The sequence below is a fragment of the Burkholderia sp. 8Y genome (assembly GCF_902506145.1).
Classification (GTDB): Bacteria; Pseudomonadota; Gammaproteobacteria; order Burkholderiales; family Burkholderiaceae; genus Caballeronia.
Window position 1 is genome coordinate 2,571,115 of record NZ_LR733520.1, and the last position, 111,737, is coordinate 2,682,851.

The 111,737-nt window shown below is 61.9% G+C and carries 115 protein-coding genes, 4 tRNA genes and 1 rRNA gene (2 of these 120 only partly in view); 31 read left to right on the forward strand and 89 right to left on the reverse strand.

The features are described from left to right. A protein-coding gene (lysA, locus tag GV035_RS22625) for a diaminopimelate decarboxylase (RefSeq protein ID WP_159837160.1) crosses the window boundary here: on the forward strand, positions 1 to 129 show its end. 1,134 nt of this gene lie to the left of the window's left edge; 129 of the gene's 1,263 nt are visible here — the last part of the coding sequence; its start codon lies off the left edge, out of view; its stop codon occupies positions 127 to 129. 45 nt (positions 130 to 174) lie between these two features. On the opposite strand, the gene msrQ is transcribed toward lysA, so the two are convergent. From msrQ to GV035_RS22650, 5 genes are all read right to left on the reverse strand, one after another. Further along, positions 175 to 843: a protein-methionine-sulfoxide reductase heme-binding subunit MsrQ gene (gene msrQ, locus GV035_RS22630; protein ID WP_159837161.1), complete on the reverse strand. Its 669-nt coding sequence runs from the start codon at positions 841 to 843 to the stop codon at positions 175 to 177. 2 nt (positions 844 to 845) lie between these two features. Continuing rightward, the gene (msrP, locus tag GV035_RS22635) at positions 846 to 1,835 is read right to left on the reverse strand and encodes a protein-methionine-sulfoxide reductase catalytic subunit MsrP (RefSeq protein ID WP_159837162.1); all 990 of its coding nucleotides are present in this window, start codon (positions 1,833 to 1,835) and stop codon (positions 846 to 848) included. 128 nt (positions 1,836 to 1,963) lie between these two features. Then, entirely contained in the window at positions 1,964 to 3,166 is a 1,203-nt protein-coding gene (gene ccsB, locus GV035_RS22640; protein WP_159837163.1) for a c-type cytochrome biogenesis protein CcsB, read from the reverse strand. Positions 3,167 to 3,170: 4 nt separating this feature from the next. Then, entirely contained in the window at positions 3,171 to 5,414 is a 2,244-nt protein-coding gene (locus tag GV035_RS22645; protein WP_159837164.1) for a cytochrome c biogenesis protein ResB, read from the reverse strand. 172 nt (positions 5,415 to 5,586) lie between these two features. Next, complete coding sequence (locus GV035_RS22650) at positions 5,587 to 6,249, reverse strand: c-type cytochrome (RefSeq protein WP_159837165.1); 663 nt, start codon at positions 6,247 to 6,249, stop codon at positions 5,587 to 5,589. A 296-nt stretch (positions 6,250 to 6,545) separates the two neighbouring features. Here GV035_RS22650 and yihA point away from each other — a divergent pair, with 296 nt between their 5' ends. Both yihA and hemB read left to right on the forward strand, forming a co-directional pair. After that, the gene (yihA, locus tag GV035_RS22655; RefSeq protein WP_159837166.1) at positions 6,546 to 7,199 is read left to right on the forward strand and encodes a ribosome biogenesis GTP-binding protein YihA/YsxC; all 654 of its coding nucleotides are present in this window, start codon (positions 6,546 to 6,548) and stop codon (positions 7,197 to 7,199) included. Positions 7,200 to 7,459: 260 nt separating this feature from the next. Next, a complete protein-coding gene (gene hemB, locus GV035_RS22660) occupies positions 7,460 to 8,458 on the forward strand; it encodes a porphobilinogen synthase (protein ID WP_159837167.1) in 999 nt (332 codons plus the stop codon). 56 nt (positions 8,459 to 8,514) lie between these two features. Here the strand turns inward: hemB and dsbD are convergent, their stop codons facing one another. The 57 genes from dsbD to GV035_RS22950 all read right to left on the reverse strand — a co-directional run bounded on the left by dsbD (position 8,515) and on the right by GV035_RS22950 (position 55,120). Further along, positions 8,515 to 10,350 (reverse strand): protein-disulfide reductase DsbD, encoded by a 1,836-nt coding sequence (dsbD, locus tag GV035_RS22665; protein WP_159837168.1) that lies wholly within the window; start codon positions 10,348 to 10,350, stop codon positions 8,515 to 8,517. Continuing rightward, the gene (gene cutA, locus GV035_RS22670) at positions 10,343 to 10,675 is read right to left on the reverse strand and encodes a divalent-cation tolerance protein CutA (protein WP_159837169.1); all 333 of its coding nucleotides are present in this window, start codon (positions 10,673 to 10,675) and stop codon (positions 10,343 to 10,345) included. The genes dsbD and cutA overlap by 8 nt, the downstream gene beginning before the upstream one ends. A gap of 144 nt (positions 10,676 to 10,819) precedes the next feature. Then, positions 10,820 to 11,215 carry a 50S ribosomal protein L17 gene (gene rplQ, locus GV035_RS22675; RefSeq protein ID WP_008344047.1) on the reverse strand — a complete coding sequence of 132 codons (396 nt, stop codon included), beginning with the start codon at positions 11,213 to 11,215 and terminating at the stop codon, positions 10,820 to 10,822. Positions 11,216 to 11,372: 157 nt separating this feature from the next. Further along, positions 11,373 to 12,350 carry a DNA-directed RNA polymerase subunit alpha gene (locus tag GV035_RS22680; protein WP_159837170.1) on the reverse strand — a complete coding sequence of 326 codons (978 nt, stop codon included), beginning with the start codon at positions 12,348 to 12,350 and terminating at the stop codon, positions 11,373 to 11,375. A gap of 146 nt (positions 12,351 to 12,496) precedes the next feature. Continuing rightward, complete coding sequence (rpsD, locus tag GV035_RS22685; RefSeq protein WP_159837171.1) at positions 12,497 to 13,120, reverse strand: 30S ribosomal protein S4; 624 nt, start codon at positions 13,118 to 13,120, stop codon at positions 12,497 to 12,499. 145 nt (positions 13,121 to 13,265) lie between these two features. Continuing rightward, a complete protein-coding gene (gene rpsK / locus GV035_RS22690) occupies positions 13,266 to 13,670 on the reverse strand; it encodes a 30S ribosomal protein S11 (protein ID WP_006052224.1) in 405 nt (134 codons plus the stop codon). A gap of 28 nt (positions 13,671 to 13,698) precedes the next feature. After that, a complete protein-coding gene (gene rpsM / locus GV035_RS22695; RefSeq protein WP_008344037.1) occupies positions 13,699 to 14,064 on the reverse strand; it encodes a 30S ribosomal protein S13 in 366 nt (121 codons plus the stop codon). Between the two features lie 41 nt (positions 14,065 to 14,105). Then, positions 14,106 to 14,222 (reverse strand): 50S ribosomal protein L36, encoded by a 117-nt coding sequence (gene rpmJ, locus GV035_RS22700; RefSeq protein ID WP_004199844.1) that lies wholly within the window; start codon positions 14,220 to 14,222, stop codon positions 14,106 to 14,108. 20 nt (positions 14,223 to 14,242) lie between these two features. Further along, positions 14,243 to 14,461, reverse strand: coding sequence for a translation initiation factor IF-1 (gene infA / locus GV035_RS22705; RefSeq protein WP_004521905.1), 219 nt, complete (start codon positions 14,459 to 14,461; stop codon positions 14,243 to 14,245). Positions 14,462 to 14,470: 9 nt separating this feature from the next. Beyond that, complete coding sequence (gene secY, locus GV035_RS22710) at positions 14,471 to 15,817, reverse strand: preprotein translocase subunit SecY (protein WP_159837172.1); 1,347 nt, start codon at positions 15,815 to 15,817, stop codon at positions 14,471 to 14,473. Between the two features lie 41 nt (positions 15,818 to 15,858). After that, a complete protein-coding gene (gene rplO, locus GV035_RS22715) occupies positions 15,859 to 16,293 on the reverse strand; it encodes a 50S ribosomal protein L15 (protein ID WP_159837173.1) in 435 nt (144 codons plus the stop codon). A gap of 30 nt (positions 16,294 to 16,323) precedes the next feature. Next, positions 16,324 to 16,506: a 50S ribosomal protein L30 gene (gene rpmD, locus GV035_RS22720; RefSeq protein WP_010106952.1), complete on the reverse strand. Its 183-nt coding sequence runs from the start codon at positions 16,504 to 16,506 to the stop codon at positions 16,324 to 16,326. Between the two features lie 14 nt (positions 16,507 to 16,520). After that, positions 16,521 to 17,039, reverse strand: coding sequence for a 30S ribosomal protein S5 (gene rpsE / locus GV035_RS22725; protein ID WP_016346467.1), 519 nt, complete (start codon positions 17,037 to 17,039; stop codon positions 16,521 to 16,523). A gap of 14 nt (positions 17,040 to 17,053) precedes the next feature. Further along, positions 17,054 to 17,419, reverse strand: a complete 366-nt coding sequence (rplR, locus tag GV035_RS22730; protein ID WP_035967614.1) for a 50S ribosomal protein L18 — start codon at positions 17,417 to 17,419, stop codon at positions 17,054 to 17,056. A gap of 12 nt (positions 17,420 to 17,431) precedes the next feature. Then, positions 17,432 to 17,965: a 50S ribosomal protein L6 gene (gene rplF, locus GV035_RS22735; RefSeq protein WP_159837174.1), complete on the reverse strand. Its 534-nt coding sequence runs from the start codon at positions 17,963 to 17,965 to the stop codon at positions 17,432 to 17,434. Positions 17,966 to 17,984: 19 nt separating this feature from the next. Further along, the gene (gene rpsH, locus GV035_RS22740; protein WP_159837175.1) at positions 17,985 to 18,380 is read right to left on the reverse strand and encodes a 30S ribosomal protein S8; all 396 of its coding nucleotides are present in this window, start codon (positions 18,378 to 18,380) and stop codon (positions 17,985 to 17,987) included. Between the two features lie 14 nt (positions 18,381 to 18,394). Next, a complete protein-coding gene (gene rpsN / locus GV035_RS22745) occupies positions 18,395 to 18,700 on the reverse strand; it encodes a 30S ribosomal protein S14 (protein ID WP_061126156.1) in 306 nt (101 codons plus the stop codon). A gap of 7 nt (positions 18,701 to 18,707) precedes the next feature. After that, on the reverse strand, positions 18,708 to 19,247 hold the full coding sequence (gene rplE / locus GV035_RS22750; protein ID WP_159837176.1) for a 50S ribosomal protein L5: 540 nt from the start codon (positions 19,245 to 19,247) through the stop codon (positions 18,708 to 18,710). 14 nt (positions 19,248 to 19,261) lie between these two features. Beyond that, positions 19,262 to 19,570, reverse strand: coding sequence for a 50S ribosomal protein L24 (gene rplX / locus GV035_RS22755; RefSeq protein WP_159837177.1), 309 nt, complete (start codon positions 19,568 to 19,570; stop codon positions 19,262 to 19,264). 9 nt (positions 19,571 to 19,579) lie between these two features. Next, positions 19,580 to 19,948, reverse strand: a complete 369-nt coding sequence (rplN, locus tag GV035_RS22760; protein WP_006998478.1) for a 50S ribosomal protein L14 — start codon at positions 19,946 to 19,948, stop codon at positions 19,580 to 19,582. A gap of 296 nt (positions 19,949 to 20,244) precedes the next feature. Further along, positions 20,245 to 20,517, reverse strand: coding sequence for a 30S ribosomal protein S17 (gene rpsQ, locus GV035_RS22765; protein WP_008343854.1), 273 nt, complete (start codon positions 20,515 to 20,517; stop codon positions 20,245 to 20,247). Next, positions 20,514 to 20,708: a 50S ribosomal protein L29 gene (rpmC, locus tag GV035_RS22770; RefSeq protein ID WP_159837178.1), complete on the reverse strand. Its 195-nt coding sequence runs from the start codon at positions 20,706 to 20,708 to the stop codon at positions 20,514 to 20,516. The genes rpsQ and rpmC overlap by 4 nt, the downstream gene beginning before the upstream one ends. A gap of 10 nt (positions 20,709 to 20,718) precedes the next feature. Next, positions 20,719 to 21,135, reverse strand: a complete 417-nt coding sequence (gene rplP, locus GV035_RS22775) for a 50S ribosomal protein L16 (RefSeq protein WP_035967605.1) — start codon at positions 21,133 to 21,135, stop codon at positions 20,719 to 20,721. A 2-nt stretch (positions 21,136 to 21,137) separates the two neighbouring features. Then, complete coding sequence (gene rpsC / locus GV035_RS22780) at positions 21,138 to 21,938, reverse strand: 30S ribosomal protein S3 (RefSeq protein ID WP_159837179.1); 801 nt, start codon at positions 21,936 to 21,938, stop codon at positions 21,138 to 21,140. Positions 21,939 to 21,949: 11 nt separating this feature from the next. Continuing rightward, complete coding sequence (rplV, locus tag GV035_RS22785) at positions 21,950 to 22,279, reverse strand: 50S ribosomal protein L22 (protein ID WP_007730533.1); 330 nt, start codon at positions 22,277 to 22,279, stop codon at positions 21,950 to 21,952. A gap of 12 nt (positions 22,280 to 22,291) precedes the next feature. Then, positions 22,292 to 22,567, reverse strand: coding sequence for a 30S ribosomal protein S19 (gene rpsS, locus GV035_RS22790; protein WP_035506764.1), 276 nt, complete (start codon positions 22,565 to 22,567; stop codon positions 22,292 to 22,294). A 10-nt stretch (positions 22,568 to 22,577) separates the two neighbouring features. Further along, on the reverse strand, positions 22,578 to 23,405 hold the full coding sequence (rplB, locus tag GV035_RS22795) for a 50S ribosomal protein L2 (protein WP_159837180.1): 828 nt from the start codon (positions 23,403 to 23,405) through the stop codon (positions 22,578 to 22,580). A 2-nt stretch (positions 23,406 to 23,407) separates the two neighbouring features. Further along, on the reverse strand, positions 23,408 to 23,722 hold the full coding sequence (gene rplW / locus GV035_RS22800; RefSeq protein ID WP_035967599.1) for a 50S ribosomal protein L23: 315 nt from the start codon (positions 23,720 to 23,722) through the stop codon (positions 23,408 to 23,410). Beyond that, positions 23,719 to 24,339: a 50S ribosomal protein L4 gene (gene rplD, locus GV035_RS22805; RefSeq protein WP_040050472.1), complete on the reverse strand. Its 621-nt coding sequence runs from the start codon at positions 24,337 to 24,339 to the stop codon at positions 23,719 to 23,721. Before rplD ends, rplW begins: the two co-directional genes overlap by 4 nt. After that, complete coding sequence (gene rplC / locus GV035_RS22810; RefSeq protein WP_159837181.1) at positions 24,339 to 24,998, reverse strand: 50S ribosomal protein L3; 660 nt, start codon at positions 24,996 to 24,998, stop codon at positions 24,339 to 24,341. Before rplC ends, rplD begins: the two co-directional genes overlap by 1 nt. A gap of 185 nt (positions 24,999 to 25,183) precedes the next feature. After that, a complete protein-coding gene (gene rpsJ, locus GV035_RS22815) occupies positions 25,184 to 25,495 on the reverse strand; it encodes a 30S ribosomal protein S10 (protein WP_006998489.1) in 312 nt (103 codons plus the stop codon). A gap of 138 nt (positions 25,496 to 25,633) precedes the next feature. After that, complete coding sequence (gene tuf, locus GV035_RS22820; protein WP_090541958.1) at positions 25,634 to 26,824, reverse strand: elongation factor Tu; 1,191 nt, start codon at positions 26,822 to 26,824, stop codon at positions 25,634 to 25,636. A gap of 67 nt (positions 26,825 to 26,891) precedes the next feature. Continuing rightward, positions 26,892 to 28,994, reverse strand: a complete 2,103-nt coding sequence (gene fusA, locus GV035_RS22825) for an elongation factor G (protein ID WP_159837182.1) — start codon at positions 28,992 to 28,994, stop codon at positions 26,892 to 26,894. Positions 28,995 to 29,120: 126 nt separating this feature from the next. After that, positions 29,121 to 29,591, reverse strand: a complete 471-nt coding sequence (rpsG, locus tag GV035_RS22830; RefSeq protein WP_006053291.1) for a 30S ribosomal protein S7 — start codon at positions 29,589 to 29,591, stop codon at positions 29,121 to 29,123. A gap of 186 nt (positions 29,592 to 29,777) precedes the next feature. Next, positions 29,778 to 30,158: a 30S ribosomal protein S12 gene (gene rpsL, locus GV035_RS22835; RefSeq protein ID WP_006053290.1), complete on the reverse strand. Its 381-nt coding sequence runs from the start codon at positions 30,156 to 30,158 to the stop codon at positions 29,778 to 29,780. Positions 30,159 to 30,376: 218 nt separating this feature from the next. Then, positions 30,377 to 32,224 (reverse strand): DNA helicase RecQ, encoded by a 1,848-nt coding sequence (gene recQ, locus GV035_RS22840; protein WP_159837183.1) that lies wholly within the window; start codon positions 32,222 to 32,224, stop codon positions 30,377 to 30,379. 177 nt (positions 32,225 to 32,401) lie between these two features. Beyond that, a complete protein-coding gene (gene rpoC, locus GV035_RS22845) occupies positions 32,402 to 36,643 on the reverse strand; it encodes a DNA-directed RNA polymerase subunit beta' (protein ID WP_159837184.1) in 4,242 nt (1,413 codons plus the stop codon). Positions 36,644 to 36,664: 21 nt separating this feature from the next. Then, positions 36,665 to 40,771 carry a DNA-directed RNA polymerase subunit beta gene (gene rpoB, locus GV035_RS22850; RefSeq protein ID WP_159837185.1) on the reverse strand — a complete coding sequence of 1,369 codons (4,107 nt, stop codon included), beginning with the start codon at positions 40,769 to 40,771 and terminating at the stop codon, positions 36,665 to 36,667. Positions 40,772 to 41,139: 368 nt separating this feature from the next. Further along, positions 41,140 to 41,514: a 50S ribosomal protein L7/L12 gene (gene rplL / locus GV035_RS22855; protein WP_159837186.1), complete on the reverse strand. Its 375-nt coding sequence runs from the start codon at positions 41,512 to 41,514 to the stop codon at positions 41,140 to 41,142. A 77-nt stretch (positions 41,515 to 41,591) separates the two neighbouring features. Further along, positions 41,592 to 42,086, reverse strand: a complete 495-nt coding sequence (gene rplJ / locus GV035_RS22860; protein WP_159837187.1) for a 50S ribosomal protein L10 — start codon at positions 42,084 to 42,086, stop codon at positions 41,592 to 41,594. A 300-nt stretch (positions 42,087 to 42,386) separates the two neighbouring features. Next, positions 42,387 to 43,085 (reverse strand): 50S ribosomal protein L1, encoded by a 699-nt coding sequence (gene rplA / locus GV035_RS22865; RefSeq protein ID WP_159837188.1) that lies wholly within the window; start codon positions 43,083 to 43,085, stop codon positions 42,387 to 42,389. Beyond that, positions 43,086 to 43,517 (reverse strand): 50S ribosomal protein L11, encoded by a 432-nt coding sequence (rplK, locus tag GV035_RS22870; RefSeq protein ID WP_008343796.1) that lies wholly within the window; start codon positions 43,515 to 43,517, stop codon positions 43,086 to 43,088. It abuts the gene before it with no gap. Between the two features lie 142 nt (positions 43,518 to 43,659). After that, on the reverse strand, positions 43,660 to 44,217 hold the full coding sequence (gene nusG / locus GV035_RS22875; RefSeq protein WP_159837189.1) for a transcription termination/antitermination protein NusG: 558 nt from the start codon (positions 44,215 to 44,217) through the stop codon (positions 43,660 to 43,662). Position 44,218: 1 nt separating this feature from the next. Continuing rightward, a complete protein-coding gene (secE, locus tag GV035_RS22880; RefSeq protein WP_159837190.1) occupies positions 44,219 to 44,599 on the reverse strand; it encodes a preprotein translocase subunit SecE in 381 nt (126 codons plus the stop codon). A gap of 34 nt (positions 44,600 to 44,633) precedes the next feature. Further along, positions 44,634 to 44,709: transfer RNA gene (locus GV035_RS22885), tRNA-Trp, on the reverse strand. A gap of 66 nt (positions 44,710 to 44,775) precedes the next feature. Continuing rightward, on the reverse strand, positions 44,776 to 45,966 hold the full coding sequence (gene tuf / locus GV035_RS22890; RefSeq protein WP_090541958.1) for an elongation factor Tu: 1,191 nt from the start codon (positions 45,964 to 45,966) through the stop codon (positions 44,776 to 44,778). Between the two features lie 62 nt (positions 45,967 to 46,028). After that, positions 46,029 to 46,103: transfer RNA gene (locus tag GV035_RS22895), tRNA-Thr, on the reverse strand. 16 nt (positions 46,104 to 46,119) lie between these two features. Beyond that, positions 46,120 to 46,193: transfer RNA gene (locus GV035_RS22900), tRNA-Gly, on the reverse strand. 30 nt (positions 46,194 to 46,223) lie between these two features. Then, positions 46,224 to 46,309, reverse strand: a tRNA-Tyr gene (locus GV035_RS22905). A 149-nt stretch (positions 46,310 to 46,458) separates the two neighbouring features. Beyond that, positions 46,459 to 46,572: ribosomal RNA gene (gene rrf, locus GV035_RS22910) — 5S ribosomal RNA — on the reverse strand. Positions 46,573 to 47,001: 429 nt separating this feature from the next. Continuing rightward, positions 47,002 to 47,736: a hypothetical protein gene (locus GV035_RS22920; RefSeq protein WP_201304020.1), complete on the reverse strand. Its 735-nt coding sequence runs from the start codon at positions 47,734 to 47,736 to the stop codon at positions 47,002 to 47,004. Positions 47,737 to 47,749: 13 nt separating this feature from the next. Continuing rightward, on the reverse strand, positions 47,750 to 48,049 hold the full coding sequence (locus GV035_RS22925; RefSeq protein WP_159837191.1) for a cyclic-phosphate processing receiver domain-containing protein: 300 nt from the start codon (positions 48,047 to 48,049) through the stop codon (positions 47,750 to 47,752). After that, on the reverse strand, positions 48,046 to 48,483 hold the full coding sequence (locus GV035_RS22930) for a hypothetical protein (RefSeq protein WP_159837192.1): 438 nt from the start codon (positions 48,481 to 48,483) through the stop codon (positions 48,046 to 48,048). Before GV035_RS22930 ends, GV035_RS22925 begins: the two co-directional genes overlap by 4 nt. Before the next feature lie 168 nt (positions 48,484 to 48,651). After that, positions 48,652 to 49,467 (reverse strand): hypothetical protein, encoded by an 816-nt coding sequence (locus GV035_RS22935; protein ID WP_159837193.1) that lies wholly within the window; start codon positions 49,465 to 49,467, stop codon positions 48,652 to 48,654. Positions 49,468 to 49,633: 166 nt separating this feature from the next. After that, entirely contained in the window at positions 49,634 to 51,457 is a 1,824-nt protein-coding gene (locus GV035_RS22940; protein WP_159837194.1) for a hypothetical protein, read from the reverse strand. 1 nt (position 51,458) lies between these two features. Next, positions 51,459 to 54,059: a hypothetical protein gene (locus GV035_RS22945; RefSeq protein WP_159837195.1), complete on the reverse strand. Its 2,601-nt coding sequence runs from the start codon at positions 54,057 to 54,059 to the stop codon at positions 51,459 to 51,461. Between the two features lie 332 nt (positions 54,060 to 54,391). Further along, positions 54,392 to 55,120 carry a hypothetical protein gene (locus GV035_RS22950; RefSeq protein WP_159837196.1) on the reverse strand — a complete coding sequence of 243 codons (729 nt, stop codon included), beginning with the start codon at positions 55,118 to 55,120 and terminating at the stop codon, positions 54,392 to 54,394. 307 nt (positions 55,121 to 55,427) lie between these two features. Here GV035_RS22950 and GV035_RS22955 point away from each other — a divergent pair, with 307 nt between their 5' ends. Both GV035_RS22955 and GV035_RS22960 read left to right on the forward strand, forming a co-directional pair. Then, entirely contained in the window at positions 55,428 to 55,685 is a 258-nt protein-coding gene (locus tag GV035_RS22955; RefSeq protein ID WP_159837197.1) for a hypothetical protein, read from the forward strand. 682 nt (positions 55,686 to 56,367) lie between these two features. Continuing rightward, entirely contained in the window at positions 56,368 to 56,640 is a 273-nt protein-coding gene (locus GV035_RS22960) for a hypothetical protein (RefSeq protein ID WP_159837198.1), read from the forward strand. An 81-nt stretch (positions 56,641 to 56,721) separates the two neighbouring features. Here GV035_RS22960 and GV035_RS22965 read toward each other — a convergent pair whose 3' ends face one another. Further along, positions 56,722 to 57,036: a hypothetical protein gene (locus tag GV035_RS22965; RefSeq protein ID WP_159837199.1), complete on the reverse strand. Its 315-nt coding sequence runs from the start codon at positions 57,034 to 57,036 to the stop codon at positions 56,722 to 56,724. A gap of 170 nt (positions 57,037 to 57,206) precedes the next feature. Here GV035_RS22965 and GV035_RS22970 point away from each other — a divergent pair, with 170 nt between their 5' ends. Together GV035_RS22970 and GV035_RS22975 are read left to right on the forward strand one after the other, a co-directional pair. Further along, positions 57,207 to 57,782: a LexA family protein gene (locus tag GV035_RS22970; protein ID WP_159837200.1), complete on the forward strand. Its 576-nt coding sequence runs from the start codon at positions 57,207 to 57,209 to the stop codon at positions 57,780 to 57,782. 100 nt (positions 57,783 to 57,882) lie between these two features. Beyond that, the gene (locus GV035_RS22975; protein ID WP_159837201.1) at positions 57,883 to 58,377 is read left to right on the forward strand and encodes a hypothetical protein; all 495 of its coding nucleotides are present in this window, start codon (positions 57,883 to 57,885) and stop codon (positions 58,375 to 58,377) included. 105 nt (positions 58,378 to 58,482) lie between these two features. On the opposite strand, the gene GV035_RS22980 is transcribed toward GV035_RS22975, so the two are convergent. The 3 genes from GV035_RS22980 to GV035_RS22990 form a co-directional block, all read right to left on the reverse strand. Then, positions 58,483 to 59,061: a hypothetical protein gene (locus GV035_RS22980; protein WP_159837202.1), complete on the reverse strand. Its 579-nt coding sequence runs from the start codon at positions 59,059 to 59,061 to the stop codon at positions 58,483 to 58,485. 223 nt (positions 59,062 to 59,284) lie between these two features. Further along, the gene (locus GV035_RS22985) at positions 59,285 to 65,890 is read right to left on the reverse strand and encodes a DUF3320 domain-containing protein (protein ID WP_159837203.1); all 6,606 of its coding nucleotides are present in this window, start codon (positions 65,888 to 65,890) and stop codon (positions 59,285 to 59,287) included. 1,083 nt (positions 65,891 to 66,973) lie between these two features. Further along, the gene (locus tag GV035_RS22990) at positions 66,974 to 68,260 is read right to left on the reverse strand and encodes an SGNH/GDSL hydrolase family protein (protein ID WP_159837204.1); all 1,287 of its coding nucleotides are present in this window, start codon (positions 68,258 to 68,260) and stop codon (positions 66,974 to 66,976) included. Positions 68,261 to 68,403: 143 nt separating this feature from the next. Between GV035_RS22990 and GV035_RS22995 the strand changes: the two genes are divergently transcribed. Further along, the gene (locus tag GV035_RS22995; RefSeq protein WP_159837205.1) at positions 68,404 to 69,561 is read left to right on the forward strand and encodes a methyltransferase; all 1,158 of its coding nucleotides are present in this window, start codon (positions 68,404 to 68,406) and stop codon (positions 69,559 to 69,561) included. Positions 69,562 to 70,482: 921 nt separating this feature from the next. Here the strand turns inward: GV035_RS22995 and GV035_RS23000 are convergent. Further along, entirely contained in the window at positions 70,483 to 71,751 is a 1,269-nt protein-coding gene (locus GV035_RS23000) for a TIGR03862 family flavoprotein (RefSeq protein WP_159837206.1), read from the reverse strand. A gap of 178 nt (positions 71,752 to 71,929) precedes the next feature. Between GV035_RS23000 and GV035_RS23005 the strand changes: the two genes are divergently transcribed. Further along, on the forward strand, positions 71,930 to 73,423 hold the full coding sequence (locus tag GV035_RS23005) for an MFS transporter (RefSeq protein WP_159837207.1): 1,494 nt from the start codon (positions 71,930 to 71,932) through the stop codon (positions 73,421 to 73,423). Here the strand turns inward: GV035_RS23005 and GV035_RS23010 are convergent. Continuing rightward, positions 73,416 to 73,604 carry a hypothetical protein gene (locus GV035_RS23010; RefSeq protein ID WP_159837208.1) on the reverse strand — a complete coding sequence of 63 codons (189 nt, stop codon included), beginning with the start codon at positions 73,602 to 73,604 and terminating at the stop codon, positions 73,416 to 73,418. The two genes, GV035_RS23005 and GV035_RS23010, sit on opposite strands and share 8 nt — an antisense overlap. A gap of 15 nt (positions 73,605 to 73,619) precedes the next feature. Here GV035_RS23010 and paaA point away from each other — a divergent pair, with 15 nt between their 5' ends. The 8 genes from paaA (at position 73,620) to GV035_RS23050 (ending at position 79,748) form a co-directional block, all read left to right on the forward strand. After that, positions 73,620 to 74,621: a 1,2-phenylacetyl-CoA epoxidase subunit PaaA gene (gene paaA / locus GV035_RS23015; RefSeq protein WP_159837209.1), complete on the forward strand. Its 1,002-nt coding sequence runs from the start codon at positions 73,620 to 73,622 to the stop codon at positions 74,619 to 74,621. Positions 74,622 to 74,637: 16 nt separating this feature from the next. Next, complete coding sequence (gene paaB, locus GV035_RS23020) at positions 74,638 to 74,922, forward strand: 1,2-phenylacetyl-CoA epoxidase subunit PaaB (RefSeq protein ID WP_159837210.1); 285 nt, start codon at positions 74,638 to 74,640, stop codon at positions 74,920 to 74,922. 9 nt (positions 74,923 to 74,931) lie between these two features. Continuing rightward, positions 74,932 to 75,729, forward strand: coding sequence for a 1,2-phenylacetyl-CoA epoxidase subunit PaaC (gene paaC / locus GV035_RS23025; RefSeq protein WP_159837211.1), 798 nt, complete (start codon positions 74,932 to 74,934; stop codon positions 75,727 to 75,729). A gap of 2 nt (positions 75,730 to 75,731) precedes the next feature. After that, positions 75,732 to 76,235 (forward strand): 1,2-phenylacetyl-CoA epoxidase subunit PaaD, encoded by a 504-nt coding sequence (gene paaD / locus GV035_RS23030; RefSeq protein ID WP_159837212.1) that lies wholly within the window; start codon positions 75,732 to 75,734, stop codon positions 76,233 to 76,235. Between the two features lie 21 nt (positions 76,236 to 76,256). Continuing rightward, complete coding sequence (gene paaE, locus GV035_RS23035; protein WP_159837213.1) at positions 76,257 to 77,345, forward strand: 1,2-phenylacetyl-CoA epoxidase subunit PaaE; 1,089 nt, start codon at positions 76,257 to 76,259, stop codon at positions 77,343 to 77,345. 96 nt (positions 77,346 to 77,441) lie between these two features. Next, entirely contained in the window at positions 77,442 to 78,242 is an 801-nt protein-coding gene (locus GV035_RS23040; RefSeq protein WP_159837214.1) for a DUF1835 domain-containing protein, read from the forward strand. Positions 78,243 to 78,282: 40 nt separating this feature from the next. Beyond that, entirely contained in the window at positions 78,283 to 78,885 is a 603-nt protein-coding gene (locus tag GV035_RS23045) for a TetR/AcrR family transcriptional regulator (RefSeq protein ID WP_159837215.1), read from the forward strand. A gap of 194 nt (positions 78,886 to 79,079) precedes the next feature. Continuing rightward, positions 79,080 to 79,748, forward strand: coding sequence for a GNAT family N-acetyltransferase (locus tag GV035_RS23050; RefSeq protein WP_159837216.1), 669 nt, complete (start codon positions 79,080 to 79,082; stop codon positions 79,746 to 79,748). Positions 79,749 to 79,832: 84 nt separating this feature from the next. On the opposite strand, the gene GV035_RS23055 is transcribed toward GV035_RS23050, so the two are convergent. Beyond that, positions 79,833 to 80,336: an Lrp/AsnC family transcriptional regulator gene (locus GV035_RS23055; protein ID WP_159837217.1), complete on the reverse strand. Its 504-nt coding sequence runs from the start codon at positions 80,334 to 80,336 to the stop codon at positions 79,833 to 79,835. Positions 80,337 to 80,481: 145 nt separating this feature from the next. Here GV035_RS23055 and hppD point away from each other — a divergent pair, with 145 nt between their 5' ends. Then, positions 80,482 to 81,582, forward strand: coding sequence for a 4-hydroxyphenylpyruvate dioxygenase (hppD, locus tag GV035_RS23060; protein ID WP_159837218.1), 1,101 nt, complete (start codon positions 80,482 to 80,484; stop codon positions 81,580 to 81,582). Between the two features lie 134 nt (positions 81,583 to 81,716). On the opposite strand, the gene GV035_RS23065 is transcribed toward hppD, so the two are convergent. After that, a complete protein-coding gene (locus tag GV035_RS23065) occupies positions 81,717 to 81,857 on the reverse strand; it encodes a hypothetical protein (RefSeq protein WP_236572695.1) in 141 nt (46 codons plus the stop codon). Positions 81,858 to 82,195: 338 nt separating this feature from the next. Here GV035_RS23065 and GV035_RS23070 point away from each other — a divergent pair, with 338 nt between their 5' ends. Then, positions 82,196 to 85,777, forward strand: coding sequence for an indolepyruvate ferredoxin oxidoreductase family protein (locus tag GV035_RS23070; protein ID WP_159837219.1), 3,582 nt, complete (start codon positions 82,196 to 82,198; stop codon positions 85,775 to 85,777). A gap of 51 nt (positions 85,778 to 85,828) precedes the next feature. On the opposite strand, the gene GV035_RS23075 is transcribed toward GV035_RS23070, so the two are convergent. The 3 genes from GV035_RS23075 to GV035_RS23085 form a co-directional block, all read right to left on the reverse strand. Beyond that, positions 85,829 to 86,008 (reverse strand): hypothetical protein, encoded by a 180-nt coding sequence (locus tag GV035_RS23075; RefSeq protein WP_236572697.1) that lies wholly within the window; start codon positions 86,006 to 86,008, stop codon positions 85,829 to 85,831. Positions 86,009 to 86,275: 267 nt separating this feature from the next. After that, positions 86,276 to 88,555: an NADP-dependent malic enzyme gene (locus tag GV035_RS23080; protein ID WP_159837221.1), complete on the reverse strand. Its 2,280-nt coding sequence runs from the start codon at positions 88,553 to 88,555 to the stop codon at positions 86,276 to 86,278. Between the two features lie 287 nt (positions 88,556 to 88,842). Next, positions 88,843 to 90,084 (reverse strand): MFS transporter, encoded by a 1,242-nt coding sequence (locus GV035_RS23085; RefSeq protein ID WP_159837222.1) that lies wholly within the window; start codon positions 90,082 to 90,084, stop codon positions 88,843 to 88,845. A 305-nt stretch (positions 90,085 to 90,389) separates the two neighbouring features. On the opposite strand from GV035_RS23085, the gene GV035_RS23090 reads away from it, so the two are divergent. Beyond that, the gene (locus tag GV035_RS23090; RefSeq protein WP_159837223.1) at positions 90,390 to 91,076 is read left to right on the forward strand and encodes an orotate phosphoribosyltransferase; all 687 of its coding nucleotides are present in this window, start codon (positions 90,390 to 90,392) and stop codon (positions 91,074 to 91,076) included. An 81-nt stretch (positions 91,077 to 91,157) separates the two neighbouring features. On the opposite strand, the gene GV035_RS23095 is transcribed toward GV035_RS23090, so the two are convergent. Continuing rightward, positions 91,158 to 91,871 carry a response regulator gene (locus GV035_RS23095; RefSeq protein ID WP_159837224.1) on the reverse strand — a complete coding sequence of 238 codons (714 nt, stop codon included), beginning with the start codon at positions 91,869 to 91,871 and terminating at the stop codon, positions 91,158 to 91,160. Positions 91,872 to 92,149: 278 nt separating this feature from the next. Here GV035_RS23095 and GV035_RS23100 point away from each other — a divergent pair, with 278 nt between their 5' ends. The 3 genes from GV035_RS23100 to argC all read left to right on the forward strand — a co-directional run bounded on the left by GV035_RS23100 (position 92,150) and on the right by argC (position 94,609). Then, the gene (locus tag GV035_RS23100) at positions 92,150 to 92,743 is read left to right on the forward strand and encodes a YbhB/YbcL family Raf kinase inhibitor-like protein (protein WP_159837225.1); all 594 of its coding nucleotides are present in this window, start codon (positions 92,150 to 92,152) and stop codon (positions 92,741 to 92,743) included. Between the two features lie 198 nt (positions 92,744 to 92,941). After that, the gene (locus GV035_RS23105; protein WP_159837226.1) at positions 92,942 to 93,541 is read left to right on the forward strand and encodes a flavodoxin family protein; all 600 of its coding nucleotides are present in this window, start codon (positions 92,942 to 92,944) and stop codon (positions 93,539 to 93,541) included. Between the two features lie 114 nt (positions 93,542 to 93,655). Then, positions 93,656 to 94,609: an N-acetyl-gamma-glutamyl-phosphate reductase gene (gene argC, locus GV035_RS23110; RefSeq protein WP_159837227.1), complete on the forward strand. Its 954-nt coding sequence runs from the start codon at positions 93,656 to 93,658 to the stop codon at positions 94,607 to 94,609. 179 nt (positions 94,610 to 94,788) lie between these two features. On the opposite strand, the gene GV035_RS23115 is transcribed toward argC, so the two are convergent. From GV035_RS23115 to GV035_RS23130, 4 genes are all read right to left on the reverse strand, one after another. Then, the gene (locus tag GV035_RS23115; protein ID WP_159837228.1) at positions 94,789 to 95,154 is read right to left on the reverse strand and encodes a response regulator; all 366 of its coding nucleotides are present in this window, start codon (positions 95,152 to 95,154) and stop codon (positions 94,789 to 94,791) included. Positions 95,155 to 95,161: 7 nt separating this feature from the next. Beyond that, complete coding sequence (locus tag GV035_RS23120; protein WP_159838165.1) at positions 95,162 to 95,596, reverse strand: hypothetical protein; 435 nt, start codon at positions 95,594 to 95,596, stop codon at positions 95,162 to 95,164. Positions 95,597 to 95,860: 264 nt separating this feature from the next. Further along, positions 95,861 to 96,523, reverse strand: a complete 663-nt coding sequence (locus GV035_RS23125) for a LysE family translocator (protein WP_159837229.1) — start codon at positions 96,521 to 96,523, stop codon at positions 95,861 to 95,863. 58 nt (positions 96,524 to 96,581) lie between these two features. Further along, on the reverse strand, positions 96,582 to 97,598 hold the full coding sequence (locus GV035_RS23130) for an NAD(P)-dependent oxidoreductase (RefSeq protein ID WP_268892279.1): 1,017 nt from the start codon (positions 97,596 to 97,598) through the stop codon (positions 96,582 to 96,584). On the opposite strand from GV035_RS23130, the gene GV035_RS23135 reads away from it, so the two are divergent. Both GV035_RS23135 and GV035_RS23140 read left to right on the forward strand, forming a co-directional pair. Further along, positions 97,578 to 98,336 carry a Mut7-C RNAse domain-containing protein gene (locus tag GV035_RS23135; RefSeq protein WP_159837230.1) on the forward strand — a complete coding sequence of 253 codons (759 nt, stop codon included), beginning with the start codon at positions 97,578 to 97,580 and terminating at the stop codon, positions 98,334 to 98,336. The two genes, GV035_RS23130 and GV035_RS23135, sit on opposite strands and share 21 nt — an antisense overlap. Before the next feature lie 76 nt (positions 98,337 to 98,412). Next, positions 98,413 to 98,682 carry a hypothetical protein gene (locus GV035_RS23140; RefSeq protein ID WP_159837231.1) on the forward strand — a complete coding sequence of 90 codons (270 nt, stop codon included), beginning with the start codon at positions 98,413 to 98,415 and terminating at the stop codon, positions 98,680 to 98,682. A gap of 7 nt (positions 98,683 to 98,689) precedes the next feature. On the opposite strand, the gene GV035_RS23145 is transcribed toward GV035_RS23140, so the two are convergent. From GV035_RS23145 to GV035_RS23165, 5 genes are all read right to left on the reverse strand, one after another. Beyond that, entirely contained in the window at positions 98,690 to 99,001 is a 312-nt protein-coding gene (locus GV035_RS23145) for a cupin domain-containing protein (RefSeq protein ID WP_159837232.1), read from the reverse strand. A 10-nt stretch (positions 99,002 to 99,011) separates the two neighbouring features. Next, on the reverse strand, positions 99,012 to 100,301 hold the full coding sequence (locus tag GV035_RS23150; protein WP_159837233.1) for an MFS transporter: 1,290 nt from the start codon (positions 100,299 to 100,301) through the stop codon (positions 99,012 to 99,014). A gap of 162 nt (positions 100,302 to 100,463) precedes the next feature. Beyond that, on the reverse strand, positions 100,464 to 100,778 hold the full coding sequence (locus GV035_RS23155) for a high-potential iron-sulfur protein (protein ID WP_159837234.1): 315 nt from the start codon (positions 100,776 to 100,778) through the stop codon (positions 100,464 to 100,466). 121 nt (positions 100,779 to 100,899) lie between these two features. Then, a complete protein-coding gene (locus GV035_RS23160) occupies positions 100,900 to 102,000 on the reverse strand; it encodes an NAD(P)/FAD-dependent oxidoreductase (RefSeq protein ID WP_159837235.1) in 1,101 nt (366 codons plus the stop codon). Between the two features lie 183 nt (positions 102,001 to 102,183). After that, positions 102,184 to 103,161 (reverse strand): AAA family ATPase, encoded by a 978-nt coding sequence (locus GV035_RS23165; protein ID WP_159837236.1) that lies wholly within the window; start codon positions 103,159 to 103,161, stop codon positions 102,184 to 102,186. Positions 103,162 to 103,522: 361 nt separating this feature from the next. Here GV035_RS23165 and GV035_RS23170 point away from each other — a divergent pair, with 361 nt between their 5' ends. Together GV035_RS23170 and GV035_RS23175 are read left to right on the forward strand one after the other, a co-directional pair. Beyond that, on the forward strand, positions 103,523 to 104,053 hold the full coding sequence (locus GV035_RS23170; RefSeq protein WP_159837237.1) for a hypothetical protein: 531 nt from the start codon (positions 103,523 to 103,525) through the stop codon (positions 104,051 to 104,053). Positions 104,054 to 104,094: 41 nt separating this feature from the next. Beyond that, a complete protein-coding gene (locus GV035_RS23175; RefSeq protein ID WP_159837238.1) occupies positions 104,095 to 104,904 on the forward strand; it encodes an endonuclease/exonuclease/phosphatase family protein in 810 nt (269 codons plus the stop codon). Between the two features lie 9 nt (positions 104,905 to 104,913). Here the strand turns inward: GV035_RS23175 and GV035_RS23180 are convergent, their stop codons facing one another. Next, positions 104,914 to 105,306: a response regulator gene (locus GV035_RS23180; RefSeq protein ID WP_159837239.1), complete on the reverse strand. Its 393-nt coding sequence runs from the start codon at positions 105,304 to 105,306 to the stop codon at positions 104,914 to 104,916. Positions 105,307 to 105,436: 130 nt separating this feature from the next. On the opposite strand from GV035_RS23180, the gene GV035_RS23185 reads away from it, so the two are divergent. Continuing rightward, positions 105,437 to 106,036, forward strand: a complete 600-nt coding sequence (locus GV035_RS23185; protein ID WP_159837240.1) for an alpha-ketoglutarate-dependent dioxygenase AlkB family protein — start codon at positions 105,437 to 105,439, stop codon at positions 106,034 to 106,036. 18 nt (positions 106,037 to 106,054) lie between these two features. Here the strand turns inward: GV035_RS23185 and GV035_RS23190 are convergent, their stop codons facing one another. The 3 genes from GV035_RS23190 to arsC all read right to left on the reverse strand — a co-directional run bounded on the left by GV035_RS23190 (position 106,055) and on the right by arsC (position 107,506). Next, positions 106,055 to 106,453 (reverse strand): RidA family protein, encoded by a 399-nt coding sequence (locus tag GV035_RS23190; RefSeq protein ID WP_159837241.1) that lies wholly within the window; start codon positions 106,451 to 106,453, stop codon positions 106,055 to 106,057. Between the two features lie 218 nt (positions 106,454 to 106,671). Next, positions 106,672 to 106,968, reverse strand: a complete 297-nt coding sequence (locus GV035_RS23195) for a hypothetical protein (protein WP_159837242.1) — start codon at positions 106,966 to 106,968, stop codon at positions 106,672 to 106,674. A gap of 115 nt (positions 106,969 to 107,083) precedes the next feature. Beyond that, positions 107,084 to 107,506 carry an arsenate reductase (glutaredoxin) gene (arsC, locus tag GV035_RS23200; protein ID WP_159837243.1) on the reverse strand — a complete coding sequence of 141 codons (423 nt, stop codon included), beginning with the start codon at positions 107,504 to 107,506 and terminating at the stop codon, positions 107,084 to 107,086. A 295-nt stretch (positions 107,507 to 107,801) separates the two neighbouring features. Here arsC and GV035_RS23205 point away from each other — a divergent pair, with 295 nt between their 5' ends. From GV035_RS23205 to GV035_RS23215, 3 genes are all read left to right on the forward strand, one after another. Continuing rightward, positions 107,802 to 108,083, forward strand: coding sequence for a hypothetical protein (locus tag GV035_RS23205; protein WP_159837244.1), 282 nt, complete (start codon positions 107,802 to 107,804; stop codon positions 108,081 to 108,083). Positions 108,084 to 108,174: 91 nt separating this feature from the next. Then, a complete protein-coding gene (locus GV035_RS23210; protein WP_159837245.1) occupies positions 108,175 to 108,441 on the forward strand; it encodes a cupin domain-containing protein in 267 nt (88 codons plus the stop codon). 95 nt (positions 108,442 to 108,536) lie between these two features. Further along, on the forward strand, positions 108,537 to 109,364 hold the full coding sequence (locus tag GV035_RS23215; RefSeq protein ID WP_159837246.1) for a DUF72 domain-containing protein: 828 nt from the start codon (positions 108,537 to 108,539) through the stop codon (positions 109,362 to 109,364). Positions 109,365 to 110,022: 658 nt separating this feature from the next. On the opposite strand, the gene GV035_RS23220 is transcribed toward GV035_RS23215, so the two are convergent. Together GV035_RS23220 and garL are read right to left on the reverse strand one after the other, a co-directional pair. Further along, complete coding sequence (locus GV035_RS23220; protein WP_159837247.1) at positions 110,023 to 110,919, reverse strand: 2-hydroxy-3-oxopropionate reductase; 897 nt, start codon at positions 110,917 to 110,919, stop codon at positions 110,023 to 110,025. A 51-nt stretch (positions 110,920 to 110,970) separates the two neighbouring features. Beyond that, positions 110,971 to 111,737 carry the 3' portion of a 2-dehydro-3-deoxyglucarate aldolase gene (gene garL / locus GV035_RS23225; RefSeq protein ID WP_159837248.1) on the reverse strand. 19 nt of this gene lie beyond the right edge of the window, so 767 of the gene's 786 nt are visible here — the last part of the coding sequence; its start codon lies off the right edge, out of view — the gene reads right to left on this strand; it ends in the stop codon at positions 110,971 to 110,973.

The window sequence follows — 111,737 nt, forward strand, 5'->3', positions numbered from 1 at the left end:
ATGAGCTCCAACTACAACACGCGCCCGCGCGCCGCCGAAGTCATGGTCGATGGAGAACGGGCCCGGCTCGTGCGCGAACGTGAGGACGTGCAGCAGTTGTTTGCCGGAGAGTCGATTCTGCCGGACTGACGGTTCGGAACGCGACGAAGAAGCGATGCGGAGGCATCGCTTTTTTCATGCGCGCGTCGCGGACTTCGACTTGAGCCACACAACCAGACGCCAGCCGAGCAACGCAATCACGATCGCGCCGTAGATCTTCGGCAGTTCCAGATCGTGCTTGCCCGCCTTCATCCACCAGAAATGCAGGATGGCGAGCGCGGCGATCAGATATATCGTGCGATGCAGCGTCTGCCAGCGGCGGCCGAGCTTGCGCACCATCGCTTTGGGCGATGTGACGGCAAGCGGAATCAACAACAGGAACGCCGCGAATCCGACTGTGATGAACGGCCGCTTGCCGATGTCCTTCAGAATCTCCGCGACGTCGAACCACTTGTCGAACCAGAAATACGTCGTGAAATGCAGCGCGGCGTAAAAGAACGCAAAGAGACCGATCATGCGGCGAAAGCGCACGAGCGCCGTCACGCCGGTCAGACGTCTCGCCGGCGTGATGGCGAGCGTGATGCACAGAAATACGAGCGTCCACAGGCCAGTCGAACGCGTGATGAACTCGATCGGGTTCGCGCCCAGTCCGCCGTGCACGCCCGTCACGCAGAGCAGCACGATACGCGCAAGCGGATACAGCGCGGCAATGAACACCGTGACCTTCGCCGGCGCGATCCAGCGCGGTCCCGCCTGGACGCGCGCACGCGGCCGCGCCGTTTTGATATCGGTTGCGCTCGGCATATTCAGAAGTTCTTCTTGAGGTCCATGCCCTGATACAGCGACGCGACCTGATCGCCGTATCCGTTGAACATCAGCGTCTTGCGTTTGGGCGTGAAAAATCCGTCCTCGCCGATACGCCGCTCCGTCGCCTGACTCCAGCGCGGATGATCCACGTTCGGGTTCACGTTCGAGTAGAAGCCGTATTCGTTGGGCGCGTACGTGTTCCAGCTCGTCGGCGGCTGCTTCTCCACGAAGCGGATCTTGACCAGCGACTTCGCGCTCTTGAAGCCGTATTTCCACGGCACGACGACGCGCACCGGCGCGCCGTTCTGGTTCGGCAGCACTTCACCGTAGAGACCGACGGTCAGCAGCGTGAGCGGGTTCATCGCTTCGTCCATGCGCAGGCCCTCGGAATACGGCCAGTCGAGGATCGGCGTGGACAGCCCCGGCATCTGTGAACGGTCCGCGAGCGTGATGAACTGCACGTACTTCGCGTTGCCCGTCGGCTCCGCGCGCTTGATCAGCTCCGACAGCGACACGCCGATCCACGGAATGACCATCGACCATCCTTCGACGCATCGCAGGCGGTAGACGCGCTCTTCGAGCGGCGCGATCTTGAGAATGTCGTCGATGTCGTAGACCTTCGGATTCTTGATCGCGCCTTCCACCGACACTTTCCACGGCCGCGGACGCAACGTGCCCGCGTGCTCGGCGGGATCGCCCTTGTCGGTGCCGAATTCGTAGAAGTTGTTGTACGTGGTGACGTCTTTGAGCGGCGTCGGTTTGTCGAGCGCGACGTACTTCGCATTGGTCTTCGCGGCGAGCTTCTGGCCCTTCGCGTCGGGCGATGTCAGCGTCGCGTGGGCGAGACCGCTCGCGCCGGCGAGTCCTGTCGCCGCGAACGCGCCGATGGAGCGCAGCGCGCGGCGGCGATTCTCGAACACGTCGCGCGGCGTGATCTCATCGCGGGCGATGTCATCGCCATAAAGCGCGCCGTTACGTTTGATCCACATGGAGCCGACTCCTTTGCTTTCGCGATACACAGGCAAACAGCAGAACCAGTGCCCGTATTCCACGCCGAAACGAAGAAAAACCGCCAGCGCGACGCATGGCGGTTTCTGTTTTTGCTATGCCGGCCGGCTCACAGCTTGCCGTAACTATGCAAGCCGGACAAAAACATGTTGACGCCGAGGAACGCGAACGTCGTCACGATCAGACCCGTAAGCGCCCACCACGCCGCCGCCGCGCCGCGCAGGCCCTTCATCAGCCGCATGTGGAGCCACGCCGCGTAGTTGAGCCAGACGATCAACGCCCACGTTTCCTTCGGGTCCCAGCTCCAGTAGCCGCCCCACGCTTCCGCCGCCCACAGCGCGCCGAGAATCGTCGCAATGGTGAAGAACGCGAAGCCGACCGCGATCGACTTGTACATGACATCGTCGAGGACTTCGAGCGACGGCAGGCGGTCGGCAAGAAAACCGCGCTGCTTCGCGAGATACGCGACCGACACCATCGCGGAAAGCGCGAAGCTGCCGTAACCGATGAAGTTCGCCGGCACGTGAATCTTCATCCACCAGCTTTGCAGCGCGGGCACGAGCGGCTGAATCTGCTGCGCATCGCGTGCAATCGAATACCACATCAGAAAGCCGACGGCCGCGCTGATCACGAGCAAAACGAACGCGCCCATCTGCCGCGTCGCGTAATGCTGCTCGTAGTAGAGGTAGAACAGCGACGTGATGAGGCAGAACAGCACGAACACTTCGTACAGGTTTGAGATAGGAATGTGGCCGACGTCGCTGCCGATCATGTACGACTCGTACCAGCGCACCATCATGCCGGTGAAGCCCATCAGCACCGCGACCCAGGTCATGCGCGAGCCGATCGCGCCGCCGGTCTGCGAGCGCGTGAGAAGCCCGATCCAATAGAAGAGCGTCGCGAGAATGAACAGCGCGCTCATCCAGAGAATCGCGGACTGGCTCGACAGAAAGTACTTGAGGAAGAAATTGGTATCGGCGCGCGCGAGGTCGTGCTGATAAAGCTGGATGGACAGCAGCGACATGACCGCGATCAGCGCGATCAGCAAGCGCACCGGCTTCCAGCGCCAGCCAAGCACGACGAAGGTTGGCACCGCGCCGATCAGCACCGCCATGTCGTACACATTCATGTACTCGTGGTAGCGGTTCAACGCGAAACCCGCGCCCGCGACCATCGCGAGGGCGAACAGCCAGTCGAGCGCGCCCAGCTTGCGGAAGAACGGACGGTCGTCGAACACGGCGACATCGGGAAGGCTCGATGCCGGACGTTCCGTCTTGGCGGCGGCGTGGGAGGAAGTCTGTGTGAGGTCCATGATCTTACCGTGATGAAACGTCCGAGCTCTCGGCTTCGGATTGCGATTGCGGCGCGGCGGACGCCGGCGCATCGTGCGTGTGCTGCGTCGCCGCCGGATCGAGCGGCGAAGCGCCCAGCGCCGCGCCAACGGATGCACGCGTGCGCTCGAATTCCTTCTCGAAGTCCAGCGTCCGGCGCGCCGTGGACATGGCCATCAGCACGCTCGCACCGCCTTGCCCTGAATCTTTGAGCCAGAACCAGAGCCGGCGTTCACGTACATAGAACATCGAGAAGATGCCGGCCACGAGCAGAAGGCTGCCAAGATACACCACTTTTTTACCCGGCGCGCGCGTCAACTGGAATACCGAGGCTTGCACCTGCTTGAAAGAGTCTAGTTGCAGGAAGACGGGAGAACCGTACAGAAAGCTGTCAGAAAGCGCGTTGATCGACGCCTGAACGAACGCCGTGTTCTTTTCGTCGATCTTCGCATCCGGCAAGCCATTCTGCTCGCGCGACAGTTGCCAGACGTCCCACATTGCGCCTTCCAGCATCCGCATGAGCAGCCCGGCGGCTTTTTCCTGCTCGCCCTTCGGCACGGATTTGTCGATAAACGCGGCAATGCTCTGGAAGCCGCCGTTCAACTGACCATTCGCGCTCGCTGCACCGTTTTCGTCCGCGCCGGCGAAGAGGTTCAGCACCCGCAGCGCGCTTTCCTCCAGATGCTTCTGTAAGTCGGTGTTTTCCTGCGGCACCGAACGCATGGCAAACCGGTGCGCCGCAGCGGCGCGGGTCGCGGGCGCCTGAAGCGCGGCGCGAAGGTTCATCCACTGCTTGACCGAGCCTTGCTCATCAGCGGGAATGCGCAGATAGCGGAACGGATCGTTCGGGCTCACGCGCATGCCGGCCAGGAACATTCGCTGACCGCCGACATCGACCGGCAGCATGTAGTTGCTGTACTCGCGCGCCTGCCCGTCCGTGCCGCGCACCTTGTACTGCACCGACGGGCCGATGTTGCGCAGGTCCGTCGGCTTCGACGTCTTCGCGCCGGAACCGAGGCGCTCGTCGAACGCATCGCGCAGCGTCTCTTTCTTGCCGACGCCGCGCGCGTCCGGCGCACCGCTGCCGTCCGTCATATTTTCGACGTTGATCGCGCGAAAATCCGTGAATTCCACTGTTTCGCCCAGCGCGCCCGCGAATTGCGCCGCGATTGGCGCGGTGCCGCCGATCGTCCCGTTGAACGGCGCGGTCCTGGCGCTGTTGCCGGTCATCGGCCAGGCGGTCATTTCCAGCTTCGAGCCGCCGTCCTGAAAGCTCGATTGATAGATCGACACGCCGTCATACGTGAACGGCTTGTTCACTTCGACGCGCGCCGGAATGCGCTTGCCCGTCTTGTGATCGATCACGACGATATCGCTCGCGAAGAGCTTCGGCATGCCGGTCGAGTAGTAATCGACGATGAACTTGTCGAGCTGAATGGAAAACGGCAGGTCCTGAATGATCGAGCCGTCCTGCTGATTCAGGATGGCCGTGCCGACGTACTGCCCTTCCGGCACCCACGCGTAGCCGCGAAACGTCGGATTCGACACCGAAAGGCGATGCTCGGCGGGAATGTCGTTGATGACCGCGTTCGTGCTGACCGGCGTTTTGTTGAACAGCCACATTTGCAGCTTGATCGGCAGATTGCTGTCCAGCAGGCCGCCGATGCAGATCACGACAATCGCGAGATGCGCCGAGATATAGCCGAGCTTCGTGAGCGTGCCGCGCTTGCCGGCGATCAGCGTCGCGCCGGTGTCGGTCTCGCGCCTGACGAAGCGGTAGCCCATCTTCGCGCTGAGACGTTCCAGCGTCGCGGCGGTCTGCGCGCGGTCCGCGGCAACCACGAACTCGCCCTTGTGATGGAACGCGCGCAGACTGCCCTCGTGCACACGATCTTTCCAGTTCTTGATGTCCGCGATCATCTTCGGGCCGTTGCGCACGACGCACAGCGACACCGAAATCACGAGGAAGACGAGAATCAGCATGAACCACCACGCGCTGTACACGTTGTAGAGGCTCACGCCGCGGAAGATGTCCGCCCAGAAAGGGCCGAACTGATTGACGTAGTTCGGGTACGGGTCTTCCTGGGTCAACACCGTCCCGATGATGCTTGCGATCGCCAGCACGACCAGCAAGGCGATGGCGAAGCGCATCGAACTCACGAGCTCGACGAAATGCCTCACGGCGCGACGGCTCGACTTCGACTGCAATCCCGATGTGGTGATGCTCATTCAAACTCCGGCTGACAGCAAAAAAGGGTGGAGACGTAAGCGGTCTGACTGACCGACGTCCCACCCTTTTTTCTTGTTTTCGCGCCTGCCTCTGCGGGCCGGCTTCGTACGTAGTATGGGCGATTCCCCGCGTTTTCGCTTTGCCGGGAACCGCTGGACGCTGCGTGCTGCGTTAGTGCAATCCGGCGGCGTAATCCGCTACCGCTTTCATTTCCGCTTCGTTCAGGCGCGACGCGATGGCGTGCATCGGTTCGCTGTTGTTGCGCGTGCCTTGCGCGAATGCGTTGAGTTGGGCGACGGTGTAATCGCCCCACTGCCACGACAGCCGCGGATACTGCACCGGGATGCCCATGCCCGTCGCGCCGTGACACGCGGCGCAGGCCGGCACGCCCTTGTCGGCGATGCCGCCACGGTAGATCTTCTGGCCGAGCGTGACGTCGTTTTTGTCGCGAGCGTAGTTGACCTTGGTCTTCTGAGACGCGAAGTACGCCGCCACGTTCACCATGTCCTGATCCGACAGCGCCCCGGCAATGCCCGTCATGATCGGATTATTGCGCGCCGGCGCCTTCGCGCCCGGTTGCGTCTTGTAATCCTTCAATTGCTTGACGATGTAGTCGGCGTGCTGCCCCGCCAGCTTGGGAAACGCGGCGCCGGCGCTGTTGCCGTCCGCCGAATGACACGCGGCGCAAACCTGCGTGGCGATGGCCTGCCCTCTTGCCGCGTCCGGCTTGGCCGGCTGTGCGGCATCCGCCGCGTTCACTGAAACCGATACCGCTAATCCACCGAAAGCCGCCGCTGCCTGAAGCACTACCAGAGACCTGTACAGTCGGTTCATTCGCGTACCCTGTTTTTCGTCTTGTGAGAATGTGAGGTTCTGCAAAAAACGACGGCTGCCGGACACGGCCGCAAGTACCCGAACGAAAGGGCTCAAAAGATGCCCTGAAACTGTCTCGCTCCTTGATGGCTGGCGCTTGCGGCCTGGGTCTTGCGCCCCTGCGGGTCTTTAAAAATCCGTCGTATTGTACAATAACCCGCTACACGCAAAGACGCCAGTCGGGGCATGCCCAGTATTGCCGGGGTTCTCCAGGCTTCGAGTCAACGCCGCTCTCCCGCGCCCTCCTTCTCCCGCCAATGTCATTTCTGCTCCATCAAGCCCGCTTCTTCACCACGGTCAACCATCTGCGCGATCTGCCGCCGACGCCGCAGCCGGAAATCGCATTCGCGGGCCGCTCGAACGCCGGCAAGTCGACGGCAATCAACGTGCTGTGCAATCAAAAACGCCTCGCGTTCGCCAGTAAGACGCCGGGGCGCACGCAGCACATCAACTATTTCTCGGTCGGACCGGAAGCCGCGCCGGTCGCGCATCTGGTCGATTTGCCGGGCTATGGCTACGCGGAAGTGCCGGGTGCCGCGAAGGCGCACTGGCAGCAGTTGCTCTCCACGTATCTTCAGAGCCGGGCGCAACTGCGCGGCATGATCCTGATGATGGATTCGCGCCGTCCGCTGACGGAGCTGGATCGCATCATGGTCGACTGGTTCGCGCCGACCGGCAAGCCGATCCACGCGCTGCTAACGAAGTGCGACAAATTGACGCGACAAGAGATGACCAACGCGCTGCGCGCGACGCAGAAGGCGTTTGGCGAATACAAGGCGGCGGGATATCGCGGCGAATTAAGCGTGCAGCTCTTTTCGGCGCTCAAACGCACGGGCCTCGACGAAGCGCACGAACTGATCGAAAGCTGGCTGACGCCTGCGGAAGCGGCATCGGAAGATGAAGCTGGATGATCGCTTGATGGCAGCAGACGTGTGAGCGGGATAAAAAAACCCGCCGCATGACGGCGGGTGAACAGCCTTATCGAATAACGACAGGCACCCGCTCAGGGAGGAGAAGCGGGGAGCGCGGCGCGAGCGCCTTGCCCGCTGGCTATGATATACCATTGTCTCGAAACGCTTCCGAAACGCTCGCCGGCTTGTCCAGCATGGCTTTGCGCCGCACACCGCGCGTTTTGGATCTCCCCCTGAAGCACGTCAATTTGAGTCGAGCCATGAGTTTCTATCCTCATCATCGCCCGCGCCGCATGCGCCGCGATGACTTCTCGCGCCGTCTGATGCGCGAGAACATCCTCACCACGAACGACCTCATTTTTCCGGTATTCATCGTCGAAGGCACGAATGTGCGTCAGGCGGTGCCGTCGATGCCCGGCGTCGAACGCACGTCCGTCGATTTGCTGATGAAGGTCGCGGAGCAATGCGTCGAATTAGGCGTGCCGGTGATTTCGCTCTTTCCTGCCATCGAGCCGTCGCTCAAGACACCCGATGGCCGCGAGGCAACCAATCCGGACGGTCTAATTCCCCGCGCGGTGCGTGAACTGAAGAAGAACTTCCCGATGCTCGGCGTGCTCACCGACGTGGCGCTCGATCCGTACACGAGCCACGGCCAGGACGGCGTGCTCGACGAAGAAGGCCACGTGAAGAACGACGAAACGAGCGAAATTCTCGTCGACCAGGCGCGCACGCAGGCGGAAGCGGGCGTGGATATCGTCGCGCCGTCGGACATGATGGACGGTCGTATCGGCGCGATCCGCGAGATGCTGGAGAGCGACGGCCACATTCACACGCGCATCATGGCGTATGCCGCGAAGTACGCGTCGGCGTTCTACGGCCCGTTCCGCGACGCGGTCGGCTCGGCGGCCAATCTCGGCAAGGGCAACAAGATGACGTATCAGATGGACCCGTCCAACTCCGACGAAGCCATGCGCGAAGTCCGCATGGATATCGAGGAAGGCGCGGACATGGTGATGGTCAAGCCGGGCATGCCGTATCTCGATATCGTGTGGCGCGTGAAAGAAGAATTCCGCTTTCCGACGTACGCCTATCAGGTCAGCGGCGAATACGCGATGATCAAGGCCGCTACGCAGAACGGCTGGCTCGATCACGACAAGGCGATGATGGAATCGCTGCTGGCGTTCAAGCGCGCGGGCGCCGATGGCGTGCTGACGTACTTCGCGCTCGACGCTGCGCGGATCCTGCGGGCGTCGAAGTAACGCTGCGTGGGTTAGCAGGAAAAAAGGGCGATGCGTTTGCGCATCGCCCTTTTCTTTTATCCGTTGGACGGCCCGAGCTTGTCGAGATGCTTCAGGAACGTGTCCGCCGATTCATAGCCCACCACGCGCGCCACCTCGTTGCCCTGAGCGTCGAAAAAAATGATGCCCGGCGGTCCGAACAGCTTGAAACGCTTGAGAAGCGCCTGATCGTCGACGTTGTTCGCGGTGACGTCGGCGCGCAGCAGATTCAACTGGGCGAGCCGTGCCTGAACGCGGGCATCGGAGAAGGTCAGGTTCTCCATTTCCTTGCAGGAGACGCACCAGTCCGCGTAGAAGTCCAGCATCGCCGGACGGGCGGCGGCTTTGACAGCCGAGTCGAGTTCCGTCGATGAGCGCACGGGCGCAAAAGTCGGCTCGAGATTCTGTGGGGAGGCAGTCGCGGTCGGGTTGGCGCGCGAGGCCAGCACGGCGAGCGGCCGCAACGGATCGGTCGATCCCGCCGCGAGGCCGACGAGCAACGCCGCCGCCCAAATCGCGAAAACTGCGCCGAGCCCGCGCCCGAGACGCTTCCACACGCTCGCCGGTGCCGCCGTGGCCGCGCCGAACACGCCGAGCGACGCGGCGGCGATCAAAAGCCACAGCGCGCCGAGCAGCATGCGCGCGACGCCGCCGATCACCGGCCACACGATCCACAACGCGGCCGCCAGCAGCACGACGCCGAAGAACACTTTGACGCCATCCATCCAGGCGCCCGCTCGCGGCAAAATCGAGCTGGCGCCGAGCCCGATGACGAGCAGCGGCACGCCGAGGCCGATGCCCATCGCGAACAGCGCCGCGCCGCCGAGCAGCGCGTTCCCCGTATGGGCGATGAACGCCAGCACCGCGAAAAGCGGCGCCGTCATGCACGCGCCGACGACCAGCGCCGACAACGCGCCCATCAACGCGACTGCGGCGAACTTGCCGCCGCTGCGCTTCTGCGATGCCTGATTCACGCTGCTTTGCCAACGTTCGGGCAACGCGATATCGAGGCCCGAAACGAGCGCGACAGCGAAGACGGTCAACAGCAGCCCGAACGCGCCGAGCACCCACGGGTTCTGGAGCCACGCACCGAGACTTTGGCCGATCAGCGCCGCCGCGACGCCGAGCGCGGTATAGACGAGCGCCATGCCGACGACATACGAAACCGACAGCGTGAACCCGCGCGCCCGCGTCACGCGCGCGCCCTCGCCGACGATGATGGCCGAGAGAATCGGGATCATCGGGTACGAGCAGGGCAGCAGGCTCAGCAACATGCCCGCGAGAAAGTACAGACCGACGACGGCGAAGAATCCGCCGCCTTCCAGCATGGACTGCGCGTAATCGGCGCTAGTCGCCCGTTCGAAAAAGGATTGCGATGAATCCGTCGGCGACGGGCCCGGCGTTGACGCGCCCGCACTTTGCAGCGCAGCGCCTTTCACGCGGTAGGTCCGCTCCATCGGCGGGTAGCAAATGCCCTGATCGGCGCATCCTTGCGAGGTCACGGCCAGCTCGAACGGACCCTTGGCCTGCGCGACGGGAATGCGGATCAGCAACTCGCCGCGATACGTCTCGACGTCCTTGTTGAACGTCTGATCGAAGTGGACTTTGCCCGCCGGAAGTTGTGCCGCGCCGATGGTCGCGTCGCCGCTCTTGACCGCAAAAGCGAATCGCTCGCGGTACATGTAGTAGCCGTCGGCGATCTTGTATCGCACATCGACTTCGCCCGGCTGCTCGGACGCGCTGAATTTGAACGCGACGGCGGGGTCGAGAAAATCGTCGGCGGCGCGCGCCGCGCCCACGGCGCCGCAGAACACTGCCAGCAGCAGCAACGCGCCCCACGCGCGGCGCCCGAAGAGTCGAAAAAGCTCAAACATGAATAGGACGCTGCGTTTCTGCATTGACCCACTGGCCGTTGTCTGACGAGGCATCTGCCTGCCAGACGAGGATTTCGGGCGTTTCGTACGGATGCCGCTGCGTGAGGAAGTGCTGAAGCTCTTCAGCACGCGCGACGCTCGTTTTGATCAGCACTTGCACTTCCTGCGACGACTCCACCGCGCCCTTCCAGTGATAGAGCGATTCAACCGCGCCGAGTTTGGTCACGCACGCCGCGAGGCGCGCTTCGAGAATGCCCTGAGCGAGCGCGTTCGCCGATTCGGCGTCGGGCAGCGTGGTCAGCATCAGGACGACGGGAACATTCACTCTCGGCTCCAGAAAGCGGTAACGACCAATATCGTAGCATTCGCGACTGCGTCGCATCGCTAGCGCACCACCCCGCGCAACCCGGGCGGCCAGAAAGCAAAAAGGCCAAGCAGAGCTTGGCCTTTCGCTTGAAACCTGCCGAATTTATTCGGCTTCCTGCACTTCCTCGGTTTCTTCGACTTCCGGGCGATCCATCAACTGGACCAGCGCCATCGGCGCGTTGTCGCCGACGCGGAAACCGAACTTCAGGATGCTCAGGTAGCCACCCGGACGGTTCGCGTAGCGCGGACCCAAAACGTCGAACAGCTTCGCGACGGAATCGCGATCGCGCAGGCGGTTGAATGCCAGACGGCGGTTCGCGAGCGACGGCTTCTTGCCGAGCGTGATCAGCGGCTCGACGACCTTGCGCAGTTCCTTGGCCTTCGGCAGCGTCGTCTTGATGACTTCGTGCTCGATCAGCGAATTCGACATATTACGGAGCATTGCCAGACGGTGGCTGCTCGTGCGGTTCAGTTTCCGCAAACCATGCTTGTGACGCATTTCAGTTCCTTTAACAAGTTTTGATCCAGCTCTTCTATTGCGCTCCGCTTCACGCAGAACCGCACGGGCCGGTCGGAGAAAAAAGCAAGACGCGGATCTTAAAGCAAAATCCGCGTCTTTGCCAGTTACGGCGGGACGTCCGCGATGAACTGCAGACTTACTTGTCCAAACCGGCCGGCGGCCAGTTTTCGAGCTTCATGCCGAGCGTCAGGCCACGCGAGGCCAGCACTTCCTTGATTTCGTTCAGCGACTTGCGGCCCAGGTTCGGCGTCTTGAGCAGCTCGTTTTCCGTACGCTGGATCAGATCGCCGATGTAGTAGATGTTCTCGGCCTTCAGGCAGTTCGCGGAGCGAACCGTGAGTTCGAGGTCGTCTACCGGGCGCAGCAGGATCGGGTCGATCTGCGGCGCGCGCGACGGCGCTTCCGCTGCCGCTTCCGTGCCTTCCAGTGCCGCGAACACCGACAGTTGGTCCACCAAGATGCGCGCCGATTGACGGATCGCTTCTTCCGGCGAGATCACACCGTTCGTTTCGATGTTCATCACGAGCTTGTCGAGGTCGGTACGCTGTTCGACACGCGCGCTTTCCACGGCGTAGCTGACGCGACGCACCGGCGAGAACGACGCATCCAGCACGATGCGGCCGATGATCTTCGCCGAATCTTCGCCATAGCGACGCACGTTGCCCGGCACGTAGCCGCGGCCCTTTTCGATCTTGATCTGAACGTCGAGCTTGCCACCCTTCGACAGATGAGCGATCACGTGTTCCGGATTGATCACTTCGCAATCGTGCGCGAGTTCGATATCGCCGGCAGTGACCACGCCTTCGCCTTCCTTGCGCAGCGTCACCGTGACTTCGTCGCGGTTGTGCAGCTTGAAGACGACGCCCTTCAGGTTCAACAGCAGGTTGACCACATCCTCTTGCACACCATCGAGCGTCGAGTATTCGTGCACGACGCCTGCGATCGTCACTTCGGTCGGCGCGTAGCCCACCATCGACGACAGCAGCACGCGCCGAAGCGCGTTACCCAAGGTGTGGCCATAGCCGCGTTCGAACGGCTCCATAACCACTTTCGCGTGGCTTTCGCCAAGCGATTCAACTGCAATGATCTTGGGCTTCAACAAACTGGTTTGCATAGGTTTTCCTTTTCAATACCCTCGGCTCGTTACACCGATAAGGCTGACCGGTAACAACCTGAAAATACACAGCCGGGGATGCCCCTTTGCCACGAGCAATCAGGCTCCCCGGCTGCAGATCCGGTTACCGCGCGACGACCGCGCGATTAACGCGAATACAATTCGACGATCAGGCTTTCGTTGATGTCGCCAGCGATATCGCTACGCTCCGGCATCGACTTGAACGTGCCTTCGAACTTCTTCGCGTCGACCGACACCCAGCTCGGCATGCCGCCTTGCTCTGCCAGCGACAGCGCCTCGACGATACGTGCCTGCTTGCGCGACTGCTCACGCACGGAGACGACATCGCCTGCCTTCACTTGCAGCGACGGGATGTTCGCGACCTGGCCGTTCACCATGATCGACTTGTGGCTCACGAGCTGACGTGCTTCAGCGCGAGTCGAGCCGAAGCCCATGCGGTACACCACGTTGTCGAGACGCGATTCGAGCAGTTGCAGCAGGTTTTCGCCCGTCGGGCCCTTGCGGCGGTCGGCTTCAGCGAAGTAGCGGCGGAACTGACGCTCCAGCACGCCGTAAATACGCTTCACTTTTTGCTTCTCGCGCAACTGGGTGCCGTAGTCGGACGTACGCGCGCCCGACGTGCGGCCGTGCTGGCCGGGCTTGCTGTCGAGCTTGCACTTGTCGGCGAGCGAGCGACGCGCGCTCTTTAGGAACAGATCGGTGCCTTCACGGCGGGACAGCTTGGCTTTAGGACCGGTATAGCGTGCCACGTTGAATCCTTAAAAATTAGTCACGCGAACTTCCGTCCGCGCTAGTCCGAACCCTTTGGGCTGAACGGTGGGCTTAGTAAATTCATCACGCACGAATCCCGCCGATACTTTCGCATCAGCAGGAACATGCGTTCGCGTCATCGCGTTAGATGCGACGGCGCTTCGGCGGACGGCAACCGTTGTGCGGGACCGGCGTCACGTCGGAGATCGCGGTGATCTTGATGCCAAGACCATGCAGCGCGCGCACCGCCGATTCGCGGCCAGGACCGGGGCCCTTGATCCGCACTTCGAGGTTCTTCACGCCGTATTCCATTGCCACGCGGCCAGCCGATTCGGCTGCGACCTGAGCTGCAAACGGCGTCGACTTGCGCGAGCCCTTGAAACCCTGGCCGCCCGACGTCGCCCACGCGAGTGCATTACCTTGACGATCGGTGATCGTGATAATGGTGTTGTTGAACGACGCGTGAACGTGAACCACGCCCTCGGCGACGTTCTTCTTAACCTTCTTGCGAACGCGTTGCGCCGCGGAGTTGTTCGAAGCCTTAGCCATTACGTTTTCCTGTAACTGTCAGTTCCGCTTACTTCTTCAGCGATTGCGCTGCACGACGCGGACCCTTGCGCGTACGGGCATTCGTGCGGGTGCGCTGGCCACGCAGGGGCAGGCCCTTGCGGTGACGCATGCCGCGGTAGCAACCCAAGTCCATCAGGCGCTTGATGTTCATCGTCACTTCACGGCGCAGGTCGCCTTCGACGATGAACTTGCCCACTTCGTCACGCAGCTTTTCGAGGTCTGCGTCAGTGAGGTCCTTGACCTTCTTCGAAAATTCCACACCAGCTGCGGTGCAAATGCCGCGCGAACGCGTGCGTCCGATGCCGAAGATTGCCGTCAGGCCGATCTCGGTATGCTGGTGATTCGGGATGTTAACCCCTGCGATACGAGCCATTGTTTTTCCTCAAACAAAAAGCGCAAGCAAAAGCGCGGCGTTCAGCCTTGACGCTGTTTGTGGCGCGGATCAGAGCTGCAAATCACGCGCACTACGCCCTTGCGCTTGATGATCTTGCAATTGCGGCAAATGCGCTTAACCGATGCCATCACTTTCATGATATTACCCTTTTTTCAAATCACTTCGCCCGGAACACGATCCGTGCACGAGACAGATCGTAAGGCGTCAATTCAACCGTAACCTTGTCGCCTGGCAGGATGCGGATGTAATGCATCCGCATCTTTCCAGAAATGTGTCCCAGGACGACATGGCCATTTTCCAACTTCACCCGGAAAGTAGCGTTGGGCAGGTTTTCGATCACCTCGCCCTGCATCTGGATTACATCGTCTTTGGCCATGGTCCTTAATTAACGCATCGGGACATTGCCGCCCTTGAAGTTTGCCTTCTTGAGCAGCGATTCATATTGTTGCGACATAACGTACGACTGCACCTGAGCCATGAAGTCCATCGTGACGACGACAATGATCAGCAGCGACGTTCCACCAAAATAAAACGGCACGTTCCAGCGCAACACCAAGAACTCAGGCAACAGGCACACGAACACAATGTAGATCGCACCGGCCAGCGTCAAACGCGTGAGGATGCGGTCGATATACCGTGCAGTCTGATCGCCCGGACGGATACCCGGAACGAATGCACCGCTCTTCTTCAAGTTGTCGGCGGTTTCCCGGCTGTTGAACACCAGTGCGGTGTAAAAGAAGCAGAAGAAAACAATCGCCAACGCATACAGCAGCACGTACACCGGTTGACCGGGCTTGATGGCCTCGGCCACGCCGTGCAGCGTGTTCGCGAACCAGTTGGTGCGCGTACCCGAACTGAACCAGTTCAGGATGGTTGCCGGGAAGAGGATGATCGACGACGCGAAGATCGGCGGAATCACACCCGACATGTTGAGCTTCAGCGGCAGATGGGACGACTGTCCGCCGTAAATCTTGTTGCCGACTTGGCGCTTCGCGTAGTTCACGAGAATCTTGCGCTGACCGCGTTCGATGAACACGACCAGATACGTGACCGCCGCGATCAGCACGACGATGATGATCGCCGAGATGATGCTCATTGAACCGGTGCGGACCAGCTCGAACAGACCGCCGATCGCGTTCGGGAAACCCGCCGCGATACCACCGAAGATGATGATCGAGATGCCGTTGCCGAGACCGCGTTCCGTGATCTGCTCACCCAGCCACATCAGGAACATCGTGCCCGTCACCAGCGTGACGACCGTCGTCAGCCGGAACACCATGCCGGGGTCCAGCACCAAAGCGGGCTGATTCTCCAGCGCCACCGCGATACCGAACGCCTGGAAGGTCGCGAGCACCACGGTGAAGATCCGCGTGTACTGCGTGATCTTCCGCTGCCCCGCCTGCCCTTCCTTCTTCAACGCCTCCATTTGCGGCGATACGATCGACAGCAACTGCATGATGATCGAGGCCGAAATGTAGGGCATGATGCCCAGCGCAAAGATCGTGAATCGCGACAGCGCGCCACCCGAGAACATGTTGAACATGCCCAGGATGCCGCCCGACTGGCTCTGGAACAGCTTGGCCAGTTGATCCGGATCGATGCCGGGAACCGGAATGTGCGCACCAATGCGGTAGACGATCAGCGCCAGCAGCAGGAACACTGCACGCCGACGCAGATCGCCGAATTTCGCCGCGCTTCGACCGGGTTTTGCGAGACTCGGGCTGTTAGCCAAGAACCTTCTCCGATGCTAGTGCTAATAACGGCGAAAGCGCGTTACTCGGCGAACGAGCCGCCAGCGGCTTCGATTGCCTCGCGGGCGCCCTTCGTTGCCGTCAGGCCCTTCACCGTGACCTTGCGGCTGATCTCGCCGGTCTTGATGATCTTCGCGGTCTTGATGAGCTCGCCGACCAGGCCGGCTTGCTTCAGCGCCAGCAGATCGATTTCGTCGACCGGCAGCTTCTCCAGGTCGGAGAGGCGCACTTCGCCGACGAATTCCTTCGTCAGCGAGGTGAAGCCGCGCTTCGGCAGACGACGCTGCAGAGGCATCTGACCGCCTTCGAAGCCGACCTTGTGAAAGCCGCCCGAACGCGATTTCTGACCCTTGTGGCCGCGGCCTGCGGTCTTGCCGAGGCCCGAACCGATACCGCGACCGACGCGACGCTTAGCGTGCTTCGCGCCTTCCGCCGGCTTCAGGTTATTCAATTCCATGTTCAACTCCTTGGATCCGTGGTCGGCCGCTTAGCCGATGACCTTAACGAGGTACGAAACCTTGTTGATCATCCCGCGCACTGCCGGCGTGTCCTGCAGCTCGCTCACCGAGTTGAGGCGGCGCAGGCCGAGGCCACGCACCGTCGCGCGATGCGTTTCGCGGGTCCCGATCAGGCTCTTGACGAGCTGAACCTTGACAGTTTTCTCAGACATGATGACCTCGAGGCTTAGCCCAAAATATCTTCGACGGACTTGCCGCGCTTCGCCGCGATGTCGCTCGGCGTCGACTGCTTGCGCAGGCCGTCGAGCGTTGCACGCACGAGGTTGTACGGGTTCGTCGAGCCGTGGCTCTTGGCCACCACGTTCTGCACGCCCATCACGTCGAACACTGCGCGCATCGGACCGCCGGCGATCACGCCGGTACCGTCCTTCGCCGGAGCGAGGAGGACCGCCGAAGCGCCGTGCTTGCCGTGAACTTCGTGTTGCAACGTGCCGTTCTTCAGGGGCACCTTGAACATGTTGCGGCGGGCTTGTTCCATTGCCTTTTGCACGGCAACCGGAACTTCCTTCGCCTTGCCCTTGCCCATGCCGACGCGGCCATCGCCGTCGCCAACCACGGTCAGTGCGGCGAAACCGAGAATACGGCCACCCTTCACGACCTTGGTCACGCGGTTGACCGAAATCATCTTTTCGCGCAGGCCGTCGTCGCGTTCGTCAGCCTGAACTTTCGCTTGCATCTTTGCCATGACGAATTCTTCCCTTAGAACTTGAGCCCGGCTTCGCGCGCCGCATCAGCCAGCGCCTTCACGCGGCCGTGGTAGCGGAAACCCGAGCGGTCAAAGGCGACGGATTCGATGCCGGCAGCCTTGGCCTTTTCGGCAATACGCTTGCCGATCAGGGTTGCAGCGTTGATGTTGCCGCCCTTGCCCGACTTGTCGGCCAGCTCTGCGCGCACTTCAGCTTCGAGCGTCGAGGCGCTTGCAAGCACCTTGGTGCCGCATGCCGAGAACACTTGCGCGTAGATGTGCGTATTCGTGCGATGCACGGCGAGACGCGCGACCTGCAGCTCAGCGATCTTGATACGCGTCTGACGAGCGCGGCGCAGGCGAGATTGAGTCTTATCCATGATTGCGCACCCTTACTTCTTCTTCGTTTCTTTGAGGATCACGACCTCGTCGGAATAACGCACGCCCTTGCCCTTGTAAGGCTCCGGCGGGCGATAGCCGCGCACTTCCGCCGCGACTTGTCCGACTTTCTGCTTGTCGATCCCCTTGATCACGATTTCGGTCTGCGACGGGGTTTCAGCCTTGATGCCTTCCGGCATCTGGTGCACCACCGGGTGCGAGAAACCCAGCGACAGGTTCAGCTTGTCGCCTTGCGCTTGCGCACGATAACCGACGCCAACCAGCGTCAGCTTGCGCTCGAAACCCTTGGTGACGCCGTGCACCATGTTCGCCACCAGGGCGCGCATCGTGCCGGACATCGCATTCGCTTCACGGCTTTCATCGGCCGGCGCGAAGTTCAACGTGCCGTTGTCGTTCGCCACGCTCACCAGCGGATTACCCGCTCGCGAAATCGTGCCGAGCGGCCCCTTGACGGTGATGACGTCGCCCTTGACGGCCACTTCCGCGCCTTGCGGCAGCGCGATCGGGCTTTTACCTACTCGAGACATGTTTCTTCTCCCTTCGGCGTTAAGCGACGTAGCAGATGACTTCGCCGCCGACGCCGTTCTGGCGCGCGTTACGGTCGGTCATCACACCCTTCGGCGTCGACACGATGGCAACGCCCAGGCCGTTCATGACCTGCGGGATGTCGTTGCGACCGCGGTATACGCGCAGACCGGGCTTCGAGACGCGCTCGAGGCGCTCGATCACCGGACGGCCAGCGTAGTACTTCAACGCGATGTTCAATTCCGTCTTCGCACCTTCAGCCTTCACTGCGAAGTCGTCGATATAACCTTCGTCCTTCAAAACCTGCGCAATCGCAACCTTGACTTTCGACGAGGGCATAGTCACCGAAACCTTCTCGACCATCTGCGCATTGCGGATGCGAGTCAGCATATCGGCGATAGGATCACTCATGCTCATTTATGTTTCTCCTATTACCAGCTCGCCTTGGTCAGGCCAGGGATTTCGCCGCGGAAGGCGATCTCGCGAATCTTGTTACGCGCGAGGCCGAACTTCCGGAACGTGCCACGCGGACGACCCGTGATCGCGCAGCGATTACGCTTGCGAGTGGGGTTCGAGTTACGCGGCAGTTGTTGCAGGGCCAGACGAGCGAAGTAACGCTCTTCGTCCGACTTGCTTGCGTCGTCGATCACAGCCTTCAGTTCAGCACGCTTCGGAGCGTACTTAGCAGCCAGGCGCGCACGCTTCTTTTCACGTTCGATCAGTGCCAGTTTAGCCACGGTAACCTCAGTTTCTGAACGGGAACTTGAAGCCGGCGAGCAGCGCCTTTGCTTCGTCGTCGGTCTTCGCGGTAGTCGTGATGCTGATGTTCAGCCCACGCAGCGCGTCGATCTTGTCGTAGTCGATTTCGGGGAAAATGATCTGCTCTTTCACACCGATGTTGTAGTTGCCACGACCGTCGAATGCACGGCCCGACACGCCACGGAAGTCACGCACACGCGGGAGCGCAACCGTCACGAAACGGTCGAGGAATTCGTACATTGCTTGGCCGCGCAGCGTGACCATCGCGCCGATCGGGTAGCCCTGACGAATCTTGAAGCCTGCGATTGCCTTGCGCGCCTTCGTGATAACCGGCTTCTGGCCAGCAATCTTCGTCAGGTCGCCCACGGCGTTTTCGATGATCTTCTTGTCAGCGACGGCTTCGCCAAGGCCCATGTTCAGGGTGATCTTGGTGATGCGCGGCACTTCCATGATGGACTTGTAGCCGAACTTTTCGACGAGTTGCGGCACAACCGTTTCTTTATAAATCTCTTGCAGACGAGCCATTTTTTAACTCCGCATCAGGCGTTGAGCGTGGCGCCGGTCGACTTCAAGAAGCGAACCTTCTTGCCGTCTTCGACCTTGATGCCAACACGCGATGCCTTGCCGTTCCCGTCGACCAGTGCGACGTTCGAAATATGCAGCGGCATCGACTTGGCTTCCACACCGCCCGTCGTACCCTTCATCGGGTTCGGCTTCACGTGCTTCTTGACGAGGTTGATCCCCTCGACGGTCACACGGTCGTCCGCAACGGCCAGCACGGTGCCGCGCTTGCCCTTGTCCTTGCCGGTGATGACGATGACTTCGTCACCCTTGCGAATCTTGTTCATCGCGACTCCTTACAGCACTTCCGGCGCGAGCGAAACGATCTTCATGAATCGTTCGCTACGCAGTTCACGCGTCACCGGCCCGAAAATACGCGTGCCGATCGGCTCGAGCTTCGTATTCAAGAGGACAGCGGCATTGCCGTCGAACTTGATCAGCGAGCCATCCTGGCGACGCACGCCCTTGGCCGTGCGAACGACCACGGCGTTGTAAATTTCGCCCTTTTTCACGCGTCCGCGCGGCGTCGCTTCCTTGACGGTCACCTTGATGATGTCGCCAATGCTAGCGTAACGACGCTTCGAGCCGCCGAGCACCTTGATGCACATGACTTCACGCGCACCCGTGTTGTCGGCCACTTCAAGCCGAGTTTCGGTCTGGATCATGGTTTATCTTTCCCAACTTAATCCGGTCGCACCACCATGGCACATCCGGTCAGTCTTGGTCCCGTCAGCCAATCGGCTGCTTGGGTTAGAACAGGCAGCGAAGGCAGACGAAACCCGCCATCGCAATCCGGTGAATCTGTCGATACAGGCTGGCGCCTGAACCGGCTTCCCCCACCAATTTCGCCCGCGACGGGGCTCCCACAAAGAGGGAAGACCGAGATTATAACAAATAATCCCGGTCTTGCAAGCGAAACTTACTGCGATACCACTACTTACTGCATCGCGATACTTCAGCTCTAGATCACGCGAGCCGCTTCAACCAGCTTCGACACAACCCAGGCCTTCGTCTTTGAAATCGGACGCGTTTCCTGGATTTCGACGAGATCGCCTTCGTTGTACGTGTTCGCGTCATCGTGCGCGTGGTACTTCTTCGAGCGCACGACGTACTTGCCGTAGATCGGGTGCTTCACGCGGTGCTCGACCAGCACGGTAACCGTCTTGTCCATCTTGTTGCTGACGACCTTGCCGACCAGCGTCCGCTTGAGCGAGGTTTTTACGCTATCGTTCATTTCTGGTTCGCCTTTTCAGTCAGGACAGTCCGCACACGTGCGATGTCGCGACGAACCTTCTTCAGCTGGCTCGTGTTCGTGAGCTGCTGAGTCGCGAGTTGCATGCGCAGGCCGAATTGCGCCTTAAGCAGGTCCGACAGCTCTTTGTTGAGCGCGACCTGGTCCTTCTGGTGAAGTTCAGATGCCTTCATCGTTTACTCCTTAGGCGCCGAGCTGGCGGATAACGAAGTTCGTCTTCAGCGGCAGCTTGGCTGCAGCCAGACGGAACGCTTCGCGCGCCAGTTCTTCGGAGACACCGTCCATTTCGTACAGCATCTTGCCCGGTTGAATTTCAGCGACGTAGTACTCCGGGTTACCCTTACCGTTACCCATACGCACTTCTGCCGGCTTCTGCGAAATCGGCTTGTCCGGGAAAATGCGGATCCAGATCCGGCCGCCACGCTTGATGTGACGCGTCATTGCACGACGCGCCGCTTCGATTTGACGCGCGGTCAAACGGCCGCGACCGATAGCCTTCAGGCCATATTCACCGAACGACACCGCGTTGCCGCGCGTCGCCTTGCCGGTGTTACGACCCTTCTGCTCTTTGCGATACTTTCTGCGTTTCGGTTGCAGCATCGTTATTCTCCACTCTTCGCGTCACCGCCGGCGCCGCCACGACGGGGGCCGCCGCGGCGTGCACCAGCCGGCGCACCTTCACCGTCACGACGCGGACGGCGATCGCCACCCGGACGTGCGTTGCGACGCGGACGCTTCTCTTCCGCGGCTTCTTCCACTACCGGCGCTTCGTTGCGGCCGAGGGTGTCGCCCTTGTAGACCCACACCTTCACGCCGATGATGCCGTACGTAGTCTTCGCTTCGGACGTCGCGTAGTCGATATCGGCGCGCAGCGTATGGAGGGGCACGCGACCTTCGCGATACCACTCGGTACGAGCGATTTCAATACCGTTCAGACGGCCCGCGCTCATGATCTTGATGCCCTGGGCGCCAAGACGCATCGCGTTTTGCATCGCACGCTTCATCGCGCGGCGGAACATGATCCGGCGCTCGAGCTGCTGCGTGATGGAATCGGCGATCAGTTGAGCATCGGTTTCCGGCTTGCGTATTTCTTCGATGTTGACGTGAACCGGAACGCCCATGCGCTTTTGCAGCTCGGACTTCAGCAGTTCGATGTCCTCGCCCTTCTTGCCGATCACGACACCCGGACGCGAGCTGAAAATCGTGATGCGTGCGTTCTTTGCAGGACGCTCGATCACCACGCGACCGACGGACGCGTTCTTCAGCTTCTTCTTCAGGTACTCACGAACACCGATGTCTTCCTGCAACATCGCCGCGAAATTGTTGTTGTTCGCGTACCAGCGCGAAGCCCAATTGCGGCTGACGGCCAAACGGAAGCCAGTCGGATGAATTTTCTGTCCCATCGTATGGCTCCTTAATTCCCGACCGTCACAGTGATGTGACAGGATTGCTTCTCGATGCGGTTACCGCGACCCTTTGCGCGTGCGGTGAAACGCTTCAGCGAAGCGGCCTTGTCGACGTAGATGCTCGTGATCTTGAGCTCGTCGATATCGGCGCCTTCGTTGTGTTCCGCATTCGCGATCGCAGACAGCACGACCTTCTTGACGATACCCGCCGCCTTCTTCGGCGAGAACGTCAGGACGTTCAGCGCCTTGTCGACCGGCAAACCACGAATCTGGTCAGCCACAAGGCGCGTTTTCTGCGCCGAGATGCGGGCACCGCGATGAATTGCTTTCACTTCCATCTTGATAGCCCCTTATTTCTTGGCCTTCTTGTCGGCCGCGTGACCCTTGAACGTACGGGTCAGTGCGAACTCGCCAAGCTTGTGGCCGACCATGTTTTCCGTGACGTACACCGGAACGTGTTGACGGCCGTTGTGAACGGCGATCGTCAGACCGATGAAGTCCGGGAGAATCGTCGAGCGACGCGACCAGGTCTTGATCGGCTTCTTGTCGCGCGTAGCTGCAGCCGACTCAACTTTCTTCAGCAAATGAGCGTCGCAGAACGGACCTTTTTTAGCAGAACGTGTCATTGCCTACTCCTTAACGCTTGTGACGGCGCTGGACGATCATCGTCGTCGTGCGCTTGTTGCTGCGGGTGCGATAGCCCTTCGTCGGCGTGCCCCACGGGCTCACCGGATCGCGACCTGCAGCCGTCTTGCCTTCACCACCGCCGTGCGGGTGATCGACCGGGTTCATTGCAACACCACGCACCGTCGGACGGATGCCGCGCCAGCGATTCGCACCTGCCTTACCGATTTGACGGAGGCTATGCTCTTCGTTGCCGACTTCACCGATGGTTGCGCGGCACTCGACGTGCACGCGGCGAATTTCACCCGAACGCAGACGGACCTGCGCGTAGATGCCTTCACGTGCCAGCAGCATGGCCGACGTACCAGCCGAACGCGCGATTTGCGCGCCCTTGCCGGGCAGCATTTCGATGCAGTGGATCGTCGTACCGACCGGAATATTGCGGATCGGCAGGGTGTTACCTGCGCGAATCGGCGCTTCCGAACCGGACATCAGTTGCGCACCGACCGCCACGCCCTTCGGCGCGATGATGTAGCGACGCTCGCCGTCTGCGTACAGAACCAGCGCGATGTTCGCGCTACGGTTCGGGTCATACTCGAGACGCTCGACCTTTGCCGGAATGCCGTCCTTGTTGCGACGGAAATCGACGATACGGTAGTGCTGCTTATGACCGCCACCCTGGTGACGCGTGGTGATGCGACCGTTGTTGTTACGGCCCGCCGACTTGGATTGCGAGTCGAGCAGCGCAGCGTGCGGCTTGCCCTTGTGCAGATCCTTGTTGACGATTTTGACCATCGCGCGGCGACCCGGCGAGGTCGGCTTAACTTTCACGATTGCCATGATTACTTGGCCTCCGCTTCAAAGTTGATTTCCTGGCCGGGCTTCAGGCAGACGTATGCCTTCTTCACGTCCTTGCGCTTGCCGTTGAAGCGGCCAAAGCGCTTGGCTTTGCCCTTCGTGACGAGTACGTTGACGGAATTGACTTCGACCTTGAACAGCAGCTCGACAGCAGCCTTGACTTCCTGCTTCGTGGCGTCCGGCGCGACTTCGAACACAACTTGTTCGTTCTTGTCGGCAACCAGCGTCGCCTTTTCGGAGATCACCGGCGCGAGCAGAACTTGCATCAAACGATGATCGTTTTTGCGAACTTCGCTCATGACAGCAACTCCTCGATCTGAGCGACCGCAGCCTTCGTGATCAGAATCTTCTTGAAGTAGATCAGCGAGAGCGGGTCGGCGTAACGCGGCTCGACAACCGCCACGTGGGCCAGGTTGCGCGACGCGAGGTACAGGTTTTCGTCGACCGTATCGGTGATGACCAACACGGAGTCGAGACCCATCGCCTTGAATTTATCAGCCAACAGCTTGGTCTTCGGCGCTTCGAGCGCGAGATCCTCGACCACCGAGATACGGCCTTCGCGAGCCAACTGCGAGAAGATCGAGCAGAGGCCTGCGCGATGCATCTTCTTGTTGACCTTGTGCGAGAAGTTTTCTTCCGGCGAGTTCGGGAAAATGCGACCACCGCCACGCCACAACGGGCTCGACGACATACCGGCACGAGCGCGGCCCGTACCCTTCTGGCGCCACGGCTTTTTCGTGGTGTGCTTGACCTGCTCACGGTCTTTCTGAGCGCGGTTGCCGCTGCGTGCGTTCGCCTGATAAGCGACGACGACTTGGTGAATCAGGGCTTCGTTGTAATCGCGACCGAACACGACGTCCGATGCGGTCACGCCAGCACCTTCCTGACCATTGGCATTCAGGAGCTTAAGTTCCATTATTTCGCTCCTTTCGCAGCACGGGTCTTGACGGCCGGCGTCACGAAGACCTTGCCGCCCTTCGCACCAGGAACAGCACCGCGGACGAGCAGCAGATTGCGCTCAGCGTCGATGCGGGCGATTTCGAGATTCTGGACCGTGACGGTCTCGTCACCGAGGTGACCCGTCATGCGCTTGCCGGGGAACACGCGACCCGGATCCTGCGCCATACCGATCGAACCCGGAACGTTGTGCGAACGCGAGTTACCGTGCGATGCGCGGCCCGAAGCGAAGTTGTAACGCTTGATGGTACCGGCATAGCCTTTACCGATCGACGTGCCTTGCACATCAACCTTCTGGCCGACTTCGAAAATGTCCGTACCGATGACCGCGCCGTTCGACAGTTCACCTGCCTTGGCGGTATCGATATGGAATTCGCGGAGGATTTCACCGGCTTGAACGCCGGCTTTGGCGAGGTGACCCGCCAACGGCTTCGTCACGCGCGAAGCGCGGCGAGTACCGAATGCAACCTGAACGGCGGTATAACCATCCGTTTCAACGGTCTTGATCTGCGTCACACGGTTGTCCGACACGTCCAGCACGGTGACGGGGATCGAGTCCCCCTCAGGCGTGAAGATACGGGTCATGCCAACCTTGCGACCTACGAGTCCAAGGCTCATCGTTTTCTCCATTCCCGACTGCGATTGGTCGGGGCTGATTACAAAATGTCCGCTTTACTACGAGAAGCAAGGCGAACTTTTTTGCGCGAATGCGCGAAAAGCCTTGGAGTATAACAAGGCTTTTCGTTTTCTGCAAGCAATCAAAGACTTAGCTCCATCCGGGAGGCCGGCGGAGCTTTGTAGGCTTACTGCAGCTTAATTTCGACGTCCACACCTGCCGGCAGGTCGAGCTTCATCAGCGCGTCGACGGTCTTGTCCGTCGGATCGACGATGTCCATCAGGCGTTGGTGCGTACGGATTTCGAGCTGGTCGCGCGACGTCTTGTTGACGTGCGGCGAACGCAGGATGTCAAAACGCTGAATACGCGTCGGCAGCGGCACCGGGCCACGGACGATCGCGCCAGTCCGCTTCGCCGTATCGACGATCTCGGCTGCCGATTGATCGATCAGGCGATAGTCGAAAGCCTTCAGACGAATGCGGATTTTCTGGTTCTGCATGACGATTCCTTAAAAAGAGCGAGGCGGTATTGCGCCGCCGATTGTGCGAAAGAGCGAGGAACCGGGCATTCGCTTAGGGCGAACATCCGGTCCCGGTCACGTTACTTCAGTACAACAGCTTCAAAGAAGACCGAGATCTTACTCGATAATCTTCGCAACGACACCTGCGCCGACGGTACGGCCGCCTTCGCGGATCGCGAAGCGCAGACCTTCTTCCATGGCGATCGGGGCGATCAGCTTGACCGTGATCGACACGTTGTCGCCCGGCATCACCATTTCCTTGTCCTTCGGCAGCTCGATCGAACCAGTCACGTCCGTCGTACGGAAGTAGAACTGCGGACGGTAGTTGTTGAAGAACGGCGTGTGACGGCCGCCTTCGTCCTTGCTCAGCACGTACACTTCAGCGGTGAAGTGCGTGTGCGGCGTGATCGAACCCGGCTTGGCCAGCACCTGGCCGCGCTCGACGTCTTCACGCTTCGTGCCGCGCAGCAGGATACCGACGTTGTCGCCCGCTTGACCTTGGTCGAGCAGCTTGCGGAACATTTCCACGCCCGTGCAGGTCGTCTTCACCGTCGGCTTGATACCGACGATTTCGATTTCCTCGCCGACCTTCACCACACCACGCTCGACGCGACCCGTCACCACCGTGCCGCGACCCGAGATCGAGAACACGTCTTCCACCGGCATCAGGAACGCGCCGTCCACTGCGCGCTCCGGCGTCGGGATGTACGTGTCCAGCGCGTCGGCCAGGTTCATGATCGCCACTTCGCCCAGCTCGCCCGTGTCGCCTTCCAGCGCGAGCTTGGCCGAACCCTTGATGATCGGGGTGTCGTCGCCCGGGAAGTCGTACTTCGAGAGAAGCTCACGCACTTCCATTTCGACGAGCTCGAGCAGCTCGGCGTCGTCCACCATGTCGCACTTGTTCAGGAACACGATGATGTACGGCACGCCGACCTGACGCGCCAGCAGGATGTGCTCACGCGTTTGCGGCATCGGGCCGTCGGCGGCCGAGCACACCAGGATCGCGCCGTCCATCTGCGCGGCGCCCGTGATCATGTTCTTCACATAGTCAGCGTGGCCCGGGCAGTCGACGTGTGCGTAGTGGCGGTTAGCCGTTTCGTACTCGACGTGCGCGGTGTTGATGGTGATACCACGTGCCTTTTCTTCCGGCGCCGCGTCGATCTGGTCGTACGCCTTGGCTTCGCCGCCGAACTTCTTGGTCAGCACCGTCGTGATCGCTGCCGTCAGCGTGGTCTTGCCGTGGTCAACGTGACCGATCGTGCCCACGTTCACGTGCGGCTTGGTCCGCTCGAATTTACCTTTTGCCATGATTACCTTCTTTCAAAGTTTGGTTATCGGTTGAAGCTTGTGGCTTGCGCCGAATGACTTGCGGGTATTACTTACCCTTCGCGTTGATGATCGCTTCGGCAACGTTACGCGGAGCTTCAGCATAGTGCTTGAATTCCATCGTGTACGTGGCACGGCCTTGCGACAGCGAGCGCAGCGAGGTCGAGTAGCCGAACATTTCCGACAGCGGCACTTCGGCGCGAACGATCTTGCCGCCGCCGATCATGTCTTCCATGCCTTGGACGATACCGCGACGGCCCGACAAATCGCCCATCACGTTGCCCATGTAGTCTTCCGGCGTTTCGACTTCCACGGCCATCATCGGTTCGAGGATGACCGGGCTTGCCTTGCGCATCGCTTCCTTGAAGGCCATCGAGCCGGCCATGCGGAACGCGTTTTCGTTCGAGTCGACGTCGTGGTACGAACCGAACGTCAGGTGAACCTTCACGTCGACGACCGGGAAGCCAGCCAGCACGCCCGATTTCAACGTTTCCTGGATACCCTTGTCCACGGCCGGGATGTATTCGCGCGGAATCACGCCGCCCTTGATCTCGTCCAGGAACTCGTAGCCCTTGCCTTGTTCGTTCGGCTCGAGCGTGATGACCGCGTGGCCGTACTGGCCGCGACCACCCGACTGCTTGACGAACTTGCCGTCGACATCGGCCGCCGTCGTGCGAATGGTTTCGCGGTAGGCAACCTGCGGCTTGCCGACGGTTGCTTCCACGCCGAATTCGCGCTTCATCCGGTCGACCAGAATTTCGAGGTGAAGCTCGCCCATACCCGAAATGATGGTCTGGCCCGATTCTTCGTCCGTTTGAACGCGGAACGAAGGATCTTCCTGAGCCAGACGATTCAACGCCAGACCCATCTTCTCCTGGTCGGGCTTGGTCTTCGGCTCGACTGCCTGCGAAATCACCGGCTCCGGAAAAATCATGCGTTCGAGCACGATCGGGCTCTGCGGGTCGCACAATGTGTCGCCCGTGGTCGCTTCCTTCAGGCCAACGGCCGCTGCGATGTCGCCTGCGCGCACTTCCTTGATTTCTTCGCGCTGGTTCGCGTGCATTTGCAGAATACGACCGAGACGCTCTTTCTTGTCCTTCGTCGCGTTTAGCACCGTGTCACCCGAATTCACCACGCCCGAATACACACGGAAGAAGATCAGTTGGCCGACGAACGGGTCGGTCATGATCTTGAATGCCAGCGACGAAAACTTCTCGTCGTCGGCAGCGCGGCGCTCACCCTTCTCACCGTTTTCGAGTTCGCCGGTAACCGGCGGAATGTCGACCGGCGACGGCAGGAAGTCGATCACGGCGTCGAGCATGCGCTGCACGCCCTTGTTCTTGAACGCGGTGCCGCACAGCATGGGCTGAATTTCGCACGCGATGGTCCGGTCGCGGATCGCCTTGACAATTTCCGCTTCGGTCAACTCTTCGCCGCCGAGGTACTTTTCCATCAGCTCTTCGCTGGCTTCCGCAGCCGACTCGATCATCTTCTCGCGCCACTCGTTGCACGTGTCAACGAGTTCGGCCGGGATGTCGACGTAGTCGAACTTCGTACCTTGCGACGCTTCGTCCCAAATGATCGCCTTCATCTTCAGCAGATCGACGACGCCCTTGAAGTTTTCTTCCGAGCCGATCGGCACGACGACGGGCACCGGGTTCGCCTTCAGACGCGTCTTGAGCTGGTCGTAGACCTTGAAGAAGTTCGCGCCGGTACGGTCCATCTTGTTGACGAACGCGAGGCGGGGAACCTTGTACTTGTTCGCCTGACGCCACACGGTTTCCGACTGCGGCTGCACGCCGCCCACGGCGCAGTAGACCATGCACGCGCCGTCGAGGACGCGCATCGAGCGTTCCACTTCGATCGTGAAGTCGACGTGTCCCGGGGTGTCGATGATGTTAATGCGGTGCTCGGGATAGTTGCCGCCCATGCCCTTCCAGAAGGCCGTGGTAGCAGCCGACGTGATGGTGATGCCGCGCTCCTGCTCCTGTTCCATCCAGTCCATCGTTGCCGCGCCGTCGTGAACTTCACCGATCTTGTGGTTCACGCCCGTGTAGAACAGGATGCGCTCGGTCGTCGTCGTTTTGCCGGCGTCGATGTGAGCGCTAATACCGATGTTGCGGTAGCGCTCGATAGGTGTCTTGCGAGCCACTTTGGATCCTTTATTCGGTCGACGCGCCGACTCGTTCAACGAGCCGGCAGCGCCCTAACACAAACGGGCGAGGCGCCGAACATAGCGCACCCGCCCTGATTTTTCCGTTGCCCTATCAGCGGGAGCTTAGAAACGGAAATGCGAGAATGCCTTGTTAGCCTCTGCCATGCGGTGAACTTCGTCGCGCTTCTTCATCGCGCCGCCGCGGCCTTCGGCCGCTTCGGAGAGCTCACCTGCCAGGCGCAGGGCCATCGACTTTTCGCTGCGCTTCTTCGCGGCTTCACGCAACCAACGCATCGCCAATGCCATACGACGCGAGGGACGCACTTCGACCGGAACTTGATAGTTCGCACCACCAACGCGACGGCTCTTCACTTCGACCACCGGCTTCACGTTGTTGAGCGCGACCGTGAACACTTCCAGCGGGTCCTTGCCACCCTTGGTCTGGATCTGTTCAAAAGCGCCGTACACGATGCGTTCGGCTACCGACTTCTTGCCGGACAACATCAGCACGTTCATGAACTTGGCTACATCTACGTTGCCGAACTTCGGATCCGGCAATACTTCCCGCTTGGGGACTTCGCGACGACGCGGCATGATTCTTCCTTTACCTTTTCAGTTGGAGCGTATTTCCGCTCCGCGGCCACCAACTAACCCGATCCATCTCTCGACTAAACCAGCTTGGCCGGGTGACCACTTACTCGACAGCACCGGCACATCCGGCACTACCGCATTAACCGCCTTGCGGCGACCTGAAACCACTTCGACTGCACGAACCGGCTATTACTTGCCAGCCTTGGCACGCTTCGCACCGTACTTCGAGCGAGCCTGCTTACGATCCTTGACGCCCTGGGTATCGAGCGAGCCGCGAACCATGTGGTAACGCACACCCGGCAAGTCCTTCACACGGCCGCCGCGAATCAGCACGACCGAGTGTTCCTGCAGGTTGTGGCCTTCACCACCGATGTACGAAATGACTTCAAAGCCGTTCGTCAGGCGAACCTTCGCAACCTTACGAAGTGCCGAGTTCGGCTTTTTCGGCGTCGTCGTGTACACGCGGGTGCACACGCCGCGACGCTGCGGGCAGTCCTGCAGGGCCGGCGACTTGCTCTTCGTCGTTTCCGACGTGCGGCCTTTGCGAACCAGTTGATTGATGGTTGGCATCGTTTAATCCTAGAAATGAACAAAATCGGCGCAATTCCGAACGGGCAAAGCGAAGGAATCGCGCGTCTGACCTTCTCGTAAGTGGCTTCCGTTCCTGCGGGCCTGAGCTTAGACAGGATCCCGAAACGGACCAAGAACGAGAACCTAGCATGATAGTCCGGAAATGCTAGTCCGGTCAATACGTTGCGTGAGTTTCTGGCTGGCTCGCGCAGGCGGCGTCAGTCCGCGCCGACCACGTCGAGCAGTTCGTCGCCGAAACGCTCCAGTTTCCGCACGCCGATGCCCGGAATGTGGCGCAGGTCGTCGATCGTATCGGGATCGCTGCGTGCGATCTCGGCAAGCGTCGCGTCGTGGAAGATGACATACGCCGGCACGCCATCGGTCTTCGCGGTCTCCGCGCGCCACGTCCGCAAGCGATCCCATCGCGCTTTTTCGCGCGGCGACATCCCCGCAGTCGGATCGGCGCGTTCGCCGGTTCGTCCGGACGACTGCCGGTTGCGCACCGGCTTCACGTATTTGCGCAGCGTGACGCGCTCCTCGCCCTTCAGCACAGGCTTGCTCGCGTCGGTCAGCACGAGCGCCCCGAAACCGTCATGGTCGACGGCGAGAAACCCGAACGCGACCAGTTGCCTGAAAACCGCGCGCCACTCCGGCTCGGAAAGGCTCGCGCCGACGCCGAAGGTGGACAGCTTGTCGTGCCCGCGCTGCAACACTTTCTCGCTGCGCGTGCCGCGCAAGATGTCGATCAAATGGCCGGCGCCGAAGCGAAAGCCGCTGGCCTTCTGCGCGCGGTACACGCACGACAACGCCATCTGCGCCTCGCGCGTCGCATCCCACGATGCCGGCGGGTCCAGACACGTATCGCAGTTGCCGCACGGCGTGCTCGTCTCGCCGAAGTAGGCGAGCAGACGCACACGACGGCACGTCGCGGCTTCGCAGAGCCCGAGGAGCGCATCCAGCTTGCCCGTCTGCACTCGCTTGTGTGCATCGTCGGCGTCGGATTCGTCGATCATCTTGCGTTGCTGGACGACATCGCCCAGGCCGTACGCCATCCATGCGTTCGCGGGCAGACCGTCGCGGCCCGCGCGCCCGGTCTCTTGGTAATAGCCCTCGACGCTCTTCGGCAAGTCCAGGTGCGCGACGAAGCGCACGTCGGGCTTGTCGATACCCATGCCGAAGGCGATCGTCGCGCACATCACGATGCCTTCTTCGCGCTGAAACATCTCCTGATGCTTCTGACGCGTCTCGAACTCCATGCCGGCGTGGTACGGCAACGCGCGAACGCCCTGCCCCTTGAGCCAGTCCGCCGTTTCTTCCACCTTGCGGCGCGAGAGGCAATAGACCACGCCCGCGTCCGTCGTGCCGTCCTTGTTGGTATGCTCGGCGCGAATGAAGTCGAGCAATTGCGACCGCGCGTTGTCCTTCTCGACAATGCGATAGCGGATATTCGGCCGGTCGAAGCTCGACACGAAGATGCGCGCGTCGTCGAGCGCGAGCCGATGCACGATTTCATCGCGCGTGATGGCATCGGCGGTTGCGGTGAGCGCGATGCGCGGCACGTTCGGGAATCGCTCGTGCAGCACCGACAGCTGAATGTATTCGGGCCGGAAGTCGTGGCCCCATTGCGAAACGCAATGCGCCTCGTCGATCGCGAACAGCCCGATGGGCGCGCTTTCGAGCAGATCGAGAAAACGCGGCGTCATGAGACGCTCCGGCGCGACGTACAGCAGATCGATGCTGCCGTTGCGTAGCGCGCGCTCGGTCGCGGCGGCTTCCGCGCCCGAGAGCATCGAATTGAGATACGCGGCGCGCACGCCGACTTCGGTCAGCGCGGCAACCTGATCCTGCATTAGCGCGATCAGCGGCGAAACCACGATGCCCGCGCCGAAGCCCGCCTCTTTGCGCACCAGCGACGGAATCTGATAGCACAGCGATTTTCCGCCGCCCGTCGGCATCAACACGAGTGAATCGCCGCCGTTCGCGACATGTTCGACGATTTCCGCCTGCTGTCCGCGAAAGGCCGGATAGCCGAAAACTTCGTTGAGAATTTTTAGCGGACGGGACATAGAGAACGAGCGCGAACTGCGGCGTGGAGGATAACGAATTCTATCAATGCGAGCGCAGGCGCCCGCGCGTGAATTGCACCGTTGGCCATTCGGCCGAGGTGCGAATCGAAAAGAAGGGATGAAAAAAAACCGCCCGGCGGAAACCGGGCGGTTCGAGATGCTACCAGCGAAAGACGCTTACTCGTTGGTGTGCGGCTGCTGCTCCGTTGCCGGGGCTTCCGGCGTACCGAAATCGAATGCCTCTTCGGCAGCGATCTGGTCGAAGCGTTCGCGATCCGCCGACTCCTTCGTCTTGCGGGCCTTGTGGAACGCGAGACCCGTACCGGCCGGAATCAGACGGCCGACGATCACGTTTTCCTTCAGACCGCGCAGATCGTCGCGCTTGCCCATGATCGCCGCTTCGGTCAGCACGCGAGTCGTTTCCTGGAACGACGCCGCCGAGATGAACGAATCGGTCGAGAGCGATGCCTTCGTGATACCGAGCAGCACGTTCTCGTACGTCGCCGGACGCTTGTCTTCCGCGATCATGCGGTCGTTCTCGTCAAGCATGTCCGACCGCTCGACTTGTTCGCCCGGAATGAAACGCGTATCGCCGTTGTCGACGATCTGCACGCGGCGCAGCATCTGACGCACGATCACTTCGATGTGCTTGTCGTTGATCTTCACGCCTTGCAGACGGTACACGTCCTGCACTTCGTCCACGATGTAGCGCGACAACGCCTCGATACCCTGCAGACGCAGAATGTCGTGCGGATCGGCCGGGCCGTCCACGATCATTTCGCCCTTGTTGACGACCTGACCATCGTGAACCAGCACCTGCTTTTCCTTCGCGATCAGGAACTCGTGCTGATTGCCCTCGAGGTCCGTGATGACGAGACGCTGCTTGCCCTTCGTGTCCTTACCGAACGACGTCGTGCCCGTGACTTCCGCCAGAATGCCGGCGTCCTTCGGCGAGCGCGCTTCGAACAGTTCGGCCACGCGCGGCAGACCACCGGTAATGTCACGCGTCTTCTGCGCTTCAACCGGGATACGCGCCAGCACTTCACCGACCTGCACTTGCTGACCATCCTTCACGGTGATCAGTGCGCCGACCTGGAAGCCGATCTGCACCGAATGCTCGGTGTTCGGAATCTTCACTTCCTCGCCGTTCGCGTCGAGCAGTTTCACCTGCGGACGCACCGTCTTGGAAGCCTGCGAACCGCGACGCTTCACGTCGATCACGACGAGCGTCGACAGACCGGTCACGTCGTCGATCTGCTTGGCGACCGTCACGCCTTCCTCGACGTTTTCGAACTTCACCGTACCGCCCCACTCGGTGATGATCGGACGCGTCAGCGGATCCCATTGAGCCAGTTGCGCACCGGCCTTGATCTGCGCGCCGTCGAGCTGCAGCAGCGTTGCGCCGTACGGAACCTTGTGGCGCTCACGCTCGCGACCGAAGTCGTCCGCGATGATTGCTTCGCCCGAACGCGAAATCACGACTTGCTCGCCCTTCGCGTTCGTCACGTAGCGCATCGTGGCCGTGAAGCGCACCGTACCGTTGCTCTTCGCTTCCACCGTCGATGCAACCGCCGCACGCGACGCCGCACCACCGATGTGGAACGTACGCATGGTCAGCTGCGTGCCCGGCTCACCGATCGACTGAGCAGCGATCACACCGACTGCTTCGCCGACGTTCACGCGCGAACCGCGGCCGAGGTCGCGGCCGTAGCATGCGGCGCACAGCCCGTAGCGCGTTTCGCAGGTGAGCGGCGTGCGCACGCGCACTTCGTCGATGCCCAGGCGCTCGATGTCTTCCACCGCGTCTTCGTCGAGCAGATCGCCCGACGCATACAGCGTTTCCTGCGTTTCCGGATTGACGACGTCTGCCACCGCGACGCGACCGAGAATACGGTCACGCAACGCTTCGACGACTTCACCGCCTTCGACCAACGCCTTCATCGCCACGCCGTTCGACGTACCGCAATCGTCTTCGACCACGACGAGATCCTGCGTCACGTCCACGAGACGCCGCGTCAGGTAACCCGAGTTCGCCGTCTTCAGTGCCGTATCCGCCAGACCTTTACGTGCGCCGTGGGTCGAGATGAAGTACTGAAGCACGTTCAGGCCTTCGCGGAAGTTCGCGGTAATCGGCGTTTCGATGATCGAGCCGTCCGGCTTCGCCATCAGGCCGCGCATACCGGCCAGCTGACGAATCTGCACCGCGGAACCCCGCGCGCCCGAGTCGGCCATCATGTAGATGGAGTTGAACGACTCCTGCTTCGTTTCCTTGCCGTCGCGATCGACCACGGGCTCGGTTGCGAGCTGCTCCATCATCGCCTTGCCGACGCTTTCCGACGTTGCCGACCAGATGTCGACCACGTTGTTGTAGCGTTCCTGCGCGGTGACGAGACCCGACATGTACTGACGGTCGTACTCCTTCACCTTCTTAGCGGCGTCGCCGACGATCGTCTCTTTCTGCGGCGGCACGAGCATGTCGTCCACGCAGATCGAGATACCGGCGCGCGTCGCGAGGCGGAAGCCCATCTGCATCAGCTGGTCGGCGAAGATCACCGTTTCGCGCAGACCGCACTTGCGGAACGCCGTGTTGATCAGGCGCGAGATTTCCTTCTTCTTCAGCGGCTTGTTCAGCACCGAGAAAGGCAGGCCCGGCGGCAGAATCTCCGACAGGATCGAGCGGCCAACAGTCGTCGGGTACAGCGTGACCTTCGGCACGAACTTCGGCGCGCCTTCGCTCGTGTCTTCGTTCGCCACCATTTCGGTGATACGCACGTTGACGCGCGAAGCCAGCTCGACTTCCTTGTTCTCGTACGCGCGGATCACTTCCGACACGCCCGTGAACGTCAGCCCTTCGCCCTTGCCGTTGATCGCTTCACGCGACGCGTAGTACAGGCCGAGCACGATATCCTGCGACGGCACGATCGACGGATCGCCGTTGGCCGGGAACAGGACGTTGTTCGACGCCAGCATCAGCGTGCGCGCTTCCATCTGCGCTTCGAGCGACAGCGGCACGTGAACAGCCATCTGGTCACCGTCGAAGTCGGCGTTGAACGCCGCGCAAACGAGCGGATGCAGCTGGATTGCCTTACCTTCGATCAGCACCGGCTCGAAAGCCTGAATGCCAAGACGGTGCAGCGTCGGCGCACGGTTCAGCATGACCGGATGCTCGCGGATCACCTCTTCGAGGATGTCCCACACCACCGGCGTCTGGTTCTCGACTTCCTTCTTCGCAGCCTTGATGGTGGTCGCGACACCCATCACTTCGAGCTTGTTGAAGATGAACGGCTTGAACAGTTCGAGCGCCATCAGCTTCGGCAGGCCGCACTGATGCAGCTTCAGCGTCGGACCGACCACGATCACCGAACGGCCCGAATAGTCCACGCGCTTACCGAGCAAGTTCTGACGGAAGCGACCGCCCTTGCCCTTGATCATGTCAGCGAGCGACTTCAGCGGACGCTTGTTCGCGCCGGTCATGGCCTTACCGCGGCGGCCGTTGTCGAGCAGCGAATCGACGGCTTCCTGCAGCATCCGCTTTTCGTTGCGGACGATGATTTCAGGCGCCTTCAGTTCGAGCAGACGCTTCAACCGGTTGTTACGGTTGATCACGCGGCGATACAGGTCGTTCAGGTCCGACGTCGCGAAGCGGCCGCCGTCGAGCGGCACGAGCGGACGCAGTTCCGGCGGCAGCACCGGCAGTACTTCGAGCACCATCCAGTCAGGCTTGATGCCCGAACGCTGGAACGCCTCGAGCACCTTCAGGCGCTTCGCGTACTTCTTGATCTTCGCTTCCGAGCCCGTGTTCTTGAGCTCGGTGCGCAGCAGTTCGACCTGCTCGTCGATGTTGATCGAACGCAGCAGTTCGCGCACGCCTTCCGCGCCCATTTCGGCGCGGAACTCGTCACCGTACTCCTCGACCTTGTTGTAGTAATCCTCTTCGGTCATGATCTGCCGCGCTTTCAGCGGCGTCATGCCCGGATCGATCACGACGTAGGCTTCGAAGTACAGCACGCGCTCGATGTCGCGCAGCGTCATGTCGAGCACCATGCCCAGACGCGACGGCAGCGACTTCAGGAACCAGATGTGCGCAACCGGCGAAGCCAGTTCGATGTGGCCCATGCGCTCGCGGCGCACCTTCGCCAGCGTCACTTCGACGCCGCACTTCTCGCAGATCACGCCACGGTGCTTCAGGCGCTTGTACTTGCCGCACAGGCACTCGTAGTCCTTGATCGGCCCGAAAATCTTGGCGCAAAACAGACCATCCCGCTCCGGCTTGAACGTGCGGTAGTTGATGGTCTCCGGCTTCTTCACTTCGCCGAACGACCACGAACGGATCTTGTCGGGCGACGCGAGGCCGATCTTGATCGCATCAAAAACTTCTTCTTGTTGGACTTGCTTGAATAGATCGAGCAGAGCTTTCATTGCTTTCTCTCCGTAGTCCGATTAGTTGCGGTCGAGATCGATGTCGATACCGAGCGAGCGGATTTCCTTCACCAACACGTTGAAGGATTCCGGCATGCCGGCGTCGATCACGTGATCGCCCTTGACGAGGTTCTCATACACCTTCGTCCGGCCCGTCACGTCGTCCGACTTGACCGTCAGCATTTCCTGCAGCACATACGATGCGCCATACGCTTCGAGCGCCCACACTTCCATTTCACCGAAACGCTGGCCACCGAACTGCGCCTTACCACCCAGCGGCTGCTGCGTGACGAGCGAGTACGGACCGGTCGAACGCGCGTGCATCTTGTCGTCGACCAGGTGGTGCAGCTTCAGATAGTGCATGTAGCCGACCGTGACCTTGCGCTCGAACGGCTCGCCCGTGCGGCCGTCGTGCAGCGTGACCTGATTCTTCGACGCGTTCATGCCGAGGTTCTGCGCCACGTCGTCCGGGTACGCGAGATCCAGTGCGCGCGACATTTCGTCTTCCGTCGCGCCGTCGAACACCGGCGTCGCGAACGGCACGCCTTCGCGCAGGTTCTTCGCCAGTTCCACGATTTCGTCGTCCGAGAAGCCTTCCAGCTCTTCCTTGCGGCCCGACTCGTTATAGATCTGCGTGAGGAACTGACGCAGTTCTTCGATCTTCGCCTGACGCTGCATCATCTCGCCGATGCGCCAGCCGAGACCCTTCGCGGCCCAGCCCAAATGCACTTCGAGAATCTGACCCACGTTCATCCGCGACGGCACGCCGAGCGGATTCAGCACGACGTCTGCGGGACGGCCATCGGCCATGTACGGCATGTCTTCGATCGGCACGATCTTCGACACGACACCCTTGTTACCGTGACGGCCCGCCATCTTGTCGCCAGGCTGCAGGCGACGCTTCACGGCGAGATACACCTTGACCATCTTCAGCACGCCCGGCGGCAGTTCGTCGCCTTGCGTGAGCTTCTTGCGCTTCTCTTCGAACGCGAGGTCGAACTGATGACGCTTCTGTTCGATCGAATCCTTGATCGCTTCGAGCTGCGCCGCTGCTTCTTCGTCCGCGAGGCGGATGTCGAACCAGTGGTAGTGGTCGAGGTCCTCGAGATACGCCAGATCGATCTGCGTGCCCTTTGCGAGCTTCTTCGGACCGCCGTTCGCCACCTTGCCGTTCAGCATACGTGCGAGACGCGAGAACGCGTCGCCTTCCACGATGCGCAGCTGGTCGTTCAGGTCCAGGCGATAACGCTTCAGTTCATCGTCGATGATCTGTTGCGCGCGCTTGTCGCGCGTGATGCCTTCGCGCGTGAACACCTGCACGTCGATGACCGTGCCGCTCATGCCCGAGGGCACGCGCAGCGACGTGTCCTTCACGTCCGATGCCTTCTCGCCGAAAATCGCGCGCAGCAGCTTTTCTTCCGGCGTCAGCTGAGTTTCGCCCTTCGGCGTGACCTTGCCGACGAGCACGTCGCCCGCTTCCACTTCCGCGCCGATGTACACGATGCCCGACTCGTCGAGACGGCCAAGCTGCACTTCCGCGAGGTTCGAAATGTCGCGCGTGATTTCTTCCGGTCCGAGCTTCGTGTCGCGAGCGACCACGTTCAATTCTTCGATGTGGATCGACGTGTAACGATCGTCCGCGACGACCTTTTCCGAGATCAGGATCGAGTCTTCGAAGTTGTAGCCGTTCCACGGCATGAACGCGACGAGCATGTTCTGGCCGAGCGCGAGCTCGCCCAGGTCCGTCGAGGCGCCGTCGGCCAGCACGTCGTCGCGCGAGACCTTGTCGCCCATCTTCACGATCGGACGCTGGTTGATGTTCGTGTTCTGGTTCGAACGCGTGTACTTGATCAGGTTGTAGATGTCCACGCCGACATCGCCGGCGACGGCTTCATCGTCGTTCACGCGAATCACGATACGGCCCGCGTCCACGTAATCCACGACACCGCCGCGCATGGCCTGAACCGTCGTGCCCGAGTCGACCGCCACGGTACGCTCGATGCCCGTACCGACGACCGGCTTCTCCGGACGCAGACACGGCACGGCCTGACGCTGCATGTTCGAGCCCATCAACGCGCGGTTCGCGTCGTCGTGCTCGAGGAACGGAATCAGCGATGCCGCGACCGACACGATCTGCGACGGCGCCACGTCCATGTACTGAATGCGGTCCGGCGTGACCATCAGCGTTTCGCCGGCTTCACGCGACGACACGAGTTCGTCGGTCAGCGTGCCGTCTGCGGCCACCGCCGCGTTCGCCTGCGCGATCACGTAACGGCCTTCCTCGATCGCCGACAGATAGTCGATCTGGTCCGTCACCTTGCTGTCCACGACCTTGCGATACGGCGTTTCGAGAAAGCCGTATTCGTTCAGGTGCGCGTAGAGCGCTAGCGAGTTGATCAGACCGATGTTCGGGCCTTCCGGCGTTTCGATCGGGCAGACACGGCCGTAGTGCGTCGGATGCACGTCGCGCACTTCGAAGCCTGCGCGCTCACGCGTGAGACCGCCCGGTCCCAGTGCGGAAACGCGACGCTTGTGCGTGATTTCCGACAGCGGGTTGGTCTGGTCCATGAACTGCGAAAGCTGCGACGAACCGAAGAACTCGCGAATCGCCGACGAAATCGGCTTCGAGTTGATCAGGTCGTGCGGCATCAGGTTTTCGCTTTCGGCCTGGCCGAGGCGTTCCTTCACTGCGCGCTCGACACGCACGAGACCCGCGCGGAACTGGTTCTCCGCGAGTTCGCCGACGCAACGCACGCGACGATTGCCCAAGTGGTCGATGTCGTCCACTTCGCCCTTGCCGTTACGCAGCTCGACGAGGATCTTGATGGTCGCGAGGATGTCGTCGTCCTGCAGCGTCATCGGCCCGATGATTTCGTCGCGGCCCACGCGGCGGTTGAACTTCATGCGGCCGACCTTCGACAGGTCGTACGCGTCTTCGCTGTAGAAAAGACGGTTGAACAGTGCCTCGACCGCTTCTTCGGTCGGCGGCTCGCCCGGACGCATCATGCGATAGATCGCAATACGCGCGGCCATCTTGTCGGCGGTTTCGTCGATACGCAGCGTCGACGAGATGTACGGGCCCTGGTCTAGATCGTTCGTGTAGAGCGTCTGGATTTCCTTGACCTTCGCTTCGCGCAGCTTTTCGAGGACCGTTTCCGTGATTTCCTCGTTTGCGTTCGCGATGACTTCGCCCGTGTCGGGATCGATCACGTTTTTCGCCAGCACGCGGCCAAGCAAGTACTCCTCGGGCACCGAGATGAACTTTGTCTTGGCGTTCTCGAGGTCGCGAATGTGCTTCGCGTTGATGCGCTTGTCCTTCGTGACGATGACGTTGCCTTCGCGATCCTGGATGTCGAAGCGCGCGACTTCACCGCGCAGACGCTCCGGCACGAATTCCATTTGCGCGCCTTCGCTCATCAGCGCGAAGTTGTCGAACACGAAGAAGTTCGCGAGGATCTGTTCCGGCGTGAGGCCGATCGCCTTCAGCAAAATCGTGACCGGCATCTTGCGACGGCGGTCGACGCGGAAGTACAGCACGTCCTTCGGGTCGAACTCGAAGTCGAGCCAGGAACCGCGGTAAGGAATGATACGTGCCGAGAACAGCAGTTTGCCGGAGCTATGCGTCTTGCCCTTGTCGTGTTCGAAAAACACGCCCGGCGAACGGTGGAGCTGCGACACGATCACGCGCTCCGTGCCGTTGATGACGAAAGAACCGGTCGGCGTCATGAGCGGAATTTCGCCCATATACACTTCCTGTTCCTTTACTTCCTTCACGACGGGCTTGCTCGGCGACTCCTTGTCGAGCAACACGAGACGGACCTTCGCGCGCAGGGCCGAGCAATAGGTCAGGCCGCGCTGCTGGCATTCCTTGATGTTGAACGCGGGCGGCGACAGCATGTAGCTGACGAACTCGAGCCGCGCGAAGCCGTTGTGCGAAACGATCGGAAAAACAGAGGTGAACGCAGCTTGCAAGCCTTCCGCCTTGCGCTGCGACGAAGACGTCTCTGCTTGCAGAAACGTCTGGAATGATTCAAGCTGGGTCGCCAGCAAAAAGGGAACTTGGTGAACGATGGGGCGCTTCGCGAAACTCTTGCGAATACGCTTCTTCTCGGTGAAGGAATATTGCATACGATCTCCGAATCACGGCGGGCGTTACCGAGGCGGGATACCTCGACGACACGGCCCGGTGTTCACCGACTGAGACCCGCGCCGCTGTCCGGGGAGGACGCGCGAATCTAGAAGCTTGGTGGTTGGCCGCTACCAACCGCTGGCTGACGGCAGCGGATGCCTGTGTTTCCCGCTACCCGACCAAACTTGCCTTCTGCAGTCGCTTCAGAAGACAAAGACAACTGCCGGAATATATTGCCGGTCCGACCGTTGTCTTTGGCTTCTGCGGGGCGATTTATGCTTGTTGATGCGCATAAAAACTCAGTCCCCACAAAGCACAAAAAGGCCGGCGGTGAAAAACCGCCAGCCTTCGCACAGCGCAATGAAACTTACTTGATTTCAGCTTTCGCGCCTGCGTCTTCCAGCTTCTTCTTCGCTTCTTCAGCAGCAGCCTTCGGCACCGCTTCCTTGATGGGCTTCGGTGCGCCGTCGACCAGATCCTTCGCTTCCTTCAGGCCGAGACCCGTCAGTTCACGAACGGCCTTAATGACCGAAACCTTGTTCGCGCCGGTTTCGAGCAGGTTCACCGTGAATTCGGTTTGCTCTTCAGCAGCAGCAGCAGCGCCGCCAGCAGCCGGACCAGCGACAGCAACAGCAGCTGCCGACACGCCAAACTTCTCTTCGAACGCCTTGACCAGCTCGTTCAGTTCCAGAACCGACATCGCGCCAACGGCTTCCAGGATGTCTTCTTTTGCGATTGCCATTTGAAATACTCCTAAATTGAATTCGGATCGAGCTAGCGATCTTTACCTAACTGAGCAACTGCGGCTCAAGCGTGACGTTATGCAGCTTCGCCCTGCTTTTCTGCCAGCGCGGCCAGAGCACGCGCAAAGCCGGAAACAGGTGCTTGCATGACGAACAACAGCTTAGAGAGCAGCTCTTCGCGGCTCGGGATGTTGGCCAGCGCTTGCACGCCCGCCTTGTCCATCACCTTGCCTTCGTAGGAACCAGCCTTGATGATCAACTTGTCATTGCTCTTGCCGAAGTCGTTGACGACCTTGGCAGCAGCAATGGCATCTTCCGAGATGCCGTAGATCAGAGGACCGGTCATCTGCTCAGCCAGCGGAGCGAACGGGGTACCTTCGACGGCGCGGCGCGCCAGCGTGTTCTTCAACACGCGCAGATACACCTGTTGCTCACGCGCTTTCGCGCGCAGCTTGGTCAGATCGCCAACCGTGATCCCACGATACTCAGCGAGCACCATCGTCTGAGCCTTCGCGACTTGCGCGGCGACTTCAGCGACGACTGCCTGCTTATCTTCTTTGTTCAGTGGCACGGTTAAACCTCCAGATTCGATGCACTCAGGTGTCCAACCTTCATGCACCACGTTCGACAACGGCGTCCGACTGTTAGGAGTATTTCAAGCGATTGGTGACCATCTGAGAACGATCGACAACCGACTTCAACCACTGCAAAACTGTTTCGGGTTCGCCATCTGCGTTGGCTTGGATTAAGGCGCCGCCCAACTGCTGCACCGCCACCAACGGTCTTTGACAACCGGTTGCCCAACTAAACGACCGTCGCGCAACCGCCCAAAGCCCTTGAGAACGCGGTCTCGCGACCGCGTCGAAATCTTTTACTGCTGCGCGAGCGTAGCTTGATCCACGCGAACGCCCACACCCATGGTGCTCGACAGCGCGATCTTGCGCAGGTACACGCCCTTGCTCGTCGCCGGCTTCGCCTTGTTCAGTGCCTCGATCAGCGCCGACAGGTTTTGGCGCAACGAAGCGGGTTCGAACGATGCACGGCCGATGGTGCCGTGGATGATACCGGCTTTGTCGACACGGAACTGCACCTGACCGGCCTTGGCGTTCTTGACTGCCTGAGCGACGTCCGGCGTCACGGTGCCGACCTTCGGGTTCGGCATCAGGCCGCGCGGGCCGAGGATCTGGCCGAGCGTACCAACCACGCGCATCGTGTCCGGCGAAGCGATCACGACGTCGAAGTTCAGATTGCCGGCCTTGACTTGCTCAGCCAGGTCTTCCATGCCGACCACGTCTGCGCCAGCTGCGCGCGCCTGCTCGGCCTTGTCGCCTTGCGCGAATACTGCAACGCGCACGGACTTACCCGTACCCGCCGGCAGAACGACGGAACCGCGAACCACTTGGTCCGACTTCTTCGCGTCGATGCCGAGCTGAACGGCGACGTCGATGGACTCATCGAACTTGGCGCTTGCGCATTCCTTGATCAGGTTCAGCGCGTCGTCGATCGGATACAGCTTCTGACGATCGACCTTGTTCGCAAATGCCTGAAGGCGCTTCGAAAGCTTAGCCATTTACACGCCCTCCACAGTGATACCCATCGAACGCGCGCTACCAGCGATGGTGCGCACGGCGGCGTCCAGATCAGCTGCCGTAAGGTCCGGCATCTTGGTCTTCGCGATTTCTTCCGCTTGAGCGCGGGTGATGTTGCCAACCTTGTCGGTGTGCGGCTTGCTCGAACCCTTCTGCACTGCGGCTGCCTTCTTGATCAGAACGGTAGCCGGCGGCGTCTTCATGATGAACGTGAAGCTCTTGTCCGCGAATGCCGTAATGACGACCGGCACCGGCAGACCCGGTTCCATGCCCTGAGTCTGCGCGTTGAACGCCTTGCAGAACTCCATGATGTTCAGGCCGCGCTGGCCCAGCGCCGGACCGACCGGCGGCGACGGATTGGCTTTACCTGCAGGAATCTGCAGCTTGATAAAGCCGATGATTTTCTTTGCCATTTTGAAAACCTCTGCTGAACGCGTGAGCGTTCGGTGAGTGATAGCGCGCGTTCGACTTGACGACTACTGACGCTCCTCAACAGCCATTACGCGGACCGTAAGCGCGAATCGCGCGAGGCCGATGACCTCGCGTGACGAATTCTTAAACCTTTTCGACTTGACCGAACTCGAGTTCGACCGGCGTCGACCGCCCGAAGATCGTGACTGAAACGCGAACGCGGGACTTCTCGTAGTTCACTTCTTCGACGTTGCCGTTGAAGTCGGTGAACGGACCTTCCTTCACCCGCACCATCTCGCCAACTTCGAAAAGCGTCTTCGGCCGGGGCTTCTCGACACCTTCCTGCATCTGCGACATGATCTTTTCGACTTCGCGCGGAGAGATCGGGCTGGGCCGATTGCGCGCACCGCCGACGAAGCCCGTGACCTTCGCCGTGTTCTTCACGAGGTGCCAGGTCTCATCCGTCATTTCCATCTCGACCAGGACGTAGCCCGGGAAGAAACGACGCTCGGTTACGGACTTGTGCCCACCCTTGACTTCCACTACTTCCTCGGTCGGAACAAGAATCTGACCGAACTGGTCCTGCATTCCCGCCCGCTCGATGCGCTCCTGAAGCGCACGTTGCACGCTCTTCTCCATGCCGGAGTAGGCGTGCACCACATACCAACGCTTTCCACTCGGAGATGTCGGAGTATCGCTCATATCATTTCCAACCCAGGATCGCCGAGAAAATTACCCATTCGATTGACTTGTCGCTAAGCCAAAGGAAGATGGCCATGATGAGGACAAACGCGAAGACCACCAACGTGGTCTGCGTCGCCTCTTTTCGCGTAGGCCAGACGACGTTTCGAACTTCTTTGTACGAGTCTTTGGCGAAGGCGATGAAGCTCTTCCCGGGCGCAGAGAGAAGACCGACTGCAATACCAGCGACCACGCCCACAGCAAGCGCCGCACCGCGCACGTACCACTCTTGGCCGCTGAGCAAGAAGAAACCCACGAACCCGGCCAAGACCAACAATACTCCAGCCACCAACATCAACTTATCGCTGGAAGTATTTACAGTTTCGACTGAAGGATTCGCCATAACACCTTAAACAGCGCCACTTGGCGCGAGAATGTGGCAGGGGCAGAGGGAATCGAACCCCCAACCTTCGGTTTTGGAGACCGACGCTCTGCCAGTTGAGCTATACCCCTAAACCATTTGGGGCCGACGGTTTCGCCGACCCCGAAAACTACAGACTACCGAGAGATCTCTGGCTCTTACTCGATAATCTTCGCAACGACACCTGCGCCGACGGTACGGCCGCCTTCGCGGATCGCGAAGCGCAGACCTTCTTCCATGGCGATCGGGGCGATCAGCTTGACCGTGATCGACACGTTGTCGCCCGGCATCACCATTTCCTTGTCCTTCGGCAGCTCGATCGAACCAGTCACGTCCGTCGTACGGAAGTAGAACTGCGGACGGTAGTTGTTGAAGAACGGCGTGTGACGGCCGCCTTCGTCCTTGCTCAGCACGTACACTTCAGCGGTGAAGTGCGTGTGCGGCGTGATCGAACCCGGCTTGGCCAGCACCTGGCCGCGCTCGACGTCTTCACGCTTCGTGCCGCGCAGCAGGATACCGACGTTGTCGCCCGCTTGACCTTGGTCGAGCAGCTTGCGGAACATTTCCACGCCCGTGCAGGTCGTCTTCACCGTCGGCTTGATACCGACGATTTCGATTTCCTCGCCGACCTTCACCACACCACGCTCGACGCGACCCGTCACCACCGTGCCGCGACCCGAGATCGAGAACACGTCTTCCACCGGCATCAGGAACGCGCCGTCCACTGCGCGCTCCGGCGTCGGGATGTACGTGTCCAGCGCGTCGGCCAGGTTCATGATCGCCACTTCGCCCAGCTCGCCCGTGTCGCCTTCCAGCGCGAGCTTGGCCGAACCCTTGATGATCGGGGTGTCGTCGCCCGGGAAGTCGTACTTCGAGAGAAGCTCACGCACTTCCATTTCGACGAGCTCGAGCAGCTCGGCGTCGTCCACCATGTCGCACTTGTTCAGGAACACGATGATGTACGGCACGCCGACCTGACGCGCCAGCAGGATGTGCTCACGCGTTTGCGGCATCGGGCCGTCGGCGGCCGAGCACACCAGGATCGCGCCGTCCATCTGCGCGGCGCCCGTGATCATGTTCTTCACATAGTCAGCGTGGCCCGGGCAGTCGACGTGTGCGTAGTGGCGGTTAGCCGTTTCGTACTCGACGTGCGCGGTGTTGATGGTGATACCACGTGCCTTTTCTTCCGGCGCCGCGTCGATCTGGTCGTACGCCTTGGCTTCGCCGCCGAACTTCTTGGTCAGCACCGTCGTGATCGCTGCCGTCAGCGTGGTCTTGCCGTGGTCAACGTGACCGATCGTGCCCACGTTCACGTGCGGCTTGGTCCGCTCGAATTTACCTTTGGCCATTTTCGACTCCTAACAGGATTTTCGCACCTTGCGCCGCGCGCAACTTTCTAGACTGATACAGCTGGTGCCCATGGGCAGGATCGAACTGCCGACCTCTCCCTTACCAAGGGAGTGCTCTACCACTGAGCCACATGGGCACTACAAAACCGACACTGGAGCGGGTGAAGGGAATCGAACCCTCGTCATAAGCTTGGAAGGCTTCTGCTCTACCATTGAGCTACACCCGCGAGGGTTGGATTTCCTTACCGCTTGAATTCTGGTGGAGGAGGTTGGATTCGAACCAACGTAGGCGTAAGCCAACAGATTTACAGTCTGCCCCCTTTAGCCACTCGGGCACCCCTCCGCAGAGAACTATCGATTATGGGGCAACAACACGCTGTTGTCAAGCGCTTCTTACGAAGCAAAGTAATCGAGGCTCTCACTAATAGTAAGCGCCTCCCAACGCAAAAACCCCACCTTTATGGGGTGGGGTTTTTGTTTTCGGCATGAGGAGCCTGACGATTACCTACTTTCACACGGGCAATCCGCACTATCATCGGCGTGGAGTCGTTTCACGGTCCTGTTCGGGATGGGAAGGGGTGGGACCGACTCGCTATGGTCATCAGGCATGAGGGGATGTTGTGTCGTCTGGGGACGGCACAACCAATCGGGGAAGAAGTAGTGTGTTGGGGTGGCGATTGTCGCACACGNAGTGGATCGTGTCCACGATTGCCGATCATGGGCACGATCCCCCGTGATCTATACGAATTCCACCACGACAGCACCATCATGCCTCACGCGCGCGCGAATCAGGAACTGGCCCAGCCGAGTCGCTTACAAACAGGCAACGACTCCTGGCGCTTCAAAAACAGCACGGCGGGGCAGCCCGCTTCGCGGGCTGCAACCCGGAAAAGCTCACCCAAACGACAAAAAGAGGAGGAAATCGACGCACCGAAATGACGTTTCTGCACATCAGGGGTGGGTCAGTTTTAGATGCAAAAAGTGGGTCAGTTTCCGGCGCAAATCAACACAAGCCGCGCTCCCGCAAAGCTCGACCTACGCGGCCGAAGTCTGCGCAACTGCCTCTGGGATGTGTGCATCGGGAAGTGCTTGAGCCTCGGCAAATTCCCAATGCAGTCCGGCTCGGACTACCGGCGCCCACTTCCGCCAGCTAAAGAAGCTGCTGGGATGCCGGACGAACAAGAGTTGCACGGGCCGCCCGGTCGCCGTATGGACCAATCCTGTGCGCGCGCAGAATCGACCGATTTTCGTCGGATGCCGTGCCACGCTGCAATGAAGTTGGCGGCCGCCTGCAGTCAGTCGAAGCGCGCCCACCGACTCCACACCGAAGACGAGACATTGCTCAACACCCAAGACGTCAAACAAGTCCAGAGCCGCGTCCCAACCGCTCTGATATTGCGACTGCGTGGGCCGCTCGTCGACCGACTCCATCACATCTAGCACGAGGTTGTAATAGGCAACGGTCGACCAAAGCCGCTGCTTCTGGTCGTCGCTCGGATTGCGCCGTTGAAATATCGCGCGCTCGACATTGCGGACGTAGCGAGATGGTCTCTGGAACTTCAGCGCATGGTTCGCGTGGGTTTCACGCAGACCGGACGTCCGCGCATATCGGTTCTGGAATTTCTCGCGCTCGGCCCAACAATATACGCTCTCGCCCAGAATCATCGTCTTAACAGCGGACCGTGAATAGTCGCGACCGACCCACGGCCACCACCTCACTTCCTTGTTGACTTCGAACAGGTGGTCAAACGACAAATCGAGGTGGTCCATGCAGAATTGGCTATTAGTTTTGTTTGAGTTCAAGGCGTTGGATGGCAAGTACGCCTGCTTCCATTTTCGCGCGCGCCGAACTGTTCGCAGAGTGTACGGAAATCTTCGGCGGCCTGAAGCCTCGAAGCGCCACCGCCTCTTCAATCCATAGAATGACATCATAGCCCGTGCCGCAGTCGTCGTCCCCGAGGTCGTGGTCAAGGCTAATCTCTTCGACTGTGCCTAACTCCAAGAGTCGGATTGCTTCGTGCGGCCAGTGAACACGCGTCCAACCGTCCGGCGTGACGCGCTCGTCGTCGAGGAAGACCTTCATACAGCGACGCCTAATTCCGACTCGTCGAACGATGATGCGCGACGTGGTTCAGCACAGCCCGAGCAGTAGACGGCTAGCTCGCGTTCATCGACGACTCGAGCTGAGACCGGCCAAGGCTGCGAGTCGTCTTCGAACCTCGTCATGCTGACAGAGACGTGAGGCTCTTTCCGGTCCACTGGTCGCAGGCAAAGCGAGCACGGCACAGTCTTGGCGGCAGTCGGATATGGAGAGGTCAAGGTGGAGCTGATGGCTGCCTCGGCATAGTCGGCGCACTCTTGGCCGCAGAAATCTGTGAGCAGGTTGTCGTCTGAAACCAAGACGACGCCGGGTTCGTTGCCGGTTACGGATAGGCTGCGCTTCGACAGGCTGAAGTAGCCGCAGCCCAGTTCGTGGTCGCAAATGCCGCAGAAACGGCCTTGATAGGAGCCTTCCATGCTCACTCATCGCCGAATGAAATAAGACGACGGGGAACGAGTAACAGCTTAGTCTCCCACTGAGACATCCCGCGTCTCAGTCCACGACCACATTCTTGATTCTGGGCAACATTGCGACGAAACCGCGGGGGAAAACTTGGTCAATCGAACGCGAGCACAAGCGCTCAGTCACTCGCTGGCAAGCCCCTCAGGGTGCGCGAATTCTCCGGTTTGAGCTTCAATTGCCAGACGCGTTTTCCTAACCTCGTAGTCTTCCGATTCGCGATTGTTCAACTCGTCCAACACCACCGCCCGGTACTCGTCAAAGCTCTTGCCATTTTTTAACGCCGAAGTCAAACCAGATACGCGGTCTTCGAGGTAGCGGATGCGCTCGGTCATCCGACGCTCAAGTTCGAACAGCTTGCTGGGCAGGTCGCCAAGTGTAGTGTCAGTCCACGCTTTGCGCATTCGCTCATCTCGCTCTATCTCAGTCGTTGCGAACTGGACGGCGTGCTTGTCTGCCACGTCGAGGACGGTGCGCTTCTGAGGCCATGGCTGACGTTCTTTGTATTCCTTCCTCGCGCGAAGGCGCTCTTGGTTCTCCGGCTTCGATAGGTATTCGAGCAACGCCTTCATTGCCCATTCGGGGCAAAACCGGCTGCTAGCTTTGCCAGGCTCGATTAGCCACGCCTGCACCGTGCGTGCTGAGACGTTCCGAGCTGCAAACCTAGAAATTACTGACGCTACGTATTGGCGGTCCCCTGCGAATTCGTTTTCCACTAGGGAGCGCATCATCGTGCGGCGCCGCTCGTCGAGCAGGGCCGCCCACAATTCATCCTTCAGGGTTTCAATCTCTGTAATAGAGAACTGCTGTCTCGGACCCGACGTTGGCCGAATGGTGATATCTGCTTTCGATTGCGTATTGCGAGCGTACTCAATCGTGAAAACAGTTCCGGTTTCTTTATGAGTTCCTTTGTTGCTCAGGTAGGAATAAATCCAAGCCATCGTGCTCTCTCCATTCGCGTCTGCAGCGCACATTGTGCGCGCACAATGTGCGCAATGTCAACAGCGGCACCGCGCAGGAGAGCAGCATTAGGTGCTGTCGTAGTGTCTCCGCACAAAGACAGGGGCGATGATTGAACGACGCAGCATTCGACTGTGAAAAACTACGTTAGGTGGTCTCAACCATCTGCGCTGCGGCAGCGAGCGTACGCGAGCTTCTGGCTTCCTGTTGCGTGGGCCAGAGTGCCAACGATTCAGCCGCCCGCTTGCGCCCGGCGTCAGTGATTCGGAAAGACGGGTCCTTTGGATGAGCATCAAGCAATCCAGCCTGTGCGAGCAATTGCATCGCGCAGTACAGCCGGTCGGTCAAAACTGGGGGCTCTGTCAGCTTCGTCTCGTTTTCGAGGTCGCGCTCAAGCCCCTCGTCGCCCGGAACAATCCGATAGCGGTCCCGAAGGTTACCGGGCTCCGCCTCCGAGCGCTCACGGACGACCGAGAAGTGTAGATTGACGACGAAGTCCCGAATTACCATCGCAACGAGTTCAGTCACCGGCTTGTCGGCATAACGTCGAGCAAGCGTGGCCAAGTGCGCAGGTGACAGACGGTCTCGCGTGTCGTCTCGCCGGTAGAACCCTCCCTCCGGCCAGTTTTCGGCTTCGGCCGCACAATATGTGAGGGCAACAGCGACGAGCAGGACGGCCTTCTTGGCCTTCTCGAAAGTCTTGAACTTGGACGCTTTTCGAAGCTCATCGAACAGCACGTGCAGGCTCTTCATCGGAACAACTTGCGAAGCGTAGCCGGTTCCCGCCATGCCGGCCTCATATAAGGTATCGGCGTCGCCCTGAGCCGTCTGCCAGGCATCAACCCATGTTCCCACGGTCAGCGTCATTCCCGGTTCGTTAGCTCCGAGATTCGCGGCGAGCGCGGCTACGTCGCCGATGCGACGCGGGTCCTGCTTGGTCATTAAGTCGTGAATTTGAAGCTCAGTCAGGCGCAGCAACGTCTCAAGAACAAGTTTGATGTACTGGCGAACCTGCAAACTAGCCCAGAGTCCTCGAGCGTCAGGCAAGTTGGTCAAGTCAATTTGGCTGCCGCCGGGAGCGAAGCCGCTGCCCATCGCATGCCTGACAATGTCGACCGGCACGAAACCATCCTCCGCCGCGAAGCGTTCCTCTGCCGCGACAAGCGCACGCAGGGCGAGCGTCAGCCCCTTGTGACGCATGTCCCAGAGCTTATCGATAGGGAACTGACCTGGCGACGGCAGGTACTGCGAGAGAAAAGCAGCCTGTTCCGCCGGATGTGCCGAGTCGAGCCTCAGTAGAGGGTAAAAGCTCGAGACGTTCGCGGGCAGGATTTGCACTTGGCGCGCGTCCGCGAGCCAGTCGATTTGGGCCTGAACCGCGGCAATGTCATCGCTTGTTGCAGCCATTTCGGCGAGATGACGTGCAAATCCGTCGGCTAGGTCCTTTCCTGCCTCGCTGAGCATGAAGGCACCCGGGATGGCTTTGGTGTCGAGTTGGAGGAACTGAAGGCCATTCACAAGGCTCGGGCGATATTGAGGTGCGGTAAGCAGATACGCACCTCTGGCGGTATTCACCTGGAGGCCGTCTTTCTTCCGCGTTCTCTGCTCGTCGCTGAGGATTTCGCTCAATCGCAGGGTCGCAAGCTCATTCTCTTTTGGCCAATGCCGGTCCGTGCCCGGCAAACCGCCGCGGTGCTCACGATTGCACCACACGAGCAACAGGTCCATTTTCTCGAGAGCGGCGGTACAGAGTTCCCGCGCTTCTTCAGGGTTCTTCGCGTCTCGCCGCGCAAGCTCCCTCGCTTCACGCAGGACCCAGCAAAGTGCCGAGTAGACGCGAATAGAGTTCGCGACGTTGTTGATGCCCGGCAACAAGGTGCGGTAGAGCGACATGTTCGCGCTCTGCAATCCCAAGGGGTCAATGCTCTGCGCGTGCTTGGCTCGAGTCGTAAAAACAGGTGCTTTATGCATTTCAACGACTCCAATCGGCGTAAAGACTCTTCAGCACGTTGTAGCGGGTCAATTCGGCCGCGCGCAAACCGGCAAACACCGGTTTTTCGCAATAGCCGTGAATGGTGACGCGGCGGGTTCGCAGCGCACTTACCTCGCCGATGTTGCGAACCACCGTGCGACAGTTTGGACATGACGCTACGTTCGTGAGCGGAATTTCCTGCGGAATAAGTCCGAACACGGTCTCGTTCTTAGCCAGTTTGCGGTCTTTGAGCTTTTGCAGGCACTCGAACACTTTTTGGTATCGCGGATTGACGCCGCTTGGGGTGGCATCGCCGAACAGGGAACCTAGCATCAACTCGAGTTCTTCTCGAAGCGTCAGGCTGCCTACAATTCGTGCAACGTGTGTGAATACACGACTGGTCGCACCGGCGTCCCGAACCAGTTCGAACGCATCAAGGTCCAAGCCCAGGGCGACAGCCTCCTCCCATTCGCCAAGCGGGACCTCGCGTTGCGCGAAGTCCTCAATCTGTTCCTTGATGGCGCCAAGCGCGAGTGTTGGTGACGCATCATAGGCGCAACAAGCGAACGTGCAGAGCACTGGCAGCAATCGCTCACGGTTGTCGACGTCATACGCGTAAGCGCTGTATTGAGCCAGCCAGGCACCCAATCCGTATGGGTCAGTGGGCGTAAACGCCTGCATTGTCGCGTTCGCCGTCGGCGCTTGCACACCGCCCGCTGTCATGACGACAATCGCTTCAGCCAGCGCGTCGGTCGCAGCCATCGCGACCGCAGCCGAAACCATCGGCCCGGTCGCGTCTTTCGCGAGTACCACGGGAAGCTTTTCCAGCATTGCGTCGATGGCATTTTGCTCTTTTGCTACGCCGTTTTCGACGTCGTCCTCAACGGGCGCTTTGTTGCTGCCGTACTCCTGTTCGGGAGTAATGATGTCGAGTTGCCCGAGCGCGCGACCAACGGGACCGAAGCGAGTGCGTCGAATGTCGTCGTTGAGGCTTCGAAAGGCGGCCGCCATACTTTCCTCGGCAAGCTGGGCGGACACATTCAACGCCGGCTCGTCGCCCTTGCGCCAGTCCTGGTACGCGCGAAGCTCCTTGAGCTTGCGCTGCTCTTCGCGCTGATTGCCCCCATTCGAGGTCGGCGCAGGGGTGCGTTTAGCGTCGGCCTTGCCGTCTGGCGTGGGCTCGGGCTTGCGATGCAAAACTCCTGTCATCCAGTTCAGCACAGGACGTAGGTCCCGGTCGTTGCCTGTGCCGCTGCGGATTCGCGCGGCGGCGCGCGCAAGCTCCTTCTCCCACGGTCTTGCCGCAAGTTCGCTCTCGACGTTGAGCCAGCCGATAACCGTGAATAGCTCCGACGTGAGCTTGAGTCGACGAGCACCTTCGCCGGTGCTTCGGCTCACTCTCGTTGTGGTGAACGAACCGTCAGACTCCAGTTCCACGTCATCGAGGGTATGTTCGAGGTCGGAGTCGCGCCAGATTTCCAGGCTTACGGTGTGCGCGTTCGGACGCGGCGACACCTTGCCGGTGATGACGCCGTCCGACTGCCATTGGGCATCGAGTGCCGGTGCTTTGCGTCCAAGCTCAGGAGACTTGAATTTGCACGCTTCGTACTCGACGCCGGCCAATTCTTCTTCGGTCAGCGTCTTCCACTTGAACGCCGGTGCATTCAGCTTCCGGGCTAGGGAAATCTCAACGTTTTCCAGCCCAAAGAGGCTCTGATTGGTCGCGTTGACTGAGCCAGTCATGACCATGCATCCGGTTGGCGAGCGGACTTCAAATACTTTCGCGTGCGCGAACCGGTTCTCGACCTTCTCTTCGGGCACCACGTACCGTGTGCCGCGGGGTAACGCGTTCACCTTCTCCAAGGGAATGACGTAGCCCTTTTTGCCTTGACGCACGCCAAGCGAAAGCTCCGACGTTCCGCACTGGCGCGCGAGCTCGCACGCCGCGTTCGCAGCCGGGTCAAAATACGGGCCGAACACAGTCAAGCCAACTGCGTCCGGTAGATGCTGACGAACCAGACTTGCGAATTGCTGGCCCGCGTTACCTACCAGAGTGTGCACAAGCCATGCGGACGTATTCTCACGCGCCGCCGGCGGCGCGCTGGCGGCAACCGCAGAAGCGCGTTCCGCGTAGTACCGCAGGTTGGCAGCGGCTTTGGCAGACAGGCCCGGGGTCAGGACGAACTGGCTCGCAAATTCCGCAAAGGCCTCGAACACCAAAGGGTGCGCCTGCGCGGTCACCGAATCCAGCACTTCGAGATTCGCGTTTTGCCCGCTCGTCGTCAAATTGCCGCTGCCTACGACCAGAACGTCGTCGCCCGAGCCACGTTCGAGGTAGGCAATTTTAGGGTGGAAGAATCCGCCTGAGTCCTGGTGGACGGGGATGACTCGATAGGCGTTGCCGGCGTAGAGGCTGGTCGACTCGTCGGTGGACTTGCAGGCTTCACGCGAGTCGACCAGCAAGTCGACCTTTCCACAGCCTGACACCTTGAGCAATGGAAGGCAAAACGACTCGAACCAGTTGACGCTAAGCGTGAACGTGGTGAACAACGCGCGGCGCGGGCGGACGGCGTCGATGATTGCTTGAAGTCTGGTCTGCATGGATGCCCCCGAAAGGCCTTTCGCGGCTCGCGGTGTTTGTAATCGTTCGGCGCATTTTAGCTATCGAAAGGCTGCACGTCACGAAAACGCCAGACGCCAGACGCTCTTTAGCAAAACATTCACCGCAGGCATCTCGCGTGACCGCGACGGATGCACTGACCTAGCTTGAACCGCTACCCTGGAGCGACTTAAAGGTCGCGTTGCGCCTCTCAGCTGCGTGCGTTAGCTACGGAAGCGCCATGCATTGCAAGCGCCCGACTGTCGGCTCCTGGACCTTGCGCCTTTGCTTGCGGAACATGCGGCGGCTACTACGTTAGCCAGTATCTGACAAACTACAAATCGGTCCGATTCAGCAACCACGACCCGTCTTGATTTATGAACTCGTAATAGACGCCTTGGCTCTCGCCGCTTTCAGGGCTGTAATAAACCGCCCGAAATTGAAAAGCATTAAGCGACTTTTGTTTCCAGGAATCAGTCCGCAGAACGCTCAAGCAGCGGTTCTTCGGAGCATATTGCATGCTACCGACTCCCCACGGGCCGTAAATGGTCCCGTTCCCGAGATTCGCGGAGCTATACATTCTTAAAACAGGTGCATTGTTCCAGTGTTGATAGCAAGCGGCCTTCGACATAACTGCTACCCCAACCGGTTGCGCTGATGCGACCATATTGCGCATACCTGCGTCACGCGATGCAACGGATGCAGCCAACGCATTGCTCAGTTGAGCACGTTGGTCCGCCGATAAAGACGGCGCAAACATGGTGGGAACGCCATTGGGAGATGGCGCGAGGGCCTGATTAACTTGCGATAGACCGCTATTAAGGCTTTGCAAAGCAGCACCCGTCTCCGCACAGGCCGCCAAACTGGATGTCAACACTAGCGCGGCTAGCCGATAACTATTTCTCACTTTAGTCCCCTGCAAAAAAAAATGCGACACCGGGGTTAACGGACGGTCGCCCGCGTTCTTTAGGTTGATGGCGCCGCGTTGAAGATGCGGCCAACTCAACTGCGACGCAGAAATGCGCTGCTCGCGCCCCGTCGCGGTTACATACCTTGCTGCCATTGTCCGGCCGAAGGGAGCGGTTTGCTCGCAGTTTTCCCTCTGCTCGGAATCGTCCTCTCTCTGTCTTCTCACCGAGTACGTGGCCCGTGTTTGTGATTTCGTTGCTCCGCGGCATGGTGCTCGGGCAGTCTCGTTTGCCGCCTTCTGCTTGAGGCTCGCAGTGTTGTTGCGGAACCGAGGCATTGCAGTAGCATTCGGGACCCCACTCTTACTCTCAACGCTCGTACAATGGGTTACTAAGCTGATTGCGTACGGCGCAGTTGCAGGGACAAGACGCAACGCTTGATGTGTCGCCAAGGAGAAGAACATGGCTGCGAGCGCGGAACTGATAGAGATTCCAAGCAACGAGCTGGTTTCCCTTTTGGACTTGATGGTCTGGGAGATGACCAATAGAGGTCGTCCCGACGTGCTGATGTGGCGGACGGAATTACTGTCACGGGACGACGCAACAAGTGTCGACGTGCTACGCGCTATCGCAGTGTGCGACGATTATCTCGCGCCGGAGGGTTCGGAAGATGGCCGAGCCGCCCAAGCCATTGCTTGGCCGGACCTCAGTCGGAAGTAGCTAAGCGATGAAACGGGCGGTGCCCGTATAAGTTTGCAAGCTAGATGAAGGATGAATTTTCTTCCTATAAGCGATACCTCGCGCAAAGCCTCGCTCGCCGGTCGGTCATACTGCAACTCCCAACTCGGACTCGTCGAATGCTTGCAACGCGCGACCCGGTTGAGCACATGCTGCGCAGTAGACGGCTAGCTCGCGCTCGTCGACGACTCGCGCGGAACAAAGCCATGGCTGCGAGGCGTCTTCGAATTGCGTCATGTTGACAGAGACGTGAGGCAACGCGCGGTCGACTGGTTGCAGACAAAGCGAGCAAGGGACGGTTTTGCCCCGCGATGGGTACGGGGATGTGAGCGTCGATGTGATTGCCGCTTCGGCGTACTCGCTACACTCAGAGCCGCAGAAGTCTGTTACCAGTTCGTCGTCTGAGACCATAACGACCGTTCCGGACGGCGTGTCCGTGAGTGTCTGGCTGCGCTTGCACAAGCTGAAGTATCCTTTATGCAGCTCGTGCTCACAGACGCCGCAATATCGACCTTCGTAAGAATTTGCCATGTTCATTCATCTCCTTGCCGCCGGCGCGACTGACATAGCGGCAGTCTAGGTTCTAAGCAAGACATACTGCGTCTCAATCAACTGGACAGTCTAATAGGCTGAGCAATGCCTCAGCACGGAGAAGGAGGCCCTGATGATACGCAAAACGCTTAACGCTTCTCGCCTCCAGAACGAGGTCGACAGGCGCATTCATCGACTGCAAGAGGTGATAGAAGATGGCGTGAAGATACAAGTGCCGCGCCCTCGACTGCAGGAAGCAGACGCAACGGGCTGCAATTGGACCATGAGCCATTTCGGGAACGCGGTCGGTTTTGAAGGCGCCATCGAGCGTGTGCTGAAGGCAGTACGCGCGGAATACAACCTCAGCACGGAGACGAAAGAGAAAGCCGACCCCTTCGCGACTTAGGCAAGAAACCGAGATTATCGAGGTGCGCGGGAAGCTCCGCAGGCGAGCTCATGGGCTGACTATGGCCGCTGCGGCGAAGTCTCACCCTTCCGCCTCTCCCCCGTCGTCTTGCGGTTCGTCGAAATCCAGGTTCTTTTCAACTATCTCGACGCGGATTTCTTCTGGCTCTTCTTCGATGTCAATCTGCCTTGGCGGGGTGGCGACCACTTTGAAGTCAAAGCCCAACCCGCTCGCGTATGCGACGTGTTCTCCCTCGTCGTCATCGCGCAAGACTTCGTCGTCAAGCATCGACCGGCGCTCGGTATGGAAGTCTTTTCCCGTTAGAACGACTTCCTCTTCCTCGCCGATTTCGGAATCGACGACCAAGAGCTTCAAGGTTCCAGATGGTTCAAGCATGCCTTCTCCCGGGTGCTTGTGGTTTCGGACTGCCCCAACAAGCGTGAATTTCCCGCTTTGTCCCCCAGAAGATATTAGCGGCAACGAAATGGTCGCAGCGACGTACAGGTCGCCGGTCGTCTCTATCCGCGCTACAATATCATCGAACAAACATTCGATGGAGCGAACGAATGACTGACGAGGAACACCTGGCCGCCCTACGAACGTACTGGAAACGAAATCAGGCGTTTCCCGCCATGGCGAAGCTTTGCGACGTGGTCGGCCTTAACAGCACCAGCAGCGTCTTTGCGCTCATCAAACGACTTGCCGACGCAGGCTATGTGGAGCGAGTTGAAGGTCGGGTGGCCCCGACTAGACGCTTTTTTGGTCGCCCAGTCATTGGCGCTGTGCGCGCAGGCTTGCCACAACCGGAAGGACAGGAGCCGCCCGAGTTGCTGACAATCGACGACTATCTCGTTGATGACCCCAACAGGACTGTCCTCTGTCGTGTTCGGGGCCAGTCGATGCGGGACGTCGGCCTCTTGGACGGTGACCTCGTGGTCGTCGAAAAGAATCGGCCGACTAAGCCGGGCGACATTGTGGTGGCAGTGGTTGATGGCGAGATGACGGTCAAGACTCTTTGCCTCGGCAAGGACGGGGCGTTCTATCTTGAGCCCGCAAATCCGGAATTCCAGCCGATTCGACCACAGGGTTCGCTCGAGATAGTCGGCGTCGTGGTCGGTTCTGTTCGCCGCTATGGACGGTGAGCATTCTGCTTGAGTTTGCCGTTTGCAAGAAGGGATTGGTACCATTTCGTCAATGCGATGAGCGCGAACGACACAGCAGGGCAACTGCGAGCAAGGCGGAATGGATATTTTTTACTATTGGCAGCAGCTAGAACGGAACCTCAAGGACGGCCAGGTCGGCTATTTCGGTTCCAACAACACGAAGATTCTTGAACTCAAGGAGCGGCTGCCCAGACGCGTGTGGGTGTTCAAAACGCCCAAGGGCATGAAGGGTTCTATTCAACTGCTTGGCTCACTGCTTGTAAGTGATGAGCCGAAAGTCGCCGTAACCACCGAGTATCCCAACCTCATTTACTACGACCCGTTCTCGCCGCAGTCCGTTATGTTCACCGATTCGGACGCGCCCGAACGAATCGACGAGGTGAGCCGCCTCCTTCAGTACCGTCTTCTTCACGCTTTCAAGTCAAACTTCCAAGGTGACGCGGGGCTGCAAGCATTGGAATCAAATGTCGTGCGGGAGTTGGAAGCAATGACGGCGGGCTGGGCAAAGGTTCAAATGCTTGAACTGGTGAAGGACCGAAAGAAGGTTCAGCCAATCAATCCGTTTGCGCGTTAGGGCACTAAACGATAGCGACGTCGGGGGCAGTCAAGAGTTTGCAAGCGCGGGGCGCTATTTGCAAATGACCACCGCGGTACCAGGCTTCGGTGCCCGAGCCGGTTCTCAGGGCTTCTCGTTTAATTGGTGGGCAGCCGGCCCGTAGCTATCGTGTTCAGCAATCAGCCGAGATTCGAGGGCAGCTAGGCTCTCGTCTGGCCCGCAGTTGCACAAGTACGTGAAAACAATGCGGGCCCCCACTTCTAGAGCGTTGGCCAAGGCGTAATGCACCTTGCGATAGTCTCTGTTCGGGTTCGCCGAATATGGCAATCCAAGTTGAATACCTCTCACACGATTTCGATAACGATTGAAGCGCACTGGGCCTTGAGATGCTCGGGCGAGACCAATGTAGACGCCCACGAGCGCGTTGCTGTCATCGAAAATCTGCCAACGATAGATTAGCTCGCGCGAGATATCCACGCCGTCGGCAACAACCTCGGGGTCGAATGTTCGCAACGTGCCAAGCGGGCGAACTGCCGTCTTCTCGGTACCAGAGCGTGCGTCTTCGCCTGGGCGGTGCCCAGCTTCGGCTGCGATTAGCGCAAGCTCGAGGTCGACGATTGAGAGCAGCTCGGCAACAGAGCCTGAAAACCGATGCGTCGCGCTCTTATTCTTTGTCGCTCTAAACGTTGCGGCGCGTTTCACTTCAAAGACGCCAGCGCGACTCGTGCAGGATAGTCGGATGACTCGTTTCTTTGAACCCTCCGCATTAAATACCCAGTAAGAATGGCCGTCCGCGATTCTGTCAGCGTGAAGCCCGCGCCCTGCAAGTAAAAGTCCGGTGTGGAGTTCAGTAAGAGACATGTCGCGCAAACATAAGAGCAAGGGAGCCAAGGTGCAGCAGGAACATCGGAGTGCCTTTGATGAGTCAATCCGACATGTCGTCCCACACGCGTTGCAGTCTTTCCCGATTTGCAGCGCGCAGCTTTGACAGACCAAGCCTTTTAGTCATTGCAACCATGCCAGCCTCACGATTCGACTCGTGTGACTTGATTTCCTTTGCGAGTGCGCTAAGTTCCAAGCTTGAAACTTCATCGAGAACTCGGGCGCCGCCTTTGGGTGGCCGACGGAAGGACCATTCTTTCCCCGCGCTCCCTTTCTCCCGGAAGAAGAGTCCAACATCCTCATGGTCGCAGTCGAAGTGTCTTTTCGCCACCTCCACCACTCGGTCCAGAATGCGGCCTCCGGTGCGAGACCATCCATGCGCCCGAGCGATTCGGCGCGCGAGGACTTCGTCGCGGATTGGCGCTTCAATTGCCACCACATGGGCAAGCATTGACGCTAACTGCGGGTCGTAATCCTTGTCGAAGAAGCGTTCTGGTGAACATACATGCTCCGTCAAGTCGAAATCAGCCTCAATGAAGATTGCTGCCGAAGGTTCCGATTCAGTCAGCGACGTCGCCCGAGCGTATCTTGCGGAACCCGGAGCTCGTATCGTGTCCAACGCTTCGTCGCCATCTTCTTCATCAGCGTTGTCAACTTCCGTTGAGACCGCCCGCTCGAGTTCGTCTGGGCCAGATGCTCTCGCCGCCGCAATTACCTCTTCCGCGATGGCCGCAGCCTCCGTCTCGTTAAGGGCGCCTTGCTCGCGCTGACCAGCCAAGAGTGCCCGGAGTTGCGCATCGACTTTCTCGAGCGTGCCAGGCATGTCAATCCACCAATCGGTCGACCAGATGCGGACAATCTCCCATCCAAGACCGCGCAGGACTTGCTCTCGCAACTTATCGCGGTCGCGCGCGGTCGCGGACCGGTGGTAAGTCGCTCCATCACACTCAATGCCGGCGACATAGCGGCCCGGAGCATCCGGGTCAACGACGCCTAAATCGATACGGAAAGCGGACACGCCGACTTGGGGATGGACCGTCCAGCCGCGTTCGGCGAGTGCAACGCAAACTGCTTTCTCGAAGGGGCTGTCGAAATCGCCAATGCTGCCGGCGACCGCTTCACCGAGTGCCCTCGCACCTCGCTCAGCAAACTCGAGGAAGTGCTTGAGGTCGCGGACGCCGAGCGCTTGGGTTCGAGACAAGTCCATCTTCTCGGGCCTGAAGCTTCCGAAGACGCGCAACTCTTGACGGGCCCGCGTAATGGCGACGTTCAGACGCCGCTCACCACCCTGCTGATTCATCGGGCCAAAGTTCATTGGCATCGTGCCATCGACGCCCGGGCCGTAGGTAATAGAAAAGTACATGACGTCGCGCTCATCACCCTGCACGCTTTCGAGGTTCTTCACAAACACCGGTTCGAGCGCGGTATCGGCGAAGTGCTGCTCGATGGAAGGGTCCTTTCGGCGCTCAGCGTCCAATAGGTCCTCAATGAGTCGCTGCTGCTCAGCGTTGAATGTCACGACGCCAACGGTTTGCCCGCTTTCAGCGAATCCCGGAGACTTAAGACGACCGACGAGGTCTGCGACGAGGGCTTTTGCCTCAGGCTTGTTTGTACGGGAAGCCCCGCGCTCGTACTGTCCTCCGGTGGCCAGATGGAAACTCACAGCGCGGTCATCCGTGACCGGGCTCGGGAAGGTCACAAGGTCGCCACCGTAGTAGCGATAATTGGAGAAGGCGATAAGACTTTCGTGACGGCTGCGATAGTGCCATGACAGCTTCATCGTCGGCAGGTTCGCGCCGATACACTCTTCTAAGATACTTTCGAGTTCGGTTTCGATGTCGGTGTCGTCAACGTCAGATTCCGCGCGGTCGAAAAAGCTTGTCGGTGGAAGCTGTTTCGGGTCGCCGACCATAATCACTTGGCGGCCCCGCGCCATGGCGCCAATCGCGTCCCATACGGGAATTTGAGAGGCTTCGTCGAAGACCACCACATCGAAGTCGGACGTTTCTGCCGGCAAGTACTGAGCAATCGACAACGGGCTCATCAGCAAGCAGGGCGTGAGGCGCAGAATCGCGCTCGATGCCTTCGTCATCAATTCACGAAGTGGCAGGTGGCGCGTCTTCTTCTGCATCTCATAGCGCAGAAGCCCCCACTCGGACCCGTGCGAAACCCTCGCTGGCGACGGGAGTCCGGCCGAGAGCTGCGCTCTGACCCAAGCCTGGGTCAGAGCGATGAACTGCTCGTCCAATTCACGGAAATCCTGGATGCGCTTTTCGTGCTCCGCGGAGACGAAGGTCCGCAGAACTTCGTCGGCGTCAACGACGGCGTTAAGCCACCAGCGACAATAGTCTGTCTCAAAGACTTCCTTGACGCGGCCTCGCGCAACGATGCCCTGCTCAACGCCTGCAACCAACGGTGCCAGCCCGAGCGAGAGTGCTTGCTGGCGAACCTTGCGCCAAGCACACCACGCGTTCAAGCGGTTCGAGTTCTTCGGTACGTTCCCGGCACGTTCAGCGAGTTCTGCAGGCAACAGTGCCGCGAAGCTCGTATGCTCCGTTAGAGCGAGACCGCTCGCTGATGCGAACTTTGTGACTGCTTCCTCGAGCGACTTGAGCGCATCCGCATAGACCCTGCCAGTGCCAGCAACGATGCCTGATGGTTCGAGCAACACATTGCTGTCCCCAAGCAACAGACCCACCGGTCCCCTTACGGCCGAAAGGAGCTCGGGGGTTGCGGCGAGACTCGCGAGAGCCACAGCCAACGACTCAAAGAATTCCAGCGCAGGTTCGACGCCCTCAGTTTTTGTTCTAAGGCCATTCCAGAGACCAGACGTCTTCGTCGACAGGTCGGAGTGCTCTTCGAGGCGCGCGCGAAGCGACACGAGCTCGCGCATCTTCTTGATATCAGCGGCGGCAGTTGCTCCGGCACGTCCAGATGCAATAGTGGAGAAGCCGTCGTCGAGCCAATGGCTTTCAGCGCGCGCGGCCGCTAACGCACCTTGGAACGTCAGGTAGGCCTTCGCCACGCCGACTTCGGTCTGGAAGCCGCTCCAGATTCCGTCTGTCTCGGCCGTGAGCGGTGAGAGACGCTGGACAACCTGCTCAACCTGACGCAGTTCACGCATGCGCTCGAGGTCATCACGAGCCGCATCACCGCACTGGCCTCGGCTGACCGGGTCGAGACTGATATCCTCCCACGCCTCGCGTGCATGAACCCGAAGCAATGCGGCCTGAAACGCGAGGAGCGCGCGAACGACATCGATGTCCGTCTTCAAGCCGGCCCACGCATTAGACGTCGGCAACGACAGGTCGTCGAGAGCCTTGATTTGCTCGTTAAACGCGTCGATTCTCGCCAAGCGCTCTATGTCGCCTTCGATGTCGGGCTCGCTACCGCCAGTGGCAAGTTCCTTGAGCTTCTTGACAAGCGAGCGCTTGCGCATCATGCTCATCGGCCAGCTCGAATCCTTCAGTTCGCGGAGGTCAGATTGCAACTCGGCTACTGTTTTGCTCGGAATGCTCTCGTTGTAAGGCAGAGATAGTTGACCCGCGGTGTCAAGACGGCTGCGCAGCAACTCAATGCCCGTAGCCAGACGGCTTCTCAACGTCTCATTCCATGGCCGGGACAACTTGGCACTCAGTTCCGCGTCACGCTCCACCTGAGCGATGCCAAGTCGCAGGTCGTCGAGCGTCTGGTTGCTTTTGGGAGTCGACAGACCTGCGAGCAATTCACGATATCGCTCCAGCATCGGGACTGCTTGCCGGAGCGCGTCAGCTATCGACTTTGCGTCCGGACGCAACGCGAAACGCCAATCGTAGCCAGACGCCAAGGGCAGCGTTGCTGCGAGCATGCGCATTCCCTCACGCACTCGAGCGTCAAGTAGAAGCGCCGGAAGTCCGATTGCCGCGAGAAGGTCATCAGCGGCCTTCTCAAACGTGGCGACAACCTGTGGTACGGCTTGGGCAGCATCCAGCAAGGCTGACTGCCATAGAGGGGACCATTCCGTTTGAGCAATATGAGCCAGCGGCGTCGAATTAAGCTGCCCCTCGCCGAACGCCTTTGCGTTGATGTCGAGCAATTCCGCCGTTTCTCGCAGGGAGCGCATGCCATCGAGGTTATGCGCCTTTGAGGACGGCCACGACAATCGCAGTTCCGGCAGGTCATGGCCGCCGACCACTCGGCCGATGGCTTCATAGACACTCAGGCCGTTTTCATGGCGTTGGTGGAGCCGCTCGACATAGCCGTTCAGTTGCGAACGAATCGCCTCCAGTCGCTCGGCCTCGGCATGCCACTGTTCGGGGGCGAGCGCAGACGTTGCGTCCCACGAGGTACGGAGCTGCTCGAGCACCTCCGTCTTACGAGCTTTGCTCGAATGAAGTTCGAGACAGAAGCTTCCAAGACCCACATCAGCGAGACGCCGATAGACGACATCGAGCGCAGCCATTTTCTCGGAAACGAATAGCACCCGCTTCTTCTCAGCAAGGAACTGCGCAATGAGGTTGGAAATGGTCTGGCTCTTGCCGGTTCCAGGAGGTCCGATAAGGACAAAATCCTTGCCCTTGCTGCCGGCAACCACTGCGGACAACTGAGACGAATCGGCAGGCAGCGGACAGAAGGTTTCCTTGACCGGCAGCTCTCGGTCCAGCCGCCGTACGTCGGGGAATTCGACGCTCGTCTGGTACGAATCGCGCGGAGTATCAATAAGATGACGAACGACGGAATTCTGCTTGAGTTGCTCGGTGCGTTCGGTAAGGTCCCGCCACATCAGATACTTCGCGAACGAGAATGACGCGAGAACGACGTCTTCTACGACTTCCCAACCCTTGATGTCTTTGATTGCGTTCGAGACAGTCTTCCAGATGCCGGCTACGTCGAGTCCAGAGTCATCTTTCGGCAACTCTGTGTCACGAATACCCAACTCCAGTTCAAAATCTTGGCGCAGCATCTCGATGAGCGTCGGATTGAATCGTGGCTCATCGTCGTGCAGCCTGAGACTGAACCCGGAACGAGCGCTACGCCGCTCCAACGAGACGGGCACCAATATAAGAGGCGCGCGATATTTCTTGTCGTCTTTGTCGTCCCGGGTCCACGAGAGGAAACCTACGGCGAGGTAGAGTGTGTTTGACCCGCCCTCTTGAAGCGTCGTCCGAGAACTGCGGAATAGCTCGAGTAAGCGGTCATCCATCTCCTCTTGCGGAAGACCGATAAACACTTCCTTCCGCTTGAGTGCATCGAGCGCGTGTCGACGCCGAATGTTCTCGCGCTCGCGAGCTTCATGAACCGCCTGACTTCGCGGGTCCGCGCCGTCCATCAGGTCCGGACGGGTGAGAAGCTTGAGCGCTTGGCCCTCCGCGAGAATGTCTTCCAGCAGCCCCGGCTCGGGGGCATCCAGTTTGACCGATTTCTTGCCGGCTTTAAAGCTTAGCAGGTTGTTCCGAAGGGACAGGTCGAGCAGCTTCCGCTGCCAGCGAGTAAGCCGGTCTTCTGGACGCTCGAGGTCGCCGTCGACCTCGGTGTCCCCGAAAGTCGTAGGAAGGTCGGGAGCCTCTTCCCAGGTGGGCGTGCGATTCTCGCTCGAATCTTCGTCCGAAGCACCGCGCACGACCACCTGCTCACTTGCCAGCGGCTTAATGCGCTGCAGACGCGCGCGATGGATGTCCACCGCTAGTTCGAACTTGCCTTCGGAACCTTCCGCGATGCGTTCCTCGCCCTTTTCCGCCGCGAAACTAAACTTTGGGAGGGGCCGCTGCGCAAGATACGTGGACTCGAATAAGACCATCTCCTTAAGCTTCACGCGCTTCCTAAGCGCGGTGATGTCGTCAACGACCGTCGTGGAGAATTCCTCCGGTTTCAGCCAGACGCCCGGGAACGCATGCCCTTCCTGGAAAACGACGAGCGGATTAAGGCCAGCTTGCTCGAGCGCAGCACAAGCGAAAAGAGCCAGGTCGAGACAGGTTCCAAGCTTCGATTCTGCGATATGGCCGGGAGCGCGCACTTTCTGGCCGTTGTATTCAAAGCTCGCCGGCGGCACCGCGTAATCGATGCCCATGGCACCAATGGCGTTCCAGATGGCCGAAGCTAGTTCCCAGGCGCGCTTAGGTCCATCCTGATAGCCATTGATGGCCCCGGGCTTCCCGGCGCCGCGTAGAACTTCCGCCGCTTGTTTGAGGACACGCTCGATGGCCGGTTCGTTCGGCTGAACGAATGCTGCCACCATATCGGGAAGCGAAGATAGACCGCTCCATTGGTTTCGAGGGAGTAGTTCAACAATCGCCTCGGCCAAAGCCAATTCCGCTGGCTCGTCATTGCCATCGATAAGGCGGAACGTGACAACCGCCTTCTCGGACTCCGTCAGTCGTCCCAGTAGCGGCCCGTCCAGCCCAAGGTCGATGTCCGAGAGCCGAACCGTCTGACCCGACGCCAACTGGTCGATATGCCAGGTCTTGGGTTTCAAGAACGGCGGCTCTGAGCCGACCGTCAGTCGCAACGACTTGTAGTCGCTACTCGTCCCGTTGACGAGCGACAACTCGCGAATCACCGGGACGGCGTTCTGAAAGTCGGCGAGATTGACCTTGGTGGCAAGCGTTGTCTTGATTTCGACGCAGCTCGGCTCTTCCGGCTGAACTGCCGGCTCGATTGCTACTGTATCCATCTGGCCCCGAATCCCTAACTCTTGTACTTAATTAGATTGTGTCTTTCTTAGCAGCCGGGTCATTTTGCAAGCAAAGGGCAATTTCATCGGCAATTCGGCTCACCGAAGGCCGACCGGGCATTTCGCGCCTGCACCGGAACGAGAACGCGCGCGAGCTTCCCATCGCTTTCAAGCCACGCAACGCTGATTCTTCGACCAGTGTCGGCCGGCACAGAGATGGTAACGCTGATTCCGCGTCCCCTCCAACGGGTGCTTAGCGCTGACTTGACCTGCCTGAGTTCTTCGGACCGTTTTAATCTTGGAGAACGGCCTCGATTGCTTCAGTTGAACAATACCGCTGCTTGAACTCGTCGGGCGTCAGGTAGGCCAGGCTTGAATGCGGCCGGATGGCAGTCCGAAGATCCCCCGCTTTCCTCCGTAGATCGTATGCGGTATTAATCCGGCTTTCGCCGGGCTATCCCCCACTACAGGACACGTTCCGATGTATTACTCACCCGTTCGCCACTCGCCACCAGGGTTACCCCCGTGCTGCCGTTCGACTTGCATGTGTAAGGCATGCCGCCAGCGTTCAATCTGAGCCAGGATCAAACTCTTCAGTTCAAACCCTGTTACTGTTTTCGGTTCCGTTAGAAACCGGTCGCTCACTCAACGTACTGACGATGATTTATTCCATCCTAAGATGAAAAAACCTTCCTCTGATACTTCGTGTGAGACTCTTGATACTGTTGCTTTTGCCGCAGCGCCTAAGCACCACAACCGCACTCGCCATCAAGCGCCCACACTTATCGGCTGTTAGTTTTTAAAGAGCAATCCGCCAAGACTTCCTGCTTCGCCGCACCGAGCACCTCGCTCAGCACCGCTTCGTCTTGCGTCGCTGCATCAGCAGCAGAGAAACGAGATTATGAAGAATCTTTTTCTCCTTGTCAACGGCTTTTTTCGCTTTCGCTTCCAAAACTGTGGACTTCGGAGGCCGCTTTGTTTCTTTCGCGGCGCTCATCTTGCGACGAGGAGCGGAATTCTAGGTCAAGCAAACGCCAATGACAAGCTGATGACGCAAGTTTTTTTGCTGTGCTCCCGCGACTCCTATTTCGCCGTGCCTAGCACGGCGTCCACCGGGACGGTCGACGCCATCGCCGCATAGCCCGCGTCGCTCGGATGAATGTGGTCGCCGCTGTCGTAGCGCCGTTGCAGCACGCTCGGCCGAGCCGGATCGCGGAGCGCCTGATCGAAGTCGATCACACCATCGAACGCCCGGCTCGCGCGGATCGAAGCGTTGACCGCCGTGCGGATGGCCTCCCGCTCGGGCGGCAGCGACGCCGGCGTAAGCGTCGCGCCGTAGATCTTGAGCCCGCGCTGATGCGCCTGCGCGATGAGCCGTTGGTACCCGCGCAGCAGCGCGTCCGCGTTCACCTCGGTATGCGGTGCATCGCAGTCTAGGCCGCCATGCGCGGGCATCGCGGCGAAATTGATGTCGTTGATGCCGATCAGCACGAGGACCGCGCGCACGCCCGGCTGCCGCAGCGCGTCGCGATCGAATCGGCTCACGAGCGCCTCGCCGTAGCACGGCGAATTGCTCAGCAGCCGGTTTCCGCTGATGCCGACATTGATGACCGCCGCCTGCCCGCCGCTTTTCTCGGCGATCTGACGTGCAAGAGCGTCGGGCCAGCGTCGATTGGCGTTCATGGTCGAGCGCATGCCGTCCGTGATTGAATCGCCGATCGCGACAACTGCTCGCGCGGAAGGGTTCTCCACGGAAAGGTTGGTCAGCCACGCGTACTGCGTGAAACGAGTCCGGAAGGCGGCGGGCGAGGCGTCGTCTGTGCGATCGCCCGGCGTCGAAACGTAGTTGACCTGGCTCGCCACGCGATGCCACGCCGCCAGCCTCTGATTCGCCCCCATGAACATGCTGACCGCGAGCGGCTGACCGGCGGCGACCCCGAACGCGACCGGATCGCTCGTGGCTTGCGCGCCCGGCGCGACCGTCACCGTCTTGCTGCCGCCGAACAGCACGGGTCGACTGCTGCCGCCCTGGATCGCCGGACTGCTGCCGCTCACGGCGCGCGCCACCGTCATTGATTCGACGACGAGCGGCTCCGCGCCATACACGTTGCTGATGCGCAAGCGCATTTGCTTGCCCGCGATCTGCGGGTAGATCAATTGCCGAACGGTTCGGCCGCCGACTTCCGGCGCGCGATAAAGCGGCGGCACATTCGCGAGCTGCGGAATCGACTGGAGCGCCGTGCCCCAGGCGCTGACCCAATGGTCGTTCGCGGGCGATTCGGCCGTCCCGGCGGCGAACGCGAGCGATGCGGCGGTGAACGGAAAAGCAAGCGCGGTCGCGCAGAGTGCGGCGAGAACCTTGGATTTCATTCGGCGATGGCGTTCGGAAAAGTCCAAATTGTGCACGAACGATTGACCGACCGCGACGCCGAATGAAGAACAAAGCGCGCACCGCCGTCCCGCCAGCACCGAATGGCCTCACAATGCAGCCAATTCTTCCTGGACGTACGTATATGCAACCCGAAAGCTCCACGCCGCAACTCCATTGGGACGAGGACGGCGAAAGCCGCTCTGCTCGCTGGCGCTCCGAAAGCGGCAATCAGCCGCCCAAGCGCGTCGTCATCGGCCACGATCAGATGACGGCCGATCACGCCTACCGCCTCGCCTGCGAAGGCACGGCCATCCTCTGGCGTGGCGATTTTCAGAACGCGCGCCAGTTATTACAGGCGATGGCACGCCGGATCGATAACAAGCCGCGCAAGGCGAAGAAAGCGGCGTCGGACAAGGACAAACCGACGTCCCCGGTCGATGCGTTCAACATGCACCGTCTCGCCCAATCGCAGCGCGCACGCACGCTCGCGATGCTCGTGCTTCCGCTCGACGAGCAGTACGCCATCCCGCTGCGCCGCGCGCCCGACGTGCGCGAAGCCTGCGAGGAAGCGTATGGCCCGCCGCAGGAAGCATCGGTTGTGTCGTTGCGCGAGGTGCTCGGTCTGGTCGGCGCCCACGAGTGGCGCAAGAAGGGCGTCGAAATTAAGGCGACAGGCGGCCGGATCCATCCGTACTACGGCGTCTTTTCGCCGGTGCGCGGCGAATACGTCGATCTGATCGCGAATCAGCCGTTACCGTCGACATCGCTCGCGTTCGACGTGGGCACCGGCACCGGCGTGCTCGCGGCGGTGCTGGCGCGGCGCGGCGTCGAGCGCATCGTGGCGACGGACGTCGATCCGCGCGCCCTTGCTTGCGCACGCGAGAACATCGCGCGGCTCGGCCTCGGCAAGCAGGTTCAGGTCGTGGAGGCGAATCTCTTTCCGGAAGGACGCGCGCCGCTCGTCGTCTGCAATCCGCCGTGGCTGCCCGCCCGCCCGAGCGCGGCGATCGAGCACGCGATCTACGACCCCGAAAGCCGCATGTTGCGCGGTTTCCTCGATGGTCTCGCCGCCCACCTGACGCCGGGCGGCGAAGGCTGGCTGATCCTGTCCGATTTCGCCGAACATCTCGGCCTGCGCACGCGCGCGCAGCTTCAGCAATGGATCGACGCAGCGGGGCTGAAGGTGGATGGCCGCATCGACGTGAGGCCGCATCATCCGCGTGCGGCGGACAAGTCGGACCCGCTGCACGCCGCGCGGTCGGCGGAAGTGACGTCGCTTTGGCGGCTGGTCGCCGGTTGAGGATTGCGGGTTGGCTGCTTGGCGTCTGGTAACGCGTGAGCGTCGGGCTTCGCCGCTTCGCGTGCAACGCGTTTGGCGCGTTTGGCGCGTTTGGCGCGTTGCCGCGACGCTTGGGGCTTGGCCCGGCGACGTCTGGCCTATATGGCCCGTCGCCGGATGACGCCTGAGGGTAAGAACTTGGCCGCTTCGCGTTTGGCGCGCGTGGCTCGTCGCCCTGCGACGCGCCGGAGCGAGACGCGCGGCTGCTTCGTGTTTGGAGCATGCAGCTTGTCGCCGCGCGACGCCTGGGACCTGGACTTGTGCGTTTGGGCGTTGGGCGTTGGGCGTTTGGCGTTTCGCGCTTGGCGCATGGCGCTTGTCGCCGAATCACGACGAGGCGTGGGCTTTGGCCGCTTCGCGTTGGGCACATGAGGCTCGTCGCAGCGCGACGTCTGGGGCGTGGACTTGTCTGTTTGGCGTTTCGCGCTTGGAAAATGAGCCTCGTCACCGCGTCAGGCCGCGGGGCACCGGCTTCTGCCAGTTCGCGTTCGGCGCTTGGCGCATGACGCTCGTCGCCGAATCACGACGAGGCGTGCGCTTCGGCCGCTTCGCGTTGGGCGCATGCGGCTCGTCGCAGCGCGACGCCCTGCGCTTCACGCTTGGCCGCTTCGCGTTTAGCTTCCTACGCCTCGATGCGTGGCTCGGTCACTTGGCCAATTCACATTTGCCGCGTTCGGCGCGTTCGGCGCGTTCGGCGCGTGCGGATAGTCGCCGCGCGACGCCTGCGGCGTGGACTTAGCCGCGTGACGTCTGACCCATGCGGCCCGTCACCGTGCGAAGCTTCAGGTTTGGCCGCTCGGCGCTCGCTATTTGTGGATAGACGCTCGACGCGTCACATCCGGCGTTCGTTACGCGCAGGGTGCCGCACGTCCGGTGCCCACGCTAACGCCCACCTCGCTCGCCGAGCCAAGCCAGCGCCCCTTCCCCCGCGACAAGCCCGCTCGCGAAGCACGCCGTCAACAGATAGCCGCCCGTCGGCGCTTCCCAGTCGAGCATTTCGCCCGCGCAGAACACGCCCGGCAGCACGGTGAGCATCGAACGGTCATCGAGCGATTCGAACGCCACGCCGCCCGCGCTGCTGATCACTTCCGCGATCGGACGCGCGCGCCGCACGCGCACCGGCAGCGCCTTGATGCGCGCGGCGAGCGTGTCGAGATCGGCGAATTCGTCCTTCGTGAGACATTCGCGCAGCAGACCGGCCTTCGCGCCCGCCAGATGCAGCCGGCTTTGGAGATGGCTCGACAACGAGCGCGCGCCGCGCGGATGCAATACCTCCGCGCGGACGCGCTCGGCGGAAAGCTGCGGCGCGAGATCGAGCAGAACGCGCGTGCCGGCGTCGCCACGTTCCAATAGGCGATCTCGAATCTGCGCGGACAGCGCGTAGATCAGACTGCCCTCGATGCCATGCTCCGTCAGCAGGCATTCCCCGACGCGCCAGTCGACCGAGCCGTCTGCCCGCTCGAGCCCGATTGCAACGGACTTGAGCGGCTCCCCAGCGAAGCGTTCGCGAAAATGCGCCGACCAGTCCACGTCGAAGCCGCAGTTCGACGGCAGGAACGGCCGCACATCGACGCCGCGCGCCGCCAGATGCGTGACCGCGCGACCGTCCGAGCCGAGCTGCGGCCAGCTCGCGCCGCCGACCGCGAGCACGAGCGCGTCGTGACGGACGCGCTTTTCGCCGTCGGGCGTCGCGAAGCGGGACTCGGACACGCCCGCGTCCGTCCAGCCCAGCCAGCGATGCCGCATATGCAGCCGCACACCCGACGCGCGCAGCCGATGCAGCCACGCGCGCAGCATCGGCGCGGCTTTCATGTCCGTCGGAAACACGCGGCCCGAGCTGCCGACAAATGTTTCCACGCCCAGCCCGTGCACCCACTCGCGCAGCGCGGCGGCATCGAAGCGCGCGAGCAGCGGCGCAACCTCCGCGCGACGCTTGCCGTAGCGGGCGATGAACGCGTCGGCAGGCTCCGAATGCGTCAGGTTCATGCCGCCCTTGCCGGCCATCAGGAACTTGCGCCCGACTGACGGCATCGCGTCGAACACATCGACGCTCGCGCCGCCGGCCGCCAGCGCCTCGGCCGCCATGAGTCCGGCCGGTCCGCCGCCGACGACCGCCACGTGCACGGATTCGATGTTTTCGACTGAGGTCATGCTAGGTAGCGAGAAAACGAGGAGCGACATTGTCGCATCGCGTTCAATGGCTGGCCGACGAAGACGCGCGCCCGACCGTAAGTCATTAAATAACAAAAAAGAATTTGGTGAGCGCCCGCCACCGGGCTACGATCCGGCGATTCGTTGCCTCGGCAAATTTTCACGGTTCCATCCCATCATGTCCGTTTCCATCGCGCCCGAGCGAACACCTTCCCGGACCGGCGCCGCCGATGCGCGGCCCATCATCCGCAGCGCCGCCGACGTCTCCAATCTCGTCAATCGCGGCGCGGCCATCGGCAGCGATGCGCGCATCGTCGTTGCGATCGCGCTCGGCGGCATCTTTCTCGATGCCTACGATCTCGGCGCGCTCGCGTTCGGCGTCAAGGACATCGCCCGCGAGTTTTCGCTGACGCCGACTGGAACCGGTTTCGTCGCCTCGGCGATCACCTTTGGCGCGATCATCGGCGCGTTCTTCGGCGGCTATCTGACGGACAAGATCGGCCGCTACCGCGTCTTCATGGCCGACATGTTCTTCTTCGTCGTGGCGGCGATCGCCTGCGCGCTCGCCCCGAACGCGTGGGTGCTGGGCGGAGCGCGCTTCGTGATGGGACTGGGCGTCGGCATCGACTTGCCGGTCGCGATGGCCTTTCTCGCCGAATTCTCGCGGCTGCAGGGTCGTGGCAACAAAGCCGCGCGTGTCGCGATGTGGTGCCCGACGTGGTACGCCGCGATCAGCATCTCGTACTTGCTCGTGCTCGGTCTGTACGCGGCGCTGCCTGCGCACGACGCGGGCTGGCTCTGGCGGCTGATTCTCGGCTTCGGCGCGGTGCCCGCCATCGCGATCATCGTGATCCGCAGCCGCTACATGAGCGAATCGCCCGTCTGGGCCGCGAATCAGGGCGATCTGGCGGGCGCGGCGGCGATCCTGAAACGCTCTTATGGCGTCGATGCCCGCGTCGATGCTCGCGTCGATCCGGACGCGCTGAGCGCATCGAAAGCCGCCAAGCCGCGTGGCGCGACGTGGAGCAACTACGGCGCGCTGCTGCGCGGCGTGTACCGTCGGCGCACGGTGCTGGCGACGGTCATCGCGATTGCATCATCGTTCGCGTACAACGCGGTGGCGTTCGGTCTGCCGGTCATCATTTCGAGCTTCCTCGCGCAGTCGATGCTGACGACGATCCTCGCCTCGCTCGCGCTGAATCTCTGCTTCGCGTTCGCCGGCGGGCTGTTCGCGGTCCGCACCGTGCCGAAGTTCGGCGCGTGGAAGCTGACGGTCGTCGGGTACGCGTTCCAGCTCCTGGCGCTGATCGGGCTGGCCGTCGTCGGCAAGCCGGCGACGGGCGTGCAAGTCGTCATCGCGATTGCTTTGCTCGCTGCGTTCCTGCTCGGGCAAGGCGTCGGGCCGGGCTCGCACAGCATGACGTTCGCGTCGCTCAGCTATCCGACATCGCTGCGCGGCGTGGGCGTCGGCTTCAATCAGACGCTAATGCGCGCCAGTTCCACGGTTTCCCTCTTTCTGTTTCCGGTGCTGTCGGCGGCGCTCGGAACGAAAGTGTTCTGGATCATCGCGGTTGCGCCGCTTGCCGGACTCGTCGCGCTGATGGCCGTGCGCTGGGAGCCGTCGGGCTACGACGTGGATGCCGAAGATTTCGCGGGACAACGCGTCAGGTAAAGGCGCTCAGACGGAAAGTTTGCCGTTCATAAAAGCGGTGCGGCCCGTAAGCGGGCGGCACCGCTTTTTTCTTGGCGCTCCGGTTTCCACCGTCCGCCTCGGGAAAAACCCGCTCATCGCGAAAAATGCGATTCACCGACCGTCCGGTCGGTTTATAATCGCCGCACAGCGACTTTTTCAAGAGCGAGTGTCCGACATGTACACCCAATCTCTCGACCTCCCCGGTCAGCCGGCCGCGCCTGACGCGCCCGCCGATGCCTCCTCGCAGCAGCAACGCTTCGACGCGATCATGCAGGCCGACGGCAAGATCGAGCCGCAGGACTGGATGCCCGAGGCGTACCGCAAGACTTTGGTGCGGCAGATTTCGCAGCACGCGCATTCGGAAATCATCGGCATGCAGCCGGAGGGCAACTGGATCAGCCGCGCGCCGAGCCTCAAGCGCAAGGCGATCCTGCTCGCGAAGGTGCAGGACGAAGGCGGCCACGGTCTCTATTTATATAGCGCCGCCGAAACGCTCGGCGTCTCGCGCGATCAATTGGTCGCCGCGCTGCACGCGGGCAAGGCCAAATACTCGAGCATCTTCAACTATCCGACGCCCACGTGGGCCGACGTCGGCGTGATCGGCTGGCTCGTCGACGGCGCCGCGATCATGAACCAGATTCCGCTCTGCCGCTGCACTTACGGGCCGTACGCGCGCGCGATGATCCGCATCTGCAAGGAAGAGTCGTTCCATCAGCGCCAGGGCTTCGACGCGTTGCTCGCGATGATGAAAGGCACGCAAGCGCAAAAGGACCTCGTGCAGCAGGCCGTGAACCGCTGGTGGTGGCCCGTGCTGATGATGTTCGGCCCGAGCGACAAGGATTCGATTCACAGCGGGCAGTCGTTCACGTGGGGCATCAAGCGCATTTCGAACGACGACCTGCGCCAGAAGTTCGTGGATGCCACCGTCGAGCAAGCCAAGATTCTCGGCGTGACGCTGCCCGATCCCGACCTCAAGTGGAATGCGGCGCGCGGCGCGCACGACTACGGCGAGATCGACTGGGACGAATTCTGGCGCGTCGTCAACGGCGACGGTCCCTGCAACAAGGAGCGTCTCGCCACGCGCGTGAAGGCGCACGACGAGGGCGCATGGGTCCGCGAAGCCGCGCTCGCCTATGCCGAAAAACAAAAGGCGCGCGCGCAGAAGCAAGCCGCCTGAACGGGAGACATCGAAAATGAGCAAGGAATGGCCGATCTGGGAAGTCTTCGTGCGCAGCAAGCAGGGACTGGATCACAAGCATTGCGGCAGTCTGCACGCCGCCGACGCGGCGACCGCGCTGCGCATGGCGCGCGATGTCTACACGCGCCGCCAGGAAGGCGTGAGCATCTGGGTGGTGCCGTCGTCGGCGATCACGGCGTCGGACCCGGCGGACAAGGGCGAATTCTTCGAACCGGCAGGCGACAAGATTTATCGGCATCCGACGTTCTTCGTGCTGCCCGACGAAATCAACCATATGTGAGCGCGCGACATGAGCACCGAACATCTCGCCTATGTGCTGCGCCTCGCCGATAACGCGCTGATCCTCGGTCAGCGCAACGCCGAATGGTGCAGCCACGGTCCCGCGCTGGAAGAGGACATTGCGCTGGCCAACATCAGCCTCGATCTGATCGGACAGGCGCGGCTGCTGTATTCGCACGCGGCCACGCTCGACGGCGAACTGAACGGCGTGACGAGGACCGAAGACGACTACGCCTATTTCCGCACGGAACGCGAGTTCGCCAATTACACGCTGGTCGAACTGCCGCATTTCGGGCCGCTCGCGGGCACGGCGCGCACCGAGCGCGATTACGCCGTGACGATCGTGCGCAACTTCCTGTACTCGGCGTTCATGGCGCACGTCTGGACCGCGCTTCAGGCTTCGTCGGACGCGCAACTCGCGGCCATCGCGGCGAAATCGATCAAGGAAACGCGCTATCACGTGCACCACGCCCGCGACTGGCTCGTGCGTTTTGGCGACGGCACCGAGGAATCGCATCGGCGGGCGCAGGCGGCGCTCGACTATCTGATGCCGTACACGCGCGAGTTCTTCCACGCGGACGCCGTCGAACGCGCGGTGGCGGAAGCCGGCATCGCGCCGCTCGCAAGCGATCTGGAACCCGAATGGCGCGACGATGTGCAATCCGCGCTCGATGAAGCCACGCTGCAAGCGCCCGCCGAGGTCAAGCACGTCAGCACGGGCAAGCTCGGCGAGCATTCGGAGCACATGGGCTATCTGCTCGCGGAAATGCAAAGCCTCGCGCGGCAGCATCCGGGCGCGAGCTGGTAAGCATGGACGCGACGATAGAACGCGCGTGGTCCGTGCTCGAAGCCGTGCCGGACCCTGAAATTCCGGTGGTGTCGATCCGCGAACTGGGCATCTTGCGCGACGTGCGTCACGGCGACGACGGCGTGCTCGAAGTCGTCATCACGCCGACGTACTCCGGCTGCCCGGCGATGTCGCAGATCGCGGAGGACATCGCCGAGGCCATCGACCGCGCGCAGCTCGGCGCGCATCGCGTGCAAACGGTGCTTGCGCCGGCGTGGACCACCGACTGGATCACCGACGAAGCGCGCGACAAGCTGCGCCGCTACGGCATCGCGCCGCCGACAGGCACATGCAGCAGCACGGAAAAGCCTATGCGCTTCGTGCCCTACAAGAAGGAAGTCATCGCCTGTCCGCGCTGCGGCTCCACGCACACGGAAAGGCTCGCGCAATTCGGCTCGACAGCGTGCAAGGCGCTCTATCGGTGTCTCGATTGCCGCGAGCCGTTCGATTACTTCAAGCCGTACTGACCTCTCCACGAGACGACTCTTATGGCGACTCCGCAATTCCATCCGCTGCGTATCCGCGACGTGCGCCCCGAGACGGCCGACGCGGTCACGGTTTCCTTCGACGTGCCGCCGGACCTGCGCGACGCGTTTCGCTTCACGCAGGGCCAGTTTGTGACGCTGAAAACGCATATCGACGGCGAAGAAACGCGCCGCTCGTATTCCATCTGCGTCGGCGTGACCGACTACGACCGCGACGGCGAACTGCGCATCGGCATCAAACGCGTGCGCGGCGGGCGCTTTTCGAACTTCGCGTTCGATACGCTGAAACCCGGCCACGAAATCGAGGTGATGACGCCCGATGGACGCTTCTTCACGCATCTGAACGCGGACCACGCGAAGCATTACGTGGCGTTCTCCGGCGGCTCGGGCATCACGCCGGTGCTGGCGATCATCAAGACCACGCTCGACATGGAGCCGACGAGCCGTTTCACGCTCGTCTACGGCAATCGCAGCGTGGACGCGATCATGTTCGCCGAGGAACTCGAAGACCTGAAGAACCGCTACATGAGCCGGTTCTCGCTGTATCACGTGCTCTCCGACGATCTGCAGGACGTCGAACTCTTTAACGGCGTGCTCGATCAGGCCAAGTGCAAGGCGTTTCTCGAATCGCTGTTGCCGCCCGGCGAGATCGACGAAGCCTTCATCTGCGGCCCCGGCCCGATGATGGATGCCGCCGAAGCCGCGCTGAAGGAATCGGGCGTCGCGCGCGAGCGCATTCACGTCGAACGATTCGGCACGCCGTTGCCGCAGGCGGGCGCGCCGCAGATTGAGATCACGGAAAGCACGCCCGCGGCGGATCTCGAACTCGTCATCGACGGGAAAAAGCGCAAGCTGCGCCTGCCGTACGAAGGCGTGAGCGTGCTCGATGTCGGCCTGAAGGCAGGGCTCGCGCTGCCGTACGCGTGCAAGGGCGGCGTCTGCTGCACGTGTCGCGCGAAAGTGCTCGAAGGCGAAGTCAAAATGGACAAGAACTACACGCTGGAACAGCACGAAATCGACGACGGCTTCGTGCTGACGTGCCAGTGTCATCCGGTGAGCGAGCGCGTGGTCGTGAGCTTCGACGAACGCTGATTTCGCGCGCCAACCCACACCGGCGCATATCGGGATTGGCTAAACTGGGGATCGCTCTTGCGGGCGGTCCTTCGTCTTTCCGTCAAGCCGATACCCATGAATACGATTCACGTCACCAACGGCGATTGCGCGGCCGACGCTCTCACGAACGCGCTGCGGCTCGCGGAACGCACGGAAGAAGTCATCGCGCTGCGCGACGATCTCGCCGTCGGGCCGCTGCGGGATATCGACGAGTCGCCTGTCGCTCGCGCGGCCTTCTGGCGTCAGGTATCGAATTCGCCTGCGGATGTCGAGGAGCAGCTTGAGAGCCAGCTCGCGCTGCTCGGGCGGCTTGCGCGCGGCGAAGGTCAGCTCGTCGTGTGGCACGGCCAAAGCGCGGCGGATCAGCTCACGCTTCGCCGCGTGGCGTATCACCTGCGCAATGCGCCCCAGCGTCTGAACGAAGCGAAACTGAAGTTCGACGACCTCGCCATCGAAGCGCCGGACGCGCATTCCGAAACCGTGCGCCGGCCCGACGGCGCGACGTCCGTCGGCATGTTCTCCCCCCGTCAACTGCTTGCGAAGCTGCCAACCGCTGCGCCGATTTCGGTGCTGCGTATCAGCCGGCTCGCACTCGAACGGCAGGAGGCGAAGCATTCGAGCGCGGAAAACCGTCGCCTGCGCGACAACATGCTCGTGTCCGGAACGTGGCTGGATGTCGATGAAACGCTGCTCGAACTCGCGTCTTCGGAATGGCAGCCAGCAACGCGCATCGCCGCGGGCGCCATGGCGCGGCGCTTCGATTTCCTGCTGAGCGACTCTGTGGCGTTCTGGCGCTGCCGGGAACTGGTCACGGCGGGCCAGCTTAGAATACGCGGCACGCCGTCGGAAATGGCTCACGCCGAATTGCGACGCTAACCAATAAGTTTGAATAAGCCGAAAGAACGCTTCGAAGCCCATGGCCCGTACCAAAGCGCCTGACCACGACACTCAACGCGAACAGATTCTCGAACTCGCCGCCGCCAAATTTGCCCAGACGAGCTACCCGAGCACGTCGATGTCGGACCTCGCCGCCGCGAGCGGCACCTCGAAGGCGCGGCTCTATCACTATTACGCGAGCAAGGAAGCGATCCTCTTCGATCTGCTGGACCGCTACACGAAGCGGCTCATGCTGATCATCGCGGAAGTGGAAGGCGCGAGCCAGCGGCGCGGCCTGGGCGAGCGGGAAGCCTTCGCGGAACTCGTGCGCGCGTTTCTCGCGGAATACGAGACATCGCACAGCCGGCACGTCGCGCTTCTGAACGACGTGAAGTATCTGGAAGACACGCAGCGCCAGATCGTGCTCGACCGCCAGCGGGATATCGTCGCGGCGTTCACGCGCCAGTTGGCGCGCGCCTACCCCGAGCGCGTGACGAGGGAAAACCAGACCGCGCTGACGATGATGGTCTTCGGCATGATCAACTGGACGTTCACGTGGCTTAAGCCGGGCGGCAAGCTGGGGTATCGCGATTTCGCGGAGCAGGTCGTGCAGATGATCGAGCACGGACTCGCAGCCGAATAGCGGCGTGCTGCGGTGCGTCACTATGACCGTGGCGCGCTGACAGGCGCGTAAGCCTTTGAATTCGCGGGCTTTGTCTGAGCAATCGACGCACTAGAACGTCTCCTCCACCACTTTTAAGGGTTTTCCCGTACGCGTTTTTCCTGGAAGCGATAAAATTCGTTTTGCTTTGCAGCATACGAACAAGGAGAAACACCGTGGAACTGACCTTTAACCGCACCGCCCAGCAGATCGTCGCGCCTGACCGGCCGCTGGCGGACGCCGCGCGCTTGCCGGTTCTCGTCCGCGAGTTGTCCTCCGCCGACCGCGCACGGCTGCTCACCCATTTTCTCGCGCTCGATGAAGACGACCGGCTCCTGCGCTTCGGCCAGATCGTGCCGGATCACGTCATCGAAAACTACGTGCAGAACCTGAACTTCACCAATGACACCGTGTTCGGCGTGTTCGGCAATTCGCTGGAACTGCTGGGCGTCGGTCATCTGGCGTATCTACCGGCCGAAGGCGACAAGCGCACTGCCGAGTTCGGCGTTTCCGTGCTGGAAAGCGCGCGCGGTCGTGGCATCGGTACCAAGCTGTTCGAGCGCGCCGCCATGCGCAGCCGCAATACGCACGTTTCCGTGCTGTACATGCACTGCCTGTCGCGCAACGCGAGAATGATGCACATTGCGCGCAAGTCGGGCATGAAGATCGAATACGCATACGGCGAAGCCGACGCTTATCTTTCGCTCGCGCCCGCCGACCAGACAAGCATCGTGGCCGAAATGCTGCAGGAACAAGCCGCCGTGTTCGATTACGCGATCAAGCGCCAGGCGCATCGCGCATCACAGGTTTTCCGGGCGTTCATGCCGACGGCGGACGCGGCCTGAATCATCAACAGCGCGCGGTTTGCGCTGCCAGCGGGACCATGACACAGGGCGGCTCGGACCGCCCTTATTCGTTTCGGGGCCGGCTCACCGCAGCGGCAGCGCGGTCGTCTCCTTGATGCGTTCCAGCGAGAAGCTCGAGCGCACGTCGATCACCGAAGGGTGATGCAGCAGTTGATCCTGCACGAAGCGCGAAAAATGGTCCATGTCGCGCACCTGAACGCGCAGCAGAAAATCCATCTCTCCGGTCATCGCGTCGCAGGCCACCACTTCCGGCCAGGAACGCACGGCTTCGCGGAACAGATCGCCGTGCGTCGGCCGATTCGGCGTGCCCGCCGCCGCCGGCATGCCGCCGCGTTTCTCCAGCCGCACGTTGATGTACGCGAGCAGCCCAAGGCCGAGCTTCTTCGCGTCGAGCAGCGCGACGTAGCCACGAATGACGCCTGTCTCCTCCAGCCGGCGAATCCGCCGCAAACACGGGCTCGGCGACAGATTCACGCGATCCGCGATTTCCTGATTCGACAGCCGCCCGTTTTCCTGAAGAATCGCGAGGATTCTCCGATCCATCGTGTCCAGCTCCGGTTCGGCCATGTTCGGTCTCCACTCAGGCTCAAGTAGCAGTTTCGTGCGCAATATTAGAAACGAGCGATTTGTTTCGCAAGTTTTTGCCGCTGACTGCTCGCTAAACTTTCCCGACATCGCGGCAAGGCGCCGCATCCGAAAACAGGAGACACGCATGAGCACTTCGACCTGGGAAAATCCCGTCGGCACCGACGGTTTCGAATTCATCGAATACACCGCGCCGGACCCGGTCGCGCTCGGCAAGCTGTTTGAGCAAATGGGTTTCACGGCCATCGCGCGGCACCGGCACAAGAACGTGACGCTGTATCGGCAGGGCGAGATCAACTTCATCGTCAACGCAGAGCCTGATTCGTTCGCGCAACGTTTTGCGCGCCTGCACGGGCCGTCGATCTGCGCGATCGCGTTTCGTGTCGCGGACGCGGCGAAAGCGTACAAGCGCGCCCTCGACCTCGGCGCATGGGGCTTCGACAACAAAACCGGCCCGATGGAACTGAATATTCCCGCGATCAAGGGCATCGGCGATTCGCTGATCTATTTCGTGGACCGCTGGCGCGGCAAGAACGGCGCGCAGCCGGGCAGCATCGGCGATATCAGCATCTACGACGTCGACTTCGAGCCGATTGCCGGGGCGAATCAGAATCCCGTCGGTCACGGGCTGACGTATATCGATCACCTGACGCATAACGTGCATCGCGGCCGGATGATCGAATGGGCGGAATTCTATGAGCGCCTCTTCAATTTCCGCGAAGTGCGTTATTTTGATATCGAAGGCAAGGTGACGGCGGTCAAATCCAAAGCGATGACCTCGCCGTGCGGCAAGATCCGCATTCCGATCAACGAAGAAGGCTCGGAAAACGCCGGTCAGATTCAGGAATATCTCGACGCGTATCGCGGCGAAGGCATTCAGCACATCGCGCTCGGCACCGACAATATCTATGAGACCGTCGACGGCCTGCGCGCGTCGAATATCGCGCTGCTCGACACTATCGACACGTATTACGAACTCGTCGACCGGCGCGTGCCGAACCACGGCGAATCGATCGCGGAACTGAAGAAGCGCAAGATTCTCATCGACGGCGTCCGCGACGAAATCTTGCTGCAAATCTTCACGGAGAATCAGATCGGCCCGATCTTCTTCGAGATCATTCAGCGCAAGGGCAATCAGGGCTTCGGCGAGGGCAACTTCAAGGCGCTGTTCGAATCGATCGAACTGGATCAGATGCGGCGCGGCGTGCTGAAAGGCACGAGCGCGTAAAACCGAAAAGGCGCAAAAAAGGGACATGAACGCGGCGTTCATGTCCCTTTCGTTTTTCTGACAGATGTCTAGGCGGCGCTGTCGTCGCTGCTCTGCTCGGATTCGCGGCGCTCGCCGCGGCGCATCTGCGGCGTCTAAATACGCACCTGCGCGACGGGCGGAACGGAAGTGGCCCCGAACGGCGTGCCGCTCGCGCGCGCGCCGCCCACCGGCGCGCTGATCGCGAAAAAGGCCGCCGAGACCATGAGGAAACTCTGGATGTGGCGTTGCTTCATTATTTTCTCCTTCTGACTGCGTGTTTACGGCTGCTGGCACCTCCGCGCTTTGAAAAGACCAGGCGAAACTGCGCAAGCGCCCGTTTAGACACAGCCGCGACCGAGGGTTCCGCCCATCGGTCACATTTACACCCTGTAACAAACGTCTCGACGCACCGCGCCGCGCGTCAACGTTTTGACGCAAACTGCACCTAAGTGAGGATTTTTTAACGGGTTTCTCCCACTGTCTGGAACGCGCGGGCATCGGCAAACTTGAAGTCCCGGCCTGCGCGTCCACAAGACGCAACGGCCCGAAACATGCTTTGGCGATCCCAAACTCGGGTGGAGGAGTACACAGAATGAACGCCCCGCTAGACGCAGAACAAAGAGCTTCGCTAGAAGCCGCGCTGAAATCCGTCACGCTCGACGACAAGTACACCCTCGAACGCGGCCGCGCGTACATGAGCGGCATCCAGGCGCTGGTTCGCCTGCCGATGCTTCAGCAAGAACGCGACCGAGCCGCCGGTCTCAACACCGCCGGGTTCATCTCCGGCTATCGCGGTTCTCCCCTTGGTGGTCTCGACCAGTCGCTCTGGAAGGCGAAGCAGCATCTCGCGGCGCATCAGGTCGTGTTTCAGCCGGGCGTGAACGAAGACCTCGCGGCCACCGCCGTCTGGGGATCGCAGCAAGTCAATCTGTACCCGAGCGCCAAATACGACGGCGTGTTCTCGATGTGGTACGGCAAAGGCCCCGGCGTCGACCGTTCGGGCGATGTCTTCAAGCACGGCAATTCCGCCGGATCGTCGCAGCATGGCGGCGTGCTCGTGCTCGCGGGCGACGACCACGCGGCGAAGTCATCGACGCTCGCGCATCAGTCCGAGCACATCTTCAAGGCGTGCGGCCTGCCGGTGCTGTTTCCGTCGAACGTGCAGGAATACCTCGACTTCGGCCTGCACGGCTGGGCGATGTCGCGCTACTCCGGCCTCTGGGTCGCGATGAAATGCGTGACCGACGTGGTGGAATCGTCGGCGTCGGTGGATATCGACCCGCATCGCACGCAGATCGTGATTCCGACCGATTTCGCGATGCCGGACGGCGGCCTCAACATCCGCTGGCCCGATCCGCCGCTCGTGCAGGAAGCGCGTCTGCTCGACTACAAGTGGTACGCCGCGCTCGCCTACGTGCGCGCGAACAAGCTCGACCGCATCGAGATCGATGCGCCGCACGCGCGCTTCGGCATCATGACGGGCGGCAAGGCGTATCTCGACGTGCGTCAGGCGCTGACGGACCTCGGCCTCGACGACCAAACCTGCGCGCAGATCGGCATCCGTCTGTACAAGGTCGGCTGCGTGTGGCCGCTCGAAGCGCAAGGCGCGCAAGAGTTCGCGCGCGGCCTCCAGGAGATTCTGGTGGTCGAGGAGAAGCGCCAGATTCTCGAATACGCGATCAAGGAAGAGCTTTACAACTGGCCGGATGCGCAACGTCCGCGCGTCTTCGGCAAGTTCGACGAGAAAGACGGCGCGGGCGGCGAATGGTCCGTGCCGATGGGCAACTGGTTGCTGCCCGCGCACTACGAGCTGTCGCCCGCGATCATCGCGAAGGCCATTGCCGCGCGGCTCGCGAAATTCGACCTGCCCGCCGACGTGCGCGCGCGCATCGCGGCCCGCATCGCCGTGATCGAGGCGAAGGAAAAGGCGCTCGCGCGGCCACGCGTGGAAGCGGAGCGGAAGCCCTGGTTCTGCTCCGGCTGCCCGCACAACACGTCGACGAACGTTCCTGAAGGCTCGCGCGCAATGGCGGGCATCGGCTGTCACTACATGACGGTCTGGATGGACCGCAACACGAGCACATTCAGCCAGATGGGCGGCGAAGGCGTCGCGTGGGTCGGGCAGGCGCCGTTCACCCACGACAAGCACGTATTCGCCAATCTCGGCGACGGCACGTACTTCCATTCGGGGCTGCTCGCGATTCGCGCGGCGATCGCCTCGAAGGTCAACATCACGTACAAGATCTTGTACAACGACGCCGTTGCGATGACCGGCGGCCAGCCGGTCGACGGCGTGCTGACCGTGCCGCAGATCACGCATCAGCTCGCGGCGGAAGGCGCGGCGAAGATCGTCATCGTCACGGATCAGCCGGAAAAATACACGCCGAACGTCGGGCTTGCGCCGGGCATCGACGTGCATCATCGCGACGAACTCGATGACATTCAGCGCCAGTTGCGCGAGATTGCCGGCACGTCGATTCTGATCTACGACCAGACCTGCGCCACCGAAAAGCGCCGCCGCAGGAAGCGCGGCGCGTTTCCGGACCCGGCGAAGCGCGTCGTCATCAACGAGGCCGTGTGCGAAGGCTGCGGCGATTGCTCGGTCAAGTCGAACTGCCTGTCCGTCGAGCCGCTCGACACGGAATACGGCACGAAGCGGCAGATCAATCAGTCGACGTGCAACAAGGATTACTCGTGTCTGAACGGCTTCTGCCCGAGCTTCGTGACGGTCGAAGGCGGCCAGTTGAAGAAGCCGAAGGCGACGAGCGTCGCCGGCGATGCGATGCCGCCGGTCCCGACGCCCGAACTGCCCGAGATCGACCGGCCGTACGGCGTGCTGGTCACGGGCGTCGGCGGAACGGGCGTCGTCACGATCGGCGCGCTGCTTGGCATGGCGGCGCATCTGGAGCAAAAGGGCGTCACCGTGCTCGACGTGACCGGCCTCGCGCAGAAAGGCGGCGCCGTGATGAGTCACGTGCAGATCGCGAACCGCCCGACCGATATTCACGCGACGCGCATCGCGATGGGCGAGGCAGATCTCGTCATCGGCTGCGACGCGATTGTCACGGCAAGCGACGAATGCGGCTCGCGGATGCAGCCGGGCCACACGCGCGTGGTCGTGAACAGCGCGCAAACGCCGACCGCCGCGTTCATCAAGGACCCGAACTGGCGCTTTCCGGGCGCGAGCGCGGAGGCCGATATCCGCGCGGCGGCGGGCGAGCACGTGGCGCTCGTCGATGCCAACCGCTTCGCCGTCGCGCTGATGGGCGACGCCATCTACACGAATCCGTTCGTGCTGGGTTATGCGTGGCAGATGGGCTGGGTGCCGCTGCGGCACGAGTCGATTGCGCGCGCCATCGAGCTGAACGCCGTGCAGGTCGAGAAGAATCTTGCCGCGTTCGAATGGGGCCGCCGCGCCGCGCACGATATTGCGGCTGTAACGCGCCTCGCACAGGGAACACGTGCGACGCCGGATGCGGCGCCGGGCAAAATCATCGCGTTGCACACGCCGAAGGGGCTGGATGCGCTGATCGACAAGCGCCTCGACTACCTCGCGAAGTATCAGAACGCCGCGTATGCCGCGCATTACGGACGGCTCGTCGCGCAAGTGCGCGCGGCGGAAGCGGAACTGGGCGTCGGCGATTATCTGCTGACCGAGGCCGTCGCGAAGAATCTGCACAAGCTGATGGCGTACAAGGACGAATACGAAGTCGCGCGTTTATATGCCGACCCGGCTTTCCTTGACAAGGTGCGCAGCAGTTTCGAAGGTGACTGGAAGATCAAGATGCATCTTGCACCGCCGTCCTTGTCGAAGAAGGACGCGCACGGACACTTGGTCAAAAAGCAGTACGGCCCGTGGATGATGTCGGCGATGCGCGTGCTCGCGCGATTGAAGTTCCTGCGCGGGACGGCGCTCGATCCGTTCGGCCGCACGGAAGAGCGGAAGATGGAGCGGGCGTTAATTGGCGAGTACGAGGCGCTGGTTAAGGAACTGATCGCCGGATTGACGATGCAGAAGCTCCCGCTGGCGATTGAACTGGCGAGTCTGCCGGATTCCATGCGCGGCTACGGGCATATCAAGGACAACAACGTCAAGGCGGCTAAGGTGAAGTGGGAGAAGCTGCTGGCGCGGTGGCGTTCTGATGAAGGTGGGGAGAAGCGGCAGGTGGCTTGATCGGTTGCCGCTTCACGCTCGAAGGCGGTTCGCGAAAGCGGACCGCCTTTTTCATTGCGACGCCTTCGCATTGGCCTCGCCGAACATCGTGGTGATGAATCGCTGGGCTTCCTCGATGCTCACTCGTTTGAACGCCGCTGCATGGTGTGCGTAGAGCAACGGCGTTCCTCGACATCGAATCAACTTCACGTCCAGGCGAAACAGCGTGCCGATAGGGTACTGCGCGCGCATACTTTTGCTGCACTCCACGCGAAATTCCGTGCTAAACCCTTGGCCCGCTAACGGACGCACACGGATTGGCGACGATGAGTTTTCGCCTCGCGCACGAAACGTTTGAACTATTATCTCCAACGACCGCTCCGTTCGTTCATTTGGATACCGAATTAAACCATGACCGGGCCGAAAGACATTCGACCGCTCGAGATAAGGCGTCTTCAAAACAAAAAACGGCGACCCAGCCCCCCGAATCGCCGTCCATTACTTCTACGCTAAACCGCGTTACTTCCCCTTCATCACGCTCGCGTTTGCCGAAGCCACCGCCGTCATATTAATAATCCGCCGCACGGTCGCCGCCGGCGTCAGAATATGCACGGGCTTCGAAGCGCCCAGCAAGAACGGCCCCACCGTCACGCCTTCCCCGCTCACCATCTTGAGCAAGTTGTACGTGATATTCGCCGCTTCCACGTTCGGCATGATGAGCAGATTCGCCTCGCCCGAAAGCGTCGTGCCGGGGAACGACGCCTTGCGCACCGTCTCCGACAAAGCCGCATCGCCGTGCATTTCGCCATCGACTTCGAGATTCGGCGCGCGCTCCGCGATCAGCTTGCGCGCCTCGGCCATGCGCTTGCTCGACGCGCTCGGCACGCTGCCGAAGTTTGAATTCGACACGAGCGCGACCTTCGGCTGAATGCCAAACCGCTCGATTTCGCGCGCCGCGAGAATCGTCATGTCGGCGAGTTGCTCGGGCGTCGGCAGTTCGTTGACGTAGGTATCGCTGATGAAGATATTGCGCCCTTGCAGCATCAGCAGGTTCATCGCCGCGAAGTTGTCCGCGCCTTCAGCCTTGCCGAGCACCTGATCGATAAACTTCAGGTGATCCTGATACGTGTCGATGAGGCCGCAGATCATGCCGTCCGCATCGCCGGTATGCACGAGGATCGCGCCGATTAGCGTGTTGAACTTGCGCAGCGCCGCCTTCGCGCTGTCCGGCGTCACGCCCTGACGCGCGGCGATCTCGTGATACGCCTGCCAGCTTTTCTGATAGCGCGGATCGTCTTCCGGATTCACGATCTCGAAATCGACGCCCGGCTTGAGCTTCGAGCCCATCTTCTGCAGACGCATTTCGACGACCGCCGGCCGCCCGATGATGATCGGCTTCGCGATGTTCTCGAGCAGCACGAATTGCGCGGCGCGCAGCACGCGCTCGTCCTCGCCTTCCGCGAACGCGATGCGCGCGGGCGCGGCCTTCGCCGCCGCGAACACGGGGCGCATCACCATGCCGGTGCGGTAGACGGTCGCGCCGAGCGTCTCGCGATACGCGTCCATGTCCTGAATCGGGCGCGTCGCGACGCCGGAATCCATCGCGGCTTGTGCGACAGCCGGCGCAATCTTGATGATGAGACGCGGATCGAACGGCTTCGGAATCAGATATTCCGGACCGAATTCGAGCGAATGGCCTTCGTACGCCTTCGCGACTTCATCGCCCTGATCGGTCTCTTCCGCCAGTTCCGCGATCGCGCGCACGCACGCGAGCTTCATCTGTTCCGTGATGGTCGTCGCGCCGACATCCAGCGCGCCGCGGAAGATGAACGGGAAGCACAGCACGTTGTTGACCTGGTTCGGATAGTCCGAACGGCCCGTCGCGATGATGCAGTCCGGGCGCACCTTCTTCGCCTCTTCGGGCCGGATTTCCGGCTCGGGATTGGCCAGCGCGAGAATCAGCGGCTTGTCGGCCATCGTCACGACCATCTCCGGCTTGAGCACGCCCGCGCTCGAACAGCCGAGGAACACGTCGCAGCCGTGCATCGCGTCGCCGAGCGTGCGCGCGTCCGTGCTCGCCTGATACCGCTCCTTCGACGCATCCAGATTGCCGCGCCCTTCGAAGATCACGCCCTTCGAATCGACGACGATGGTGTTCGACTTCTTCAGGCCGAGATCCACCAGCAGGTCCAGACACGCGATGGCCGCCGCGCCCGCGCCCGAGCAGACGAGCTTCACGTTGTCGAGCGTCTTGCCGACCACTTTCAGGCCGTTGAGAATCGCCGCCGACGCGATGATCGCCGTACCGTGCTGATCGTCATGGAAGACGGGAATCTTCATGCGCTCGCGCAGCTTCTTTTCGATGTAGAAGCATTCCGGCGCCTTGATGTCCTCCAGATTGATGCCGCCGAGCGTCGGTTCCAGCATCGCGATGGCGTCGACGAGCTTGTCCGGATCGGTCTCGTCCAGTTCGATATCGAAGACGTCGATGCCCGCGAACTTCTTGAACAGGCAGCCTTTGCCCTCCATGACCGGCTTGGCCGCGAGCGGACCGATGTTGCCGAGGCCGAGCACGGCGGTGCCGTTCGTCACGACGCCGACGAGGTTCGCGCGCGACGTGTACTTCTGCGCGTCGAGCGGTTCGTCGTAGATCGCCATGCACGCAGCCGCGACGCCCGGCGAATACGCGAGCGACAAGTCGAGCTGGTTGGACAGCGGTTTGGTCGGCGTGACGGAAATCTTGCCGGGACGCGGATTTTGGTGGTACGCGAGTGCGCTTTGCTTCAGTTGTTCGTCCATGATTAGCCTGAGACGTTTGGAAATTATTTGAACAGGGGTTCACAGCCGGCGGCCACGGAGCACGGTGGGCGGAATGTGAATCGATGGACCAAGGTTTTCAGTCACCCGGCGCGTCGGATAGACGCAGCGTGCCGCCCGGCAGGGGTGAAGCGGGCGAACGGAGCCTTGTTTTTGGATGTTCAGTGTACACCGCGTATTCGAAATGACGCGACGCAGCAATCAACGCGCAAAGCGTTGCTGGGCGTGCGTTTCATCGGACGAAGGGACGAAGGCGCGCGCCGTTTCGTTCAGTCGAGTTCCACGCCGCGCTTTTCGGGAATGAGAAAGAGCGTCGCCGCGACGTCGAGCAGATAGATGCTGGCGAGAAACGCGAGCGCCACCGCGAACGTGTAGCGCGCCGCGAGCGCGCCCACGACGACCGGCCCCAGTCCGCCGACCGCTCGCCCGATGTTGAACAGCACGTTCTGCGCGGTGGCGCGCGCTTCGGTCGGATAAATCTCGGAGATCAGCGCGCCGTAGCCGCCGATCATCCCGTTGACGAACACGCCCATCGCCGCGCCGCCGATCAGGAGCGCGGCCGGGCTCGTCAGGTTCGAATAGACGAAGACCATCGCGACCGCGCCGATCTGATACGCGAGAAACGCGGGCTTGCGCCCGAAGCGGTCGGCGGCGATGCCGAAAAGCCAGATGCCGAGCGCCATGCCGAGCACGGTCGCCGCCGTCCAGAGGCCCGATTTCGTGAGCGAATAGCCGAAGGTCTTCGACAGATAGCTCGGCAGCCAGATCATCAGCCCGTAGTAGCCGAAGTTCTGCACCGAGCACAGCACGATCACGCCGAGGCTCGCGCGTGCGGTGCGTGCATCGTCGAAAAGGCGCTTGAACGGCAGTTTGCGCACGGGGGCGGTGGCGCGGCGCGCGGTGAAAAGCGCCGGCTCGGCGACGCGCCGCCGCACCAGAAACGAGACGACCGCCGGAGCCAGGCCGACGGCGAACATGCCGCGCCAGCCGATCATCGGCAAGAGAAGCGGCGTGAGGAGCGCGGCGGCCAGCACGCCGAGCTGCCAGCCAAGCCCGACATACGACGACACGCGCGCCCGCTGCCGCGCGGGCCACGCCTCAGCGACGAGCGCCATGCCGATGCCGAACTCGCCGCCCAGCCCGACGCCCGCCATCGTGCGATAGAACAACAGGTCGCCGTATCCGCGTGCGAGCGCGCAAAGGCCGGTGAACACGGCGAACAGCAGGATGGTCCACGTGAGCATCCGCACGCGCCCGTAGGAGTCGGACAGCACGCCGAACACGACGCCGCCCGCCACCGCGCCCGCGAGCGTCCATGTGACAAGCGCGCCGGATTGGGCGGGCGTCAAGTGCAAGTCGGCAGCGATCGCGGGGAGCATGAAGCCGAGAATCAGCAGATCGAAGCCGTCCATCGCGTAGCCGAGCACGGAGGCGGCGAGCGCATGCCACGCGTGGCGAGGTAAGGAACCGAGGGAATCGGGAGAATCGGTCGGGCGGGAAGCGGGTGTCATCGGGGCGAATGCGTTGAGGGCGCGGCGAGTGTACTGGCGAGCGGGCCGCCGTCACAACCGGAAAAAAGTCGCCTGCGCGACTGCCGCCGCGCTGCTCGCCCCGCCGCGCAGGCTCGGGTAAAATCGCGGGTTAGCTGTGCATGGGACAACGCAGGCGCTCACGCGCCGAGTCCCGTCGACACGCGCGCAGAAAAGCGCCAGACAGCCCTTCGAAAGACGGCTCGTCCGGCGTCCGATTCATGCGCCAGGGCCCTCGCGGCCGCCTTCCGCTTCCAGAAGCGCCACATCAGTCCAAGGATTCGCCCATGACAGGCTTCGATCGCCAGACGATCTCCGACACCACCGCCAAGATGCTGCTCGAAGTGCAGGCGGTGCATTTCAACGCGGAAAAACCGTTCATCTTCACGTCCGGCTGGGCGAGCCCGGTGTACATCGACTGCCGCAAGCTGATTTCGTATCCGCGCGTGCGTCGCGGGCTGATGGAAATGGCCGAAGCGACCATTCTGCGCGATGTCGGCTACGAGCAGATCGACGCCGTCGCGGGCGGCGAGACCGCCGGTATCCCGTTCGCCGCGTGGATCGCCGACCGTCTGATGGTGCCGATGCAGTACGTGCGCAAGAAGCCGAAGGGTTTCGGCCGCAACGCACAGATCGAAGGCTTGCTGACCGAAGGTCAGCGCGTGCTGCTGGTCGAAGACCTGACCACGGACAGCCGCAGCAAGATCAACTTCATCAATGCGCTGCGCACGGCGGGCGCGACGGTGAACCACTGCTTCGTGCTGTTCCACTACAACATCTTCAAGGAAAGCGTGTCCGTGCTGAAGGACATCGACGTGGACCTGCACGCGCTCGCCACGTGGTGGGACGTGTTGCGCGTCGCGAAGCAACAGGGCTATTTCGAATCGAAGACGCTGGATGAAGTCGAAAAATTCCTGCACGCACCGGCCGAATGGTCGGCGGCGCACGGCGGCGCCACTGCCACGCCGCAATAAATAATCGTTGCCAGTTGTCGATTGAAAATAAAAAGCCGCTGATTCAGTCAGCGGCTTTTTTATTCTTTGGCGAATGTGCGCCTATAACGACTTCGAATCCGACAACGGCGTGTCTTCGAGCGAGCCATCGCCTGTATAGGCGGACAGGTTCATTAATCCGTTACTTTGCGCGTATTGGAATAATTCGGAATCACGTTCGATGCCGAGTTTGCGCATCGCCGTGTTCTTCTGCGTGCTGATGGTCTTGATACTGCGCCGCAGTTGTCCCGCGATTTCCGTAATGGTCATGCCCGACACGAAGAGGCGCACCACTTCCAGTTCGCGCTTGGACAGGATAACGCCGCGCTGCTGTCCAGACGCGCCGATGCCCATGCTGTCCAGCGCCGCCTTCACCGACGGCCCGAGATACTCTTGCCCGCGCATCACGTGCTGGATGGCCCAGCCGATATGGTTCATGTCGTCGGCCTTGTTGATGATCGACACGACGCCGACTTCGCGCAAACGTTTGAGCAAAGCCGGATTTTCGAGCATGGTCAGCACCACGAGCCGCACCTTCGGAAACTGCCGGCCGATATAGCCGAGCAGCGGCATGCCGTCGCCGTATGAGCCGCCGGGCATGGCGAGATCGGTCACCAGCACGTCGCACGGCGTTTTCTGCAGCAGCTGGACGAGTTCAGTGGACTGACGCGCCTGGCCAACGACATCGACTTCCGGAAACTTGCTGAGCGCCTGCGCGGCGCCGAACAAAATCACAGGATGGTCGTCTGCGATGATGACCTGAATTCGCTGGCTCATTTATTCTTCTCCCAAATCCGGTCGACTGACTGCCACGCGAATCAAGTTCAAATGGTTCATATGTTGATCTACGAAGTTGAATCTTCGCCATCAGCCGCACGCACATAACGAGGACGACTGATTTTGCGCCATAGGTTAAGTCCCAAGGATCAACCTTTTAATGCTTTGTTGCAATGTTAAACTGCAACCTCCTACGAAGCGCATCACTGAGACAAAAAACATCGTTGCAGTGGGCGAAACGCTGCTATATGAGCTTCAGCCGCTGCCAGGAGTCAGCCATGCGCCTCGCATGTCGAATCGTGCGTTCGGGTAATGCTGTCGCTGCATTCACGCTCGGCCTCGCCAGTGGGGCGGCGGTTCTGTGTCATGCGCGCGTCGCGGCGGCGCAAGACGCCTTCTCGGTGACGAGCCCGGAATTGGCGCCGGGCAAGGCCATCGGCCGTGAGCTGCTTTTCAACGAATCGGACTGCAAGGGCGGCAATCGCTCGCCGCAGCTTTCGTGGCGCGGTGCGCCCGCGCAGACCCGCAGCTTCGCCGTGACGATTTTCGATCCCGACGCGCCCGGCCGTGGCTGGTGGCACTGGGCTGTCGCCGGCATTCCGCCGACGGTCACGCGCTTGCCGGCAAACGCCAGCGCCTCGGGCGCGCTGCGCAAGATCGGCGCGGTGGAAGCGCGCAACGACTGGGACACCGACGGCTACGGCGGCCCCTGCCCGCCGCCCGGCAAGCCGCATCGGTATATCGTCACCGTGTACGCGCTCAATAGCGACGACTTGCGCCTGCGCCAGGGCACGCCCGCGCTCATGTTCGATCACGAGATTCGCGCGACGGCCATCGCAAGCGCGCAACTCACATTCACAGTCGGACGATAGCGGCCGCGCCATTGTTTCGCCGCGTGCGTGCGTTAGCGCCGGTATCGCGAAAATTGGCCGCGCTAGACTGACTGCGTCCGTCCGCCGGTCGCGCTTCTAGCTCGATGTCTCCGCGAACCGCCTAGTCGTGAAGCACCGGCGGCCATCACGCAACACGCGCGTCGCTGCTCGCGCCGCCACGCGCGGCAAGAGGGAATCATGCCGAACATCGTCATCGTGTATCACAGCGGCTACGGTCACACGAAGAAAGTCGCGGAAGCCGTGCTCGCCGGCGCCACCGAAGCCGGCGCGAACGGCAAGCTGATGCCCGTCGGCGAGGTGGACGACGCCGCATGGGCCGAACTCGAAGCCGCCGACGCCATCATTTTCGGCGCGCCGACCTACATGGGCGGCCCGTCCGCGGACTTCAAGAAATTTGCCGACGCCAGCTCCAAGCCCTGGTTCGAGCAGAAGTGGAAGGACAAGATCGCGGCGGGCTTCACCAACTCCGCGCACATGAACGGCGACAAGTTCCTGACCATTTCCTACTTCGTCACGCTCGCGATGCAGCACGGCATGCTCTGGGTGGGCGCGGGCATGATGCCGTCGAACACGAAAGCCGCCACGCGCAACGACCTGAACTTCGTTGGCGGCTTCACGGGGCTGCTCACGCAGTCGCCCGCGGATGCGTCGCCGGAAGAAGCGCCGCCGCCCGGCGATATCGAGACGGCGAAGACGTTCGGCGCGCGCATCGCCGCCGTCGCGGCGCGCTGGGCGCATCGTCCGGACGAATCCGAGGCGGCACCGGCGACGCCCTGACGCGCGCCGCCGCCGCATCGACGTCAACCGGACATCAAGCGGCCTCGAAATCGCCTTAGAATGGCGGTTCTGCGGCGGGCGCACGCGCGGCGGCCACGAACCAGCGAGATCGAGATGACCACGAAAGTATTTGTCGACGGACAGGAAGGCACCACCGGCCTGAAGATTTTCGAATATCTGTCGCAGCGCCGTGACATCGAAGTGCTGCGCATCGACGAGGCGAAGCGCAAGGACGTCGAGGAGCGCCGCCGGCTGATCAACGCCTCGGACGTGACGTTCCTATGCCTGCCGGATGTCGCGTCGCGGGAGTCGGTTGCGCTCGTGGAACCGGGCAACGACCGGACCTGCGTGATCGACGCGAGCACCGCCTTCCGCACGGACGACGACTGGGCGTACGGCCTGCCCGAGCTGTCGCGCGCGCAGCGCGAGCGGCTGCGCACGGCGAAGCGCATCGCGGTGCCGGGCTGCCACGCGTCGGCGTTCGTTCTGTCCATGCAGCCGCTCGTTGCAGGCGGGCTCGTGCCGGCCAATTTCCCCGCGCACGCCTATTCGATCACCGGCTACAGCGGCGGCGGCAAGAAGATGATCGCGGAATACGAAGCCGGCGGCGATGCGCGCCTCGATAGTCCGCGCGCCTACGCGCTCGGCCTGACGCACAAGCATCTGCCGGAGATGTCGGTCCGCACGGGTTTGTCGCGCGCCCCGATTTTCACGCCGATCGTCGGACCGTTCCTGAAGGGCCTCGCGGTCACCACTTACGTCTCGCCGGACCAGCTCGCGCGTGCTGCCAAGCCGCAGGACGTGCGCGACATGCTCGCCGAATACTATGCCGGCGAGCCGTTCGTGCGCGTCATGCCGTTCGACGCGGACAGCAATCTGGACAGCGGTTTCTTCGACGTGCAAGCCTGCAACGACACGAATCGCGTCGACGTGTTCGTGTTCGGAAATGACGAGCGTTTCGTCACCGTGACGCGCCTCGACAATCTGGGCAAGGGCGCTTCGGGCGCGGCGATTCAGTGCATGAACCTCGCCATCGGCGCGGACGAAGCGACCGGACTCGCGCGCTAACTTACGCTTATTCGGCATCTGGAGCCGGCCTGCGGGCCGGCTTTTTCATGCGCCGCAACATACAAGCGACGGACGAAAAAAAGCCCGCCTAGGTTGGCGGGCTGAATCCATATCAGTGGAGACATGGAGGAGACAGGGACCACTATAGCAAGAATTTTGGTGCATTGCAACACGATCCATCACGGCTGCGTCATCGACAAGACGAATTGAAGCTGATCCGCCGAAATCGGCTTGACGAGATGGATGTCGAAGCCAGCCTCGAGCGTCATTTCGCGATGTTGCGGCTGGCCCCAGCCGGTCAGCGCGACGAGGAGCATGGCGGCTCCGTTCGGCGCCTTGCGCAGTTCGCGCGCGGCGGCGAGGCCGTCGACGAGCGGCATGCCGAGATCGAGAATCACCACTTCCGGCGCGAACTGCGCCGCCACTTCTACCGCCTGCGCGCCGTTGGCAGCGAGTGCGACTTCGTGGCCCATGCCGTTGAGAAGATTCGCGAGGCCGGCGAGCGCGTCGTCGTCGTCATCGGCTATCAGGATGCGCTTGCTCACGATGGCCTCACCGGGTTGCGTGGATTTCGAGCTTCAGTTTGTTCGAGCCGGCCTGTGCCGCCGTGATTTCCGTGCGCGCGCCGCGTGCGCCGACATAGAAATGCTGGCGAGCGGGCGAGTTCTGATCGTGCGTGGCGTCGGGCAGGCAGGAGGCGATGTCGGCGGCCACGCCTTGCAGCGCGTCGGCGCCGGAGCTGCCGTGCGGCGTCCAAGTGCAGCGATAGTCGGTCTGGGAGGCGGCGCATTGGGCGTCGTCGCCGTAGGGCAGCGCGAGCGGCCGACCGTCGATGGCCGTCAGCGAGGAGAACGTCGGCGATGCCGCCACGATGTGCTTCAGGGCATCGCAAGAGCTGGGCGTATCGTCGGCGCGGGCGGCGGGCGCGGTCGTCAGCACACCGCAATAAAGTGCGGCGAACGCGACGTTGAAGGTCTTCCCATGCATCCGTGTCTCCTGTGGGCGGTCACTGCGGCTTGAGCTTTCCACCGCCAACCTCAGCGGATCGGTCAGCCGCGGTCGGCTCGCGACCGGCACCCATCTGATCGTGCATCGCCCCAAACGTAAGACCGATCACGATGGCTACTATCCCCCGCCCAGCGGCCCGCGTATGTTCGGAAGCGAATGAAGGCTCGACATAAGTCGAGCAAACCGTGCGCCCGTTCGGGCGAGGCTTCGAGGGCGAACGCACACAGGATCGGCCGAAGATGCTCAGTGCCGAAGCAGCGCCATCATCGCGCCGAAGCCGATGAACACGCCGCCCGTCAGCCGGTTGAATGCCTTCGCGACCGCCGCGCTTTTCAGCTTCTCGCCGATGCGCGCGCCGAGCCCCGCATAGACCGCGAACCAGCTCACCTCGATTACCGCGAGCGTCGCGACGAGCACCGCGAATTGCGGCAGCACAGGCCGCGCCGCGTCGATGAATTGCGGCAGCAGCGCCGCCGCGAAGAGCATTGACTTGGGATTGCTGCCCGCAACGATAAAGCCGTTGCGAAAGAGCGCCGCCGGTTTCGCGTACGGCGTCGGCGCTTCGCTGCTTTCGCCGCTTTGATCGCTTTGATCGCTTTGGTCGCGAACCGCAATCGCGCTCGCCTTCGCGCGCCAGCTTTTGACGCCTAGCCAAACGAGATACGCCGCGCCGATAAGACGCAGCGCATCGAAGAGACGCGGCCACGCTTCGAGAAACACGCCGAGCCCTGCCGCCGACACCGACACCATCAGAACGAGCGCGCCGAGAGAGCCGGCCATCGTCGCGATGGAGCGGCGCAGGCCGAAGCGTGCGCCGTGCGTCATCACGAGCAGCATGGTGGGGCCTGGAATAGCGGATACGACGAACACCGTGGCGACGAACATCCACCAGACATGCAGACTCATTGCGGCTCACCAGGAAGAAAGCGGGACCGCGATTATGCCGCGTCTTCCCGCCTTGAACTCACTGCCCCGCGCGCCGCGCCGCCACTTCGCCCAGCACGGCGAAGTCCTTCTCGCCGTCGCCGTGAGCGAGGGCATCCACGAGGTTGTCGCGCACGACGCTCGCGACGGGCAACGGCACGTTCACCGCGTCGCCGGCGGCAATCGCGAGCCGCACGTCCTTCAACCCGAGCCGCGCCTTGAAGAGCGCCGGTTCATAGCGGCGCTCGGCGATCATCTTGCCGTAGCCCTGATACACCGGCCCCGGAAACAGCGAGTTCGTGATGACGTCGAGGAACGTCTGCGCCTCGATGCCGTGTCCGGTGACGAGCGCCGCCGCCTCGCCGACGGTTTCGATCGCCGCGCCCAGCATGAAATTCGCCGCCAGCTTCAGCACGTTCGCGTGTTCCGGCTGCTGACCGACGCGCCACGTCTTCTGGCCGATCGCGTCGAACACCGGCTGCACGCGGTCGATGTCCGCGTCCGCGCCCGCCGCGAGAATGTTCAGCTTGCCCGCCGCGGCGACATCGGGCCGGCCGAGCACCGGCGCGGCGACATAGCCGACGCCGTGCTGCGCGTGCAACTGCGCGAGTTCGACGGCGAGCGCAGTCGAAATCGTCGCCATGTTCACGTGCACGAGGCCCTTCGAAGCATGCTTGAGCAAGCCGCCTTCGACCAGAACGGAGCGCAGCGCGTGGTCGTCGGCGAGCATGGAGAAGACGGCATCGCCGGAAAACGCCTGCTCGGGCGTATCGACCACCGACGCGCCCTGGTCCGCCAGCGCCCGCGTCTTGTCGCGCGAGCGGTTCCACACGCGCACCGAGTGGCCCGCCTTCAACGCGTTGCTCGCCATCGCGCCGCCCATTTCGCCCAATCCGATGAATCCGATATCCATTGCCTGTGCGCTCCTTGCGTCATGAATGATCTGTCGCGGCCACGCCCACGGCGCGCGGCCCGTGCGCCAGTAGAGCACATCGCCCGTCAGCACGCAGCGGCGCCCGATGCCATACTTGCCTGCATGGTCAACGCGCGCTTTCATTTCCACGATGAACTGAACGACTTCCTCGCCCGGCCGCAGCGAGGGCGCACGTTCGAGTGCGCGTGCGCGCCCACGTCGTCGACCAAGCATATGATCGAAGCCCTCGGCGTGCCGCACACGGAAGTCGGGCTGATCTTGCGCAACGGCCTTCCCGCTGGCTTCGACGCGCAGATTCAGTCCGGCGACTTCATCGAGGTCTTCGCGGCGGGCCACGCGCGGCCCGATCTCGCGGATGGCGGCTCGCTGCTGCGCCCGCCCTTGCAGCCGGCGGATCTGCGCTTCATCGCGGACGCGCATCTCGGCGGGCTCGCGCAACTGCTGCGGCTCGCGGGCTTCGACACGCGCTACGACAACAACTTCGCCGACGATGAAATCGAGCGCCTCGCGCACGACGAATCGCGCATCGTGCTGACGCGCGACCGCGAGTTGCTCAAGCGCCGCACGGTGCTGCACGGCTGCTACGTGCGCGCGCTGCAACCGGAAGAACAATGGCGCGAGATCGCGGAGCGGCTGGATCTCGCCGCGCATGTGCGCGCATTCCGCCTGTGCCTGATGTGCAACGCGCCGCTGCGCCCCGCCGCGCCCGACGAGATCGACGGTCGCGTGCCGGACGGCGTGCGCGAACGCCATACACGCTTCGTCACCTGCGATGTCTGCCGTCGCGTGTTCTGGGAAGGCTCGCATTGGCGGCGCATGCGCGCGCGCATCGATGCGATGGCGGAACCCGGTCCGGCATGAGTCACGCGTGAGGCAAAGCGCGCTAGCCGGGCCAGTACAATACGGCTCCATCGAAACTGCGGCCCCGGAGCATCACATGAACAAATTTCAGCTGGAACAAACCAAGGCATTCAAGCTCGCCAACGATCTGAAGCAAGGCGGCCGCTCACGCGCGGGCGCGGCTGACGCGCCGAAAACCGACCGCCGCGAGCAGCGCAAGCTCGATCAGGCGAAAGGGCTCGTGCCCTTCGCGTGCAAGCTCGACGAGAAGCTCGTGAAGCAACTGAAGGAACGCGCTGAAACTCACGAAGGCGGCATGACCGAAGTGCTCGCCGAACTGCTGGTCGCGGCGGGCCTTGCGCGTTGAGCGCCGCTCAGACGCTGCCTTCTTTTTCGATCACCAGAATGCGCGCCGCGCCGACCGGCTCGGCGTAATGCTCGTCGCCGGCCTGCGCGTGGAAGATATCGCCCGCGTTGAGCGTGACCGTGCGCTCGCCTTGCGCGTCGCGCACGTGCATCCGCACCACGCCGTCCATGACGGCGAACACTTCCTCGCCGTCGTTGACGTGCCACTTGTACGGCGCGTCCGTCCAGTGCAGACGGCACGACGTGCCGTTCATCACGCAGATATCGAGCGCGCCCCACGCGCGCTCGGCTGTGAACTTGCCGCTTTCGATCACTTTCATGTGATGCCGCCTAGCGTGTGAAATCGCGCGCGTCGTCCACATCGCCGTGGCGCGTCGCGGGAATCGCCGCCACCGCGATCAGCGAGAGCACGAGGCCGGCCATCACGTAAAAGGTCGGCGCGAGTTGCGAACCCGTGACGCGAATGAGCCACGTCACGATGAACTGTCCGAAGCCGCCGAAGATCATCACCGCGAAGTTGTACGCGAGCGAGAGGCCCGTCGAGCGCACGTGCGCGGGAAAAAGCTCGGAGAGCAGCGCGCCGAACGGCCCGTAATAGCCCGACAGCACGATCGAGAGGAGAGCCTGCACGATCACGAGCCGCAGCACGCTCGGCTCCGAAGCGAGCCACGCAAAGAGCGGGTAAATGATGACGAGCGTGATGAACAGCGACCAGAGCGTGAGCGTCTTGCGTCCGATGCGGTCGGACCACGCACCCGCCACCGGCGAAAGCACCGTCAACAGCAGATTGCCGACGATCAGCGCGGTGAACGACTGCCCGTACGGCAGCTTCAGTTGCTTGACCGCGAAGGTCGGCAGATACGCGATCAGCACATAGACCGTCACCGTCAGCGCGATCACCGAGCCGAGACCGCATAGCACCTCGCGGCCATGCGTGCGGAAGACTTCGCCGAGCGTCGCGCGGCGCGCGGCCTTCTTCACGTGCATGAACGCTTCCGTGTCCGACATGTTGCGGCGGATATACAGACCGATCGGCCCGATCACGAGCCCGATGATGAACGGCACGCGCCAGCCCCACGACTCCAGCGCCTCTGGCGACAGCCCGCGCGAGATCGCCGCGCCCACGACCGCGCCGAGCAGCAGCGCCGCCGCCTGACTCGCCATCTGGAAGCTGCCGTAAAAGCCGCGCTTGGAGAACGGCGCGGCCTCGATGAGAAGCGCGGTGGAACTGCCGAACTCGCCGCCCGCCGAGAAGCCCTGTATGAGCCGCGCGACGACGATCAGAATCGGCGCGCCGATGCCGATGGCCGAGTAAGGCGGCGCAATCGCGAGCAGCAGAATGCCCACTGTCATCAGCGCGATCACGAGCGTGAGCGCCGGCTTGCGCCCGGCGCGGTCCGCATACAGCCCGAGCACGATGCCGCCTACCGGCCGCATCACGAAGGCCACGCCGAAGCTCGCGGTGGTGAGCAGCACCGACGAGTAATCACTTTCGCTCGGAAAGAAGAGCCGCGCGATCACAACCGTCATGAAACCGAACACGACGAAGTCGTACCATTCGAGCGCGTTGCCGATCACCGCCGCGCTCACCGCGCGCACATTCAATGGTCTGCCTGCCATGCGTATCCCTTGTGGTCGTTGGTTGATCGGCGCCGTGCATGTGCGGCCGGGGATCGTGGTGCCTTGGCGAGTGTAAAGACCGGGCGTTGCCTTATCAAGCGACGAAGAAAAGCGCGCCGGGCTTGGCAGCCGGGCGCGCTTCTTCTTACCGTTGTTTCGGGATCAGGCCTTCTTGGCGTAGGCGCTGCACCAGCCCTTCGCGGCCACCTGCTTGCCGCCGAACATCGGGCACGGCGCGAACGGATCGGACGCCTTGCCTTGATAGAACTGGCAGTTGCCGCAATCCTGGCCGGGCGCGTACTTCGCGAACTTGGCCTTGTCGACCTTGCTCGCGTCCATCTTGTAGCCGAGCGCCTGCGCGGTCGGATCGGTTTCCTCGACCTTCGGCGCATCGGCGAACGCGACGCGCGAGCCGAGCGCGAGCGTCGACGCAACGCCTACGCTCGTCATCAGAAATGTGCGACGGGATGTCTTCATGGTGACTCGCTCCATGTTGTATTGGGGGAAAGCGCCGTTCTGACGACGGCGATGTCCGAGCATAACAACACCGGAGCGATTCGATGACGACAAATGTCGGAGATAAGCGCCGACGAACGCTTTAGCGCGCCATGTCGGCCACCCGTTCGCCGATGGCGAGCGACGCCGTCAGCCCCGGCGATTCGATGCCGAACAGGTTCACGAGCCCCGGCACGCCGTGCGCCGATTTGCCCTGGATCATGAAATCCGCCGCCGCCTGACCGGGGCCGGAGAGCTTCGGCCGGATGCCGGCGTAGGCCGGTTGCAGCGCGCCGTCGGGCAAGCCGGGCCAATACGCGCGAATGGCCGCGTAGAAGGAATCGGCGCGGCGCGGATCGACGTCGTAATTGAGCGACGGCACCCATTCCACGTCCGGGCCGAACTTCGCCTGCCCGCCCATATCGACGGTCAGATGCACGCCGAGTCCCGCTTCGTTCGGCATCGGATAGATCAGACGCTCGAACGGCGCGCGTCCGCTCACGCTGAAGTAGTTGCCCTTCGCGAAGTAGAGCGGCGGCACGTGGCGGTCGTCGAGGCCGCGAATGCGCCGCGCGATGTCGTTCGCGTGCAGCCCCGCGCTGTTGATCAGATACGACGCCCGGAAGCGCGCCGGCGCCTGCCCGCCCGTCTCGACGATGAAGCAGCCTTCGCGCGCCTCGATGCTCGCGACCGGCGTATGGAACACGACGCCCGCGCCGTGATGTTCGGCGTCGCCTTGCAGCGCGAGCATGTACTGGTGGCTGTCGACAATACCCGTGCGCGGCGAATACACCGCTTCGACGCATTGCAGTTGCGGCTCCATTTCCCGCGCCTCTGCGCCGCTGATTCGCACGAGCCCTTGCACGCGATTTTCGACGCCCTTCTGCTCGATCGCCGCCAACTGCGGAATCTGATTGCGCGCGGTGGCGACGAGCAGCTTTCCGCATTGCCGGTGCGGCACGCCATGCGCCTCGCAAAACGCGTAGAGCATCTCGCGCCCGCGCACGCACAGGTCTGCCTTGAGCGACCCGCGCGGATAGTAGATGCCGGCGTGAATCACTTCGCTGTTGCGCGAACTCGTGCCGATGCCGATGGCTTCCCCCGCTTCCAGCACCATCACTTCGCGCCCGCGCAGCGCCAGCGCCCGCGCGATGGCGAGCCCGACGACACCCGCCCCGATCACTACGCATTCGATCCGATCCATGTTTCTTCCCGCGCCACCTCGATGCCAACTATTCTACGTGCGGCTCTATTGCGCGTTGCACAACAACGCACGCAGTAAGCATCGTTTTCCGGTGCAATTCGGAAAAAGGCAAGAATCTGGCCGCCACGCGCGGAAAATGACGCGTTTCGGCGGCTTTTCGGCAAATCGCGAAACGAGGGCCCGCTAGAACCCGATCGATTTGCGGCGCGATTGCCGGTCGAGCTCGACATCGCGTGCCTCGACGTGATGCCTTCCGTCGATGCGCGCATTGCCGAACGCGTTGAGCATGGCGCGCCGCATGCCGCGCGGCGACGCCTGCGTGAGCGCGTCCAGCGGCGCGTCGCCGAGCGTCTCGGGAAAGCGGCTGCCCCACGCGTGCGCGTTGCGGATCTCCGCGTAAATGGCCTGCGCGATGCGCCGCGCGCCTTCGCGGTCCGGCGCGGGAATCTCGTACACGTTCATGCGGTTGAGCAGCGGCTCGGGAATCGCGCGCGCGTCGTTGGCCGTGGCGATCCAGACGACATTGCCCGCGTTGATCGGCACCTCGGCGAATTCGTCGATGAAGGTCTGCGCCGTATCGTGTTCGAGCAGCGCGTAGAGCGCGCCGAGCGGATCGTATTGCGCGTCGCCGGTGGCCTTGTCGATTTCATCGACGGTCATCACGGGGTTCGCGTAGCTGCCGTTCACGAGCGCGTCGAAGACCTTGCCGGGCTTCGCGTTGCGCCATTGCGACGACGCGCCCGACAGAATCCACCCCGCCGTGAGCGAACTCATCGCGACGTAATGGCTGGACGTGCCGAGCAGCCGCGCGAGCTGCTTCGCGAAATGCGTCTTGCCGATGCCGGGCTCGCCCAGCAGCAGCATCGGCATGAGTTCGAGGCGGTCGTCGGTTTCGAGGCACAGCGCGATCTGCTTGCGGATATCGTCGAGCGGTTCCTCGAAGTTCGGCAGCGACGCCGCGAGATCGTCGGTGGAAGGCATGCGGTTGGGCTTCACGCAGAAGCGCAGGTTGCCGACCTTCAACATTTTTTCGTAGATCGCGCGCAAAGCTTCGCTCGCGCCGTCCGAGAGGTCGTTCAGCGCGGTCTCGACATCGTCCAGACTGTAGACCTTGCTGAACGACGCCACCGCCAGTTCTTGTTTGACCACGGCCGTCGTCATGTCGCACCCCGTCTTTTTTCGCTTCGACGAGTCCAGTGTATCGATGACATGACCGCGCGCAAGCGAGCAGTCGCGGGAGTTTGCTGCCAATGTCAGGAAAGTGGGGCGCGCGTGGCGCACGCGAGTATCATCGTCGCGATGCCGTGGCGGTCGGGTTCGGAATGTGCTCAAGTAGGCGCGAGGTTGAGATCGACCGGACGCGGCCCTACATGATTCGCTGACGCGCTGAACCGCGTGAACCGCGCCCGATCCGTCGTGTCAGAACGAAGTCGCCGAGCCACACCCGTTCGGCGGCCGCCGCGCCGTGAGCCTTGCGCGGTCAGCCGCCATCCGATCCGCCCGCGCGCCGGAGAAGCCTTCAATGACTCAAACGAACCGCATCGCAATTCCGCACCTCATTCGATCCGCGCTCCTCGCCTGCGCGTGTCTCGCCGCGAGCCACGGGGTGTTAGCGCAAAGCGCGCCGCAGCCCGTCACGTGGGAACTCCAGGTCGTGCGCGACGGCCAGCAGATCGACACTTTCTCGGCGACGACGAACGTCGGCCAGGCGCGCACCGATACGCATCACGATGTCGTGCAGAACCGCGTCGGCTGCGCGGACAAGCCGGCCGGCGACATCGATCTGCAACGCACGCTCACCGTTTCGCCGACGCACGCAAGCGCCGACGACATCACGCTCGCCATCGACGCGCAGGAGACGCTGCAGAGCGACGCATCGCAGGCGCTGCCGTCGGGCTGCAAGGTGCCGCCGGCGCCGCGCCAGGTGAACGCCTCGCATCCCGGCCTCGTGTTGAAACCGGGCGAATGGGCGCAGTGGCAGATTATCGACAGCAATCCGTCGCTGACGTACCGGGTGCGCGCGAGCCTGGCATCGTCCGCGCCGGCGCAGTGAGCCAGCGCACGCCCGCGCCACCACGCACAAAGAACGAACGCATGCGAAATCCAGAACATCTTCCGCCAGCACCGTCCGCGAACGTGGTCACGCCGTATTTCACGGCGGTGAGCTGGAATCTGCACAAGGGCCGCTCGCCGCTCGGCCTGCGCGCATGGAACGCCATGCAGCGGTGGGTGCAGACCACCAACGCGGACGTCTATTTTCTTCAGGAAGCCATGGCGCGGCGACTGCCGCAGCCCGTGCTCGAGAGCGGCTTCGGCACGCCGCTTTCCGCGCCGCTCGACGATGTCTGGCATTGCCAGGCCACCGAAATCGCCACCGCGCTCGAATTGCAGATCGCGCTTGGGCCCAACGTCTTCAAGCCGTCGTGGCGGCACGGCAACGCGATTCTTTCGCCGCATCCGCTGGACCTTTCCGGGCGCTGGGATATTTCCGCGCATCGCTTCGAAAAACGCGGGCTTCTGGTCGCGCGCGCGACGTTCGCGGGACACGCGATCACGCTTCTATGCGCGCATCTCGCCCTCACGCGCGCCGCGCGGCTGCGTCAGATGAACTGGATCGCGCACTGGATCGCGAAGGAAGCGCCGGACGGACCGCTCGTGCTGGCGGGCGATTTCAACGACTGGCGCAACGATTCCGTGCCGCTTTTCGGCGAACTCGGCATGCACGAAGTCGCGACGATGCTCGGGGAATCCGGCCGCACGTTTCCGGCGTTCTCGCCGGCGCTCGCGCTCGACAAGATGTTCGTGCGCGGCCTGAAGCCCGTGGAGTGGATCGTGCCGACGCAGGATACCGCGTGGCTTTCCGATCACCTGCCGTACATGGCGAAGCTGTGCGTAGCGAGTTGAAACGCGCGGTTAGGGGCGCGTGAGCAGCGCCTCGAGATCGCCGATGGAAACCGGCTTGGTCAGATGATGATCGAAGCCGGCGTCGAGCGCGGTCTGCCGGTCCTCGGCGCTGCCGTAGCCGGTGAGCGCGAGCAGAAGCGCATCGCGGGTCGCATCGCGTTTGCGCATTTCGCGCGCCACCTCGAACCCGCTCATGCCCGGCAAGCCGATGTCCAGCACCACGACATCGGGCCGGAAATCGTCGATGGAACCGAGCGCGCACACGCCATCGGACTCCGTGCGCACTTCATGGCCGAGCGCCTCCAGCAGCATCGACAGGGCGAAGGCCGCATCGGCGCTGTCATCGACGAGGAGGATACGGCGGCACACTGCACCGTGATTCGTTTCGGCGTTGGGGGTCATGCGTGTCTTCGCATTATTGAGATAGCTCGCCGACTGTAGCACATGGCGCACGGCCGGTCGGGGAAAGACACCGCAACGCGCCGCGCGATGGCTCTGCTATCGTGATTCTTTTGGCCGCATCCGCACTGCCATGTTCGATCTCTTCGACGACATTCCCAAGCCCGACATTGCGTGGCATCCGGACTGGATCGACGCGGACGCCGGCTCCGACCTGATGGCCGCGCTCATCGACGAAGTGCGCTGGCAGCAGGACACGATGAACACGCCGGGCGGACGTGTGCCGCTGCCGCGCTTGACCGCCTGGCAAGGCGAACCGGACGCGGTCTACGTCTATTCCGGCATCCGCAACGTGCCGCAGCCGTGGACGCCCGCCGTCGCGCAGCTACGCGACGCCGCGCAGGTTGCCAGCGGCGCGCGATTCAACAGCGTGCTCATCAACCGGTATCGCAGCGGGCTGGACAGCATGGGCTGGCACGCGGACAAGGAGCGCGAACTCGGCCCCGAGCCGGTCATTGCTTCGGTGAGTCTCGGCGCGACGCGCACCTTCGAATTCCGCCACGCGCGCACGCATGCCACGCACGCGCTTTCGCTGACGCACGGCAGCCTGCTCGTGATGCGCGGGCGCACGCAGCAGGAATGGGTGCATCGCGTGCCGAAGGAGCCGGGCGCGCGCGGCGAGCGCATCAATCTCACGTTCCGCTGGGTGGACGCTTCGAAAGCGCGCAAGTGAGCCGCGCGGGCCGCGCAATCAAGGCCGCCGGGCGATGAAATCGATCTCCACGAGCGCATCGCGCGCCAGTGCCGTCACGCCGACGCAGGTGCGCGCCGGCAACGGCTTCGGCAGAAAATACGAGCGGTAGACGGCGTTCATGGCGTCGTAATCGCGCTTGAATTCCGTGAGGAAGATTCGCACGCTCACGACGTGATCGAGCGTCAGGCCAAGCCCGGTCAGCACGAGAATCAGGTTGTTCATCACGCGCCGCGTCTGTGCCGCGACGCCATCGGGCAGGGGTGCGCTGTCGTCGTCGGGATCGGTCGGCATCTGGCCGGTGAGAAACACCCAGCCGTCGGCTTCGGCCGCGTGCGAGAACGGGCCGACGGGCGTCGGCGCGGCGTCGATCATCGAGAATTTTGGTGACTGGGTCATGGGCTGTTATCGAGTGCGCGGGATGCCACGGTAGCGCGCCAAAAATTGGCGCGGTGTGGCGGAGCGGGTCGGATGTGAAGATGAGCGGCTTTCGGTTGTTCGATCGAACGAGACTCGAACTAGCCTCCGTGAGATCCGCGCCACGTTCCACGCAAAGCCCGATGAACCAAAAAAGCGGCGAGCCATCCGGCCCGCCGCCTCACCCGTAGCGTCTTCGATTACCAGCCGTGGCGATCGTGCCAACGCTCTTCCCGATGCTCGCGCCGCCATTGATGTTCGCGCCATTCGCGGCGTTCACGCCACTCGCGTTCGCGCCAGCGGTCCTCGCCGTAACCGTAGCCGTATCCATAGGCGACGGGCACCGCCGGCTGCACATACACCGGCTGCGCGGGCGCGTAATAGCCGGGTACGCCGATCCCCACTGCCACATCGACATGCGCGGACGCCGATGCCGACGCCGCCAGCGCCGCGATTCCCGCGAGCCCGATAACCGTACCAAGAAGTTTCTTCTTCATTTCGCTTCCTCCCTGCACCGAGTGCCGTGTGAGTCAGATGCAGTCTAGAGAGCGATGTCTGACACAGGTGCAACAGCGATGCCAGAAAGGTAACGCGAGGTAACGGCCATGCGCGCTAGCGCACGCGCTTGCCGGTTTCGTCGATGATCACTTGGCCGTCTTCCTTCGCGAACGGTCCCTTCTGCGGCGAAGGCAACAGGTCGATCACGAGTTCCGACGGACGGCACAGGCGCGCGCCGAGCGGCGTATCGACGAACGGACGGTTGATCAGAATCGGGTGCGCGAGCATCGCGTCGATGAGCTGATCGTCGGTGAGCGACGGATCGTCGAGACCCAGTTCGGCATAGGGCGTGCCCTTCTCGCGCAGCGCCTCGCGCACCGTGAGACCCGCACGCGCGATCAACGCGACGAGCGTCTCGCGGCTCGGCGGCGCCGTCAGATATTCGATGATGTTCGGCTCGATGCCCGCATTGCGGATCAGCGCAAGCGTGTTGCGCGACGTGCCGCACTGCGGGTTGTGGTAGAGGGTGACGGTCATGGCGCGCTCCGTTGTGTCGGTCGATGCCTCGCATTCTAGGGCCGCAACGCGCAATGCGCGCATGAAGAATGTCATGCGCGCCCGCATCGCGTCACGTCGTTGACCGAGTTGCGAGCGTATAAGCGAATCTGCTGTTCATTGCCGAATTGCGGCCTATAACGGAAGGGCGTGCGGCGCGCGGGTTGCTAAACGCGATGCAGCGACATGAAACCGTGCCGCAAGACACTGCGCCAGCGCAGGCCCCGCGCGATCTGGAAGCGCCGCACGCCAGCGCGTCACTCTCAAGGAGCACAACATGAAATCACGTCTTGTCACGACGGCGCTCGCCGCCACGTTGCTCGCCGCCGCGGGCGTCGCCTCGGCGCAGCAAAGCTACTATCGGACCGCACAGGTGCCGGGCCAGGCCACGCCCGACACGTGGACGCAGTCCGCCGACACGCAGAGCCAGACCGGGGATATGTCCTACGGCGGCGTTTCCTCCACGCGCAGCGACACCGGCTCCGCCGCCATGCGCCGCGACCCGATTTCAAAGCCGTGCGTGCGCGGCCCGCAGTGCGACATCTTCTTCGGCAACTGATGGAGGCTCACGCTAGCATCGGTGCATCGAGGGCGCGTCTCCCGTCCACACGGACCCGCGCCCTTTCACTCTCCTAGCCGAGACCGCCCTCATGCACCGCGAAGAATTTCTCGCCAGCCTTTCCGCCGAAGGCTTCCACGAAGTCGCGACCGTCACGCGCGAACCGAACGGCTCGCTGGATACGCACACGCATCCGTTCGAAGCAAAGGCGCTGATCGTCGAAGGCGAACTTGCGCTGCGCATCGGCGACGATGCGCGGCTGTATCGAACGGGCGACATCTTTCATCTGCCGGCCAACGTCGAGCATTCGGAACGGTACGGGCCGCACGGCGTCAGCTATCTCGTCGGGCGTAAATAGCGCGCAAGCAGAGCGCAGGCAGCGCGGCGCACGTTCGTGCCGGGTTCGCTACACTCGTGACATCCAGCGATCTTGCATGAGACCGGAGATGCCCGATGGCGGCGAAGAACAAGACTGACAGCGCGGCACGCATACGTGTCGGTATCGGCGGATGGGATTTCGAGCCGTGGCGCGGCACGTTTTATCCCGAAGGTCTCACGCACAAACGCGAGCTTGAATTCGCGAGCCGCGCGCTGACGAGCATCGAGGTGAACGGCACGTTCTATCGCTTGCAGAAGCCGGACACGTTCGCCAAGTGGCGCGATGAAACGCCCGACGACTTCGTGTTCTCGCTGAAGGCGCCGCGCTATGCCACTAATCGCCGCGTGCTGGCTGAAGCGGGCGATTCCATCGAACGCTTTTTCGGAAGCGGCGTGCTCGAACTGCAGGACAAGCTCGGCGCGATCAACTGGCAGTTCGCGCCGACCAAGCATTTCGATCCCGAAGACTTCGAGCGCTTTCTGAAGCTGCTGCCCGCGACGGTGGAAGGCCGCGCGATGCGTCACGCCGTGGAAGTGCGGCACGAAAGTTTCGCGGATCCCGCGTTCGTCGCGCTGTTGAGGAAGTACGGTGTCGCGGTTGTCGTAGCGGGCGATTCGAAGTATCCGCAGATCGCGGATATCACCGCGCCGTTCGTCTATGCGCGCATCATGGGCACGACCGAGAAGCAGAAGCTGGGTTACTCGAAGGCGGCTTTGGACCGCTGGGCGGCACGGGCGAAGGAATGGGCGGCGGGCGGTATGCCGGAGGATTTGCAGACGGCCGGCAAGGCGCCGGCCAAGGCATCGGCGCGCGATGTGTATCTGTACGTCATCAGCGGGCACAAGGCGGCTAATCCTTCGGCCGCGATGGCGCTTATCGAGCGATTGAATAAAGCGGCGTAGCGCGATGGCGCGGCTCGTTGACGAACTTCTGCGTGCAAGGAGGTATGGCACGGCAATGCCGTCGTCGCGTGCCGGAGTCGAGCTGGCGATCAGGCGAGGGCGAGAACGGCCGGAAATCGCGGACGACCATCCCTTTCGACGACGCCCTATTGACCGCGCCGTCTCATTTCCGAACAACTGCGCTGCGGCGAATCCGATGGTTCATCCGCATACCGTTGCATCGCGATTCGGTCGTCGCTCACGCCGAACGCGTGCTGCCGATTAAGGGCGCGCGTCGGCTTCGTCCCGCAGTCGGGGAACTGCATGCATGCGGTCCGCAACTTGCCGAACGACCCTCACCTTCGCCGACGCCCAGACTGCCGCAGGTTGCCTTCAAGTCGCCGACGCCGAGACGCCGCACAGCTCCGTCTCATTCCCGAACAACTGCGCTGCGGTCGATCCGATGGTTCATCCGCACACCGTTGCATCGCGGTTCGGTCGTCGCTCACGCCGAACCCGTGCTGCCGACCAAGCGCGTGCGTCGGCTTCGTCCCGCAGTCGGGGAACTGCGTGCATGCGGTCCGCAACTTGCCCGAGAATCTCACCCTCGCCGACGCCTAGCCGCCGCACAGCTTCGTCCGCCTGAAGACCGGCACGACGCGCAGTTTTGCGAACGCCCCTACTTCGCCTCCTGCCCGATCTCGTGGTTCGCCAGAATCTCGAGCGCCCGCACCATCCCCGAGTGATCCCACGCTTTGCCGCCGTGCGCCGTGCAAGCGTTGAAAAGCGCCTGACACGTCGCCGTGTTCGGCAGCGCGACGCCGAGCGATTGCGCCGTCGAAAGCGCCAGATTCAAATCCTTCTGGTGCAGTTCGATCCGGAAGCCCGGATTGAACGTGCGTTTGGTCATCCGTTCGCCGTGGACTTCGAGAATGCGCGACGACGCGAAGCCGCCCATCAGCGCCGTGCGGACCTTCTCGGCATCGACGCCCGCTTTCGACGCAAGCAAAAGCGCCTCGCCGACGGCCTCGATGGTCGCCGCGACGATCACCTGATTCGCGACCTTGCAGACCTGGCCCGCGCCGACATCGCCGATCAGCGAGATGTTCTTGCCCATCATGTCGAAGAGCGGCTTGACCTTGTCGAACGTGGCCTGCGCGCCGCCGACCATGATCGTGAGCGATGCCGCCTTCGCGCCGACTTCGCCGCCGGACACGGGCGCATCCAGATAATCCGCGCCGCGCTCGCGGACTTTCGCGGCGAACTCGCGCGTCGCGATGGGCGAAATCGAGCTCATGTCCACGACGATCTGACCCGCGCGCAGCGAATTCGCGACGCCGTTCTCGCCGAAGAGCACGCGCTCGACATCGGGCGTATCCGGCACCATCAGGAAGACGATGTCGGCCTTCTGAGCGACTTCCGCCGGGCTGTTGCACGCGGTGGCGCCCGCCTGCGTCAGCTCTGCCGGCACGCCGCTGCGCGTGAACGCGGCCAGTTCCACGCGGTTCTTGACGAGATTCGCCGCCATGGGATGCCCCATGATGCCAAGTCCGATGAAGCCTGCTTTCGTCGTCATGAATCTGCTCCTTGTGTTCGGGTTCCGGGCGAGCGGTCTGCCGCTCGCGCCTTACTGTGCGATGAAGTGATTTTTCACGGCCTGCGCCGCGTTCCTGAGCATGCCGAGATCGGCGCATACCGCGACGAGCGTACAGCCCATCGAGAGATAACGCTCGGCGTCCTGCTGCACGGGCGCGAGAATGCCGCTCGCCTTGCCCGCCGCGTGCGCGCGCTCGAAGACGTGCGCGATGGCCGCCTGCACGTCCGGATGGTTCGCGTTGCCGAGCTGACCGTACGCGGCCGCGAGATCCGAAGGGCCGACGAAGAGCGCATCGACGCCTTCGACGGCCGCGATCTCGTCGATGGCATCGACGGCTGCGCGGCTTTCGATCTGCACCGCGACGCTGACATTGTCGTTCGCGATCTTGAAGTAGTCCGCGACGGTGCCGTAACGGTTCCCGCGATGCCCGACCGACACGCCGCGAATGCCTTGCGGCGGATAGCGCGTCGCGGCGACGGCGCGGGTCGCGTCGGCGGCGCTGTCGACGAATGGAATCAGGAAGTTGACGAAGCCGGCATCGAGCAGCCGCTTGATGCCGACGGGCTCGTTCGCGGGCGGGCGCACGACCGGCGCGCTCACGCTGTCCTTGAGCGACATCAGTTGCGGGATGAGTGTGAGCGCGTCGTTGGGCGCGTGCTCGGCGTCGAGCAGCATCCAGTCGAAGCCGACGACGCCCAGCAATTCGGTGACGATCGGGCTCGCGAGCGATGCCCAGCAGCCGATCAGCTTCGCGCGGGCGAGCAGCGAGGCCCGAAACGCGTTGGGCAACGGTTGGT

Coding starts and splice junctions, on each gene's coding strand:
- paaB (WP_159837210.1), top strand. CDS start 74,638: ATGAGCAAGGAATGGCCGATCTGGGAAGTCTTCGTGCGCAGCAAGCAG.
- yihA (WP_159837166.1), top strand. CDS start 6,546: ATGTCATTTCTGCTCCATCAAGCCCGCTTCTTCACCACGGTCAACCAT.
- GV035_RS23205 (WP_159837244.1), top strand. CDS start 107,802: ATGAAATCACGTCTTGTCACGACGGCGCTCGCCGCCACGTTGCTCGCC.
- tuf (WP_090541958.1), bottom strand. CDS start 26,824: ATGGCAAAAGGTAAATTCGAGCGGACCAAGCCGCACGTGAACGTGGGC.
- rpsS (WP_035506764.1), bottom strand. CDS start 22,567: ATGACACGTTCTGCTAAAAAAGGTCCGTTCTGCGACGCTCATTTGCTG.
- dsbD (WP_159837168.1), bottom strand. CDS start 10,350: ATGTTTGAGCTTTTTCGACTCTTCGGGCGCCGCGCGTGGGGCGCGTTG.
- GV035_RS23150 (WP_159837233.1), bottom strand. CDS start 100,301: ATGGCAGGCAGACCATTGAATGTGCGCGCGGTGAGCGCGGCGGTGATC.
- rplX (WP_159837177.1), bottom strand. CDS start 19,570: ATGAACAAGATTCGCAAGGGTGACGAAGTCATCGTCATCACCGGCAAG.
- GV035_RS23085 (WP_159837222.1), bottom strand. CDS start 90,084: ATGACACCCGCTTCCCGCCCGACCGATTCTCCCGATTCCCTCGGTTCC.
- rpmC (WP_159837178.1), bottom strand. CDS start 20,708: ATGAAGGCATCTGAACTTCACCAGAAGGACCAGGTCGCGCTCAACAAA.
- GV035_RS22680 (WP_159837170.1), bottom strand. CDS start 12,350: ATGCAAACCAGTTTGTTGAAGCCCAAGATCATTGCAGTTGAATCGCTT.
- GV035_RS23160 (WP_159837235.1), bottom strand. CDS start 102,000: ATGGATCGGATCGAATGCGTAGTGATCGGGGCGGGTGTCGTCGGGCTC.
- GV035_RS23120 (WP_159838165.1), bottom strand. CDS start 95,596: ATGCATGGGAAGACCTTCAACGTCGCGTTCGCCGCACTTTATTGCGGT.
- rpsC (WP_159837179.1), bottom strand. CDS start 21,938: ATGGGACAGAAAATTCATCCGACTGGCTTCCGTTTGGCCGTCAGCCGC.
- rplN (WP_006998478.1), bottom strand. CDS start 19,948: ATGATCCAGACCGAAACTCGGCTTGAAGTGGCCGACAACACGGGTGCG.
- GV035_RS23155 (WP_159837234.1), bottom strand. CDS start 100,778: ATGAAGACATCCCGTCGCACATTTCTGATGACGAGCGTAGGCGTTGCG.
- GV035_RS22995 (WP_159837205.1), top strand. CDS start 68,404: ATGCAACCCGAAAGCTCCACGCCGCAACTCCATTGGGACGAGGACGGC.
- GV035_RS22945 (WP_159837195.1), bottom strand. CDS start 54,059: ATGCAGACCAGACTTCAAGCAATCATCGACGCCGTCCGCCCGCGCCGC.
- GV035_RS23140 (WP_159837231.1), top strand. CDS start 98,413: ATGAACAAATTTCAGCTGGAACAAACCAAGGCATTCAAGCTCGCCAAC.
- GV035_RS23000 (WP_159837206.1), bottom strand. CDS start 71,751: ATGACCTCAGTCGAAAACATCGAATCCGTGCACGTGGCGGTCGTCGGC.
- GV035_RS22965 (WP_159837199.1), bottom strand. CDS start 57,036: ATGCTTGAACCATCTGGAACCTTGAAGCTCTTGGTCGTCGATTCCGAA.
- rpoB (WP_159837185.1), bottom strand. CDS start 40,771: ATGCAATATTCCTTCACCGAGAAGAAGCGTATTCGCAAGAGTTTCGCG.
- GV035_RS22935 (WP_159837193.1), bottom strand. CDS start 49,467: ATGGCTTGGATTTATTCCTACCTGAGCAACAAAGGAACTCATAAAGAA.
- GV035_RS22960 (WP_159837198.1), top strand. CDS start 56,368: ATGATACGCAAAACGCTTAACGCTTCTCGCCTCCAGAACGAGGTCGAC.
- arsC (WP_159837243.1), bottom strand. CDS start 107,506: ATGACCGTCACCCTCTACCACAACCCGCAGTGCGGCACGTCGCGCAAC.
- rpsL (WP_006053290.1), bottom strand. CDS start 30,158: ATGCCAACCATCAATCAACTGGTTCGCAAAGGCCGCACGTCGGAAACG.
- GV035_RS23130 (WP_268892279.1), bottom strand. CDS start 97,598: ATGAAAGCGCGCGTTGACCATGCAGGCAAGTATGGCATCGGGCGCCGC.
- rplC (WP_159837181.1), bottom strand. CDS start 24,998: ATGAGCCTTGGACTCGTAGGTCGCAAGGTTGGCATGACCCGTATCTTC.
- GV035_RS23080 (WP_159837221.1), bottom strand. CDS start 88,555: ATGGACGAACAACTGAAGCAAAGCGCACTCGCGTACCACCAAAATCCG.
- GV035_RS23190 (WP_159837241.1), bottom strand. CDS start 106,453: ATGACCCAGTCACCAAAATTCTCGATGATCGACGCCGCGCCGACGCCC.
- recQ (WP_159837183.1), bottom strand. CDS start 32,224: ATGTCCCGTCCGCTAAAAATTCTCAACGAAGTTTTCGGCTATCCGGCC.
- tuf (WP_090541958.1), bottom strand. CDS start 45,966: ATGGCCAAAGGTAAATTCGAGCGGACCAAGCCGCACGTGAACGTGGGC.
- rplK (WP_008343796.1), bottom strand. CDS start 43,517: ATGGCAAAGAAAATCATCGGCTTTATCAAGCTGCAGATTCCTGCAGGT.
- hppD (WP_159837218.1), top strand. CDS start 80,482: ATGAGCACTTCGACCTGGGAAAATCCCGTCGGCACCGACGGTTTCGAA.
- msrP (WP_159837162.1), bottom strand. CDS start 1,835: ATGTGGATCAAACGTAACGGCGCGCTTTATGGCGATGACATCGCCCGC.
- rpsQ (WP_008343854.1), bottom strand. CDS start 20,517: ATGAACGATAGCGTAAAAACCTCGCTCAAGCGGACGCTGGTCGGCAAG.
- GV035_RS22650 (WP_159837165.1), bottom strand. CDS start 6,249: ATGAACCGACTGTACAGGTCTCTGGTAGTGCTTCAGGCAGCGGCGGCT.
- GV035_RS23070 (WP_159837219.1), top strand. CDS start 82,196: ATGAACGCCCCGCTAGACGCAGAACAAAGAGCTTCGCTAGAAGCCGCG.
- ccsB (WP_159837163.1), bottom strand. CDS start 3,166: ATGGACCTCACACAGACTTCCTCCCACGCCGCCGCCAAGACGGAACGT.
- rpsE (WP_016346467.1), bottom strand. CDS start 17,039: ATGGCAAAGATGCAAGCGAAAGTTCAGGCTGACGAACGCGACGACGGC.
- GV035_RS23105 (WP_159837226.1), top strand. CDS start 92,942: ATGCCGAACATCGTCATCGTGTATCACAGCGGCTACGGTCACACGAAG.
- GV035_RS23090 (WP_159837223.1), top strand. CDS start 90,390: ATGACAGGCTTCGATCGCCAGACGATCTCCGACACCACCGCCAAGATG.
- GV035_RS23145 (WP_159837232.1), bottom strand. CDS start 99,001: ATGAAAGTGATCGAAAGCGGCAAGTTCACAGCCGAGCGCGCGTGGGGC.
- rplQ (WP_008344047.1), bottom strand. CDS start 11,215: ATGCGTCACAAGCATGGTTTGCGGAAACTGAACCGCACGAGCAGCCAC.
- nusG (WP_159837189.1), bottom strand. CDS start 44,217: ATGAGCGATACTCCGACATCTCCGAGTGGAAAGCGTTGGTATGTGGTG.
- rpoC (WP_159837184.1), bottom strand. CDS start 36,643: ATGAAAGCTCTGCTCGATCTATTCAAGCAAGTCCAACAAGAAGAAGTT.
- rpsM (WP_008344037.1), bottom strand. CDS start 14,064: ATGGCTCGTATCGCAGGGGTTAACATCCCGAATCACCAGCATACCGAG.
- infA (WP_004521905.1), bottom strand. CDS start 14,461: ATGGCCAAAGACGATGTAATCCAGATGCAGGGCGAGGTGATCGAAAAC.
- rplL (WP_159837186.1), bottom strand. CDS start 41,514: ATGGCAATCGCAAAAGAAGACATCCTGGAAGCCGTTGGCGCGATGTCG.
- GV035_RS23065 (WP_236572695.1), bottom strand. CDS start 81,857: ATGAAGCAACGCCACATCCAGAGTTTCCTCATGGTCTCGGCGGCCTTT.
- GV035_RS23135 (WP_159837230.1), top strand. CDS start 97,578: ATGGTCAACGCGCGCTTTCATTTCCACGATGAACTGAACGACTTCCTC.
- GV035_RS23180 (WP_159837239.1), bottom strand. CDS start 105,306: ATGACCCCCAACGCCGAAACGAATCACGGTGCAGTGTGCCGCCGTATC.
- rplA (WP_159837188.1), bottom strand. CDS start 43,085: ATGGCTAAGCTTTCGAAGCGCCTTCAGGCATTTGCGAACAAGGTCGAT.
- GV035_RS22985 (WP_159837203.1), bottom strand. CDS start 65,890: ATGGATACAGTAGCAATCGAGCCGGCAGTTCAGCCGGAAGAGCCGAGC.
- rplP (WP_035967605.1), bottom strand. CDS start 21,135: ATGCTGCAACCGAAACGCAGAAAGTATCGCAAAGAGCAGAAGGGTCGT.
- msrQ (WP_159837161.1), bottom strand. CDS start 843: ATGCCGAGCGCAACCGATATCAAAACGGCGCGGCCGCGTGCGCGCGTC.
- GV035_RS23175 (WP_159837238.1), top strand. CDS start 104,095: ATGCGAAATCCAGAACATCTTCCGCCAGCACCGTCCGCGAACGTGGTC.
- GV035_RS22940 (WP_159837194.1), bottom strand. CDS start 51,457: ATGCATAAAGCACCTGTTTTTACGACTCGAGCCAAGCACGCGCAGAGC.
- GV035_RS23220 (WP_159837247.1), bottom strand. CDS start 110,919: ATGACGACGAAAGCAGGCTTCATCGGACTTGGCATCATGGGGCATCCC.
- GV035_RS23215 (WP_159837246.1), top strand. CDS start 108,537: ATGGCGGCGAAGAACAAGACTGACAGCGCGGCACGCATACGTGTCGGT.
- GV035_RS23125 (WP_159837229.1), bottom strand. CDS start 96,523: ATGAGTCTGCATGTCTGGTGGATGTTCGTCGCCACGGTGTTCGTCGTA.
- paaA (WP_159837209.1), top strand. CDS start 73,620: ATGTACACCCAATCTCTCGACCTCCCCGGTCAGCCGGCCGCGCCTGAC.
- GV035_RS23100 (WP_159837225.1), top strand. CDS start 92,150: ATGCGCCTCGCATGTCGAATCGTGCGTTCGGGTAATGCTGTCGCTGCA.
- GV035_RS22970 (WP_159837200.1), top strand. CDS start 57,207: ATGACTGACGAGGAACACCTGGCCGCCCTACGAACGTACTGGAAACGA.
- rpsK (WP_006052224.1), bottom strand. CDS start 13,670: ATGGCTAAGGCTTCGAACAACTCCGCGGCGCAACGCGTTCGCAAGAAG.
- GV035_RS22925 (WP_159837191.1), bottom strand. CDS start 48,049: ATGAAGGTCTTCCTCGACGACGAGCGCGTCACGCCGGACGGTTGGACG.
- GV035_RS23195 (WP_159837242.1), bottom strand. CDS start 106,968: ATGAAGAAGAAACTTCTTGGTACGGTTATCGGGCTCGCGGGAATCGCG.
- GV035_RS23095 (WP_159837224.1), bottom strand. CDS start 91,871: ATGAGCCAGCGAATTCAGGTCATCATCGCAGACGACCATCCTGTGATT.
- GV035_RS22930 (WP_159837192.1), bottom strand. CDS start 48,483: ATGGAAGGCTCCTATCAAGGCCGTTTCTGCGGCATTTGCGACCACGAA.
- rplB (WP_159837180.1), bottom strand. CDS start 23,405: ATGGCAATCGTGAAAGTTAAGCCGACCTCGCCGGGTCGCCGCGCGATG.
- rplV (WP_007730533.1), bottom strand. CDS start 22,279: ATGGAAGTGAAAGCAATTCATCGCGGTGCCCGCATCTCGGCGCAGAAA.
- rpsH (WP_159837175.1), bottom strand. CDS start 18,380: ATGAGCATGAGTGATCCTATCGCCGATATGCTGACTCGCATCCGCAAT.
- paaC (WP_159837211.1), top strand. CDS start 74,932: ATGAGCACCGAACATCTCGCCTATGTGCTGCGCCTCGCCGATAACGCG.
- rplE (WP_159837176.1), bottom strand. CDS start 19,247: ATGGCTCGTCTGCAAGAGATTTATAAAGAAACGGTTGTGCCGCAACTC.
- rplW (WP_035967599.1), bottom strand. CDS start 23,722: ATGAGCGAAGTTCGCAAAAACGATCATCGTTTGATGCAAGTTCTGCTC.
- GV035_RS23185 (WP_159837240.1), top strand. CDS start 105,437: ATGTTCGATCTCTTCGACGACATTCCCAAGCCCGACATTGCGTGGCAT.
- GV035_RS22920 (WP_201304020.1), bottom strand. CDS start 47,736: ATGGACCACCTCGATTTGTCGTTTGACCACCTGTTCGAAGTCAACAAG.
- GV035_RS23170 (WP_159837237.1), top strand. CDS start 103,523: ATGACTCAAACGAACCGCATCGCAATTCCGCACCTCATTCGATCCGCG.
- hemB (WP_159837167.1), top strand. CDS start 7,460: ATGAGTTTCTATCCTCATCATCGCCCGCGCCGCATGCGCCGCGATGAC.
- GV035_RS23210 (WP_159837245.1), top strand. CDS start 108,175: ATGCACCGCGAAGAATTTCTCGCCAGCCTTTCCGCCGAAGGCTTCCAC.
- paaE (WP_159837213.1), top strand. CDS start 76,257: ATGGCGACTCCGCAATTCCATCCGCTGCGTATCCGCGACGTGCGCCCC.
- rplO (WP_159837173.1), bottom strand. CDS start 16,293: ATGGAATTGAATAACCTGAAGCCGGCGGAAGGCGCGAAGCACGCTAAG.
- rplD (WP_040050472.1), bottom strand. CDS start 24,339: ATGGAACTTAAGCTCCTGAATGCCAATGGTCAGGAAGGTGCTGGCGTG.
- GV035_RS22645 (WP_159837164.1), bottom strand. CDS start 5,414: ATGAGCATCACCACATCGGGATTGCAGTCGAAGTCGAGCCGTCGCGCC.
- GV035_RS23075 (WP_236572697.1), bottom strand. CDS start 86,008: ATGCGCGCGCAGTACCCTATCGGCACGCTGTTTCGCCTGGACGTGAAG.
- GV035_RS23040 (WP_159837214.1), top strand. CDS start 77,442: ATGAATACGATTCACGTCACCAACGGCGATTGCGCGGCCGACGCTCTC.
- rplR (WP_035967614.1), bottom strand. CDS start 17,419: ATGGATAAGACTCAATCTCGCCTGCGCCGCGCTCGTCAGACGCGTATC.
- rpsG (WP_006053291.1), bottom strand. CDS start 29,591: ATGCCGCGTCGTCGCGAAGTCCCCAAGCGGGAAGTATTGCCGGATCCG.
- rpmD (WP_010106952.1), bottom strand. CDS start 16,506: ATGTCTGAGAAAACTGTCAAGGTTCAGCTCGTCAAGAGCCTGATCGGG.
- secE (WP_159837190.1), bottom strand. CDS start 44,599: ATGGCGAATCCTTCAGTCGAAACTGTAAATACTTCCAGCGATAAGTTG.
- GV035_RS23005 (WP_159837207.1), top strand. CDS start 71,930: ATGTCCGTTTCCATCGCGCCCGAGCGAACACCTTCCCGGACCGGCGCC.
- GV035_RS22950 (WP_159837196.1), bottom strand. CDS start 55,120: ATGGCAGCAAGGTATGTAACCGCGACGGGGCGCGAGCAGCGCATTTCT.
- paaD (WP_159837212.1), top strand. CDS start 75,732: ATGGACGCGACGATAGAACGCGCGTGGTCCGTGCTCGAAGCCGTGCCG.
- GV035_RS23165 (WP_159837236.1), bottom strand. CDS start 103,161: ATGACGACGGCCGTGGTCAAACAAGAACTGGCGGTGGCGTCGTTCAGC.
- rpmJ (WP_004199844.1), bottom strand. CDS start 14,222: ATGAAAGTGATGGCATCGGTTAAGCGCATTTGCCGCAATTGCAAGATC.
- rplF (WP_159837174.1), bottom strand. CDS start 17,965: ATGTCTCGAGTAGGTAAAAGCCCGATCGCGCTGCCGCAAGGCGCGGAA.
- rpsJ (WP_006998489.1), bottom strand. CDS start 25,495: ATGCAGAACCAGAAAATCCGCATTCGTCTGAAGGCTTTCGACTATCGC.
- GV035_RS23045 (WP_159837215.1), top strand. CDS start 78,283: ATGGCCCGTACCAAAGCGCCTGACCACGACACTCAACGCGAACAGATT.
- argC (WP_159837227.1), top strand. CDS start 93,656: ATGACCACGAAAGTATTTGTCGACGGACAGGAAGGCACCACCGGCCTG.
- GV035_RS22975 (WP_159837201.1), top strand. CDS start 57,883: ATGGATATTTTTTACTATTGGCAGCAGCTAGAACGGAACCTCAAGGAC.
- GV035_RS22990 (WP_159837204.1), bottom strand. CDS start 68,260: ATGAAATCCAAGGTTCTCGCCGCACTCTGCGCGACCGCGCTTGCTTTT.
- GV035_RS23055 (WP_159837217.1), bottom strand. CDS start 80,336: ATGGCCGAACCGGAGCTGGACACGATGGATCGGAGAATCCTCGCGATT.
- GV035_RS22955 (WP_159837197.1), top strand. CDS start 55,428: ATGGCTGCGAGCGCGGAACTGATAGAGATTCCAAGCAACGAGCTGGTT.